We start from the raw sequence: 115,343 nt of genomic DNA on the forward strand, positions 1-115,343 counted from the left end.
CTTAAATATTCAAGAAAAACGAGGTGTTTTTCTTCTTTCGTACTGGTTGTTTTGTTCAGTTTTCAAAGAGCAATTTCTTTGTCGCTTTTAAAAACAGCGACCAAAATAATATATCATATTTCAAAAACAATGTCAACAACTTTTTAAACAAGTTATTGAGTGGGCCTGAGTGGACTCGAACCACCGACCTCACGCTTATCAGGCGTGCGCTCTAACCAGCTGAGCTACAGGCCCATTTTGATAATGGAGCGGGTGAAGGGAATCGAACCCTCATCATCAGCTTGGAAGGCTGAGGTTTTACCACTAAACTACACCCGCTTATATAAATGAAAATTTTAAATTTCTTCTGGTCGGGAAGACAGGATTCGAACCTGCGACCCCTTGGTCCCAAACCAAGTGCTCTACCAAGCTGAGCTACTTCCCGATGGCGCGCCCGAGAGGAGTCGAACCCCTAACCTCTTGATCCGTAGTCAAACGCTCTATCCAATTGAGCTACGGGCGCATTAAAAGCGAACTTTTATATGTTATCACATCTCTTAAATCAATGCAATAAATTTATATAATTAATTTCCCAATCAATCTCTCGATCGCTTGTATAATCAATCGACTTTTAATACTATAGCATGTCCTTATCATTGATGCAAGGGGAAATCCTCAAAAAAATATAATCAAACTATTCTTTCAAAAAAAGATCCACTTTCTATTATTGACAGCTATTTCAATCCGGAAATTCAAACTTTTAACCTTATATATTATAAAGTGAAAATCACCTGAACTTCCAACACTGCAACCATCGTTCACTATTGAAGCAAAATGAAGCTGCCAATTCCTATGCAATTTTTCAATCGTTATCTATAACAGCCTCTCTCTTTTAGACTTTCTCTTCTATTAAAACCTTTGCAATTACTCAGCCTTTTAAAACTGTTACTCCATCTGCACTGCCTTAATCCTCTTAGCTCTTTTCATCGTACTTCTTGAATACGTACTTCTATAGAAGTATATTAAATCATAAAATAATAACATCACTACTTGTTATTGAATAGTACTGAACAAAATGCTATAGTAAAATGAATCAACTTATTACCTAACCTATAAAGAGGGTGACTTTAGTGACTGCACAATTAAAAAAAGGGGTTCTTGAACTATGTGTATTAGTACTGCTTGATAAACAAGACTTTTATGGATATGAGTTGATTAAACGTATTACGGATAAAATCGAAATATCAGAAGGATCTGTCTATCCTGTGCTTCGCCGGATATTGAAACAGGGGTATTGTACAACTTATCTTAGAGAGTCCACAGAAGGACCGAGCAGAAAATATTATCATTTAACAGATGAAGGGCAAGATTACCTCCTGGAACTTAAAGAAGAATACGAGAAATTCACGCAAGGCGTTGATTCGTTAATGAAGGAGGAGAATAATGAATAAATTAGATTTTTTAGAAGAACTTCGCTACTACTTAAGAAACTTATCACCACAAGATCAAAAAGAGATTATCCAAGACTTTGAAGAGCATTTTGAAATGGGGCGGGCAGAAGGAAAAACAGATGAAGAGATTGTTCGTTCACTGGGGTCTCCACAACAGATTGCGAAAGACCTGCAGTCTACACAACAATATGAAAAAGTGCCGGCAAATCATTCTGAACAAAAGCAATTCCCCAGAATAGGCATAATTATTGGACTCTTTTTCTTCAATCTTATTGTTGTCCTAGGCCCTTCTATTGGAATTGCCGGGACGATTCTGGGCATATGGATTGTTGCTTTTTCTTTTGTTGCACAGCTTTTTATAGCAGGTGTTCAATGGATTATCCATCCTGAATCTTTTTATCCATTTGAACTATTTGGCTCCATTACACTGGCAGGATTGGGGTTATTAATCTTTATAGTAATAAATTATGTTACAAATGCCGCAATCCGCATATTTTTTAAATATATTGCATTCAATGTCCGTTTAGCGAAAGGAGAGGAACGAGCATGATAAAAGGAAAAAGAATTATCATTTTAGCGGTTTTCCTGCTTCTTATTGGAATTATTGGCATGGTTGCCACCTTTTCATCTTACAAGCAATCTGCTTCCTATGAAGAATCCGAATCTATCCCTATCGATGCCAATGAAATAAATGAGATTGAAGTGGATGCTGAAAATACAGAAATACGGCTCCAAGCAGCTAACAGTGAAAACCCGAGAGCAGAATATACTGCAACGGGGAAAAAGATTAAAGATCAAGAGCTCCATACATCGGTTGATGGGGGTAAATTAATGATTCAAATTGAAGAGACCTCCTTCTCTTTCTTCGATTTAGACTTTCTGTTTCATTCCAAAGCTACATTAGATATTTTTGTACCTGAGGATATAATAGATAAAATAAATGTGAAAACAACAAATACAAAAATTGCTGCTGTTAATCTGCAGGTTGATGCGTTACAGTTTCATACAAGCAATGGAAGGATTGAAGGAGAAAATATAGAAACTTCCTTACTCGATATGCAATCATCCAACGGAAGAATTAAATTGAATAATGTACAGGGAGATACAAATGTTAGAACTTCAAATGGAAGAATCTCCTTGGAAAATATCATTGGCGAAGTGGAAGCAAATACTAATAATGCAAAGCTGACTCTGAATTCTATACAAGGAAATGCAAATGTAAAAACGACAAATGGTAAAGTTGATTTGCAGAATATTTCCGGGGAAATTACAGCAAAAACGAATAATGCAGCGATAACTATTGCTACAAAAGGATTTGATTATCCAATGGAACTAGAAACAAGTAATGGAAAAATCGCTATTATTTCTGATCAAAAACCTGAAAATGCCACCTTTGATTTACGTACAAATAACGGATCCATTCGTGTATTCGATTCTAAGGATTGGGATATCACATACGGTAATGGAGAAACGTTGATTAAAGCCCATACAAGTAACGGTGGAATTAAGATTGAATAAAACTGCTTTTCACTCATATTTTCCGTATTGATATCAGCAACACCTATACAAAAAAGCTGCTTTCGACTTGAAAGCAGCTTTTTTGTATGAATACTTTTATAAGAAAAGAATCATTGATAGCACGAACATAAATATAACACCTGCTATCATTGGTACGGAAGTACGCTTAATAATATGAATTGGATTTAGTTTTAACGTTCCAGCTACAATTAAGATAACAGCAGCTACAGGAGATACGGCCCGGAATAAGTTTCCTGCCATTCCCATTGGAACACTGATAGCAACTGGACTAATACCTGCTGCTTCGGCAAGTGGTACAACCAACGGAACCATTGCAAAGAATAAGGCAATACCGCTTCCGCTCAATAAGACGATTAGTGCTGTGACAGCTACTAAAATAAGCGGCAAGATATATCCGTTTCCTTCGCCATGTGTGCTTTGCATTGCTTCCTGCAGTGTGTCAATCAACCCTATCGATTGTAAGCCTGCAACAAAAACAGAAGCGGCAACCAGTAAAGCTACTACAGGAAGCATATTACCCATACCTGTAAAGAATTTCTCTGTGCTTGCAAAGACCTCTTTCGCCTTACGATGACGAATTAATTCACAGACAATTGCCAGGATAAATGAAATTAACACAGCAATTTCAACATTAACAGCCACCGCAGTAGAGGTTGTCATTTCAATAATAAAGGATACGAGTAAAATAATAATTGGAAATACTGGCAAAATCGAATAAACCGTTTTAAAAAGTTTACTGCCTTCTACCTTTTCAATATCCTTTAATTCTACCTGTTCCTCTGACTCTGCTTCCGTCATTTTTTTATCCATTCTTTTTTGCCAGAAATAATGAACCAATGCGATAAATAAAATGGTAGGAATCGATACAAGAGCGTGATAGCTAAATACATATTGTGTTACTGTCATATCATTAAACATAGGATATTTAGCAAGTTCCTCCGCAATCGCAACATTATCACTGCCAAGCGGTGTCGGTACGATAGTTGCTGAGGTGGCAATAACAGCACCAATACTTAACGTAGACATCCCCGCCTGTTTTAAAACAGGATATAAGGTTGCAAGCAGCAGAATCGCTAAAGTCGATGCACTTGGAACAACCAAAGATAAAACGTTTCCAAGTAAAAACGTAAGCGGAACAAGAAAATATACCGATTTTACTTTATTAATAGGTTTTGTCAATACTTGAACGGTTAAATCATTCGCACCAATGGAAGACATATAAGCAGTGTATCCTCCAAGAATAAGAATAATTAACCCGGCTGAGCTTAGTGTGGCTTTGAACTGTTCGACAATTACTTGTAATGGATCGAGCAGTGCTGAGCCAGTTGACTGAAAGTCCTGAAATACAATATCTTTCCCCATTGCTAAGCTAATCAGCAACAGAACAATCCCCATTAAAAATAAGGCAATTTTAATATCCATTTTCTTGATTAACATATAAACAATGACGACAACAGCTAAAATAGCTGAACCGTACATAATAAGATTATCCAACATGATGTCTTCCCTCCGAAGAATGGTTAATACTTAATTACATTTTTGAATGCTTTCCATAAACCATTTTTTAAATTCTTTCGCATCAATATCAACACAAACGTTTACATTTGGCGTTTTATTCATTTTTCCTTTTAAATCAACAACGGTTGTTCCTTTTGTTAAAGCACCATCTAATTCAACATCGACATAGGAATACGCTACTTCAAACAGCTCGGGTTTTAGCAAATAAGCAACTGCACAGCTGTCATACATTTTCAAGCCCTGGTTGAAGCTTCCACCCCGATATTTTTTAAACAAATGATAGATCATATTTCCTGTCTTATTCATATCTTTTAAAACTTCACTGTCTTCCGGGTAAACAAGTGCTTTCAGACCAACATCCAATCCAGCCATAGCAATAGGTACACCGCTCGCAAAAACAATTTTAGCAGCTTCTGGATCAGCATAAATATTGAATTCAGCCATTACTGAAGAATTCCCTCTGCCTGTTGATCCACCCATCATGATAATTTCTTTAATATTCTGCTTTACTTCCGGATAAGTTCTAAATAGCAATGCAATATTTGTTAATGGCCCAATCGGCACAAGTGTCACTGGTTCATCGCTTGTCAGAATTTCTCTCTTCATTGCAGTTACAGCATGTTCATCTAAAAGGAGGCTTTCATCGGCTTCTTCAAAATCGTAACCATCCATGCCTGTCTCTCCATGAATGTCACTGGCATCGACAGGGTCAACGATTAATGGAGTTACCGCCCCTTTGGCGATCGGAACCTGTTTATCAAAAAATTTCATTAATCGGAGCATGTTATACGTAACTTTATCCAGGCTGACGTTTCCATTTACTGTTGTAACCAAGCGGACATCGAGTTCTTCGCTGTATAATGCAATACCTAATGCAACTGCATCATCAATTCCCGGATCTGTATCAATAATAACTGGCTTCTTATTCATGACAATTCCTCCAATATTTTTCTAAGTTGAATTTTGTTCAATGCTTTTAAAAACATATTTTTATAATTAGCAGGACATTTTCCCTTCCAGCTCAACAATTTCCTGCATCTTTCTTCTATATAAATACTGTGCTTACCAGAGAGAAAACCTTTCTGCTTTAGCGAGTCTTCATTCTTTTGATAACCTCTGCTCTTACCGGCATTCCTTCCTGAGCTCCGATTTTCTCTACAGCTAAAGAGGCTGCCGCATTCGCAAATTCAATTGCCTTCTCTATATCTTTTTCTTTTGCATATTCTGTTACAAAGGCTCCGTTAAAGGTGTCTCCTGCTCCGGTAGTATCTTTTACCTTTGCCTGAAAAGAAGAAATCGTTTTCTCTTCTCCATCCGCCAATGTGAAAGCCACACCCTGCTCTCCTCTTGTCTCTATAATCTTCTTTCTTATAGCTGAAGTATCTATAGATTGCTTCATCGCCGAATGCTCTGATTCATTCGGTGTAATAAATGTTGCTTTTTCTACAACATTCTCCAAAACCTTGTTATATGGGGCCGGATTAATAACAACAGGAATTCCATGCTTATATGCAAGCTCTACCGTGTACTCAATCGTTTCCATCGGTATCTCAAATTGCATTAATATGATATCGCAGGAAAGAATCATTTCCTGTTTATCTTTCACCATTTCCGGTGTTACATATTTATTAGCGCCTGGAGCAACAATAATTCGATTATCCCCATCAGAAAGAATAATGGTTGCTACACCCGTTGATTCGTGAGGAACAGTAATAATTGCTTCATCATTAGCTCCTTCATTACGAAATCTTTCTTTCAAGCTTTTTCCGAATGCATCATCGCCAACAGCTCCAACCATAACAACCTCTGCTCCCAGCCTGGCTGCTGCAATTGCCTGATTTGCTCCCTTACCGCCGGGATAGGTTGTAAACGATTCTCCAAGAACCGTTTCTCCCTGTTCAGGCACTTTATCCGTTGTTGTCACCATATCCATATTGATACTTCCGACAACACAGACTCTTGGATTATTTTTCATATAATTCATTCCCTTACTTTGTTGATTGTCTTTTGATTAATTGAACAGTGTATTGTTCAGAAGTAATTTCCTTCCGTTTATTTTCCATCCGGTCAATAATTATTTCAGCAGCCCGCTGTCCAATTTCATAGATTGGCTGACCCATCGTTGTCAGTGCCGGTGTTGTTATTTTTCCTAATTCAATCCCATCAAATCCAATAACAGATAAATCTTCTGGAACACGCAGATTCAAAGCTTCAGCAGCCTTTAAAACGCCCACTCCCATTAAGTCATTTGCAGCAAAAATGCCATCAATTTCAGGATGTTTTTTTATTAATTCCTTTGCTGCCTGATAGGCGCCCTCAAAGGTATATTCTCCCGAGGTAATAAAATCTTCCGAAAACCAATTCTCTTGTTCCACAGCTTCCAGGTAACCTTTTTTACGTTCTGCTGCGCTTGTTGTATCTTCCGGACCACTTATATGCGCAATCCTTTTACAGCCTGACTCTTGCAGATGCCGCACAGCGTCTATTGCTCCAGTCCGGTTATTAACCGTAACAGAAATCATATCTGCAATTCCCCTGTCTAACGCAACAATTGGAACGTTTACTTTATTTAGCGTTTCCAAAGGAATGGAGCTCGAAACCATTACCACACCGCCAATTGTTTTTTGCAAAAGGGCATGCAGGTATTTCATTTCCTTCTCCCGATCGTTATCTGTATTACAAAGAATAAAGGTGTAATCTGACTTATTTGCAGTATCCTCCACCGCCCGAGCCAATTCAGGAAAGAATGGGTTCATAATATCCGGTACAAATAATGCAATCATTTTAGATGTCCCCTTAAAAAGAGTCCTGGCTACATCATTGGGCCGATAATCTAATTCTTTAATCGCAGCTTCTACTTTTTCTTTTGTTTTTTCATTGATGTATCCATTCTTATTCATAACACGGGAGACAGTAGCAACAGATACGCCGGCAAGCTTTGCAACCTCTCGAATAGTCGCCATAACATTCCTCCTTCTATTAAAATATGTAACCCGTTACATATAATTATAAATTTAAAACGGATTTATGTAACCCGTTACACAATATTGTAAAACGATTTCATTTCATTGTCAATGATTTTTATTTTTGATATTTTATGAGGAATATTCCTTATCCATTACAGCAAATCTATTAACGCTTCGCACAGATAACAAAGCTATCCAGTGATTCCGCTTCCTCTTGCTGATGATTCATTAAATGATAATAAATATCGAGAAAAGATTGATAAGCTCCCCCATTTTTATCAAAATCAGCCCGGACATCATTTGCTTCATTGATCTCCCAGCCTCCATCCTGAAGAAATGCCGCGTCAATAATGATCTCCCCGGTTATTTGAAATCCCGTTTTCTCCAGAATTTCTTTCACTTGTCTCTTCCCAAACAGGCATTGAATATTTCCCCCATTTCCGATTTGACTGCTGTGAAGCGCCAATAAGGATGCTGCTAAAAAATGTGCCCTTTGCCCGCTTCTTGTATAATCCAGATCCCATTCTGCAAAGCAGACTTGATTCGCTGCCGCCTTTACTTTCTCTATATAATTAATAAGAATTTGTTCATTTTCAAAGTACCAGGAAGCATGCGATAAAACGACTGCATCAAAGACTGTTTCTTCCTCGAAGTTTAGAAAGTCCGTTTCAAAATGAAAGGTAATTCTATCTCCAAGGGAAGTGTGCATAATTCGATCAGCCGCCTCCTCCAAAGTTAATGGCGCTCCATATTCCTTACTCGCAATATCAATAGCCGTTATCCTTCCGCTTTCCCCGACTGCATCTGCAAGCACAATCGTTGTGTCTCCTTGCCCGCAGCCTATTTCCAGCACATGCATCCCCTCTTTTATATCAAAAGCTTCGACCAGCTGGATCCGGTGAGCCAATTGGATTTCCTGGATTGGATCATTCTTGTATATATCATATTTTTCAATGATTTTTCTTGCTTTTTTTACATTATTTTCTTTCAATGATACACTCCTCCAGTCTTTTATTATTAAAAAAGGATGAACGTAAATAATGTCCACCCTCTCATTCATTATATATTGTTTCCGGTTCCTTTGGCACAGGCTGTTTCGATCCAGCTTGCAGCCGCAGAAAATAAAATATCCCGGCAATAATCAGTACGCCGCCTATCATCTCTACAGGAGTAAGCATCTCATGTAACAGAATAACAGCCAGGATAGAAGCACCAACCGGTTCTCCCAATGTACTCATAGAAACTGTCGTTGTATTTACATAGTTTAACAGCAGGTTAAAAATAATATGTGCTCCCGTCGGGAAGATAGCCAGCATGACAAAGACCAGCCAATCATTTGCAGTATAACCTGTAAATGCTATTCCGCCAATAAGATTAAACACAGCAACTGCAACCCCTGCTACCAGAAATACTAAAAAGCTGTATACCCAGTGATTAATCGATTTTACATTTCGTTGACCAATCATTAAATAAAGCACCACAGAAACAACAGCCAGGAAGGATAAAATATTTCCCAGCAAAGCGGAACTGCCGCTTCCTAAGCTGCCTCCCCCAACAACAACGACACCTATAAAAGCAATTCCCATTGCTATTACGATACGTATATCCAGCTTTTCTTTAAAGAAAATCAGACCGCCAATTAAAGCAATGGCAGGCTGCAGCGCTAAAATTAATGTAGAGCTTGCCACCGATGTATGATTTAACGATTCGAACCATAACCCAAAATGACCCGCCAGAAAAATCCCGGCAAACACAATGGCTATCCACTCTTTCCTGTTTATCTTTAAAAATGATTTTCGATATTTAAAAACCATAGGAAAAATTAATACACATGCTAAAAACATCCGATACATCACCATGACAGTAGAATGTGCATCCGATAATTTCACAAGTATTGCCGATAAGGATATGCATATAATTGTGATAACTAATAGTAGATTAATGGTTCCCTGTTTCAATTATTATCCCTCCTCCGAGATGGAATGCTACTTTGATAGAAGAGGTTCAAGCATTTCTATACCCAAATAACCTCTTATATTAATGATGAAAATCAGATCGTTACCGAATAATAATAGCATGCTCAATCCATTTTTGATACCGGTTCAGCTCATAAAATATGTACATGTTTCTCTTTAACGAAGCTCGCTAATAAAATCAGGCAACGACTGACAAAAATATCACCCGATTTTATTTAACACTACAGCTTCTATCTGAAAACAATTACTACGTTTTATCTAATTATAAAATAGATGTTAAGAGCGCCGGCAGAACTAATTAGAAAAAGTCACCTTATGTTCTTTTAGTGTTTCTTCCAATCTATTCAGCTTCTTAATAAAATCACCTGAAAAACGCTTTCCGAATTCAACTATCAACGCTTCTACTAAAGCGATTGTTGGTACAATAGAAAATTTATCTTGACTTACTTCGATTTTTAAAATTGTCGTTGCATCATTTATAATTGGACAGGATATATGATCCGTGATTAAAATTATTGGAACTCCCAAATCGGCTGCTACCTTAGCTGCTTGAATAATCCGCTCCGTATACGGTTCAAAAGCAAAAATAATGAATACTTCATCTTTCTCAAGCTGCAAGACCTTATCAAAAACAATTTCAGAATCATGACTTAATTGCCTTAACTTAGGATAAAATTCTCCCATTAACTGTTCAAAATAAAGAGCAACGGCCTTATAAGGTCTCGTACCAAAGATATTTATGCAGGCCGCCCGGCTCATCATGTCAATGGTTTTATCAAAGTTTTCCAATAGTTCTTCATTTAACGATTTGTCCAGTAAATTTACGGACTCCTTACACATCTGCACCATTGTATGTTCATATTCTTTGTTTTCTGGAACATCGGAAAGGGAGTCCTTTAATTTCCATTTTGAGTTTGTTTTTTCAGTTAGGGACTCGTCATAAACATCCTTTCTAAAATCATTAAAATTACTGTAACCTAAAGAATGGATTGTCCGCATCACTGTCGAGACTCCTACACCTGATTCTTGAGAGAGCTCTTTTACAGTAACTAAACCCAAAGATTGATAGTTTTTTAAGATAAAGTTACACAAATATCTTTGCCTTTTAGGTAAGCTGTCCTTCAAGTTAATCATTTCCTCTAGTAAGGATTGATTGTTGTCCGCCATACCATTTTCCTCCCTAAAATCGTCCTCTTTATAGATAACATATCCATACATTTCATAGATACATTCATCTGATCCGTGCATATAGGACATTATAACTTATCAGGAGGCATACGTCATGACTAACATTTCAGGTGAGAGAGCTCCATCTGTAAATAAAGTAACAGCTTCTTATTTCGCTATTTTCAACTCTGTTTTCCCTGGAACCTTCTTTGGCTTTGACTTAATCCGAAAAGCTCCAACTATAAGGATAACCATAAAAATATATCCCAGATAGCCAACAATCGGAAACACGATAGAAATCAATTCAGAAAAACCATACATGCTTAAGCTGCTTGCTACAATTAAAGCAATGACGCTGAATACGTTAAATCCTTTCGTCTTTGGCTCAAAAAAGCGTGAACTGAAAGAGAAAAACATACTTACTGCCGTACTAAAAATCATACCAAATAAAGCTACAGAGAATACCACTCCTAATAGCGGAGAAATTTGGGTTGCCAACCCCAGCGTAGGCATCGGCAGAGATGCAACGCTATCTATATTTTGAAAAATAGCCAGGTTGCTGATAAGTACTAATACACCGCAAAGCACTCCGCCAAGAAAACCGCCGATTGCAGCCTGCTTTCCATTGGTCTCACTGCCTCCCATAATAAATAGCATCGCTGCATTCGTGAGGGTGACTACAGATAGATAGTTAAAGGCAGCAGAAAACCAATGTTTTGTAACAGAAGATTGCTGCAATGCAATTGCTTCCATCTCTGCAGTTGAATTATTGCTCGTTATCAAGCTGTAAATATTTACAAAGATGATGACGAGCAGGAATACCGGTGTCACAATTGCAAGCACTTGGATAACTTTTTTAACCCCTGTCATAATCGTTATCAGTACCAGCACAGACATAAGTATCGTCCCCACATATGTCGGGATATTCCACTGCTGACTGAAAATAGGTCCAGATCCAGCTAGCATCACTAATCCAATGCCAAACAATACGAAGATAATAACAATGTCATATCCCATACCCAAATAGCGCCCGCTGAGCTGGCGGATAACCTCCATATGAGAAATAGCTTTTAGCTTATACCCGATACTTACTAATAACATTCCGGTAATACCAAACAAAATTGATACGGCAATCGCTCCAAGGATTCCAACTTGACCAAAGCTTGTGAAATATTGCATAATCTCTTGTCCGGAAGCAAAGCCAGCGCCTAAAACTGCCCCTGTAAAAGCACTGCTGATTTTTAATATGTTTTTCATATGTTCTCCCTTCCCAACTTAAATCCCTCTTATGTAAACATACATATATATATACCTCTTCGGTAAGCGTTTACATTACGAGAATTGTGGTTTACCTTTTTAATAAAAAGAAAGATTTGTAATACACGGTTTTTGTTGTCACAAATGAATCATGTATTACAAATAAGCTATATACCGTAGATTAGCAATGTATCATGAACCGTCAGCCATATATACCTCTGATTGCACATTTGAGAATGTTATTACTTTGCTATTAGACTCCGTTCCCAGAAGGCTATTAATATTTTGTGCCGCAGTAAATCCTGACTGAACAGCTGTTTCTGTATAAGTTGAGCCTAAATAATCCCCAGCCAGAAATAAGCGGCCATCTGGTTTCATTAAAGTGGGCTGTATCTCTGCGCGTCCCGGGAAGATATAAGCAGACCCAAATGGATACTTATTTACCCGTGCCTCCACTACATGAACACTAATGCCGGGAAATATATCATCTAAATCTTTCAATATAATATCAATGATTTCTTCTTTCGGCTTATCAATTAAGCGGCTTCCGCTTTCTCCAGGAGAAAAGGTCATAATACTGCTGCCCGGCTGTCTTTTTGTTTCTCTTGCCCGAATAAGATTTGTTTGGTTAAGGACAATGTCAAAGGCCCTTTTAGGTGTCGCAAAAGAATAGACATTATCCCAAACTTGCGGTTCTGTTTCGTCCGTCAGGAATGCAGCGCTCACATGCGGACCATAGGTTACCTTATCGAGCGCACGCCCAAGCTCATCATCAATATTTTTAGCTACTTTCCTAGTTATTGGAGCAGGGGTAGCAAGCACAGCATATCGGGCTTCCACGACATACTCCACTCCATTTTGTGTGTACTTTACTTCAACCGAATCTTTTTTCTGAACCACTTCTATCACTTTTGCATTTAGTTGAACACTTTTCCCCAACTCTTTTGCAATGGTATCTGTAAGCGTTGACGGTCCTCCATCAATATTTCTTCCAAGTCCATCACTTTTATTCCATACGGTATGGAAATACCCTACACCTGATCCTGCTGTAATTGTCTCCGGACTGCCCGTTGAGCGGCTGACTGTAGGTCTAAAAATGGAATCTGCATCAGTTGGTAGTTTACCGGTAAAATCGGTAAAAGTCCGGTCGCCCATAAATTCTAAAATACGCTGCTGCTGTACTCTGTAATCTTCTCCAGGTTTTCTCTTGGCTATCTGTCCATATCTGATAACAGCTGCACGCACTTTTGCACCAGCCCGTATCAAAGCGAATCTGGATTTCCATGACATCGGAGCCCTAAACGGATACATCTCAACAGAGCCTTTTAAAAGCAGCTTCCCGTTTAAAGACATCGCTGTTAATGTTCCAGGTACAGGAGAGGATACGACACCTACTGATTTCAGCAGTTCATCAGTTGCTGAACCTGGCCCGGCATATAGATGTCCTCCCCAATTCAACCAGTAGTCCCCCCGCCGTTCCGAGTGTACGCGTCCGCCAATACGATTTTCTGATTCTAATACTAAAATATCGTGGTGTTTCAGACGCCAGGCTGCAGACAGCCCGGCAAGTCCCCCACCAATGATTACTACATCTTTCATTTTACTTCCTCCGTTTTTAGTACACCTACATCTGATAATAGGTTCTTGATTTTTTGCTGATATGCTTCTGACGCTGGTACTAAAGGTAACCTGCTTGTTCCGCCCGGCAAGCCTAATGCTTCTAACCCAGCTTTTACCGTTCCTGGAATAACTTCTTCCTCAATCGCATTGTATAAAGGCATCAATTTTTTATTTAATGCGATAGCTTCTTGAATATTGTTTTCATTTACTATCAAATCATATAGACGCACCATTTCCGCAGGAACTAAATTATGAACGACACCAATCGTTCCATGTCCGCCAATCGCTAATGTCGGAACAATAAGATGCTCAAATCCAGTTAATACAGAAAAATTGGGATTATCTTTTGTAAGCGCTAATAATTTAACAGTATGAACTTGATCATCTGTATTTTTTATTCCTACAACGCCATCAATTTCACTTATCTCATAAAGTAATTCCGGACTTAATGACACATTCGTTGCTTCCGGATAATGATAGATGACAATGCCGATATCCGAATTCTCTGCAACAGCTTTATAATAATCAACAATCCCCTGCTCGCTTGTTTGCATATAATAAGGGTTAATGACTAACGCCCATTCCGCTCCTGCTTCCGATGCAAATTTTGTAAGTGCGATTGTATCCTCTAAGCGATGACAGCCTGTACCTGCCATTACTTTCGCTCTGCCGCTTGCTTTTTCACAAACATACTTAATAACTTCTTTTCTCTCAACCAAGCTCATTAGGGAATACTCACCAGTGCTTCCTCCCACTAATATCGTTTCAATTCCATTACCAATAAGATGGTCGATTACTTCCCCAATTCCGTTATAATTAATGCTATTGTCCTCATTCATCGGTGTAGGTAATGCTGGAATCATTCCTGTTGGTTTCGTCATAACAAAACCCCTCCTCTTTTTTATTCGTTATTTTCTTCCTGTTCTATATTTACATAAACACTTTTGACTTCTGTATAGTTCTCTAAACCATATTCTCCGCCCATTTCCCGTCCGATGCCTGATTGCTTATAGCCTCCGAATGGCATAGTTTCCCACTCTTGTCCGACATCATTGATCCATACAGTTCCTGCCTGAAGCTTACCGGCAATATAGTGACCTTGTCTGATATTCTCTGTCCATACACTTGCCGCCAACCCATACACACTATCATTTGCTCTTCGAATACATTCTTCTACCGAATCAAAAACATGTACAGTCATAACGGGTCCAAAGATTTCTTCTCTGGCAACGGTCATATCATCATCCACATCAGCAAAAATAACTGGTTTAACGAAAAATCCTTTATCAGAAACCGGAGTGTTATCTCCAATCAATCTTGCACCTTCTTCTATACCTGACTGAATGTAATCAAGTACTGTCTGCTGTTGTTTTTTAGATACAAGCGGCCCCATATCTGTCGCAGGATCCATACCATGTCCCAGTTTGATTTTCTCCAATTCCTCTGAAAGCCCTTGCAAAACTTCGTTATATATGCTTCTTTGTACATATACTCTTGTGCAGGCACTGCAGTTTTGGCCATGGTTGTACATGGTGCCTGAGAATGCCCCTTCTATTGCTTTTTTAATATTGGCATCTTCGAGAATAACGCTAGGTGATTTCCCGCCTAATTCCAGCGTAACGCCCTTCAGCTGATCAGCAGCTTTCTTCATCACATCTTTCCCGACATTGGTTGATCCGGTAAATGCTACTTTATCTACCAGCGGATGGGTAATAATTGCCTCGCCGGCCTCTCTGCCTGACCCTGGAACAATATTGACAACGCCGTCCGGGAAGCCTGCTTCCTTAAATAATTTTGCGATATAAAGTAATGACAAAGGCGTCTCACTTGCTGGTTTAATCACAACGGTACAGCCAACTGCAAGTGCCGATCCCAGCTTCCAAGCAGCCATTAATAGTGGAAAATTCCATGGGATAATTTGTCCGACTACTCCCACTGGCTCATGTACGGTGTAATTAATATACTCCGGCGAAACATTCGTTGTTTTCCCCTGAATCTTTGTAGCAAAGCCAGCATAATACCTGAAATGCTCAATAGTGCCATCCACGTCATCCGTTAAAGCTACTTTGTAAGGCTTGCCATTATCCAGTGATTCTAATTGAGCCAGCTCTTCACGATTTTCCTCAAGAAGATCTGCCAATTTATAGATAATGCGCGAACGGGAAGACGCTTTCATTTTAGTCCAATCACCTTTATCAAAGGCTCTCCTTGCTGCTCTTACTGCAAGATCAACATCATCTCTATCTGCTTTGTAAACCTGAGCAATTCTCTCCTCCGTAGCAGGATCTAAAACATCAAATTTCTTTTCTGCTGCTGCCTCAATGTAATCTCCATTGATATAAAGTCCAATATTTTCTTCAAGAAATTCTTTCACCTTTGGTTTCAAATCAAAATTAAGCGTTTGCAATATGATCCTCCTTTTAAAAATGGAATTTTTAGAATTTCCTATACTTTATCACATAAATGAATTGAATAAAACCCTTTTTATTAAAAAGGAATAAATTTATTCAAAATTAAAATGGATAATGATTCTTATTCATTGACTGCATATGCTTTTACAGGTAAGTTAATCAATAGCTATAAAATCATATAATAAACTTTGTATAGCAAAATGATTTTCTGTTGCTGATAGAAAATCGTTTAAAAGAAATTTTATTTACCTGACGTTCTGGTTCTTTGTTCTTTCCAATCATGAAAGAAGATATTTTCAGATTGCCGGACAGTGGTAAATTCTAATTGAAAATAATTCAAAGTAAAGGAGTATTTATGCCAAATTTAAAAGATCAAGTCGTACTTATAACGGGAGCAAATCGTGGACAAGGGAAAGGTATTGCTAAACACTTCGCTTCACTCGGTGCAAAAGTTGCAGTAGGAGCCAGAAGTTTTGAGGATGCTGAAGCACTCTCCACAGAAATCGGAAAGAATCAAAGTCTTCCTGTTCGATTAGATGTGACAAACGAAGCCGATTGGACTGCTGCTGTCCAATCTATTATCGAAGCTTACAATAAAATTGATGTACTTATTAACAATGCCGGTATTTTCATTAAAAAAACTTTGTTAGATACATCTGTGGAAGATTTCCAACAGCTAATCAATGTGAATCAGCTCGGTGTTTTTATGGGAATAAAAGCAGTCGCGCCTTATATGGAAAAACAGCAGAAAGGGTCCATTGTTAATAATGTGTCCATCTCTGCTTTTGCGCCAATCAATAACGCAGCTGCTTATGCAGCTTCAAAAGCAGCTGTTTCCAACCTTTCTAAATCTGCAGCAATCGAACTAGGACCAAAAGGAATCAGAGTGAACTCCATCCATCCGGGTGTTATCGAGACGAACATGGTGAGCGGCAGTAATTTGAATATAAATGAAGCTGACGCAATTCCATTAAGAAGACTGGGCCAGGCTAATGATATAGCGCAGGTAGCCGCTTTTCTTGCCTCTGATGAGAGTGCTTATTGTAACGGTGCTGAAATTGTGGTAGATGGGGGGCTTACTTTAGGCACGGATGTCTAAATAGAAGTTTATATATTTTCCATTATGCAGAAAATAGAGAGGCTGATAAATGAATCACCTCTCTATTTCAAATCTCTAAATGAGATAGATAATTATTAACAGAGGATATGCTTATACTGATTTTAAAACACAAAAAAACCACTACCACTTCAGGTACTGGTTGGAGAATACAGCAGAGCTATTCAGAATCCACTGATCTAGCCAATCTTTTCTTTTAACATCCGGATAGATACTTCATGCTCTCCTAAAATCCCATAAATTGTCTTTTGCTCCGTTTTAACACTTGCAACAGTTCGATTAGGATCTATTATTGCCCGCTTAATTAGTTGATTCTCTTCTTTCAATTCTTTCACATCATTTTTTACCTCACCAACTTCAAGCTTAAGTTCCTCTACACTTTTTTGCATTTGATTTACTTCCTGTCTGAGTTCTACTACTTCTATTTTTACCTGATCTACTTCCTGCCTAAGCTCTGCTACTTCTGTTTTTACCTGATCTACTTCCTGCCTGAGCTCTGCTACTTCTGTTTTTACCTGATCTACTTCCTGCCTGAGCTCTGCTACTTCTGTTTTTACCTGACTCATATCTGTTCTAAGTTCCCCTACTTCTGTTTTTAAATCTCCAAGCAAATTCAATACCTGGTCTTCAAATGTCATATTACTTCCTCCTTCCAGTTGTAATTATCAAACCTCATTTCGATATCTACATAATACCACAAAAGCTAGAAAAGAGTTATTCAGTAAAAACGGATTTTACTATTGCCTATCCCGGTTAAATTCTGCCTTTTCACCATAAAAATTAAAAAAATGAAGCTATTTATGATACTCATTTCAGATTAATAAACAATGATTAGACAATACGTAGAAAATTTAAACAGCAGAAAGTTTATGCACTTCTTCGCTGGTCAGTCTAAGCCTTTAATAAAATTTTAGTCCGTACAATAAAAGCAGCCGGAGTATACACTGTAAAAATTAACAGCACTGCTCCGGCCCCCTTCCGTTTAATCAATTACTCTGTGATTTTCATCTACCTGCAGCTTTTCCGTCTTTTCTACAGCGGCAACAAAACCATCACCATGACAAACGGTACATGTATATTGCCACTGCTCATCATCCATTAATAACCCTGTTCCGTCACAAGCTTTACAGGCGTGTTCCTGAGATCCCATAGCTGACTTCCTTTCTATTGTTTTTCTTTCAGAGGCTGTTCAAAAAATCCAGCAAAAATGCCCCGGCGAATTTCTTCGCTGCAGCAATTCTTTTCGTGAAGGTAAGTGATCCTGCCTCCGCTGCGTTGCGGCTTTAGACGGCTGGCTGGTTCTTTTTATTATCCATTTTGAACACGTATTTTAATCCAATTTATAATCCCGCCGGCCAGCAGAATTTCAAGGTGCCGTTTGGTAAGATCATGCTGGACGGTAATTGTACGATCTGTTCCTTTCAGTTTTATATCAAATGTTCGCTGGTTTTGTATTGTTTGATGGATATGACGAAATTCAAGTATATCCTCCTGATGGAGCAGATCATAGTCTTCCTCATTCACAAACGTTAGTGGCAAAATACCGAAGTTAATCAAGTTTTGAAGATGTATTCGAGCAAAACCCTTCACAAGAACAACCTTTAATCCGAGGTAACGTGGCGCAAGTGCAGCATGTTCCCTGCTGGATCCTTGCCCGTAATTAAAGCCTGCTACAACCGCATGGCCGCCATCATCACGTTTTTTCATGGCCTTTTCGTAATAATCCTCATCAATAATCTCAAATGCAAAAGTACTGATTCTTTGAATATTACTGCGAAATGGTAATACCCGTGAGCCGCCCGCAAGAATCTCATCTGTTGATATATTATCCTGCATTTTTAATAAAACAGGCAAATCAAAGTTATCTTCAATTGGCTGAAAATCCGGTATAGAAGTGATATTTGGTCCTTTTTCCAATTTGATTTGGCTGTTGTCTTCCGGCGGTGCTTCCAGCATGCCTTTTGTGGAAAAGGTAGTTGGTTCTTTTATTTTCGGATAAGAAATATCTAATGTTCTTGGATCTGTAATAACACCTGTTAATGCAGAAGCGGCTGCTGTCTCCGGACTGCATAGGAAGACACTGTCTTCTCTTGTGCCAGATCGTCCCGGAAAGTTTCTTGGGGTTGTACGTAAACTGTTCCGTCCCGTAGCCGGGGCCTGCCCCATTCCAATACAGCCATTACAGCCTGCCTGATGCATCCGGGCTCCGGCGGTCAAAAGATTTGCAATATGTCCATTCTCTACAAGCTGCTCCAGTAACTGACGAGAGGTTGGATTAATATCAAAAGAAATCCCGTTAGCAGCCTGCTTCCCTTTAACAATTTCGCTGGCAATCGCGAAATCACGGTATCCCGGATTGGCCGAGGAACCGATATAAGACTGATAAATGGCTTCCCCTGCAACTTCTGTAACAGGCACGACATTACCTGGGCTCGAAGGTTTTGCAATTAACGGCTCCAGTGTAGATAAATCAATTTTTTCATGCTCATCATAAGTCGCTCCGTTATCAGCTTTTAATTCTATCCATTGATCTTCACGTCCCTGTATTTTCAGAAAACGCTTCACTTCCTTATCAGAAGGAAATACGGTTGCAGTCGCTCCAAGCTCAGCACCCATATTGGCAATAACATGACGATCCATGGCAGATAGCTCTTTAACGCCCGGACCATAATATTCAATGATCCTGCCGACTCCGCCCTGTACGCCGTGACGGCGCAGCATTTCTAAAATAACATCTTTAGCGCTGACCCAGTCAGGGAGTTTCCCTGTCAGTTCTACCCCCATCACACGGGGCATTTTTACATAGTAAGGTTCTCCCGTCATCGCCATCGTCACATCAATACCACCTGCCCCAATCGCCAGCATCCCCATACAGCCGTTAGCACATGTATGGCTATCTGATCCTAACAAGGTCTTCCCGGGGCGTGCCAGCTGCTGCATATGGACAGGATGACTGACACCGTTTCCTGGCCTGCTGTAATAAATCCCGAATTTCTGTGCCGCACTTCTTAGAAAAAGGTGGTCATCCGCGTTACGATAATCTTCCTGAATCAAGTTATGGTCCACATATTGCGCAGAAGCCTCTGTCTTCACCCGATCAATCCCCATTGCTTCCAGCTCCAGCATTACCATCGTTCCTGTCGCATCCTGCGTTAATGTTTGATCAATCTTTATTCCAATTTCTTCTCCGGCCTTCATCTCTCCTGACAGCAAATGATCTTGAATTAATTTTTGAGCTGCGTTAAGCTGCATGTTGCTTCCTCCTTAAAATATACTGTCTTGATTAGAATATGCTTATATAGTATTTATTACACATAACAAATGTAGTTAAACTGGATATTATTGTGTTAAGAGCAATCCATTGCTTCTAACAAGGTTTTCTATACATAGAATAAGCCTTTTATCATTCTTACCTCCACGCTCTTTGAAGTATCTCCATACTTCATTTGGATTTCATTTTCCTTTCCATTATTGGATGAATAAATACTCCGTACACAAACCCTCCTGTCCCAAAACCGATAATATTGATCCAATAAAGTTCCCCTCCAAGAATAAAGCTGACAATAAACATCATTACAGATCCTGTCAGAGCAAATAAAAGGCCGGTTTTCCAGCGCTTCTCCATTGCTTCACCGTTCCTTTCAGAGTCTTATATATATGTCTTCCCTTAAAGAAAACACAGAAAACGATGAATTAAATAGCTTTTATAAACATATGTATGCACATTATTCAATTTCATCATCACTAAAATTACAGGAATATTTTTCATCAGAAATTCTTATACGTTAAAAATTGCACTTATCGGACCAGCCCTATATAATAAATGAAAATATTAATTGAAATAAATCCCAAAGGGGAGTAGCATAATAGCAGCTGTCGTCATTACAGGAGAAATCCTCGGCACTGCTGGCAATCGATTGATTTCGTTGCTTGCGAGACCTTTGTCCAATCTGTGGGCAAAGGTCTCTTTTTTGTTAGCTTTTGCCACACTTACTTCAAGGAGGAAAAGAGATGTCTAAACTAACAAAGCTTCTAAAATCTAAAATGGGAAAAGAAGGAATCAAGCAAGCAAAAAAACATGGCTTTCCTATCATCAAAAAAGAGTTAGCCAAAAGGAAAGGCAATTTAAAAAAATAATGAAACGGTCCAGGTATGATCACTTTGCATCCACTGTTTTATTTGCTAAAAGAAATGGACGTATAAAAGTACTCAGGCATCATGATGATTTAAAGTTATATGGAACAGGAAGAAGTGCAGCTGTATTTAAAATAAAAAATGAACATAGAGTGATTAAAATTTTTTACCCGGCTTTTGAAAAAACAGCAATCGAAGAAAAACAAAACTATGAGAAATTAAATGGGAGTCATTATTATCCCAATGTATATGAAGCTGGAACCAATTACCTGGTTATGGATTTTATTGAAGGGAAGACATTCTTTGAATGCCTGGCAGAAGGAATTCCATTGAAGCCTCACTATATTGAGCATGTTGACAATGGCTTACAATTTGCAAAAGCAGCTGGATTAAATCCTTCAGATATTCATCTGCATAATCTCATCCTGACAAAGAATGAGGAAGTGCGTATTATTGATGTAGCACGTTTTTCACAGGAGAAAATGTGTACCCAGTGGGAGGATTTAAAAGATGGATATACACGGTATTATCAGCATACTTACTTCCCAAAAAAGATCCCAAGGCGGGTCATGTATTCTGTGTCAAAATTATACCGATTGTATAAGTATATATCTATAAAAAAACGGAAAAGAGTCAGATAGCTGGCTCTTTTCCTCCTAAAATCTTTATAAATTCAAGTTATTTATTTTGACATTTCATTAAATTCTGATGAAATAGTGTATAGTGAGATAGCTTGCGATCATTGTAACTTCTATCATCGATAAATTGAAACCCCATTTTTTCAATTACTCTCTTTGATTTAACATTATTTATCCTTATACGTGCAGTCAGCTTATTAATATGAAGAGAGTTGAAAGCAAAATTGATTACAGTCTCCGCTGCTTCTGAAGCATACCCCATTCCCCAAAAAGCGGGATCAAGCAGGTATATAATTTCTATATCTTCTGTATCATCAATATATCTTAAACCGCAATGCCCCAGCATTTCCCCACTGGATTTATTTACTGCCGCCCATACGCCAAAACCATATTGATCCCAATGTTTTATAATTTGATTCACATACTGCTCTGCTTCTTCCACAGTCATGCCTTTTCCTATACCAAGCCATTTTCCTACACTGTTTTTCTTCACTATTTTGTAAAACTCATTTATATCCTCAGCTGCAAATGGTCTCATTAAGATTCGTTCCGTGTTGAGATTCATATTTAGATTTTCATTTACTACATCATTCCTTCTCATTAATTAACTTAGCTCCTTCCCTTATTCAATTTCATATTTTCCTCTGATGGGTATCGGATAGGTAAAGTTATTATAATAATTTCATTTCCTGAACCTTAAGAGCATCTATCTGTCAAACCAAAATAGGATACCCATTTAGATACACTATCTTTTTAAAGGTTTCTTCCCAAAAACATTACCCGGTACAAATCATAATAATATTCCCATCCGGATCGTAAATGGTGAAAAATGAAAAATCATCAAAACGAGTAATTTCTGATTCAACATCGTATCCTAATTCTTTTATATAGGCATAGGAGTCATTAATATTTTCTGTATGAAAATTGAATATTGGATACATACCAGGCGATTGCTTTTTTGTAATACCTTCCGGGCCGGCGTCCAATGTTAAACCAGTATGATCAGCAATTTTAATATTATATACTGGCCTTTCTACAGCAGTTAAATCAAATTCCTGGCCAAGTAATTCCGCATACCATTTTACTGACTTCTCTAGATCACTGACATGTACAAAAATCGTGTTAATTTTATTTGTTACTGGACTGATCATATTTTCACCCTTTTTTAATATTTTCAGAACGAAAAAATTTTTTCTATTATATCCTTTATTCCCCTAAGACGCTTTCTCTTATATATGATTAACTGAATGAAAATAAGTTCTTACAACTTGTTCAGCACTTAATTCCAACAGTTCAGCCGCATTTCTAACCGCTGCTTCTAAAGTCATTGGTTTATTAATGATGCTGTGAATGCTTACAATACCAAAATCATGAAGCACTGCTGCATCTTCTCCGACCGATCCCGCTAAAATAACTGTCGGTACTCCCTTCATCTTCGCTGTTTGAGCCACTCCCATCGGTGTTTTACCTGAAGCAGTCTGCCCGTCTACTCTTCCCTCGCCGGTAATAACTAAATCCGTTCCTGTTAAATATTGATTCATGTTGCTATATTCCAGAACAACGTCAATTCCTCTCTCCACTTCACATGGGAAAAATGCCTGGAAAGCTCCGCCAATGCCGCCCGCAGCTCCAGCACCCGGCATATTATGCAGCTCGATTTCTGTAATCTTCGCAACATGATCTGCCCAATGTGCGAGATTTTGATCAAGCTGCTCTACTATTTCTGGAGTCGCCCCTTTTTGAGGTCCAAAAATATGAGAAGCACCGTTTGGTCCAACCAATGGATTTTCCACATCAGAGGCAATTAGAAAATGACAATCCTTAAGCCGGGAATCAAAAGAATCAGCCTCTATCGATGCAATTTTATCTAAAGAGCCGCCGCCGTATCCAATTTCGTTTCCATCTGCATCTAAAATTCTTAAGCCCAGTGCCTGCAGCATTCCGGCTCCTCCATCATTTGTAGCAGAGCCGCCCAGTCCAACTATAAAAGAAGTAAAACCATTATCCAGAGCCTGCTTAATTAACTCGCCTGTCCCGTAGGTTGTCGCTTCCAAAGGTGACAGCTCTCCATCAGAAAGCAGAGTAAGTCCTGAAGCTGCTGCCATTTCAATGACACATGTTTTCTTATCTCCTAAAACACCATACCCAGCTTCAACCTTATCACCCAAAGGACCTGTGACAACCACATTTCTTTTCTCTCCTCCTGTAGCAACAATTAGTGTTTCCAATGTTCCTTCTCCGCCATCAGCAACAGGTATTAAGGCTGTTTCTGCATCTGGAAAAGCATTTTTGATTCCTTTATTTATAGCATTGGCTGCCTCGACAGCGCTTAAGCTTCCTTTAAATGAATCTGGAGCAATGACAATCTTCACGTAAACACATCCTTAAGCGAACGTTTTCATCAATCTGTACTTTAAATTATACGAATCTTGATTTAATTTGTATATAGCTATATCATACAAAAATAAAGGGGTTATTATACTTATTTTCATCAGTTATAACCAAAGGAGAAGAAAGCATGAATATGTTAACAAAAGAAATCGCAAATGCTATTGTCAGAGAAACCTCTTTACGTTTAAAACGGAATGTCAATATTATGGATATAGATGGCGTAATTATTGCCACTCAGGATACGGAAAGGTTAAATACAGTTCATGAGGGAGCAGTAAAAGTGTTAAAGAACGGAGAAGCACTGGCCATTTATCCTGATCAAGGTGAAGTCTGGGAAGGTTCAGAGCCCGGGATTAATTTACCCATCACCTTTCATGACAATATCATTGGAGTCATCGGCATTACTGGAAATCCAGATGAAATGAAACATATCGGTGAGCTGGTAAAAATGACTACAGAGCTGATGATTGACCAGGAATTTATTACTTCCCAGCTTGAATGGAAGCAACGGACAAAAGAGATGATTATTGACCAATTAATAAAAACAAGCTCTTCCCAGAAAGCGATTCAACAGGGACTTGATATGTTAAAAATGGAATTAACACCTCCATTCATGGCATTTGTCATTCAAATAGGTAACCTCACTATCCAAAAACAAGAATTGATTCAAAAAATAGAATCTTTACTTGATAAGCAACCTGCTATAGCTGGATTTATTAATCTTAATCAGCTATTTATTGCTGCACCGGAATTTGAAGAGGCCGAAGCATTACGAAAAATAAAAACGATGCAGGAATTATTCCATAAACTGCATATTAAATTTAGAATAGCCTACAGCTTGCCTTTTCATAAACTGAACCAATTTCACCAGGCTTATTCCGAATGCGAGCTTGCCTTAAAAATCAGTGACCCGGAAACTGAAATTATTTCATTTAGTCAAATAGAAGTAAGAGCTTTGCTTTACCAGCTAGATCAAACGCTTAGAGAGAAATTTTCTAAACGAATCCTAAAAAATTTTGACGAAATGCAGGCAATCACATTAAAAGCATTTTTCGCAAATGATTTAAATATTCAAAAGACTGCTGACGTTCTGTTTCTACATCGGAATACACTGCTTTACCGGATAAATAAAATAACAAGTGAAACAGGATATAATCCAAGGATTTTTAATGATGCTCTTATTTTACAGGTTGCTTTGTGGATTAATGAACAGAATAAATAACGAAAAGTGAATTATGAAGCAAGAAAACAATCAAAAATCATCAACAGCAAAGGAATGCCATCCGACGGTGTTGATGATTTTCTAAAAACTTAAAAGCTGCCTATGCGAAGGGTCTTACATATCCACAAAACAAAGTCTTCTTCAACTTTTTCTATTGCATTATGATTTCTTTCCTTCGATTCCTTTCCGTATAAATAATACAGCAAAGAATCCTAAAACAGATAAAGCAGTTATCGCTCCAATTAGCCCCCAATTTATTTCTCCGTTACGGAGCACACTTACAAGCATAATTCCTGCAATAACACCTAGAAACAAATAAACATATGACTTTATTATATTAAGCACCTTCATCCCCCTTACTATTTTTCTCTTCATTTCTTTTATTTTTCTTAATAGCTTTTAAAGCTTCTGTTTTACTGAGCTTAGACAATGGTGTTTTATCAACAAACTCAAGTACAGACTGTGGATTTGTTTTGGAATATTCTCTCAGTGCCCATCCTATTGCCTTATTAATGAAAAACTCCTCCAATCCCAGGCATCGATTGATATATTTAAACAGAAGATCCTCATCTGTATGTGTTTTATATTTTAATTGAAATATAATTGCAGACCTTTGCAGCCATATATTTCCCGAATCTATCCATTTGCCGGTGACAGCTTTTTTATTCTGTGGATACTGCATAAAATAATGCCCTACATGCTTCGTTGCAATCCAATCTACTGTGTCCCACCAGGATTTATTAATGACTAGATACTCCAATAGTTCAATGTCTTCCTCTTCGAAATGTTTAATTTTCCGATCCAGCAATTCTAAAGCGATGCTCTGGTAATCTCTTTCAGGAAGTCCCCAAAGCTCCTGAATGATTTCTTGAAAATGTTCCTCTGGCGGAGTGCCATGGTTTTGGATTAAGGATTTTACTAATTCTTTTCTTTGCGGAGCTCTAAGACCATAAAATTCATATTGGTTACGCATATATCTTTTCATTTTTTCAGCTTCATTACTATCTGCATACTTCAATAATAAGTCATGAATTATTTGTGTGTATTCATAGTTCATTTATTTACACCTTTGTTTATTTGACATTTAAGGGGATTTCTTCTTATAAATCAGGATATATTTTAATGTTATCGCAGTACAGCTGTTATAAAACGAAGTGCACAAGTAAAAGTGGATTTTGTTCTAAACTCACCATATTTCTTATCCCATTCACCTGATTTAAGATCATGCTCAAGTCTTTTTACAAGCTTGTCTTCTACTCCTTCAGGTAAAAATCCCCAGGCTGACTGCGACAGCCGGATTTCTTTTTCTAAAAAGGCTTCCGGCCTCCCATAAAATGCCTCTTGAAATCCATCTGCACAGTCAAACGGAATTGGAATCGATTGAATAGTACATTCTCCCCCAAGTGCTTCTGTAATGAAATCCATCGTGGGATAACGTGCTTTTTCTACTTCAATCAGCTCCGGGAAATAATGTGCATTCCAAAAATTATCCAGGGCTTCCGGGTCAAAGGTCATAATTAAGACTTTCTCTCTTGAAACCCGCTGTAACTCTTGCAAACCTTTATGTATGTCCGGCCAATGATGAACTGTTACCATTGCCATAGCAGCATCGAAGGAATTATCATCAAATGGCAAGGAATCTGCGGTACCATTGATAGCTGGAACCTTTTGTGCTTTTTGACGTTGAGATCTCATTATACTCGATGGTTCTACTGCTATAACATACTTGTCTTCAGGCTCATATGATCCTGCCCCAGCACCTACATTCAATACCGTTTTTGCTGAGCCAAGGGCTTCATAAACATATTTTGCAATTCTTCGGTCTGTTTGTCTATAACCCGAATATTTTTGACCATGTTCATCATAGTTAAAAGAAGGATCTGTAATTTCCACAGCATCTCCCACTCCTTTTTTAAAGATTCTTTTGAAGCGTCATTGGGTCACTGCAACATAACTATTCTATTATTCTATACTTTGAACAACTTTTTGAATTTTATCAAAACTTTTTATAAATGAAACAACCTCATTTAAAACAATTAATCTTTATTAAAGAAGCAAACAAAATAAATTACAATTACCATGCTGTATTTAACAATCTTCCCAATAGTCTTGCCCGCATTTTTGTTATATAAAAACAATTATAATTATTTTAGAATTTGAAATACAAAATTAACTTGGCTTAAATATTTTTTTACAAAAAATGCACGCCTAGAAACTCTCCATCTGCTGTTAAAGACAAAAGGGGTCAAATAAGTGAAATATGTTAATGGTTTGTATATATCACTTGTATTGATAATGTTAGTTCATTTAATCGATAATACAATGTTTAATAATAAGTATTCCGGTATAGCAATCTTTATCTCTTTATTTATTTTCTTAGCCGGAACGATGTTTTTTATCAATGCAAAAAATCATAATAAATGAATACATAAAAATATTAAGAGCCAAGGAACCTGGATATAGCCGTTTTTTACGATTAATAAGTCTATATTTTGTGAGTTATCCTCTCATCTTTCTCTATGATTGTCCATTATTTTTTCCTGCTGCTTCGCATGGCCGGGATTATTTTTAAATCTCCATTTTTATTCTCAGAAAACTGCTTATACTCGGGTGTTCCGATACCGTAAAGAGCAATTTTTCCTTCCTCGTTAAAATGAATTCCCCAGCCCAGCTTTTTCGGCAAGGTAGAACTCCGTAAACAAGCTTGGGATTTTGCAAAGAAAGCCTCTTCTTCCGCAGCTAAATTTTCCTTTGAAATCTCCTTATGCCTTACATGTATCTCAAAGAGCAGCTCACTTTGACTATAGGTATAAGGATTAGCGGATAATAGTTCATATTCAATTTGCACTTTGGTCGGTTTCTTACCACGGGCTGCAGGAAGCTGTCCGGCTGTTGCCGTACTGTCTGGAGCTACAGTAATAAACGTCTGATAATAATTTAAATCCTTCTTCACCATGTGCTTGCCTCCCTGTTATTGATATTTTCTTTAACATACAGTTATTGATTGTAAAAGTAAATCTCCCGTCAAAACGGAGCTTTGCATAAATTCTTATAGTATCCATTCATATTCCGTAAAATCATCTGCTTCCAAGCCCGTCCACTGAACACTTCTAGTATATAAAGCTTTTTGAAGCTCTTCATTATACGAAACAGGGGATGTTCGTTCTGTCTTATTGTCTTTAAAAAATTCTCCAGTAACACCTTTTACTTCACTGGAAGCAGCTAAATAAACCGGACAAGCTGCGCCCTGCTCAGGATTTTTTGAAAATAACTTCATTAATGGTCTAAATAATTTAGGCGACATTCGTGTTGCCTGCGGTGTATAAATAAACCCCGGATGCAGTGCATTAACAGTAATATCACTGTCTGCCAATCTTTTCCCCATATAATACGTCATCATAAGAACTGCTGTTTTTGCAGTTTTATACGCCTGCATCCCTGAATAACTGGAAGAAGTCTGGTTTATTGCATCATCCGGATTAAACTTTTTATCCTGCATGACGGACGCTATATTAATGATTCTCCCTGACCCGGATGCCTTTAACTTATCGAGCAGCAGATGCGTTAATAAAAACGGCGCCAGATAATTAACTGCAAAGGTCATCTCAAAACCGTCCTCGCTGACCTGATACTGACCAAATACACCGCCGGCATTGTTTATAAGGACATCTAATTTTGAATAATGCTTTTGAACCTGCTCTGCCAGCTTTCTAATATCCTGCTGTGAGGACAAGTCAGCAACCAGCAATTCAACTTCCTTATTGCCAGTAGCATCCATTATATGCTGGCGTGCTTCTGCCCCTCTTTTCTCATTTCGGCACACTAAAATAATATGACAGCCTTGTTCAGTTAAAATGCGCGCTGTTGCAAATCCAATACCTGAATTAGCTCCCGTTATTAAGATTGTTTTTCCTTCCATCTATGATTTCGCCCTCCTTTTTAATATCTATGGATTTAAAATTTCTCTTAATTCCCGGGTCTTTTCTTTAGACATAAAATACACTCTGTCTTCATAGCCCAGATAGAAAAATGCACTTTGCTCCCCCTCTTCTCCCAAATAGAGTTTTAACAGCTGATCACCATCCTCACCATAATTAACCAGTAAATCATAATTAACATCTTCCAGCTTGGCTGTTTCTTTTTCAGCAGTTACTAAAGCATTTTTTAAAGTGTCCAGTCTATCCCGGTCACTAATCGTTTTAAAAAAATCATTATTAAATTTACCAAAACTAGTTGATTCAGAAATAGAAATTGCATTTATATCATATGTCTCAATCATCGGCATTTCCTTTTTTAATTGACAACCCATTAATGCGAAAGCTAAGGAAAATGATATCAAAACGATAAATAAAAATCGCAAGTTCACTGCGGTCTCCTCCAAATACATAATAATTGATTCAGGTCTGTTTATTTTTTACAATTTAAGGTACGCTTATCTATCAATAATAACAGAAAATTTAAATTCATACGATTATTCCCGTTTGAATCAAAAAGCTTTGTCTGCTCAAATAATCATACCTTTGACTTTTCCAAGCAAGGATATATCAACCTGATGCCCCGCCCGGTAAAAAGTATGTACAGCAGGAATCTTTTTCAGGCAAGACGGAAACTGATTACAGAGATCGGTTTTTTTGAACCGTTAAGTCAAGCAATTGCTGAAATGATATATAAGCATGCTGCGATTGAAAGAGAAAGTCTTTCGTTAATTGATATGGGATGCGGTGAGGGCTCGCATCTCTCTAACATTTGTGAAAATATGCGTTCTAAATATCAAAAAATAGTAACTGGAGTAGGGATTGATATTTCTAAAGAAGGGATACTGGAGGCTTCTAGAAGCTATGCCAATAAGATTTGGACTGTTGGTGATCTTGCGAATACGCCTTTTATGAATGAGCAATTCGATGTTATTCTGAACATCTTATCACCATCAAATTATAATGAATTTAACAGAGTCCTAAAAGCTGATGGGTTATTCATAAAAGTTGTTCCGCAAAGCAGCTACTTAAAAGAACTAAGAGAAATTATTTACAATCAGCCTGAAAAACAATCCTATTCTAACGTAGATATTGTTGAACGATTTAATGAAAATTTTCAAGTGATGGATAGCTCAAGGATATGTTATACCATTCCTCTTGGGAACACATTCATCCAATCACTGGTTCAAATGACACCTTTAGCATGGGAAGCTACAAAGGAACAGGTTAAATTATTATTAGATGAAGATTCAGCTCAAATTACAGTTGATTTAGAGATATTGATTGGTAAAAAAAGATAATATACACTTAAGAACCCTATAAAACAAACATATCCGTTGCGTTTTATAGGGTTCTTTTCAGATTGATATTCGTTATTTATATAAGTTCTTCCACATCAATCTTATGTTTTCTGAGAAAGTAATACGCAACAATTAAAATGGCTGTTATTTTGTCAATAGCTCACCTTTTGGTTCACCAACAATACCTTTTTCAAGGTCAAATACGACATTCCCGCGTAAGATTGTTTTGGTTACACGGCAGCCGATTTTTCTTCCTTCATAGGCGCTATGCTTGTTCTTATAGTATAAATTTTCTCTTGTTACAGTATAAGACCGGCCCGGATCTAAGAAAATAATGTCTGCATCCTTTGCGATTGCAATTTCACCTTTGTTTGTTAAATGGAAACGTTTAGCAGGGGTTGTTGCGATCAGCTCGACAAATCTTTCAATAGGAAGTCCGCGCTGCTTTACTGCAAGATCGAACATTAAGTCAACATTGTTCTGTGCTCCGCTGATACCTCCCCATGCTTCAAAAAGATTGTTGGCCTCTGTTTTTAAGTTCTCTGTACACGGCGAATGATCAGATGTTAACCAATCAATATTGCCATTTAATAATTCTTCCCATAACTTGTCATGGTCTGCTTTCTTTCTTATTGGCGGCTGACATTTTGCATATGCGCCAATCTCTTCTACATCCTCTGCAGACATTGCAAAGTAATGTGGACAAGATTCTACCGTTACATCTAACCCCTCAGCGCGTACTTTTAAAATTTCCTGTACTGCTTCCGAAGAACTAATATGAACGATATGAAGACGGCATCCTGTTTCTTTTGCAAATAATAATGCACGCTGTACTGCTTCAACTTCTGTAAATACTGGACGCGCCTCTGGGTAATCCATTGCAGAAACCTTTCCTTCACGGATGAACTCTGCTTCTAATTTCGAAGTTATATCCGGGTTTTCTGCATGAAGGCAAAGAATTTGATCTAATTCTGCCAGCTTTTTCATACCTTTATATAAGGTGAAATCATCAACACTTTCAAAATCCCCTGGAATATCACTGCCCACATTAGATAGAAATGCTTTAAATGCAGGAACTCCAGCCTTATCCAAATCCTCTAAATCGTCCATATTTCCTGGTACAAGCCCGCCATAGAAGGCATAATCAACATAGTTTTGCGTTTTAGCTGCCTCCAGTTTCAAATCAAGTGCTGCTTTATTTGTTGTAGCTGGCAATGCATTTAAAGGCATTTCCACATAACTTGTCGTTCCTCCAGCAGCTAATGCCTTTGATCCGGTTTCAAATCCTTCCCATTCCGTTCTCCCGGGCTCACTAATATGAACATGCGTGTCCACCATACCTGGCAGTACATATTGTCCGCCAGCATCCAGTATATCTGCAGATTCTTCTGTAATTTTTTCAGCGATTATGATAATTTTCCCATCTTTAATACCAATTTCAACCTTTTGGGGACCATCAGCTAATACTACCTCGCCATTCCGAATAATTAAATCTAACATCTCGGTTCCTCATTATCTTTCCCATGTAATTCCTCCAAATGTGCGAGATGTTCTGTTCCCCAGCTCCTCATGGATACTAACAACGGTGTTAACCCGTGTCCGTATTCAGTCATTGAGTACTCCACTTTTGGAGGCACCTGTTGATAGACTTCACGATGAACAATGTCGTTATATTCCAGCTCTCTTAATTGTGAGGTTAACATTTTTTTAGTGATTTCCGGGATAGCCCGCTGCAGCTCGCTAAAACGTAATTTTTCGTTTTCCATAAGATGAAATAAAATAATCGGTTTCCATTTACCAACAATAATATCTAATGCAACTTGAAGCTCTCCGCAGTTTTCACCAGCAGTCAAATTCGCCATTTTTAAATTTCTCCTTTATAAAGATATGCTTAAAATCCTTTTATATCAATTGGTTTCTTAAAAGTAACTAGGTTTATTTAAAGTGCCTTCTTCTCAAAAAGAAACTTTAGGTTTATTATAACTCTAGTAATCAAATTAATACAAACTTATTATTTGATTCATTTCATATAAATTTATACGGAGGGTTACAGCATGACTAGAATTGGTATTATTACAGGAAGTACACGTGATGTACGTGTTAATTTACAGGTTGCAGAATGGATTAAAGATTTTGCAGATCATAGAGATGTGGACGCAGTATTTGAAATTGTTGATATTAAAGAAAGTGGTCTTGGACGCTTCAATGAAGCAATTCCACCGCTTATGGCAAATAAAGAATATGCAACAGTAGAGCAGAGCGCCTGGTCAAGAAAAATTGATTCGTTTGATGGATTTATTTTTGTTACACCTGAATATAATAAAAATTTCCCTTCAGGTCTGAAAGATCATTTAGATTATTTAGGTTCAGAGTGGCATCATAAAGCAGCGGGAATCGTAAGCTATGGCTCTACACTTGGTATCGCAGCTTCTCTTGCGCTGCGCACCACTTTATCCAACTTAAAAATTGCAACAGTAGAACCACAAGGTGCATTCAGCTTATTTAATGATTTTGAAAACATGGCAACTTTCAAGCCAATGGAGGTTCATAAACCAAGATTTGGTGAGATGATTGATGATGTAGTTGCCTGGTCAACTGCGCTTAAATCTGTGAGAAAAGAAAAAGCGTTAGTGTAAATAAAATAGCTAAGTAATTCATCTAAAATGGATCCATTAAAATACCGAATCACTCCTAATTAAAGAAGTGATTCGGTATTTTTAATGGGTTATTTATTTACAACACCGCAACTAATTTAAGCTTCGATATGTACAATTTTTACGTTATTAAAAAGAGGCTTTAGTTCCTTTCTTTTTTCACCTTCCACCTACACCGGTCCAAAAAAATCACCATGGATATTCTAAGACCAGCAAAAAAACAAAAGCAACAATTGCAGTGTTTATTGCTGTTAAAAGGCTTGCTATAATGGATAATACTTTCTTCTCGTTTTTGTTGAACATTGCTATAAAAAACAAAATAATAGAGATAAGCGTACCGAGTAAAATGCCCACTATCAAAAATTTTGCTATCACTCCAACATAAAGCAAGAAAAGTATGGAAAGAGAGACAATGATGCTTATAGTAAAAAACGAAAAGCTTCTCCATGTATATTTCTTCATTTTGTTTCCCCCTCCATTACAATAAATACTACAACAGCATGATTTTAAGTCTATATTCTTCCTATTATTAATCTGCTAAAATTAAAACGGAAAACAGCTTTGGCGTGGATTCCAATTTCTTTTCAACAAAGAAAAAGAATAATGATCATAATACTTTCCTCTAAACAAATGCTTTTCTTTATAAATCCCTTCGTTCTTAAATCCAAGCCTTTCTAATAATTTAACAGAATCGATATTTTCTAAAGCAAAATAGGCACTAATCCGATTTAACGCTATATTTGTAAAACCGCTTTCAATCGCCTGTATCACGGACTCTTTCATGTATCCCTGTCCGCTATCTGTCCCGAATTATAAAGAACTCGAATAAATTGAGTTTCCATTACTTGCCTCCATCTATAACATACAGCCCCATAACGCTTTTTGTCTTTATTTTGGGTCACTCTTTTTCTTGTAATGCCGTCGCGCTTTTTCCCGATTTCCGCAATCTGCCATTGAACACCAACGCCGGCTTTTGTTTCTGCTTGAATCATAAAACAACCATCCGCACGGTTCTCCTTCACACTGCTTTACTCTGTCCAATTTTTCCGAAAGCAAAAGGTCTATTGCTGACTGCACAATTGGCCAAAGCATATAATCAAGTTCATTTTCTCCTTTTTGAAAGCTTAAAGTATATGTACTTTCTTCTGGAATAATTTCTGCCAAACTGTATGCCCTTGTCAAATATTTATTTAAAATAGCACGATCCAGTGAATCTGTTTCTAAACCAGCAGCAATTGATCTGAATAAGCAAAAAATAGCTTCCCTTAATTCGATGGCTTCTTCTAAAACCTTTGCGGCTTGATCTGGATGATGATTTGCTTTTTCTAGCAAGCTCATTTGTTGAGGACTGCTTAAAATATCCGCATATCGGCTCCATTCCACTAATTTTTCATAATTTATTAGCCATTCTTTTGGAGTATCGCTATTGTGCCAGCTAACAGTATTAGCAAAATCTAAACATAAACGTTCTCCAATTAAATTTTCAGCGCTTGTATTTAATTTAGACATTCTCCGCAACCCTCCTTTTTATAACCATTATAAATCTCATTGACAGTTATAATCAATTCATTTATAATATAACCACTAAAAGTCATTTAGAAGGTTATACCTAATTAGGAATATTTTTCGTTTTTTAATTCAAATTTTTTGTAAGGGTTTACAATAAATGTTGGAGGGATTAAGATGAGTGTAGCATTAAGAGATGCAATTAAAACGATGGTAAAGGAAACATTTGAAGGACCGCCCGGTGAAGGAAGTATGTTCACTGAATCGCGGCCAAACAGCGGAATCTTTGGGACTCTGAATCAGTTATCCGCAGATGAGGCTTCCATTGCTGTTAATGAAACGACAATCGCTGCACATGCTGATCATACACGTTTTTATTTATGGGGAACAAATATCATTTTAAAAGATGGTAAACAGCCGGAAATGGATTGGGAAGAAAGCTGGAAGATTCATTTTGTTGATGAAAAAAGATGGAAGCAAATTCAGGAAGGATTACGTCATGAATACGTAACATTTTGGGAAAGGATTGATACGATTGAATGGAATGAATTACTTATAAAAGAAGCTTTGGCTTCCTTGGCCCATTCAGCATATCATCTGGGTGCTATTCGACAAATGCTAAAAGCAGTCAAGATGTAGGTTCTTTTCATTATTACATTTATTCATATAACATAATCTAACTACATTATTTAATAGTTTCATTTTCACCCGGATATTTTCAAAGGGAAAGGGAGCCATTTAAGAATTCCTTTCCCTATTTATATTATAAAGATAGCGTTCTATATTAAAGCTTGATTATGTTCGCCTGTGATATTTCATTAAAGCAGCAAATAGCTGAAGGTTTAAAATGAATCAGCTTCGAATTTGGTTCCAGTCACTTTTTAACAAGGAAAAAGAGTAGTGGTCGTAATATTTTCCTCTGAATAAATGCTTCTCCCTATAAATACCTTCATTCTTAAACCCGAGTCTTTCTAATAATTTGACAGAATTAACATTTTCTAAAGCAACATATGCGTTAATTCTGTTCAATGCCATATTATTAAAACCACTTTCTATTGCACTTATTAATGCCTCTTTCATATACCCTTGTCCCCAGTATTCATGCAATCCCACCAGGCCCTCAATCGGGTAATACCGCATCATGTGTGCTAAAACCTTATAATACGTACTTTCATTCACTCTAATTACTTACTTTCAACTTGTTTCATACCAATTTTAGGCTTGAAATAGTCATTAAAAACCTAACAAAAACCGAATGTTCTAATTAAATAAAACAACATCATCCGCGTTTCCAATATACGGTATTTTATCTATTTGCTCTTTAACTGCTGCTAAATCAGATGGCCTAAGTTTTATTAAACAATCGCGCCCGTTTGATGAACAAAAACATTATTTTAAACTTCTCTGGAATATCTTAGTTTTATACGCGCTGGAAACTCTGGATAAACTTTTGGAATATTTTCAGATTGAAATTTGAAGCCTTTGGATTTGTAAAAGGGAATTCCTTTCATATTTCCTTTTTGAATAAATACCCACTGACTTTGGGCACCATATTCTTCTTTTTGTTGTTTCGTTATTGTATTTAGTAATCCTGAGCCGATACCTTCATTTCTTCTATCCGGGTCAGCGTATATTACGAATAATTCCCCAATCTCTTCATCAATCATTCCACCGCCTGCAGCACCAACCACTTTTCCGTTTTCGATAGCTACAAAATATCCACCCCAGTCACGATTTGACTCCGATACTTCTCTTAGTATTCTCGCGCGATTATAAACCCTAATAACTTTTTCAATCCACTCTTTTGAGTGAGTTTCCCCATATGTCGCCCAATAAGCTCTAATACACACGCTTGAAATTCCTTTAACGTGACTATCATTTGCCTTCATAATTTGTATCAAATAGATTCCCCTCTCTTTGGACAACGTTATTTTAGGATATTATTGTTAAGCAATTGGCCCATTTGAGGAAGATCAAGGATGATTTAACCACACGTTAAAATTTGATGTGGACAGTACTTTAAGAGACAGGAACATACATACACAAAAAAAGATTTTCGTTTCCATCCACGTGGGTAGCGGAATGAATTCGGAAATGATTGGTTTGGCCTTGCTCATCATTTATAGAAATGAAACTAACCTTCTTCTGCTTAATTTGGTGCTGTTCCCATAGATTTTGAAACAACTTGCTTTGCTGTTTTAGTTTTAAAAGGAGTTGATTAAGAATGGGGTCCTCCGGAAAGCGGTCAAAAATGCCCCGAAAGACTGCAACCGAATAAGTTGAAAACTCGTCCCAATTTTGAATACGATCCATAATACTTCCTTCCAAAAATAGGAGTTGTAGTAAATACCGTTCTTCGGAAGCACAAGAAGAAAACGGAAAAAGCATTGTTTCCGCCCCTTGATTCCAAAAAATAACCTTGGAACGCTGATCTGTAATGAAGGATGGAAATGCTAAATCGTAGATTGTAGCTTGTAATGAATCATTATATTGTTCTTCATCATTCGGCAATGATAATGCTTCATTATACGCTAAGTTGAAAAGATGTTCTTTCTCGTCAGGACTAAGCTGTAACGCCTGACCAATATTGATTAAAACATCCCGCGAAGGTTGAATGTCTTTTCCCTGTTCTAACCATGTATAATACGTCACACTAACGTGGCTAAGATAAGCAACCTCTTCCCGGCGCAACCCCGGCGTTCTGCGTCGCCCTGAAGTCATGTGAATACCGGCTTCTTCAGGCTGAACCCGTTCTCGCCTGGATTTTAAAAATTGCCCAAATACCTTGGAGTGTACACTTTTTTGCATAATATTTGATTCATTCCTTTCTCATTGCATTATCAGTATAGCTTTCATTTTGCTTTAGATAAAATGATTTGTCCAACTTAACTGGTTGATACAGGTGTTTTAATATGGGCAAATTTTACATCCTGTTACTACCATTACTAGTATAAACATGCAGTGGTTATAGCCACGTTTATTCGTTAAGATAAAACCATATCACAAATTAAAGGAGGACATTCTAATGATTTATAATCAAGACATTCCAAAACGAAAGCTCGGTAACGAAGGGCTGGAGGTTTCCGCTATCGGACATGGTACGATGACTATGCCCGACAATCAATCTTCTGTTGATACAATTAGGGGAGCTTTGGATAATGGTGTCACTTTGTTTGACACCGCAGACCTTTACGGAAATGATGGTTATCTTGAGGCAAGGTTTGGAGATAATGAAAAGCTGTTGGGCAAGGCATTAAAGGGAAGGCGTGATGAAGCTGTAATCGCAACAAAATTTGGGGTCACTCATAATCAAGGTTTTAAGGGAGACCCAGCTTATGTTAAAAAGTCCGTTGACGCTAGTCTGTATAGTCTCGGAATTGATTACATTGATTTATACTATCAGCATCGGCACGACCCAAATGTTCCTATCGAAGAAACTATTGGAGCCTTAGATGATCTAGTTAAACAGGGCAAAGTTCGTTATATCGGCCTGTCAGAAGCGCCAGCTGACATCATTCGTCGCGCACATGCGATACACCCGATCACCGCAGTTGAAACGGAATATTCCTTGTGGAGTAGAGATGTAGAAGACGAAGTTCTGCCGCTACTCAAAGAACTAGGAATTGGTCTCGTCCCATATAGTCCACTTGGCAGAGGATTCTTGACAGGTCAGGTTAAAAAATTAGATGATCTCTCAAAGGATTACCCACAGGAAATGTATTCTCGTTTTCAAGGTGAAAACTTCACAAAAAATGTAGAGTTAGCCTCTCGCATAGAAAAAATGGCTATGCAAAAAGGATGTACGACTGCACAACTTGCGTTGGCATGGCTGTTGGCACAGGGAGATCGAATCGTCCCCATCCCTGGAACCAAGCGGTTAGACAGAGTCAAAGAAAATCTCGAAGCCACTCAAATTTCTCTTACAAATGAAGAGTTGGCAGAAATTGAACGTATATCACCGAAGGGAGCAGCCTCTGGGAGCAGGTTCTAATTAAACAAATTTATTGTTTGAAATGTTAATAGGTATCTAAACAAAAAGTCTTAGGCTATTCTTCTGAAATGTAGTCTAAGCTTTTTTCATGGCTTTTTCCAAGAAAGCGCCTGCCGTCCTTATTCCGCAAAATTGCCCGTTTGTTGAATTATCTTAATCGAGTTTTTAAGGTAATTCTATCAGATTTTATTAATACTTTACACATACAAATATTCCAATACTTCATCTTCAAATTGTGACATGCTCATCTCTCCTCATTATTAATGTAACCTTTTATTCAAATGTTTTAGTTACATCCAATATATCATTACTTTCTTCTTGATAATCGGGCTCATCATTTAGTAATTTTTGATCTTCCGCTTGTAGCTTCGACTCATTACAACCCAAGTCTTTATAGCATTCAGTGTCAATCAAATCTCCATCTTCATACTTATAATATCTTTCATATTTTTCGGGGCTTGAATCTTTATTCCAAGCAACTTCCGTATTTTCACCCTTCACAAGAATGTAAATATATTTATCTTTCCATGTTTTTATTTCCGTTGCAGCTCTTATATCTTCAACGGAAACTGATTCACTTTCTGTACCCGAAAAAATATTTCCGTTTTCTTTCTTAAATGGTTCTTTGTCAAATGTGGTGTTGGAATATCATTCCTCCACCTCTTTATTTATAAGCTTGCTTTAATACAAGCTTTACCTCTTGTTGCCATTAAAGAACGCCTAGGGCATTCGTCTATTACAACGACAATTGATGTTTATGGTCACTTGTTCCCTAACAAGCAAAGAGAAACTGCTGATAGATTGGATACTTTTTTCTAAAAACCGAATGTTTCATTTTTCCCATAAATTGGATTAGGCACAAAACATAAAAAAAACACTCATTTCACATAGTAAAAGGAGCGCATAAAAAAATATCAAAGGTCTGAAACCCTTGATATAGTTCGTCTTATAATTTGATGCGGTCAAGAGGATTTGAACCTCCACGGGTTATTCACCCACCAGGCCCTCAACCTGGCGCGTCTGCCATTCCGCCATGACCGCATGATATGATGCGGATGAAGGGAGTCGAACCCCCACGTCCTTAACGGACACTGGAGCCTGATTCCAGCGCGTCTGCCAATTCCGCCACATCCGCAAAATATGAAAATGGTGAGCCATGAAGGATTCGAACCTTCGACCCTCTGATTAAAAGTCAGATGCTCTACCGACTGAGCTAATGGCTCCTGTGTTTAATGGAGTGTCGCTTTATTTATTGCACCTTATTTTGGTGGACCCCTGCATCTGCATGCCTTCGCTTTGAAGTAAATGCTTCGGGGTTACTCGAAGCTTATTCGGCAGAAGTTTTGCTCGTTGCTCTACCGACTGAGCTAATGGCTCCTAAATAAATACCACTTTTTAAACAAAAAAATACTATTAACGTGAATAGTATTAGCATGTACATCTTCTAAAAAATAAAAATGGCTGGGCCACTAGGATTCGAACCTAGGGTACACGGGATCAAAACCCGATGCCTTACCGCTTGGCTATGGCCCAACTATAATGGCGGTCCGGACGGGACTCGAACCCGCGACCTCCTGCGTGACAGGCAGGCATTCTAACCAACTGAACTACCGGACCAACTATTTATTTTAATTTTTAAGAAAGATGACCCGTACGGGATTCGAACCCGTGTTACCGCCGTGAAAGGGCGGTGTCTTAACCGCTTGACCAACGGGCCACTATGAAAATTTAAATGGCGGAGAAGGAGGGATTTGAACCCTCGCGCCGCTTACACGACCTACACCCTTAGCAGGGGCGCCTCTTCAGCCACTTGAGTACTTCTCCACATTAATGGCTCCACAGGTAGGATTCGAACCTACGACCGATCGGTTAACAGCCGATTGCTCTACCACTGAGCTACTGTGGAATGTAAAAGTATACAGTCACTTGCTATGTAATAACTTGATTACGCAACAACAAGAAATATCATACAATATATCCTGTTTTTTGTCAATAAAAACTTCAAAAGTTTTTCTATGCTTCAAAAGTTAATCATAACTCTGTGCAATTCGACAATGCCTGACGACAGGTTATTCTCTAGTTAGAAAAACTGTCATTTCGTATCAGCTTCATTAATTTATCATGTAAAATATTATTCGTCAATACTTATTGCAAAAAAATTTAAACCAGCTTCAATTTCCCTCTGCATTTGCCGCATCGGTATCTGGATACATCTACTTTTCTTACCCTTTTATAAACAGCGTTACAATTTCGACACTCATATGTATAACGGTAACGCTTCTCTTCAGAGGGCAGTTGTTTACAATGCCGGGGAGATCCTGTTTTTGCAAGCAATTCTCTAAAATCTCTATCCCGGTGCCCGTATCCCTTTCCTTCAATATGCAAATGATAATGACAAAGTTCGTGCTTAATAATACCGTGAAGTTCTTCCTTTTCAAATTCAAAGGCATATTTAGGGTTTAATTCAATGATCCGTCTGCTTGGAATATATCTTCCGCCAGTGGTCCGCAAACGGGCATTAAATTGGACTTTGTCAATAAACGGCTTATTAAAATACGTCTCCGATAACTGGTTTACCAGTTGATATAATTCCTTATCAGATATTGGATTCATCATACGTTTCATCTCCTGAAAACTAAAATCATACTTCTTTCCGCAGAGTTTTCCTCTGCCCTATCGTATATTCAAAAACTTACTTCCTATACGTTATTGATTATACGCTATTAGAAATCTTAATAACTCAACTTTCGCACTTGAGAATAAGCATCTATACCCTCCTATTCCAGGATGAACATGGTCTCTATTAACATGCTTGCTTTTAGTTAATTCATCTTTTTATTTTTTGAACAGGTTATTGTGTATAGCTTCCGCTCTGGCCAACCACTACGCTTTCCATGGGGACGGCTTCAGCTAACTTTTTCCAAGTGCTCTTCTTGGCAAAAGTTAGCTGAAGAACGTGCCCCTAGGCAGGCTAAGGTCGCAACGTCCTGGGGTTGCGATTACTCACCCCATGAAAAGCGTTGTTGCAACGCCTGCATTAATTAGTACGTCCTGTACGTCGAAAGCAAAACGGGGCGCCGTAGCGGTCGCTTTACACTTTACCTTTTTTCTGGGTAGAGTTTATGCTTTGTCAAGAAATAGATGGAAGGAACAATCAACACCTGTCTCTATGATAGGCAAGTTATTTTTTAAGGTGCGAAAGTTGAGTTAATAAAAAAAGCAGGTCCATTTATTCCTTGTCTTAACAAACAGAAATATAAATTTAAGAACGTCCATTCTATTATAATACGTTTTATTACAGAATTCAATTCTCATTTAATTTACCTAATTGAGAATTGATAGAATCTTTCTTCCAGAGACTCACTTCTAAAAAAAAGCATATAGAACTTTTCTCTTTATTACTGATTGATACGTTTTTAACCGCCAGTACAGAACTTAATTATAATATCAAAAAAGTCATATAAATAACATAGAATATTAATAGCAATCTACTAGTAATTATGTTATTATAATAATTGTATTTAATATCTATTTAGGAGGGAAACTATTTATGAGTGAGAAAAGAAAAATGACCACTGCATTTGGGGCTCCTGTTCCAAATGATGATGATTCCAAAACGGCCGGTAAACGTGGTCCATTATTAATGGAAGACTTTTGGTTCCTTGAAAAACTTGCACACTTTGATCGTGAAGTAATTCCTGAACGTCGTATGCACGCAAAAGGATCTGGTGCGTATGGAACATTAACAATTACAAACGACATTACAAAATATACAAAAGCAAAAATCTTCTCTGAGGTTGGCAAGAAAACAGATATGTTTATCCGTTTCTCCACTGTCGCTGGTGAGCGTGGGGCGGCTGATGCTGAACGTGATATCCGCGGAACTGCTATGAAGTTCTATACAGAAGAAGGTAATTGGGATTTAGTTGGTAACAACACGCCTGTATTCTTTATGAGAGACCCTAAACGTTTCCCTGACTTGAACCACGTTGTTAAACGCGATCCAAAAACAAACATGAAGAATGCTGATGCAAACTGGGATTTCTGGTCTAACTTACCGGAAGCACTTCATCAGGTTACTGTTGTTATGTCTGACCGCGGTATTCCAAAATCTTACCGTAACATGCATTTATTCGGAAGCCATGCGTACAGCTTATACAATGAAAACAACGAACGTGTATGGGTGAAATTCCACTTTAAAACACAACAAGGAATTGAAAACCTTACAAACGAAGAAGCAGCAAAAATTGTCGGTGGAGACCGTGAAAGTCACCAACGTGATTTATATACTGCTATTGAAGAAGGCAATTTCCCTAAATGGAAAATGTACATTCAAGTAATGACAGAAGAAGAAGCTAAAAATATGCCTTACAACCCATTTGATTTAACAAAAGTATGGTATAAAGATGAATTCCCGCTTATTGAAGTTGGTGAATTAGAGCTTAATCAAAACCCTGAAAATTATTTTGAAGAGGTAGAGCAGGCAGCATTTGCTCCTACGAACATCGTTCCTGGAATCGGGTTCTCTCCAGATAAAATGTTACAGGGCCGCCTCTTCTCTTATGGAGATGCACAGCGTTACCGTCTTGGTGTTAACCATTGGCAAATTCCGGTTAACTATCCGAAAAACGCGAAAAACTTCCATCCATACCACCGCGATGGTGCAATGCGCGTAATGCCTTACCAAGGTGGACAAGTCAGCTACAGCCCGAACCAATATGGCGAGTGGGAAGACAGTAAAGAGCATCAGGAGCCTGCATTACAACTGGGTGCAGATGTCGATTACTATGACTTTGATGAAGATGACAGTCTTTACTATGAACAGCCAGGTAAGCTATTCCGCCTAATGTCTGATAAGCAGAAACAACTGCTTTTCCAAAACACAGCGGATGATATTGCTCCTGCATCAAAATCAGTCAAGCTTCGTCACATCAACAACTGCTATAAAGCAGATCCGGATTACGGTAAAGGTGTTGCAGAAGCAATTGGCATCTCTCTTGATGAAGTAGAAGCAGCAAATGAAGCATCTGTAAAATAATCACTAATAAAAAATGAAGATCTCTCTCCTATCTAAGGCGAGAATCTTCATTTTTTTATTAGAAAAGGAACTTCATGCTGTTGAAGTTCCTTTTCTTTTTATTAATTATTCTATTTATTGAACCATAGAAAGCGCAATTCTTCCTTTTTGAACATTTACGTCGTCCACCCAGACAGTGACGACATCGCCGACGGATGCGACATCCATCGGATGGTTGACAAACTGCTTGGACATTTTAGAGATATGCACAAGCCCGTCCTGTTTCACACCGACATCAACAAAGACACCAAAGTCAACAACATTGCGAACCGTTCCCTGAAGCTCCATACCAGGTTTTAAATCTTCCATATTCATTACATTTTTCTTCAATAATGGCTGTGGAAAATCATCCCGCAAGTCGCGTTCCGGCTTGCTTAATGCTTCCAGAATATCCTCCAGAGTCGGCAAGCCGATCTCCAGTTCTTCTGCTGCAGCTTGTTTATCCATTTCTTTAATCTTTTGCTGTAGAGGCTCTGTCCCCAATGCCTGCTCATCTAAGCCAAATTTGTTTAGTAAAGCTTTCACATGTGGATAGCTTTCCGGGTGAATTGGCGTGCGGTCAAGCGGTGTATCTCCATCAACAATTCTCAGAAAACCAATCGCCTGTTCATATGTTTTCGCACCAAGCCGCGGAATCTTCTTCAACTGCTTCCGATTCGTGAACTTCCCTTCCTCTTCCCGCTGTTTGATTACATTATTCGCAACGGCTTTACTTAATCCGGATACATATTGTAAAAGGGAAGAAGAGGCTGTATTAACATTTACACCAACCTGGTTAACAGCTGTCTCTACGACAAATGTTAATGAATTGGACAGTTCTTTTTGGCTGACGTCATGCTGATACTGCCCGACACCGATAGATTTGGGATCAATTTTCACGAGCTCAGCTAACGGATCCTGTACCCTTCTTGCAATAGAAACAGCACTTCTTTCTTCTACCTGCAGCTCAGGGAATTCTTCTCTTGCCAAAGCAGAAGCAGAGTACACACTTGCACCGGCTTCATTTACGATAATATATGGCATATCTAACTTATTATTTGTTAAAACATCTGAGATAAATTGTTCCGTTTCTCTGGATGCTGTTCCATTGCCAATCGCAATCAGTTCGACACCAAACTGATTAATTAAGCCCATAACGACCTTTTCTGCACCCTTGACATCTTTTCTTGGAGCAGTTGGATAGATAACATTTATTTGATGAACTTTTCCTGTTTCATCCACAACTGCAAGCTTACAGCCTGTCCGGAAAGCAGGATCTACTCCCAGAATAACCTTTCCTTTTAATGGAGGCTGCAGTAATAGATTTCTCAGGTTAACCGAGAAAACCTCAATTGCCTGTGCCTCTGCTTTTTCTGTTAATGCACTGCGGATCTCTCTTTCCACAGATGGCTCAATCAGCCTTTTATAGCTGTCTTCCACTGCTGCTGTTAATAATTCCTTGATATTTTGCGGGCAGGTTTTCTTTATTACCTTTTGTTCTAAATAGGAGATTATTTTATCCACAGGAGACTCCAGCTGAACTTTTAAAATGCCTTCTTTTTCACCGCGGTTAAGTGCAAGAATACGATGGGAAACCAAGGAGCGGACTGCTTCACTGTATTCATAATACATCTCAAAAATTTGTTTTTCATCGTCTTCTTTATTTTTATCCTGTGACTTGATCATTCCTTGTTTCATCGTCGTATCACGAATAAATTCACGATAAACAGGTTCATCAGAAATCCATTCCGCGATGATATCATTAACTCCCTGAAGCACTTCTTCTACTGTATTTAACTCATGTTCTTCAGAGAAAAACTCTGCTGCCTTCTGTTTTAAATCAACAGGTTCCTTCTGTTCCCAAATGATTTGTGCCAGCGGCTCTAATCCTTTTTCTTTGGCAATAGTTGCTCTTGTCCGGCGTTTTTGCTTGTAAGGACGATATAAGTCTTCCACTTTTTGAAGCTGTGTTGCTTTCTCAATTTCATTCCTTAATTCATCTGTTAATTTACCCTGTTCTTCAATGATACGGAGAACTTCCTGTTTTCGCTCGGACAGGTGAAGCACATATGCCCATCTATCCTGTATTTCTTTGATTTTTACTTCATCCAGTCCACCTGTTGCTTCTTTTCTATACCTTGCAATAAATGGAACTGTGTTCCCCTCATCTAAGAGAGAGATTACTTTAGAAACAATTTTATCTTGTACTTTTGTATCTTTTGATACGATTGTAATTAATTTTTCATCTAAGTTCACTATTGCTTCTCCTCCTTACTCTACTTTCTATTGTATCAAATTAAGCGAAGCAATGCTTTCTGACACATAAAAAAAGGTTGATTTGTAATTCAATAACAACTGAAACGGCGTTCGTGTTATTTTCATACAAATCAACCTTTTTCTCCCTTGTATCTGATTGCCAGTAATGTTGTATCATCCTGCCTGGTATTTTCACTATAATTTGCATAGGCTTCTGTAATCCTGTCAACATTATAATCTTTGAAAAAATACTGAGATAATTCTTTATCCATTACTCCATCAGAAAACACAATAAAATTTGTGTCTTTTTTTAATTTTTCCGTCATGACCTTGACGCCGCGATAACGGGAGCCCAGGTATCCGGAGCTTGGGATATTTCTCTTTTTTTTAACTCCTTTTTCCAAAACAATGATTCCTATATTTCCAATGGAGGAAAAAGTAAAGGTTTGCTCAATGAAGTCTATTTTCAGAATACCCATAACAGCTCCACGCATACCAATCAGCCGCTTATTGCATAATTCAATGATTTCTTTCACTGTTTTGTACTTATGCTGTCTCACAATGTCTATGACAGCCTGTGAGGATTCCTTTGCAATTTCTCCGCTTCCAAGACCATCTGCGAGCACTCCTAAAAAGATCTCATCTTCTTCGACATAAAAGTAACTATCTCCACAATAATGGTTACCTTTCTTAGCCTTTTGGTAAACGGAAACATCTACATATTTGCCAGAAATCAATCGAATACCTCCGTGCTTTCTGTCTGCATAGTTTCTCGTAATTTGCGGAGTGCTCTTCTTTGAAGCCGTGAAACGTGCATTTGTGAAATCCCCAGTTTTTCTCCTGTTTCCTTCTGACTCATATTTTTGAAATACGTACATTCTAAAATTAATTGCTCCCGCTCTGATAAAACAGGAAGTATTTTTTCAAGCATCATTTTCTGTTCAAGATTTTTAAAGCTGTTATCTTCATTTCCAATTAAATCTAAGATAGCTACTGTACTGCCGTCTGAATCAGCTTCAATTTTATGGTCGACGGATAAAGCTTTGTAGCTTTTGCTCATTTCCATCGTTTCTAAAACTTCTTCTTCTGGTACACCAATATGTTCTGCGATTTCTTTAATGGTAGGAGATTTTTGATTTTTTGTCGTCAGTTCATCAGCACTTTTTCGAATTTTTGGTCCCAATTCTTTAATACGACGAGGTACATGAACGCTCCATGTTTTATCTCGTATAAATCGTTTTATTTCACCAATTATTGTCGGGATCGCGAATGATTCAAACGACTTACCAAAAGATGGATCGTACCTCTTAATTGCTCCAAGTAATCCAATCATGCCCACTTGTACAAGGTCTTCATGAATGGCACTATTTTTGGAATACTTCCGGGCAATAGATCCAACAAGATTCTGATAGGTTAAAACAATCTTTTCCTGTAATTCTTCGTTGGTCGGATCTTCCTGAAGAGTACTTATCCATTGGTAAACCTCATCTCCCCCTCTATTGAATGGTTGAGACTTGGTCGTCATCCATGTCCACCTCTTCTTCTCTATTGTATTTAGTCATAATGACCATTACACCATATTTGTTGTTAATTTTTACTTCGTCCATTAGTGCTTCAATCAAGAATAAACCAAACCCTCCTTCCCGTATTTTCTCTACAGGTTCATCAGAACGATATGGTCCAGTTTCACTTTTTACCTCTTCTAAATTAAAGCTTCCTCCACGATCGGCTACCATTATTTCAATCCGATCTTCGTATAAACCGAAACCTACAGTGATTTCACCAGACTCATTCTCTCCATAGGCATGCTCTACAGCATTGGTAACAGCTTCAGATATAGCAACCTTCAAATCTTCAATGGCATCATAGGAAAAACTCATCCGATTAGCAATGCCTGATAAGGTTAAGCGCATTACTCCAATATATTCCGCTTTGGCCGGCACCTTCATTTCGATATAATCAAATGCTTCCATCACTCATTGCCACCTCGAATCACTGCTTTTATATCTATAATTTCACTAAGACCGGTAATTTCAAAAATACGGTAAACCCGTCCTTGAACATTTTTCAATGTAAAATGACTTCCACTTTCCTTAGAAGTTTTTAAAGCACTGACAAAGACACCTAAACCAGTACTGTCCATATATTGGACATCTTCTAAATCCACCTCAACTTGATTGCCGCTTTCTCTTATTAAAGGCATTAATGATTCCTTAAGCTCAGGTGCTGTGTATGCATCAATTTCACCACTTACTTCTAATACTTTCAAATTACTATCCTCATTGATTTTCACTGATAAATTCATAATGACCCCCTCTGTCATCAAGATCCTGGATAGATGACTATACAATCTAAATTCATTTTAATCCTGTTTTTCATTTTATATACGGTAAATAAAAAGTTCTTTATCCAAACTTTTCTTTACTCTCTCTCAAGCTTTTAAATAATAATTTAATCACTTAGCAGGCTAATATACTATATTCCCGGCTTTTATATCTTTAAACCTCTTTACGGAGAACAATTAATGTAAAATCATCCCGCAGCTGAAAATCCTGCAGTTTTTCAAAGTATTGATATACATTATCCACCAGCTCCTGAGCAGGCAAATCAACATATTCCCGGATAACTTCTAAAAGCTCCTCGGTTTCAATAAAACGGTCTCCATCCCGGCACTCTGAAACACCGTCTGTCAGAAAGATAATTAAATCATCTTTATCAATATTTATTTCATACTCCCTGTATTCGGCATCAGGCATCACACCGAGAACAATACCTTTTGTACGGATTTCTTCAAATTCTCCTGTTTTCGCACGATAAATATACCCCGGCTCATGACCCGCAGAGGATAATTTTAATTTACTTTCTTGTGGCAGGTAGTGTGCATAACACATCGTGATAAACATGCTAGAATCAATATTTCTCTCTACGACTCTATTCAAGTTTTCTAAAACCTTATTTGGTGACATCGTTGCTTCCGGATAGCTGTCAATTGCATACTTAATCATTGACATACATAATGCGGCCGGTATCCCTTTACCGATAACATCTGCAATGGCAATTCCGATTGTTCCATTAGTGCCTACTGTAAAATGATGATAATCTCCATTCATCTGATGAGCAGGCACACTAATGACTCCTATATCTACACCGTTTCTTTCCGGTTTTTGAGTTCCTAATAATGTCTTTTGCATATTGGCAGCAACCGAGATCTCAGCCGTCAGCACATTTTTTTCCTGTCTTAAGTAATCTACTTCCTGCAGTGCCAGTCCATAGAAAACAGTAGCTTCTAATAAAAACTCCATGGAGATTTTATATTCATTCATTAACTGAGGATAAATGTTCTCCATTGCCTGGATATGCAAATTAATTAATTCTTCGGGTAAAATGTTCTTTTTGATAAAAGCTTTACTAATTAATTCCAGGTCGTATAAAGCTTTCTCATCTTGAGTATTTATATATTTTCTTAATAGCTCCTGATATTTAATTGTATTTTTTTCAATGGTCTCTTTCACTATAGTTACTCCCCCTATATTCCAATGAACCCTGGAATCTTCTTTTCTATTTTAAGGCTTTCCCAGAGATTGGCGGCAATTTGTACACCGCTCTTACGTATACAATGCTTTATTCAGGTTTTGTAACTCTTCCGTTACACCCGGCAGCTGCCTGTTTATCTTATAGCCTTATCTAAAATAAGCACGATAAAAAAGTATCGGGCAACTAAAATCTCCAGATTCATAGAGCAGAGATTACCTGACACTTGAAGACTGGCAGTCTGGTAATTCAGAGTGTCAGGTCCTATAAAACGCAGCCAATATAAATATGATTTCACTATTATTTATTTTAAAGCGGGTGATTTCAGAAGGTTCTCTGTGATAAAACAAGGAAAGTTACTAAAATTAAAGGATTATATCATCTGATCCATTTAATCGCTTTAATCTTAGTTCCTTCCCCAACAGCAGATTCTATATCAAAATCATCCATCAAACGTTTCACTCCAGGCAGCCCGGCACCCAGACCCCCGGAGGTAGTATAGCCATCTTGCATAACGCTGCTTATATCCTTAATTCCCGGACCAGTATCAACAGCCGTCATTAATATTCCTTTTTGACTGTTTGTATAGATATACTCAAAACAAACCTGTCCATTTTTAGCATATAAATATATATTACGAGCTAATTCAGATACTGCAGTAGCAATCCTTGCCTGATCAACGGTTCCAAACCCAATTTCTTTTGCCATTTCCCGGCCAAGCTGTCTTGCTCCTACGATATCCCACTCTTTGTGAATGTTGACACAGGATCTTGGGTTCATATATTAACCTCCCAATTCCTGGTGCAGCTTCACTAATCCTTGTTCCAAATCTAATGCAGTAGGGACATTTTGCAGGTGTATTCCTAAATCAATTAATGTCATTGCAACAGCAGGCTGAATTCCAGTTAATACGACACGGGCCCCCATTAAATCCGACATGGATACAACATCACCAAGCACTTTTGCAATGAAGGAATCAATAATATCTACAGATGTCAAATCAATCACAACACCTATGGCACCTGTTTTATGAATTTTTGCTAATAAATCTTCCTGAAATTTAATAGCCGTCTGGTCATCAATCTCAGTCTGAATAGAAATCAGCAAATAATTATGTAGTTTTAAAATAGGTATCCGCATTTTTCTACTCCCCCTTAAGTGAATGCATTATATCTTCAATCCCTTGATTTTTAGCATGTAAATCAACTACTTCTCTCTCCGTAATTTCCAGCGCTTTTGTAAAGCCCTTCTTCAGCGTGCTTCTTGTTAGAAATTTACTTAAATCGATGCCAATGTTTACAATAGTTTGGGCAATTTCCGGACGAATTCCTACAAGGATACACGTTGATCCGATCAGTCTGACCGCTTCTGCAGCCTGGATAATATGATGTGCGACCATCGTATCCACCACTGGAACCCCTGTGATATCAATTAATACAACTTCGGAGTTATGCTTAATTGTTCCCTCCAGTAAATTTTCCATAATCAATTTAGCTCTATCTGTGTCAATAGTGCCAATCAACGGCATTACGGTTATTCTTTCCATAACTGGAATTAACGGTGCTGATAGTTCCTGCAAAGCTACCCGCTGCAGAGAGAGTATATTTTCCCAGCTTCCTGAATACTCATTAACAAGCTGACGGATTAACGGTTCTATCCACTCATCCACACTTGTTAAGACAATTGAAAAATGATTAGAATCAACCTGATCTGCCTGCGCAAGTAAAAAATCAATAGTTACACGACGAAAAATCTGCAGCCCATCTGTAATGTAACTGAGAGGCCAGCCAAGGTTAATAATTTTCTCTGAGAACTCCTCTACTACCTTTGAAGATCCCTGATTTTGAATACTTGTAAAAATAACATTCACAAATTCTCGGTTGGTGTTTTCATAAAGCTCATCAGATATGCTTGCTGTATAATTACCAGCCTTTATCCTGCCAACCTCATCCATCCAATTATCAACAATAGAATCGCTATTATTGATAATTAATTCTTTCAGATTTTCATCCATAACTCGTTCCCTCCATATTTTCTTTTTCCCAGTTTTTTATACTACTGCTATTGTTGCATTTACTACAAAATATACTGATAGTTTTAGAAGGTTTTACGCTAAACATCTCCATTGTAACACACTTAGAGGATATCTAGCATTGATGTACCTGCTATAGACATTTCTATCAAAAAAGCTGGTAAATCTATATATATCAGCATTAAGAATATAAGACTTTCCTTATCGTTTTTATAGCATATTTTAAGCGTACTGCAAAGGTGTAATGCTCTGTTTTTTATACTATTTTATTAAGACTCCAAGAAAAAATCCAGCAATTCTTTGGCGCTGTAGACAATTTTATCTGGTTTTGCAGCAGCTTCCGGCATTTGTCTGTTGCGATGATTCATCCAGACAGCCTGCCAACCCGCCTGCTTTGCACCGACAATATCATTTGCAAAGGAGTCTCCAACGTAAACAGTTTTTGCTTTCGTTAAATCAAGCTTATCTTCAATAAAATGAAATGCTTCTACGGAAGGTTTGGCATGTCCAATCGACCCTGAAATGAATAAATAATTCTCAGGTATCCACCTGTTCAGCTTTAATTGTTTTATTTTCATGGCCTGGTGATCTTCTGCACCATTTGTTAAAACAGCCAGCTGCTTTTTACCTGCTGCAAGATAATCCAATAATTGGACAGCTTCTTCAAATAATTCAATTTTCCCCTGCTCCTGGACGTAGGTATTCTGAAATTCTATAGCCTGATCCGCCGATATCTCTATGCCCACATCCGCACAGGCGTCTTTTATACGGCGGATGTGCATTTCCTCCATCGTTATTTTTCCTGCTACCTGATCATCAAATAATTCATCACTATACTTACGGCTAAGTATATATAGGTGAACCAGCTCGCTATCCTTCATAGATACATTCAGCATTTTTTTACATGTAGTTCTAAATGTTGCTGACTGGTCATATAAAGTATCATCCATATCAAAAATAATCGTATCCACAATTATCGACCTCCTTCTTCATTTTACTATATTTTTCAAAGAAGGAGAAATACTTACTAATATTGGAAAAGGGAGGTGCAGTTAAGCTCGCGACTTCCCATCTTGGGCACCGAACTGACATAAGTCCTGTATGCCTCCGCAGGAAAAAAGCACTTTTTTCGAGAAGATGAGCTTGAGTGCACGGAAAGCGGAGTATATTTCCGGGCCTAAGATTACTCACCCCATGAAAACTGTTGAAGCAGACATCTTTTTAGAATTTTTATATACTTTCCTCTTCTAAAAAAAGACGGTTCTCTGCGAAAGAACCGTCTTTTTAATCTATTTATCATGAAATTATTAATTATTACTGTACACATCTCTTAAGCCAAGGCTTATTTCTAAGGATTGATTGATTTTTTCCATCATTTCTTTGTCCAGCTTTGTAATTTTATCAGTTAATCGCTGCTTATCTAATGTTCGAATCTGTTCTAACAGAATGACTGAATTCCGGTCAAACCCATAACGTTTTGCATCGATTTCAACATGCGTCGGTAATTTAGCCTTCTGAATTTGAGCTGTAATAGCAGCTACAATAACAGTCGGACTAAATCGGTTACCGATATCATTTTGGAGAATAAGAACTGGTCTTACACCACCCTGTTCCGAGCCAACCACAGGGGATAAGTCAGCAAAATAAACCTCGCCTCTTTGAACGATCACAAGTGTTACACCCCGATCACGGAGCGCTCTAGAGTTATTTCAGCCTCCTCTTCAGCTTGAAAAGCCTCTGAAGCAATCGTCAGATTAATTCTTGCCATTTCTTCATATCCACGTTGCATCGTTTCATGAAAACGCTGGAGGTGTTCTTCTTTTTTATGGTTTAAATAAATTTGAGTTGCTTCACAAATAAAATCACTTAAGTCGGAGCTATTCTCATATTTCATTAACCCATCCACCTCACTTAATAAATTTTTCGGTATTTTCACCATGATTTCTTCTTTATTTTCAGCCAAAATCAAGCACCCCCGCCAACAATTAACGTTCATTATTAAATTTAATATCATAATAGCATTGTGAGCCTACTTTTGCAAAGGGGTTATGGCGAATTTGTAAAAAAATCATGTAAATTTGTCGTTTTAAACCTTAATTTATGTGGTATTTAAAATATTTGAAGTATAAAAAAATAATATTTTACCCTTTCGCTAAAAAACATTATTTACCAGATATGTTGAATATTTATGTTCCTGTAAGCTTTACAGCAGATGCTCCAGAAAAATACTCACTAATTAAAATGTTTAATTATGGAAATTCTTGTGTTTTCGTTAAAAATAAACGCATCACTTCACAATTTAATTAATTGCAGAGCAGATATAATAATTCCATTTATTCAACGAAATAAATACCTGTCTATTAATTATATGCCAATATGTTAAAATCATACCTTTATAAGAAGATGTTCAAACGCAGCCCGGATGATAAGCCCTGAATCTCTTCGTCAACGGGCTTTCAGGCATACACTATAAAGGACATTCTAACGGAGTCGGAATATAATAAAAGCAGGCCCGCGCGTACGAAGCCTGCCAATATATAACCGTATCATTTTATTGTTTGCCCTTGAACAGATTGTGCTACTTCAATCATTTCTTCTTTTGTCAGCTCCGTACTTGCCAATTGGTAATCAACACCTTGATAAGTCCATTTTAATGTATTATCTTCCAAGGCTCCAACGGTAGTTCCAAGATTTACAATATCTCCGTTCACTTCTTCCGGAGCTGCACTCACCGGCGCGGTTTCTCTGATTTCCTGAACAAGCGTGAAGTTTTTCTCGCCTTCAAAGGTTGTAATAATGCGTTCGCCATCCTCTAAAGCAACTTCTTTCTTCTCGGCAACCTCTGCTCCAGCGGTAAATGTCGGGTACAGTGTACGTACTTCCTGAGCTGCAGTTTCTACTGCTTCGCCTTCTTCTGCACTGGAGGCTTCATCATCTGTCTCTTTTTCCATATTTTTCTCCATTGAAAAATCATCTTCTGCAAACTTAGCGTCTAAATCAAAGTCATGAAAAGTCACATTAACCAGCGGTTCTCCATCTTGATTCAGAACATTGACCATTACTGGAGTATAGCTGGATTTATCAAAGTAAATTTCTTGAGCTGGCAGATTATTGTTGCTTTGATAATTTGTCTTCGTCTTGAAAACGTAATGGTCTTCTGTTGTTTCAAATTGTGCCTCCGGATCATTTATCACATCATTCACCAGAGATTGAAATAAATACGGCTGACTGCTATTTTGCGGCCATTCTGATTGGAATTTGAAGCTTTTCTCCAATGCCGGTGTTAGTACAAAGACACCATCTGTATTTTTTAAAATTACTTGACTTTCATTCTGCTCGGCTTCATTTTCGAGCTTTACCCGATATTGCTCATCTGCCTGATACCATATATCAATTAAAAAGGTTTGTTCCTGATCATTTGTATTCATCGTCATATCCGCAGTCGCTTTGTAGCTGTCTAAATCCGCCACTGCCTTCTGCAATTTTTCCACAACATCTTCCTGCGATTTTTCTCCACATGCTGAAAGCAATAAACTAAGTGCACTTAATAGTAAAACGACACCGAAAAAACGTCTCTTTATCATTAGCATATCTCCCTTGTCTCATTTAACAGAGGGAACAATTTGTTTTTATGAAAAAAATATACACCGTGTTTAAGAAAATGTACGGATTGCTTTTGGAATACCTTGAATAACATCTCCTGCAAGCAGATCCTGTTCCGAGTGTTTTTCCTGGACTAGTAAGTCTGCAGATTTTCCGTGCAGAAAGCAAGCATTATTTATCCCTGCAAAGATGGATTTACTTTGCATAATCATGGCTAAAATCATTCCAGTCAATACATCCCCGCTGCCTCCTTTGGCAAGTCCAGGATTTCCGCTCGATTCGACTGTCTGGTTTCCTTCCGGGTCAGTAATAATCGTATGCTTTCCTTTTAAGACAAGATAGCAGTTATATCTCTTTGCAAATTCAGAGCTGCACCGAAAAGGCTCCAAAAGCAAATCAGAGACAGACATATCCATCAATGCTGCAAGTTCACCAGGATGCGGTGTTAAAATAAGCGGAGCTTGTCTTGCGCCAAAGTCTGTTAAATACGATTTCAGATGGTAAAGACCGTCAGCATCGACTAGGATTGGCCCTTTAAACCCGAGCAATGCCGGAAGAATTTCTTTTCCGGTTTCTTCCCTCCTGCCCAAACCAATTCCAACCGCAATCGCATCAAAACTGGACAAGTCTATATTATCGATTCCAGTAACATAACCATTTTTTTCTGAAGTGGGGATATACATAGCCTCGGGAATATTTCCAGCAATCATGGAAATAACGCCTTTTACAGATGCGGTCGTTAATAACCCTGCTCCAGTCCTCAGTGCTGCCTTTGTCGTCATCAGAACAGATCCTGGCATAAACTGGCTGCCGCCAATGATCAGTCCTCTCCCGTGATCTCCTTTATGTGAATTCACTTCCCGCTTTGGAAAAGACTCCTGAAAACTGGATGTAGTCCACAAGCGTCTCTTTGTATGCGCCTGAAAGAGACTTCCTGGAAATCCGATATCAGCTATAATCCACTCCCCATAATAAGAGGAGGTGTGCTGACAGACTGCAGATTGCTTTACTGCCCCGATCATAATCGTCGCATCTGCCTTGATTGCTTGAAAAACCGGGAGTCCTTCCTCTGCAGGCAGACCGCTTGGTATATCAATAGATATAACATAAGCGTCCTGTTCATTCACTTGTCTGGCTGCAGTACATATATCTCCTCTTAATTCGCCACGCACTCCGATACCTAGCATCGCATCGATAATAACATCCGCTTCCTTTAAAACGATATCTGCCCAAGCTTCATGATAATGCTCCACCCGGCCGCCAAATTGACGATAAATTTCCTTATGATAAGCTGCATCTCCTGTTATTTTTTCATCTGGTGCAACCTGGATTGCTTTGACTGGATACCCTGCTTCTGAAAGCACACGGGCAATAACAAATCCATCTCCGCCATTATTTCCGCCGCCAATCAAAATAACGACTTTGTCTTCTTTGGATATCCGTTTCTCTATTTCCCTGCTTGCTTCTCTACCTGCATTCTCCATGAGTATTTTCGCGTCAAGTCCAATCGTACCAATTGTTTCCCGGTCAATCTTGTACATTTCTTTCGCGGTAACAATATACAATTTTGTTCCCTCCTACCGCAATAAAATATATGAGACAAACTATGCGTTTATGCCTTTCCTATTTGTATTTATTTTCTTTAGGAGCTTATCTCTTCTCTAATAAAACCTGTGCAACCGCATGCTCCCTGCTGTGAGATATAGACAAGTGGATCTGTATATCATCCATGCCCTCTACCTGCATTTCAGGTGCTCCATTGAGATTATTTTTTATTTCCATTTGTTGAAAGCCTATTTTCCCTATCCCTGTTCCATTTGCTTTTGCAAAGGCTTCTTTGGCAGCAAATCTCCCTGCTGCATATTCCACCCGCCGATGAACAGGTAAATCTATCGCTTTTTCTTGTTCTGCTTTTGTTAGCACCCGCTCTAAAAAACGGTCATTTTTCTCCAGCAGCCGTTTAATCCTTTTTAATTCGATGATATCAATGCCTGTTCCAAGTATCATTTTCACTGCTCCTAAAAGTTATTCCATGTGTTAAAACACCTTTTTAATGGTCATAATCTATATTATTTCTTATTATATTATATAGGATATCTTATCAACTTTAAAAGCTTTGACTATAAGGGGGCACTCTATGTTTATCAGAACAGAACGGAGCGTAAAGGAATTTTTCCAACTATATCCCGTTGTAACAATTATTGTCGGGATTAATATATTACTTTGGTTTATTATCGACTTTCTAAATTTAAGGATTGGCAATGAATTAAGATTTTACGGAATGGGGATTAATGCTGGTATTGCAGCAGGAGAATGGTGGCGGCTGATTACACCTGTTTTTCTCCATGCCGGAGCTATGCACATGCTGTTTAATTCCTTTTCGCTTGTGCTGTTTGGGCCTGCCCTCGAGCAGATGCTTGGTAAAATCAAATTTATATTAGCTTATTTCGGTACGGCTGTTACAGCCAATATTCTTATCTACTTCATAGAATCACCTAACTATGCTCATTTAGGTGCATCTGGAGCGATTTTTGGTTTATTTGGGATTTACGTTTATATGTCTATTTTCCGAAAAGATTTGATTGACCAATCCAGCATTCAAATCGTAGGGGTGATAGTAGCCATTGGGCTGGTTATGACATTTTTAAGGAGCAATATTAGTGTGTTAGGACATTTATTTGGTTTATTCAGCGGTTTTATTTATGCCCCTCTGCTCCTCGCTGGTGTAAAAAGCTATTCTCCCTGGACACGGCCACGAAAAAGAAAATATGCAGATGATGATAACGGTCCACAATTTGATCCGGACCGCTGGAATAAAAAACGAAAGTTGCCAGAGGTTATCCGAAAAAATATGCTTTGGATCATTGTAGGTATCATCGCTGTCTTATGGTTATTAGGACAGGCAAATATATTATAAAACTTGGATAAAATAATCGGCTGGACATGATGTCTTCTCATGCTCAGCTTTTTTATTTTGTTGAAAACTTGAAATCTGTATAAAAAAACGTCCCCTTTATGCTATAATAATGGCACCTCGTAATTCCCCCCAAATAAAATAAAGGAGGTTTCTTATGGAAATCTGCACTTCATTGATCTTTTTCCTGATTGGAATTATTTTTGGTTCATTTTTTATGGTTGTGGGTATTCGTCTTCCGCAAAAAATCTCATTTACCCGCGGGCGCTCCAGATGTCCTTCCTGCAGCTGCCAGCTCGCGTGGTATGATAACATTCCCATTCTATCTTATATCTTTTTAAAAGGCCGCTGCCGGAAATGCCGCTATAAAATTCCTTTTTTATATCCACTGACAGAAGCTTTTACAGGCTCCCTCTTTGTTATCTGTTACCTATACGCAGCCTCTCCTTCTGAACTGCTTCTTTCTCTTATATTTATGTCGTTATTAATTATAATTATCATAACGGATTTATGCTATATGCTAATTCCTAATAAACTGCTTTCTTTTTTCCTTCCTGCTTTTATTTTCTTTCGTATATTAGAACCTTTGGATCCTTGGTGGAACTCTGTCGCAGGGGGGCTTGCCGGATTCCTGATTATCTTTATTATAATCTTGTGGAATCAACAAGGGATGGGAGCCGGAGATATGAAATTAATGGCTTTACTCGGCATTGTTTTAGGACCGTCTCATATGATAGCAACCTTTTTGCTGGCTTGTATATCTGGGGCATTAATCGGCAGTATTTTATTATATTTAGGTTTCATTCAGCGGAATAACCCCTTCCCGTTTGGACCTTTTATTGCTATTGGAGCTATTCTAACTTATTTCCTGGGAGAGGACATGATTCAGTGGTATTTGAATTTATTTATCACATAGAAGTGCCAATAAAACTGCTGGTCAGGCTCATAAAATATATTTTCCTCCAAGCAAAACGAATAATACAAATATAACAATTAATATTTCATTTAAATCACGATAAATCTACTATCTTTTATAACGATAAAGCCTTCACAAAATTTGTTATTACAAATTCGCAAAAATTTATGTACAAATATCATTATTTATGCCTATAATAATATTGATTAAAATATAACAGGAATAAAATCAGCGGTAAATAATTACAAAATCTTGATAAATCAACCATGTTCCTGACTTCGTTACTGCCGGCAGCTGCACGTGCTATGTGACAAACAGTCAAAAACAAAGCAGTATAACGAAGCAGTGGCATAAGCACAGAACAAACTGTACAATGAAGGTAAATAATATTATCTATTTTATATTAGAGGGGGAAAAAATAATGAATATTATCCAAGCAGAAAATTATAAGCAGATGAGTGAGCTTGCTGCAAAAAAACTGATCGAACAAATTAACAGAAAATCAGACAGCGTACTCGGTCTGGCAACTGGTTCAACACCAGAAGGCCTATACGAAGAAATCATTAAAGAGTACAAAGAGGGCAATGTTTCCTTCAAGGATGTCACAACCTTCAACTTAGATGAGTATGTCGGGCTCTCTAAAAATAATGATCAAAGCTATTACTATTATATGCACAAGCTTCTGTTTGACCATATTGATCTAAAAACCGATCAGGCTAACCTGCCCAATGGAGATGCAAAGGATTTACAAGAAGAATGCAGCCGATATGAAGCGTCTATTCAACAAGCCGGCGGTATTGACATTCAAATCTTAGGAATTGGCTTAAACGGGCACATTGGGTTTAATGAACCAGGTACACCATTCTCCATTCAAACACATATTGTTGATTTGGATGAGTCAACCCGTAATGCCAATGCCCGCTTCTTTGATTCCATTGATGAAGTACCTTTACAAGCTATTACGATGGGTATTGATTCTATTATGCAGACCAAACAAATTATTCTGTTAGTATCTGGATCCAAAAAAGCAGAAGCATTGGAGAAATTGGTAAATGGCCCAGTCACGGAAGATTTTCCGGCTTCCATTTTACAAAAACATCCAAATGTAACGATTATTGCTGACAGCGACGCATTGTCTGAGCTTTCTCAATAAGAAAATATACAAAAAAAGCAATGGCCGGTGAATCATCGGCCATTGCTTTTTTTGATTGCTTTGATTATTTACTCTTAACGGTCATCCCGTCTTTTACGCTGGAAATTCCCTTTACCTTTGCGATTTCTGCCGCCTTGGTTTCTTCCACCTTGGCTGCGGCCTCCGTAGTAGCGTTTGTTATTACTGCGGCGGTTATTATCTTTCGAGCTCTTAGCTTTTTTCACACTGATTGGTGCTGCTGAAGAAATACGTACTGGTGTATCTCTTCTTTCTTTTGTCATCATGCTGATTGCAGCAGCAATAACTGTAACGGAATCATGATCATCTAATAATTCTTTTGCAGCATCAAAGTAAGGCTTCAAATCTTTTTGATCAATGGCCTTTTTCATTTTATCAATGGTTACTTGCTGCTGCCCGCGTTGTGCATCCTGATTTGTAGGCGGAGTCAAACGCTTCATTTTACTTTTTGTTGTTTTTTCAATCAAGCTCAGGTGAGCCATTTCTCTTGGTGTAATAAAGGAAATAGCTTCTCCTGTTTTCCCTGCTCTTCCAGTTCTTCCAATACGGTGAACATAGCTTTCAGGATCCTGAGGAATATCAAAGTTATACACATGTGTTACACCGGAAATATCTAATCCGCGCGCTGCTACGTCTGTTGCAACAAGAACATCCACACGTCCCTGCTTAAATTTATTTAATACGGACATACGCTTGCCTTGTGTTAAATCACCATGAATTCCTTCTGCGCGATAGCCTCTTGCCTGAAGTCCTTCTGTGATTTCATCCACACGTTTTTTGGTTCTGGCAAAAACAATAGCTAATTCCGGAGAATTAATATCCAAATGATTATTTAAAGTATCAAACTTGAATTTCTCTGGAATTTCAATGAAATATTGATCAATATTTTCTACTGTCATTTCTTTCGCTTTTACTTTTACTTCTTTTGGCTCTTTCATAAGCGTTGTAGCAATATTACGAATTTCTTTCGGCATTGTCGCAGAAAAAAGCAATGTTTGTCTGTCTTCTGGAATACCTTTTAGAATTTCACGAATATCATCAATAAAGCCCATGTTAAGCATTTCATCCGCTTCATCAAGAACAGCTGTATGCACCTCATCGATGCGAATTGTTTTGCGGCGCATATGGTCCATTAAACGTCCTGGTGTAGCCACCACAATTTGCGGGCCGTCTTTTAATGCACGGATCTGGCGGTCCATTGGAGAACCTCCAAAGATTGCCAGTGCCCGTATACGCTTGAATTTAGCCAGACGGTTAATCTCTTCAGCTACCTGGATAGCAAGCTCACGCGTAGGTGCAACAATTAAGCCTTGCACCTTTCTCAGTTTGGGATTAACTTTATTTATTAATGGAATACCGAATGCAGCGGTTTTCCCTGTACCTGTTTGCGCTTGTCCAATAACATCATTTCCTTCAAGCGCGTATGGAATCGTCTCTGCCTGAATTGGAGTTGCTTCTTCAAACCCCATTTCTTCTAAAGCTTTCATTATCGGCGCAGAAACACCTAGTTCATTAAATTTAGTCACGTAATCGTCGACTCCTTTTTGTTTTTTATTGCAAAAGAGGCCTTATAAAGAGTTTCTCATACTTTTCATCTTATTATACAAACCAGTAAAATCCCTGAGTCACCCGGACAAAGAAGCAAATGGTTATTTACACCATTCTGCTTTTATATAAATTTATCATGGAGAATCGTCCATAAAATTTTCATCTCGAGTTAATTAGGATGTTGGTCACACAAGTGTCTTCAACGGCAGAGTAATTACAAATATTTTAACGGGACAAGTGATCTGAGCTCTGGATCGTGAAGATCTCAGCTTGTGTTCCATCCCAATTTAGACGGGAAACGGACCCTGCCTCCCTGAATCACTCAACTCATCTTCAGTGGAAGAAAAACTGAATTCCTTAACTGAATGAAACTTCGTTTTATCATATTTACTGATTTACTACCTAAAAATTGCTGATTGAATGAATATTTCACTCCACATCAGCAATTAAACGAATAACGTATTTCATGTGCGTATTCATTATCAACGTTTAAAGTACAAAAAAGGCATAACCAATTTCAATAAGGTAAGAGGCCTCTATAAAAATGCTTCCTTAATCATACCACACTTATAAGTCAGATATCCAGTGCACAGATTAAAATGATTTTTTTTTCGTAACATGATAAAATGTAATTAGATATGTATGCGCGTGCACTAGGAATTTCCAGCTTCATTTTATATAGAGGCTGCTCTTTTTTTCAATAGAGCTTTTAAAAAATACACTATGCGCCCACCCACATACAATTCTTCGCGTTGAATGAATAATTTATCAAGAAGAACAATACATAATGATGAAAATGCGAAAAGGGAGTTATCACCATGCGTCAGTCCGCTTTCAACCCCAAAGCAGCAGTTGTTATTGGGGTTTTTTCTATATCAACATCAGCAATTTTCGTCCGGCTTGCTTCAGAAGCATCAGCCTCCATCATAGCAAATTACCGTCTTTTATTTGCCGTTTTACTCTTATTGCCCTTTATTTTATTTCATTATAAACATGAGTTTAAACGTATTTCCACCAAAAATTGGTGGCTCTCCATTCTTGCCGGCGTCTTTCTTGCTCTATTTTTTATTTTGTGGTTTGAATCATTAAACTATACCTCTGTGGCCAGCAGCGTGGTACTTATTTCACTCCAGCCAATCCTGGCCTTTATCGGGACATACTTTCTCTTTGGTGAACGTTTCTCATCCGGAGCTGTTATTAGCATATTCATTGTTTTACTCGGTGGATTAATTATAGGTTCAGGAGATTTTCAATTATCTGGAGACGTACTATACGGGGACATGCTTGCTTTACTCGGCGCGATTGCTGTAACTATATATTTTTTATCTGGTCAGCATGTCCGGAAAAATGTTTCTCTGATCACCTATACATTTATAGTCTATAGTATCAGTGCTGTTACATTAACACTGTTTAATATAATACAGCAGGAAAATTTCTTTTCTTATCCGGCCAGCCATTGGTGGATTTTTATCGCTTTAGCGATTATACCAACCTTTTTAGGACATTCTCTTTTTAATTGGTCGTTGAAATGGTTAAGCACATCTACTATTTCTATGGCTGTTGTATTTGAACCTGTAGGAGCAGGTATCCTTGCTTTTCTTATTTTAAATGAAGCACCAACCTGGGCCCAGTTTCTTGGAGGAACGATTATCGTAATCGGATTATTTCTGTTTATCCTCAGTACTTCCCGGAAGAAGAAGATTACCATTTCAACAAAGAATCATAAATAAATACTCATAAAGCAGGTGAAGCAATGACAATTCAATTAATGACGGACAGCTCTGCTGATTTACCCGTACTCTTAAAAAATAAACTTCATGTAGAAATTGTTCCTTTATACCTTCATTTTAGTGACGGTCAATACACTTGCGGACAAACGATGAATATTGAATTATTTCATCAAAAAGTGAAGAAATTGGGGGAGGTACCGCGTTCAGCAGCGCCCAGCCCTTCCGATTTCTATGAAGCGTATAAAAAGATTTCACCTGAGAAGAAAATTCTGATGTTAAGTATATCAAGTGAGATAAGCAGTACTTATGCAAATGCAGTAACAGGAAAAAACATGTTATTAGAGGAAGAACCTGATCGTGTTATCGAGGTACTAAATACAAAAACTGCTTCCTGTGGTATTTGTCTGCTTATACATGAAGCCAATAAAAAAATAGAGGAAGGGTATCAATTTAATGAGCTTGTCAATCATTTAACAGAACGCATTGAACAGACAGCTACTTTATTTGTATTAAAAAGTTTAGATAATCTTGTTTTAGGCGGACGTTTAGAGAAAATTAAAGGAAAAATTGCAAAGACATTAAATATAAAAGTGCTTATGAAAGCGACAGAGAAGGGTGCTATTGATGTCGTTGAAAAAGTGCGCGGGGAAAAGAAATCATTACAGCGGTTTATTGATCAAATCGGAGAATACGCAGAGGATACAGAAAATAAAATTATAACAATGACCTATTGCCGGGATAAAGACAGAGCCCTGAATGTTTTAGAAAAAATTCGCAGCAAATATGCTTTTTATGATGATATTTTAGAGGAATCCGGCCCGCTCATTTCCACATATGGCGGTGAAGGTGCCCTTGTAATATCATTCTTTAAAAAATAAGGAAGAGCACTAGTTCTTTAAAGCATTGACGTTCTTGTCTAAAAGATATCCGCTCCAGTCTCTGTTTTATATTTTTTTATTCTTGAAGAAAGGCCGGAATTTTATCCCGGCCTTTCTTTTATGCAGGTGATTCTGTCAGAAAACCATAAATCATATTGTTTAATGTGTCTTTATCGGTACCCAGGCAAATTAAATGTTTGGACCTTTCAAAAAAGACAACTTCTTTTTTTTCAGAGTGAATTAACTTATCTAAATAGTATGCTGTTTTATAAGGCACCATCCCGTCAAGCTGCCCTTGGGCAATTAGTACCGGCGATTTTACTTTGTCCAGATATTTTCTTGTAAAACGGACAAGCTTCATGAACTCAAAATGCGCTTTTAACGGTACAACTCCCATTTTCTTTTTATAGTGATTAAATAGCTGATTTTCTTTTAAATGGCCTCGCAGTCCATCACCAATTACTGCAGCAGCATCCAGCCCAAGCTGCTTTAAACATAGATATTTTCCTGAAGTAGCCAGAAGCACAAGCCTGTCAATTTTATACTTCGCTGCTAAATAAGAGGCAATCATTCCTCCCATAGAAAATCCGATAACATAAATCGTTTCAAATTGTTCGATAAGTGTGTGGAGCTCTTCTTCTGCTGCTTGAATCCAGCTCTCATAAGAAGCATTCTCCAAATTTAACTCTGTGCCATGTCCCGGCAAGGTTGGCACCTCAATATGCCAGTCCGTGTTGTCTCTTAAATAATTTGCTAATGGCTCCACTTCATAGGGCCCTCCAGTGTACCCGTGAATAATTAAACATCCAATCATGATTTTCTACTCCTTCTCGTAAATTACACTTTAAAGTGCATGTTCAAAAAAGACCTGAATGGGCTCCAGAAGATTAAGACGGCGCAGTTTTACGCACTGCTTGCTTCTCACATGTCAGGATGACTTCTGCATTGCCCGCACGGCGCGGGCGGTATTAGTAGAAGATCCATTACCTCACCGCTCATCATTTGGACTTTTTTTAAACATTTTCTTAAAGGAATCTCCTCCCAAGGTAACTATTTCAGGAGGATAACCTTATCTTCTCTTGATTTTGTTGATATATACCTACATGAATCCTTTTACAAAGGTGCTAAATTGTTTCACAATGGGAGAAACTTGATGGTAAGTACTTGCTATTTGCCCAACTTTGCTGATTACAGTGTCAAAATTTAATGGATTGCTCTCACTTGTCCCCCCATTGTTTATACTTTGCTGTGATTGACTTTGCTGTTGAGACATTAAATATTGTGTTGGTAATTCCGGCTTTGAAAATAATTCATATGGAGTCGACTCTTGTCTCGTATTTCGCTGATTTATATTTGAAGAAGCTGGTATATAAGGATTATCTCTATTCAATCCGTTGGGGAAAGTATGCCTTTGGTTCATTGGCCGATGTTGCACATCTATCACCTTCTTCTGCCTTTTTGAGTTTAAGATTACTGCCATTTTATGCAATAGAAGGCTCGCGCGTGCAAAATCACTCTCTAGATTTAAACACATTTTCAAAAGAAAAAGTATCATCACTCGGATCACTAATTAACCCTAATTCATAAAGGATTTTATTTTCCTGATTTCCTTCTATTTTCTTACCATCAATAAAAATTGTCGGTGTTCCAAAAACCTTCATTTCCTGCAATTCTTTTAAATAATCTTTATTTTTCGTCACGTTTTTTAATTCGTAGGTAACATCATTTTTATCTAGAAATGCTTTTACCCTATCAGATGCCTCACTGCCTTCGCTGACAAATAATGTAACCTTTTTCATAAAAATCCTCCTACCGATTCCTACTTTGTATTCACTTATTTTTAGTTACCCTATTTTTTTATGTACAAAACTTACTCAGCATATTTTTTCATCTAAAAGAACAATCCATTTTATGGATATTCAGAAGGCTTTGGCACTCTTTTTTAAACTATGTAGAAAAAACACCAAAGCGGTGAACTTTGGTGTTTTTAAAGTTATTATCAATCATCTTCATAATCTATTTCTAAAGAAAGAATGTCTCCAGTTTCTCCGTGGATATCAATATCAGCTTCTTGATGTCCATTAACGAGCTCCAGTTCATAAACATATTTGCCATCATCAAAGTCTAATTCAATTTGTACGACTTCTCCATCAAATTCCTGTTTCGCAATCTCAATTGCTTTCTCCTGCGCTATCAGGTTACTTTTATTGTCCTTGCTGCTATTTTCTGCATTAGTTTCCTGCTGTCCAGCAGCTTCCAGATTTCTATCATCGTTGTCTCTGTCATCATTATTTTTATAATCATCGTCAATCTCTTCGTAGACAACTTCTCCTGATTCAGCATCCATTACTACATCATACTCTTGTTTATCGACGATAATTTCTGCTTCATAATATAACTTATTTCGTTCTTTATCCAGCTCTATTTCTTTAACTGTTCCCTGATATGCTTCTTCTAATTTTTTAGTAGCCTCTTCAATTGTTACCTTCTCTGCTGCAGTAATTTGCAGTTCTCCTTCTTTCGAACTTGATGCTTCTGTATGATAAATTCCTGTTCCGACAATTCCAGTTAATACAACAGCGCCAGCAATTAATCCAATTTTTTTATTCATTTATTTTTCCTCCTTATTTCTTATTAACTACATCTTACCCTGTAATAATGACAACACCATTTGAGTAAGATTAGAATTTCATGAGAAATGGATTGTCAGGAAATAAAAATGGAGAACAGGAGCTATTTAACGTTCTTTTAAATACAATTTTGTTGCTGCCAATTGTGAATTTCAGCTTTAAATTAACAACTGTCTAAGGCTGCTCACCAGGGATGACATGGAAGTATTTATTAATTTCCACTGTCTGCTTCTTTTTACTTTTTCACGATATTATTATTTCGATATGTATAACTATATTATCAGCTGACAGCTATTAAAAAATCTGGGTAAATTCAAAATTCTACGCTTAGAATTTAAATTCATCCAGATTTTTTAAAGTATATTTCTTAATCATCTATATCAATCTCGATCATAACTACATTTCCTGTATACGCATTAATCTCAATCGATGCTTCATCTTCTCCATTAACAATTTCGATTTCATAAATATAAACACCGTCGTCCGAGTCTAATTCCAGATCTGTTACTTTACCCGGAAATTCTTTTAAAGCAATTTCTTTTGCTTCTTCATGAGATAGCATGGCATCATTTTCTGTTTCTTGATTATCTGATTCGGATTCCGATTTTTCTTCGACAGGCTCTGAATTATCAGATTCCGAATTATCCTCTGCAGCATTTTCTTCCTTTTTTACCTCGTCTTGTTTTTCTGTATTGTCCTCTTGATTATTTGCTGTTTTTTCTACAGCTGTTAAGTCAAGCACCTGCCCCGTATCTCCATTCAGCTTTAAGGAATATACTCCTTGATCCTGTGTGACTTCCATCTGATAGACCGGCTCCCCGTCTTCAATGCTTAATTCCGGTTCTGAGTGCTGACCAGAATATTGATCATTAACCAAAGCGGTAATTTCTTCTGAATTAAGGTCCGGACTGGATGTTGCAGCCTTTGTCTGGTATACACTTAAACCAACGATACAAAGAACAACCAGTGTACCAATCACCCAGATCATTTTCTTACGCACCTCATATCACCCCTTTCCCATAGTATAAACAGCATTTTTTATGAAAGCATGACAATTAGATTAGAATTTGATGAGAATGATCAGCAATCCTTTATTTTTAATTTTGTCCCAGCTCCCAAATAAACGTTGAGCCTTTCCTGATTTTGCTTTCCACGGTAATTTTCCCGCCATGTGCTTCGATAATCTCTTTAGCAATAGCCAATCCCAGACCCGTTCCGCCTGTTTTTCGATTTCTCGCCCGGTCAACGCGATAAAAACGGTCGAAAATCTTCTCCTGTTCTTCATCGGAAATTCCTTCTCCAAAGTCCTTAAATTGGATAAAGCTCTTCCCTGCATCCGAATACATCGATACAAGAACATCATCTTCACTATATTTCAAAGCATTTTCAATTAATATATATGGGATTTGCTTTAATTGATCTATATTTCCAAAGGCTTCATAATTGCCATTCTCTGCATTAAGCTGGATACTTCGTGCAGGATAGGCATTTTGAATGGTCTGGACAACTTGTTCTACGATCTCCCGTATATTTATTTTCTGCTTCTTATTCTCGCTCTTATGCTTTGCTAATAAAAGCAGCTGCTCCACTAGCTTTTGCATCCGATCAGCCTCTGAATCGATTGCTCCTACAGATTCCTCCAGTAATTCCGGCCGTTTCTTTCCCTGACGTTCAATAAGCTGTGCATAGCTTTTTATAATCTGAATAGGTGTTTTCAATTCATGGGAAGCATTAGATACAAAGGCTTCCTGCTTCTCAAAGTTTTCTTTTAATGAATCAATCATTTCATTAAATGTAATTTCCATTTCATAAATCTCGTCCATGGATCGTTTTTCTACATCAATCTTCTCCCAGTTTTCGCCTTTATAACGTCTTTCCATATCGATCTTCTGCCAATTTTTATTATGGATATTCCGCTGCATCGTATCCTTTAACTTTTGAATAGGTGTTAATAGAAAGCGGCTGAGTACGATACTCGCTATAATCGTCGGAATTAATATCGCAGCGCTGGAGAAAAGAAGAACATAAGTTAAAGTCCCAGTTGTCTCATCGAAGTAGACCAATTTATTAGCTACATAAACAGTAACAATCTCTCCGTTTTCCCAGATGATTGGTTTTTCGATAATAGCATAATGGCTCCCTGTCTCATCCTGAACAATACGGCTCGTTTCCGATGTTGTATAGTTTGCTTCTAATTCCATATACTGCTTTGATTTTGTTTGAGAACGAACAACATCATTATCTTCCTCATCAATAATCCGGATGATTCCGTTTGCCGGCAGATATGCGGTTAACAAATCGCGCATTGTTTCTGCTGAAGTAGAATTACTGGCAGCAACTGCAGAAACAAGTGCATCTGTCTGCACACTCAGCTGATCAACCTCTCCATTTGAAGCTGACTGGTAAAACAGAAAATAAATCGCTGTATGTGAAATAACTATCACTAAAAACATAAAAACAGAAGAAAATAAAATGATTTTTTTTCGTAATGTCATTGGCTTCCTTCCTTAATGGAGTAACCTACCCCACGAATTGTTTGAATGAACGCCTTATCATATCCTGTATCTATTTTCTGGCGCAGATAACGGATATATACATCCACCACATTCGTTTCGCCAACGTAGTCAAAGCCCCAGACTTTTTCAATTAATTGATCTCGTGTAAGTACTCTGTTTTTATTTTCCAATAAACATACTAATAAATCATATTCTCTTGGCGTTAAATCAATAAGGTCTCCTGAACGGGTTACTTCATGAGCTGCCGTATCTACCAGTAAATCTCCTGCCTGCAATGTTTCCTCCTTGCCGGACCCGGCCTGGACAGTTTTTCGTAAATTAGCACGAATTCGGGCCAATAATTCTTCAATTTGAAACGGCTTAGTAATATAATCATTCGCTCCAAGATCAAGACCATTCACTTTATCATATACCTCGTCGCGGGCAGTTAATAAAATAACCGGTGTCTCATCCCCCTGCCTCCGGACTCTTCTCAACACTTCTAAACCGCTTAATTCAGGTATCATAATATCTAATAAAACAAGTCCCCAAACCTCTTTTTCTATATATTCCAGAGCTTGTCTGCCATTTGATGCAACTGTTGTTTCATAGCCTTCATAATCTAATTCCAATTGCAAGACGCGGCTGATTTTTTGCTCATCCTCTACAATCAATATTCTTTCGGACATTGGCCGCACCTCCTTTTCTTCAAGATAATAAATGATTGTACAAAAAAACTGTCTCCAACAGCTGCTTGAACAATTACCTTTGTAAATATTTCTACTTCATAATAAAGCAGAACTGCATATTCGTTCAATATCTTTTGGAGACAGTTTATTTCAATGTATGGACTAAAACTATGTCAGCAATGACTTAGCCTAATTGTTGTTTTAAAAATTCTATAACAGAATCTGGTGATTTAGTATACGCACTATGCTGATGTGCTATTTTCTCACCGTTTTGAAATAGAAGAATACTTGGAATGCCCATCACTTCGTATTTTTCAGCTAACCCAGACACTTCATCACTGTTTACTTCGTACCAATCATAGTTCTCAAATTCTTCCATTACCTCTCCAATAAACATATCCATCCGCTTGCAATCCGGACACCAATCTGCAAAGAACTTAATAATTACTGGTTTCTCACTTTGAATAATTTCTTGAAATTCTGCTTCTGTATTAATTGCCTGCATCGCTATCTCTCCAATCGTTATTTTACTTATATTCTAGTCTTCCCAATGCCAGCGCTGCAATCAATCCGCCTATAAATAAAATTACGGATACGATAATATTTCCTGCACCTGTCGGAATGCCCGGAAATACAACAGTTATCGCACCGATAACAAATCCGATAATAATTGCATAAGTCATTGTGAAATAATTTCTTAAAAAGTATGCAATAACTTTACTCATAATAATAAAGCCAAGAGCGATGCCCAGCCCTGTTACAATAATAATTGAGAATTGAAGGTGATTAATTGCTGCAATAATGGTTGGATAGACGCCTAAGAGTAACATCATCATCGATCCACTGATACCAGGGATAATCATTACACTGCTGCCAATAAAACCAGCGACAAATAATAAAATATATGTGCTTGTATCAATATCCTGAATAACCTGTCCTTCACTCGGGTTTAAAATTCCCAAAGCACTTACAATGATAATCCCGATGATTAGCAGAAGGTAATGCTTTGTTTGGAATTTGGTTTTTCCTTCCGCTTTTTGATATAGATAAGGAATTACACCAATTACTAAGCCTAAAAAGAAAAATTGTGTCTGAATCGGATAATTTTCAAAAAGCCAGCCAATTATTTTAGCAAATGAAAATATTGCTATAACCATACCTATCCCTAAAGGCGCTAAAAAGACAAGATGCTTTTTCCAATCTTTGCTAAAAAAGCCGCCTATAGCTTCGATTAACTGTTCATAAATTCCTAATAGCACAGCAATTGTTCCGCCGCTTATGCCAGGAACAACTTCAATCGATCCCATAATAAAACCACGATAAAAATTTTTCCACTCCATATATTCTTTTTCTCCTTCATCTTTCGTTACTACCAAATCATTTTATCAAAAGTAATTAGAAAAATACACTTTAGAAAAGTTTTATTATTGATTAATTTTCCAATGGTTCAATCATATTTTGAAGAAATGGTGAAACATTTAGGTATTAAAATACTTCTTTCATGACGATAGTTGACAAATCCTTTATAATATTTGTATATATTAAAACTTGAAAAGAAATAATATGAAATAATCATCATATATTATCATATGTATTACTGTGTTCGATTTTTTAGGGGGCAGAAGCATGAAACGCTATTTGACAGTAATTCTATTTGCAGTAAGTATCCTTATTATCTACATTGGGGCTAAATTACAAATCTATTGGAGCGGTATTCTTGCGTGGGGACTTGCATTGGTTTGCCTTATTTTTGCAGTACACTATTCGAAGTATATCCCAAACGAAAAAGCCTCTAAAAAGAAAAAGAAGGAAATATGAAAATCTCCCCGCTATTCATTTCGCCGGCGAGGAGATTTTTCCATGTCCTCCTGTTTATTCCATTTCCTCCAAGCTGTTAACCCATTTCTCTATCTCAAGTACATTCAATTTCGTATAAGTAAAATTTTATAAATTTTTACCATCTGAGTATGCTATCTCTCTGCTTATCTGCACATGCAGCATTTTCATCATACTGTAAGATAAATGGATTTATTTTAAGAAATGCGTAATAATAAAGTGAAGCTTTATTTCATGGAGTCATTTCAGAAAGCAGAGGCTGGTTACCTGCTTATCAGAGCGCTGGGGCCTGCGATTACTCGCCCCATGAAGATCGTTGGGGTTGCGATTACTCACCCCATGAAATGCGTTGCATCATGTTGAAATAATAAATATAATGAATTTATTGGAGAGAGTTTCCTAAAGCAGAATTGGGGGTTCAAAGTACACATGATAGAAGATATGAAAGAAAAATATACGATTCACTGTCAAAATGAATATGACCCATTACAGCAAGTAATTGTTGCTCCACCAGATTATATGAAAATAACAACAGTTATTAATGAAACACAATCCTATTATGCAAAAGAAAATATTAATATTAAAAAGGCAACGGAGCAGCATCAATTTTTTGTAGAAACATTGGAGAATCACGGGACAGAAGTGATTTCCCTTCCGACAAAGCCTGACTTAAACGAGCAAGTCTTTACAAGGGATATTGGTTTTACACTTCATGATAGATTATTCGCAGCTAATATGGAGCGGGATATTCGTAAAGAAGAAACAAAGCTTCTTAAAAATTGGCTTCATGAAGAGCATTTAGACTATACTTCTTTTATAAACACAAGTATAGAAGGCGGAGATGTAATTATTGATAACGATCATATCTGGGTCGGTTTAAGTCAACGTACAAAGCAAGAAGCCGTTGACTATCTTCGTGAACAATTTCCTCATTTACAAATTACAACTGTCTCATTACAGACAGATATTCTTCATTTGGATTGTGTTTTTAATATTCTGGAGGATAAACACGCGCTAATTTATCCGGATGGATTGAGCGAGAATGCCTATCAGATATTATCAGAACAATATACATTAGTTGAAGTAACGAAAGAGGAACAATTCAGCATGGCACCAAACATTCTGTCTATCGGTGACAAAAAAGTGATCAGCCTTCCTGAAAATAAACGGGTTAATGATAAGTTAAAGGAGCTTGGTTACCATATCATAGAAGTTCCTTTCTCTGAAATTATCAAATCTGGAGGATCCTTCAGATGCTGTACACTTCCTCTTTCCCGGAAAAAATCGTAGAAAATCACTTACATAACGCCGGATCTGATGCAAGGTAGATGAAACAGGTCCGGTGCTTTTTGAATGAACGCAATATACACGTGCAGAGACAGCCGTTTTTAACCCTTCGCCTATACTTATAACCATTCGATTCCTTCAAACATCTTTTTTCTTTTATCAAAAAGGAGTATAATGAATTAATGTGGGTAAATATTTATTTAATAACAATTAAATTATTATTTTTAGAGAATTCTATTTTGTAAGAGTATACATAGAAGAATTTTAGATTAGGAAGGTTTGTGACAATGATGAGGAAAGATACGAATCAAACAGATGTCATTTTAATCGGCGGTGGAATCATGAGTGCCACGATTGGTTCCTTATTAAAGACACTGCAGCCTGAATGGCAGATTAATGTTTTTGAAAAGCTTGGACAGACAGCACAGGAAAGTTCTGATGCCTGGAATAATGCCGGAACGGGTCACTCCGCTCTTTGTGAGATGAACTATACCCCTGAACAGGCAGACGGTTCACTCGATATTACAAAAGCAGTAAAAATAAATGAACAGTTCCAATTATCAAAGCAATACTGGTCTTATCTTGTTAAGCAGGGTGTACTGGATAATCCGAGTGATTTTATTCAAAACGTACCGCATTTAAGCTTTGTAGAAGGTAAAAAAAATGTGGAATTTCTAAAAAAACGTGTAGAAGCTCTTGTTGAAAATCCATTATTTAAAGGTATGGAAATATCAGATAACGAAGAAACTTTAAAAGAGTGGATTCCTCTTATGATGGAGGGCCGCAATAAAAGTGAACCTATCGCTGCTTCCAAAATTGACTCAGGAACAGATATTAATTTCGGAAGCCTGACACGTAAGCTGTTTAATCAATTAGAAGAACAGGGAACGCGTCTTTACTTTAAACATGAGGTAGAATCCATTGGGCGCACGAAGGATAATTTGTGGAAAGTAAAGGTTAAAAATCTTTTCAATGGAAAAGTTTCTTATCACAAAGCTAAATTTGTATTTATTGGAGCAGGCGGCGGCAGCCTTCCATTATTACAGAAAACAAATATTCCGGAATCAAAGCATATCGGCGGCTTCCCGGTGAGCGGATTATTTATGGTTTGTAATAATCCGGAGGTTGCAGAGCAGCATCACGCTAAGGTTTATGGCAAAGCGAAAGTAGGAGCTCCGCCAATGTCCGTGCCGCATTTAGATACACGGTTTATCAATGGCAAACGATCCTTATTATTTGGACCTTTTGCAGGCTTTTCTCCTAAGTTTTTAAAAACAGGTTCAAACTTCGATCTGTTTGGATCAATTAAGCCTAACAATGTAACAACGATGCTCGCAGCCGGAGCAAAAGAGATGGCACTTACAAAATATCTTATTCAGCAGGTACTCCTTTCTGATGAAAAACGTATGGAGGATTTACGAGAGTTCATCCCTAATGCAAAACAGGGAGAATGGGATATTATTGTAGCCGGCCAGCGTGTACAGGTTATTAAAGATACAGAAACAAGCGGAAAAGGAACGCTTCAATTCGGTACAGAAGTAATTACTGCAGAAGACGGTTCCATCGCTGCTTTACTAGGAGCCTCACCAGGAGCATCTGTTTCTGTTGATGTAATGCTTGATGTCCTGCAGCGCTGCTTCCCGCATCACTTTAAAAAGTGGGAGCCTAAAATTAAAGAAATGATCCCTTCCTATGGTATTTCTTTATCAGAGCATCCTGACGTATTTGCCGATTTAAATAAGAAAAATAATGAGATGCTTCAATTGGAAGCGGAGAAAGAAGTCTTATTAAGCTGATCATTTAATCACTATATATTCCAGTGATTATTAAAAAAAGGCTGGGACATCACTAGCAAAAAATAAAAAAGAAGGAAGTTCACATCACTCCAGTGTGAACTTCCTTCTTTTTAAATCATTTATAGGCAGATACATAAAAGACTGCTAAAAACAGTACATCCTCTCAATTTTACTGCCATGAGGGCAGAGCTTCGTTCATTTTCCACTTCAAGTTTTCTTCGTATAGAAAAATGAGGGTAGGTTTGAAAAAAATTACAACTAATTTGTTATTTCTTCTTTATCCAGTGTAAATGATTCTGTGTTTCTATCCCATTCAATAATAATATTAATATCATCATCTATATTGTCATCTATTTCATAATCCAAATTTAATGTATTATCAATCAGTTCCATTTTTCCATTTGTTGTGTTAGAGCCATACACGATTTCAAAAGTAATTTCTTCGGGGGGTGTGTCGTTTCCTATATAAGAAATGGTTAACTGTTTCTCATGTTCATGTACATAAGTTATTTCCCAGAAGTCTCCTTCAGACGATGTCGGAGATGGTCTTGTACAGCTTGTTAAAAATATCATCAATATCATGAAAAATACAAAAAAAGTTTGCGCAAGATGCTCCCTCCTTCTTTGTTTTCATTTTAACATAAAATTTATAATATTTAAAAAATATGAAAGGACGTAAGAAATGCATTTAGTAACATAACTCTAACCGAATTAAACAAAATGATGATTTAGCTGTTTGTAGATGAATATAAACCTCATGCAGTTAGATAACAGTTAATAGACATTTTCAAAATGATATAGGCACAAACTCTGTAGTATTTATCTAAAGTAGAAAGTATTTGGGATTTAACTTTTATCCATCGCCTGCCTTAACAAGTTAAAAAAATTACTTCAGACTCTTCTTTCAACAGAAATAGTGACTTTCTACTGGAAAGTCACTATTTCTGTTTTTATTAGATTTTGTCCCAGCCTCTTTACTTTTATCAAACTATTTTCACCGGCGCCCAGGCAACAGCATTTAATATAAAGGATGACAATTCATCTTTATATTTTTCCACTTCCTCGGAAGAATGCTGAAATAAGATTAAGCCTCTTGCCGTGGATTCGATTAGCGATATGACAAATTCACTGTAATAGCTGGAATCGATGTCTTCCCGTATTTCTCCATTTCCTTTTGCAGCCTCAAGATAGTCAGCAATAAGATCATATAAAGGACGATAAATAACCTTCCACTTGTCTACATCCCCGCTTCTTGTAATACCTGCATAAACAATAGAAGGAATCGTTTTATCCTCCTGATTCACTTCAAAGATACGGTCTATCGCCAATCGTAAATTAGTATCCAGCCCTGCCTTTACATCTCCATGCTCTGTAAGGTATTGTGTATAATTGGAAATGATTTGCTGGGCTAGATCCGGGAGGACATCCATTTTACTATTATAGTATAAATAGAAAGTACCCTGAGCAATTCCTGCATTCTTTACAATCTGAGATACACGAGTATCCTCCAGGCCTTTTTCCTTAAAAATATGATAAGCACTTTTCAAAATAAGTTCTTTTTTATTCGCCGTTTTAGCCATTTCGACGCCACCTTTTAAAAAAAATTAAAACTGACTGATTGTCATTCATTTATATTTATGATACCATACTTTTAGGAAAAGTTGAACATAAAAAATAAATAGCGGCAGTTTGGAGACACTCTAAACTGTACGCAGCTGTTTCTTAAGTAACCATTAAATAATGAGACCTGCGATTACTCGGTCTATTAAGTGCGTTGAGACCTGCGATTACTCGGTCTATTAAGTGCGTTGCTATATTTTTGTTTGAGAAAAGAGGAGAATTTTTTTGAAAAAAGCTTTTAAAATTACAAAACAGGATATGAAAAATATTATTCGTGTTCCTTCAGTTCTTATTTTGATTATCGGATTAGCGATCCTTCCTTCTTTTTATGCCTGGTTTAATATAAAAGCATCCTGGGATCCTTACTCCAATACACAAGGAATCAAAATCGGCGTCGTCAGTGACGATGCCGGCACGGAAGTAGAAGGCCGATCTATAAATATGGGAGACGAGCTGGTAGAAAACTTAAAAGAGAACGATTCCTTAGGCTGGCAATTCGGTGATTCCATTGAAGAAGCAGATGAAAAGGTTTATAAAGGGGACTACTTTGCAACGATTCATATCCCGGAAAGCTTCTCTGAGGATGTAGTCAGTATACTTAACGACGAACCAAGGAGTGCGATTGTCCAATATAAGGTAAATGAAAAAATTAATGCCATCGCTCCTAAAATGACAAGTGCCGGAGCAACACAAATTACTGAAACTATTAATGATGAATTTGTTCAGACAACAGCAAAAACATTACTGGAAGAATTTAATAATGCAGGAATTGAACTTGAACAAAATCTGCCGACGCTGCAAAAAATTAAAAACGCTGTTTATAATCTGCATGACCATATTGGAGATATAGATAAAGCAGGCGATCTTATAGTCGAGTTAGATGATGACCATGATAATATTCAGGGCTATGCCGATAAACTGGAGAGCCTCGGGGAGTATGAATCAAACATTAGAGAAGGCGGAGATCAGATTCTGACTGCGCAATCCCACCTGGATGATATAAATCGACTGGGAGGTGCTGTTGTTGAATTAAATCAGGCAATGCCTGATATTGAAAATGCGTTAACCCGGATCAGCTCGATTCAGCAATACTTCCCTGAAATTAATCAGGGACTGCAGGATGCCTATGCAGCAAGTATTACTGCCGGTGATACGCTATCGAACGTGCAAGCCCGTATTCCAGAAATTAATAATCAGATTCACGAATATCAGGATCAGGTGGATCAGGCTCAGGATACATTAGATGAAGCAGAGCAGGCAAAAGATGATGTTGCAGAGCTTATTAACAGTCAAATAAATGATGCTGAGGAGATAATCAATGGTCTTCCTTCTTTTGATTTTGATACAGAAGAATCCGTTACCCCTGATTTTGTAAATAACGTAAAGGATTCCGTTGGTGATTCTCAAAATACAATTGAGAATATTCTAGAGGAGCTTCGTGATTCTAATTCTATAGAGCCAAATGAATCTATTGAAAAATTAAGCAGCTCTGCAGATGCTGCAAGGGATCAGGGAAGCGAACTTTCTGCCGGTCTGGACGACATGCTTACAAAATTAGAAGAGGATAATTTAACAGAGGAAGATATAAATACTTTAAATGAGGCAATAACCAATTATCAGAGCTCATTCAATAATACCAAAGAAGATTTAGCAAGTGCTGAGTTTGTTCCAGACACAACAAACAGTGAAGAAGGCAATGACAATTCTGAAGAAGAGACGCAGCAGGGTGATGAAGAGACGGAAGATACTGCTGAGGATACACAGCAGCGTGATAAGGAAATTGATAATGTAATCAATGATCTTCATGAAGATACCGTTAAAGCCTTTGATGAAATTTCAACCGTATTAGATCAAAATATCGACCTGGCAATAAGTAATATCCGGGCATTGCCTACATTAATTGCCATGCAGGAAAATCCGGAAACCGAGGAATATGCAAATGAACAGATTAAAGCTGTTCAAGAAAGTATTGAAGGGCTTCAATCTTCCGTTACAAGCACACAGGACTCACTTGCATTACTTGAGGCTCCTGAAAATAAAGAGGACTTGGAAAAAATCAAAGATACACTGGAAAACAATGGCTCTAATTTAAATGAATTAGTTGATTTTCTGAATAACAACGATTTTGACCTGAGTCAATTAGAAGATGTGAAAGACAATGCGATAACTAATTTAGAATCATTGCAATCCTTTAATGAAGACACATTGAATCCTTTTATGAACAATGCGTTCACTACGTTGGAAAATAAATTAAATGATGCAGATTCAAAATTAGACGCTGCGCTGGATTATACAGCTTTAGCTTCCGATTATTTATCACAGGCTTCAACCATAATTAATGATTCACAGTACTATTTAAACCTTTTAAATGAAAATTTACCATACTATGAACAACAGTTCAGTGATGTATCTGATACCGTAAATCAATACTTCCCTGACTTTAAAAATGGTGTGGATATGGCAAGTTCATTTTTCCAAAATGATATGCCGCATTTAGAGGATGAAGTAAATAATCTGGGTGGATTTGTTACCAATGATATGGATGATTTAATTGAACAATATAAGAATTTAAATTCGCTTGTTCAGGATAATTTACCAGAGGCGCAGGAAGCAATTGCTGAAATGGCAGATTTCATCCGCAATGATTGGCCGGGGTATAAAGAAGATATCCAAAATGCCTATGACCGGATAAAGCAGATGGAAGATGATCAAATTATTGAAGAATTGATTTCGGCACTGCAAAATGACTTAAGTGATGAAACAGAGTATTTCTCACGTCCGGTACAGCTGGATGAAGAAAAACTCTTCCCTATTCCAAACTACGGTTCTGCCAATACACCGTTTTATACCGTACTGGCACTCTGGGTTGGTGCATTATTGCTTTGTAACCTGGTTACAACAGAACTAAAAGATAAAAATAGAGAAGAATTCAGCTTAAGAGATATTTATCTCGGCAGGATGGCTCTATTCTTAATAGTAGCTGTTTTACAGGCAGTGATTGTTTCACTAGGTAATATATTTATACTGGATGCTTATATGGCACATCCGGCCTACTTTACACTCTTTAGTGTCCTGATTGCGCTGGCATTTATGATTATTGTCTATACGATGGTTTCCTTATTTGGAAACGTTGGGAAGGCGATTGCGATTATCTTTATGATCCTGCAATTGTCAGGCGGCGGAGGAATGTTCCCGATTCAGGTAGCACCGGAATTTTTCCAGGCAATTCACCCATTCCTTCCTTTCACATATGCTATCGACATTCTCAGGGAAGCAACTGGAGGAATTGTATGGTCTGTTGTATTTAACAGATTCCTGATACTCGCCATCTTCCCGGCTATCTTTATTCTATTAGGATATACATTCCGGCCATGGATTGCGCCGCGGGTTCATAAAGCATATGTAAAAACTAAGAAAAGTAATATGGTTGATTAATCCTTAAAAATGAATTAGAACAGCTCGGCAATCTATTGTTTTAGAAGTGCCGGGCTGTTTTTTTATCCAGTGAAATAATTGATTTTCTCTAAAAAAAACGCCAAGTCAAACCATTTTTAGTCAATGAAAGTGGGACAAATACATTATCCAGTCAGCGGCCTGGACTCCAGAGGATAAAGGATTCTAAGAAAGCAAAATATATTTCCAAGAAGTTCTTTAACAATGCCCGGTTTTCTAATAAAATGAATAGTATCGTTTCTTTTTAAAACTATTTTGTCCGGCACGTTCTGAAAATGTAATAAATAACAACGGAGGTTTATTGTGAAGTATTTCATCATGATTCTGCAAATCAGTGTATTATTTCTTTTTAATTTTATTGGACAGTTTATTCAAGGATACTTCTCTCTCAGTATTCCCGGCAGTCTTATTGGCATGCTGCTGCTTTTTAGTCTGCTGATTTTAAAAGTCCTTCCTTTAACATGGATTCAATCTGGGGTTGATTTTCTTTTAAAAGATATTCCTTTTTTCTTTATTCCGGTTACGGTTGGCGTTGTTCAATATTTAAGCTTTTTTTATGGAAAGGGCAGCCTTACCATTCTGTTAGTTGTCATAAGTACCTTCTTTGTTATCGGCGTCAGTGGCACATTAACGAATTTCTTATTAAAAAAAGAGGTGAAATCCTATGAGTAGCTTCTTTATCGGGATAGTTACTATTGCAGGAGCGTTTATCCTTTATCAATTTTCAAAGAAGATGTACAGTGTGAAGCCCAGCCCGTTTACAATGCCGATTTTTCTGTCAACAGCTACTATTGTCATCTTTTTAATTTTAACAGGAATTCCTTATGAAACGTTTATGATTGGCGGACAGTGGATTGATATTTTTCTTGGCCCAATTGTTGTTTCTCTGGCTGTTCCTTTGTACAGGGAGATACATTTAATTAAAAAATATGCAGGTGCGATAAGTATTGGGATATTCGCTGGTTCCCTGACAGGAGTTTTTACAGGGATAGCAGGAGCAAAACTATTGGGATTTGAAGGCTGGCTGATTCAATCTGTCGCAGCCAAATCCGTAACTGCACCAATCGCCATCAGTATTACAGATACAGCAGGAGGAAATGTTTCATTGGCTGCTGTCTTCGTCATGATAGCAGGTGTCAGCGGTGCAATGTTTGGACCTGTTATTTTAAAAATATGCCGGATCCAGCATCCGATTGCCAAAGGTCTTAGCTTTGGCACAGCTTCCCATGCTATTGGAACGGCAAAAGCGTTGGAAAACAGTAAAATAGAGGGTGCTATCAGTGTTTTATCGATGACGATAAGTGCAGTGATTGTTTCTTTTCTTGTTCCTGTTTTCTTAATTGTTATGTAACACGATTAAAATATCTGCCTAAGTATTTATATAAGTATACTTATTCTCATTAAATAGCCGATTATATTTTTCATTCATATAAAAAATCGGCTATATTTTAATAATGATCTTTTTACAGTTTTTTAGAAATATGACGAAAGGGATATATACTAAAAATAAGGAAAGTATTTCCTGATGAAAAAGATTAATCTATTTTTCGTATCGCCGGCACTCTCCAATAGAGCAGGGCAGTACACGCTATAAGACAAATTGCACCTGTCAACATAATCCAATCAATACTTAATCCAAAAGAAAGTGCAAGAGACGTTATCCCATAAGAAATGGGTGTCAGTCCAATGGATGCCATCGTTTGTAAACTCATAACCCTTCCGATCTTGTCCTTTTGTGCGACATTTTGTATTGCGGATACTGCAGAGATATTTGAAATCATCATAAATATACCCAGCAAAAAACCAGAAATAAGACTTTGCCACAAAAAAATGGTTTGGCTGAGACAAAGTAGACATAAAGCCATCAAGCCTTGTGACGCAAGACTTACAGGCCCTCTCTTCACTCGAAGATTCATCATTGCAATTAGGAAGGAACCACTAACCATACCAATAGCCAGCGACCCTTCTAAATAACTGTAATCGAGTGTGTCCCCCTTTAAGATGTTTTTAACAAAGATTGGAACTCCAACTATAAAAGGGCCTGTGAAAAATAAATTTAAAAATAGAGTTTTTAAAATAAAAGCTAATAGCACTGAAGACTGGCTTACATAGTCAAATCCTTCCTTAATTGATTCGAACATCCCTTTATCTAAATCGGAATGCTCTGAATTAACGGGTTTCGCTTTTACAAAATAAATCAAAATTCCTCCAGTAAACAGCAGCCCGGCGGTCATTCCAAATACGAAGGAAAAATCCCACCAGGCAATAACGAACCCGGCAATCAGTGGTCCAACAATCGTGGTTAGCTGATACGTCATTTGTATAATGGAATTAGCTCTGGTTAGCTGGCTTTCGGAAACAATACTTGGGATCAATGAGTTTCCGGAAGGCCAAAAGAAAGCATCCAATACGCCAAAAATAAAGGCGAAACTTATAAATGGCCATAGAGAAACTTGGCCTGTCAATAAGACAGCTACTAACCCGATTAGAAGCAGTGCCCTTGAAAAATCAGACAGAAACATAATTAAAGAACGGCTCATGCGATCAGCCAATACTCCGCCCACAGCCATAAAAATCAGTCTTGCAATGGCCATTGCAATATAGACTAAACCAAGAGAAGCTTCCATGTTCAAAATCTGAACGACATACCATGCTTGGGCAAACATAATGATGGATATACTTAAACCGGAAAATAGACCTGCAATCCACAAAAATAAAAATGATCTGTTTTTAAAAAGTGATTTTTCCCGTCCTGCTTCCGCACTCTCCTGTTTTAACGGCAATTCTTCCATTTGTTTTCTCCTACTTGTTTGGATTTTTATACGTATTATCTGTAAACAATGGTTCATCAATTTCAAAACCAATTGTTGTAAGATAATACCACTCTCCAGCTTTGTCTTCTAAATCATCAAACCTCTTGATAAGGTCTCTGTATTCCGCCAGCCATGATATGAATTTTTCTCTTGTTGTTTGAACCTCCATTTGCATCGTAATTCTTGCCCATTCTTCAGGATCTGGGGACTCCATTTGAAATGCTGTTTCGGGAGCTGCCAGTATCCTGCTCCGCGCACGATCTAAAACTGCTAAAGTCGTTTGTCTGTGGTTCTCCCCAACTTCAGATAGATGAGGCAGCAGCTGTTCGCCAGGAAAAAAACTCAGGGCAACTGCCTTAAAAAATTTCTGGGTAATCCCGCTTTTCACCTCTGTCTTGACGACTTGAATCAGTCCATTTTTTTCTAATTCGCCAAGATGATAGTGGACCTTTGAGCGCGAGAGATCAAGAAATTGTGAAAGTTGTTGTCCAGTATAAGATTTTTCCACCAATAGAGTCAGTATTTGTGTACGTAAAGGATCAGAAAGGGCTTTCAATTGTTCATGTGTTGTTAAAATAAAAAATGGTTTCTGTTTCATTTTTTTAACCTGTCTCCTTTTTTTGACCTGTCAATTTATTTTGACAATAGTATATAACAGGACTGTTTTGTTGTCAAAATATATTGAGCTTACATTTTTATACAAGTATTAATAGGATTTAACGGTATAAAGATTAAAATAATTTTGAATCTGTTAAGAGAATCTTTCATGATATTAATAGTTAGGTTATTATCATTTCCACGAGCAGCCATTACATCTTTAACTCGTTCTTCTACTTGCCTCTTATGATTCAATATAAAATCATTAACAAACAAAGTAATCCTTAAATTCAGATTATATAATCTTTTATTCATTCATGTTAATATGATTACAAATGTCATATAACTGGAGAGGAGTAAGGAGCTTATGCACTTTTTAACCTTTCTTATTTTAGGGGCTGCAGGTGCTGTTTTAATGGTCATTTTATCTATAGCAGGCCTATTGCGTTATTTTAAGTCTTAATTTTTAATGGAGCTTATGCAGAAAGAGACAAATTTATACAGATTCCGGGCTTTTTAAGCGAATGGACGATGCAGGTGTGATAGTTACGAGTGCTTTAATATAAGTGTAACAAGATTAATCCTAATAAAAAAAGCCGGACAAATCTTTATCATAAGATCTGCCCGGCTTTTTTTATTATTTTTTCTTCGCTGCTTTTTCACGTTCATTTTTATTTAAGATTTTTTTGCGAAGACGGATAGATTCCGGTGTAACTTCACAATACTCATCATCACTTAAATATTGTAATGCTTCTTCCAGAGACATGTCTTTCGTTTTACGTATTGTTGCTGTCTGGTCCTTCGTTGCTGAACGAACGTTGGTTAGGTGCTTTTCTTTTGTGATATTAACGGTTAAGTCATTTTCACGATTATGCTCTCCAACAATCATTCCGGCATAAACCTCTGTACCAGGAGTGATAAAGATAACCCCGCGGTCTTCTAAGTTCATAATTCCATAAGTAGAAGCTCTTCCATTTTCAAGTGCTACAAGCACGCCCTCACGACGTCCGCCGACCTGTCCTTTAATAACAGGCTCAAATGCTTCAAACGTATGGTTAATGATCCCATAACCGCGTGTCTGTGACATAAATTCTGTTGTATATCCTAAAAGTCCGCGGGACGGCACTTTGAATTCGATACGAACTTGTCCATTACCCTGGTTGACCATATCAAGCATTTCGCCTTTACGCTCTCCCAGAGACTCCATAACAGATCCAGTATACTCTTCCGGAACATCCACTTGCACACGTTCCATTGGTTCGCATTTAACACCGTTAACCTCTTTAATAATTACTTCCGGTTTAGACAATTGAAGCTCGTAGCCTTCACGGCGCATGTTTTCAATAAGAATCGATAAATGCAATTCTCCGCGTCCTGATACCGTCCACGCATCTGGTGAGCTTGTTGGATCAACACGTAAGCTTACATCGGTTTCCAATTGTTTTAACAAACGCTCTTCAATTCTGCGGGAAGTAATATATTTCCCTTCTTTTCCTGCGAATGGGCTGTTATTCACTACAAATGTCATTTGCAGTGTCGGCTCATCAATCCGCAGCCAAGGAAGCGGATCCGGATGCTCCACTGGGCATACTGTTTCACCAACATTTAAATCTTCCATACCGGAAAGGGCAACAATATCTCCTGCTACCGCTTCTTGAATTTCAATCCGTTTTAATCCGATAAAACCAAATAGCTTGGAAACACGGAAGGATTTCTGTGATCCGTCTTCTTTTAAAACAACAACCTGCTGTCCTACTTTAATAGTTCCACGGACAACCCGGCCAACGCCGATACGTCCAACATAATCATTATAATCAAGTAAAGTTACTTGAAATTGTAATGGTTCCTCTCTTGTGTCAACTGGCGCCGGGATATGATCCATAATCGTTTTAAACACTGGATCCATCGTTTCCTGCTGATCGTCAGGCTCTAAACCGGATGTTCCATTTAATGCAGAAGCATAAACAACCGGAAATTCTAATTGGTTATCGTCTGCCCCTAATTCAATAAATAAATCTAATACTTCGTCAATCACCTCTGCCGGTCTGGCATTGGGACGGTCTACTTTATTTAATACCACAATTGGTGTTAATTTTTGTTCTAAAGCTTTTTTCAATACGAAACGTGTCTGCGGCATAGTTCCTTCATAAGCATCAACGACTAAGGCAACACCGTCAACCATTTTCATAATCCGCTCAACCTCGCCGCCAAAGTCAGCGTGACCCGGTGTATCAAGGATATTAATTGTCGAATCTCCATATTTTACAGCTGTATTTTTAGCCAGGATTGTAATCCCGCGCTCACGTTCTATATCTCCAGAGTCCATTGCACGCTCATCTACGTGCTCATTTTCCCGAAAAGTCCCAGAATATTTTAATAGCTGATCCACTAATGTTGTTTTCCCGTGGTCAACGTGTGCAATAATTGCGATATTACGAATATCATTTCTTAATTGCATAAATAGTACGCTCCTCTAACATATCGAATGTAAAACCAATTTATTATATCATATTTTGATGAATAATGTAAAACTATTTTTTTATTTTAGTATGTGCCGGTATCATATTAATTATTATGACAGCATTACCTATGTTATAATTCAAATAATAAAGGGGGCTTTCTATGTGGAAGGATATACTGATCCCCGGAGCTACTGCTGTAGTTGTCTCTTTTATTATGTTTCTTTCCAGTAAAAACTCAGAAAAAAAAGACCATGGATTTGTATTTAACTATTATCGGTTAAGCTATCGACGCAGACTGAAAAGAAATTTTTTGTCAATTCCTGTTATAGTTATTGGACTGCTCATTATCTTTTTTCTATCAAATTTCCCAACAATGTATCGCACAATGGTTATAACCTTTTTCATTGTTCTTTTTGCTATTGAGATTCTTTATAATTTTAGGAAATGGCAAAAAGAACAAGCAAACTCTTGAACTTTTCCCTATTGAATAATTTAAATAGAAAAGACTTCTTTCCGCCCGGTTAGGCATAGAAAGAAGTCTTTTCGGTTCTTTATGACTTTAATTTTTTATTCGCTTTAGGCTTATTAGGTACAGGAAGGCACATAGTAAATTTTGCTCCGCCCAATTTTTTTGACTTGCCAGCATATATTTTTCCATTTGACTGTTCAATAATTGCCCGGGCAATAGCAAGCCCCAGTCCAGTTTCTCCGCCCTTTCCTTTAATAAATCGATGGAAGATCTTATCCATATCTTCTTCGGAAACTCCTTTTCCATCATCCTCAATATCAAAAAAGATGTAATTCTTTTTCTTATACGCATGGATAGACACCTCCTCACGAGCATATCTAATAGCATTAAATACCACATTCGAAACAGCTCGCAACAGTTTTTCTTCATCTGCATAAACCGTAATGGAACCGTCCACCTTCTGTTGAAGCTTCAGCTTATTTTCATTGACGATCGGCAATGCTTTACTCGAAATCCCATCAACGAAAGCCTGCACGTCAATCTCTGTTTCCTCGTACACATCAGGCTGGGAATCTAATTTAGCAAGCAGAATCATCTCATTGATAATTTTCTTCAGCCTGCTGACCTCTGTTACCATAACGTCTAAGCCTTTTTCCGCGTCCTCCTCATCAAAAATACCGTCACGAATTCCCTCTGCATAGCCCTGAATCGTCATAAGGGGTGTTTTCAGCTCATGACTCGCATTTTGGAAGAAGGTCTGCTGCGATTTCATATATTGCTCCAGTGTCTGCGCCATATCGTAGACACTTTGCTCTACTTCTTTTATCTCACCGCTTGCCCGGATCCTTTTCATTTGATCAAATTGCCGATTTTCCACCTTTTTCAGCTCTTTTTTAAGCAGGGACAATGGCGTAACCAGTTTATTCGTCATAAAATAGCTTAAAATAACTGCAGCTAGTGCACCAATTAAAAATACCCACGCCAGCCGGAAGAAAAAGTTCTGCTGTACAGCTCTTAAATCATTGATTGGTGTTAATAAGATTAATTCCAGCCCTGATTGCTCTGGCGAAAATATAATTCTTTGCGTTACGAAACGATCATTTCCATGCTGCCACAGTGTTTCTTCATTATCTTCAAAGTTATTTTCATCGAAAAATTCATTTACTACAGAAATTGACATGGTTGAGAATAAGACCGTATCTAAATTCCGGTCATACAAGAACAACTGTAAATCCTGATCCTGTAAAAAGTCATTGATATTCCGGTACTCACTTGCATCATCGTATTCTGAAAGAAAATTAATCAATAATTCTCCCGTCTCTGCAAGCTGGCGCTGCTCATCTTGAATTAATACATCTAAAACGAGCGAATAAATAACTAACCCTGCAGCTGTCATGATTACAAGGAGCAATGCTGTAAAAGCAGCATTTAATTGTGATTGTAATTTCATTGCTATGCTTCCTCATCTTTTCTCAGACGATAGCCGAATCCCCATACTGTTTCTAGAGGAATATTCTCCATCTTTTTACGAATTCGTTTCATTAGATCATCCACAGCCCGGTCGCTGCCAAAATAATCATCCCCCCATACCTTTACCAGCAATTCCTCACGGGAAAAAGCACGGTTGGGGTTCTCTGCCAAAAGAAGCAGCATATCATATTCTTTTGCCGTTGTTTCATATTCTATCCCTTCAAAAAATACTCTGCGCTCATTCTTATAAACCAGGAGCTGATCCACCTTGACACGATCATCGGCTTCCTTATCCATAATAGACTTTGGCTGAACCCTTTTGAACAGCCTTTTCATACGGGCAATTAATTCCCTTGGGCTGAACGGCTTTGTCAGATAATCATCGCCGCCAAGCTCTAATCCCAGAATTTTATCAATTTCCTCATCTTTGGCTGAAATAATTATGATTGGAACGTCACTTTCATTCCTGATCTTTTTGCAAAATTCATAACCGTCCATTCCCGGGAGCATAATATCTAATACCCACATATCAGGAGGATTGTTTTCCCATAGTGTCCAGCCATCTTCAGCATTATCTAATACGGTTACCTGGTATCCTTCTTTTTTTAAATAAGCAACGACAATATCTTGTATGTTTTTATCATCTTCTATCAAACCGATATGATATGACATATGTTCTTCACCTCTTCAAATACAATATAAACTGGAAGTTCTTTTCCTGCAAATAAGGCTTGCATACTGGATATAATTATAGTTTGGAAAAAAGCATATATTTCATAAAATTTCATTTTACACTATCTATTTTTACATGAATATACTTCCAATGACAAATCAAGTTCAAGATTACACAGTTTTTACACAATTATACCAAAAGATTTCCCACGATACGCACTATAATAAAGATAAATCAAATAACTTGGAGGTGCTTTTCAATGAGTAATAACGATTATCAAAATGAAAAAAATGAACATGTTCCGGGTGAGATGGAAAATAAAGACACTCATCAAGATGATGAAGCATCGACAATTGAAGAAAATAGATCAGAGCAAGATTCAACAAATGAACAGCAAACAACATACACTGCTTCATCAGAAACGAAACCGGAAAGACCAAAAAAGTCTAAAGGCTGGGTCCGCGGTTTTTTTAGCGGAGCACTTGGAGGTATTGTTTCTGCCGTACTCGTTATCATGCTTCTGGGAAATCAATTGTTGTCAGCTTCCGGTGATACGGCGAACCCGGCTGGAGAACAAAGCGCAACATCCAGTGAGTCATCCGAGTCCGTCATTCCTACTTTGGCTTCTGATGATGCAGATGTGTCCGCTGATGTCTCTGAGGTATCCAAAGCCGTTGTAGGTGTCATTAATATGCAGCAGCAAAACCTGTGGGAAGACAGCCAGGAAGCTGGAACCGGATCAGGAATCATTTATAAAAAAGAAGACGGAAAAGCTTATGTCATCACAAATAACCACGTTGTAGAAGGTGCTGAGCAAGTCCAAGTTGCTCTGGATGAAGAACATCAAGTAGATGCAACTGTACTTGGAACAGATGCTTTAACAGACTTAGCAGTACTTGAAATTGATGGTGAATATGTCGACACAGTAGCTAATTTAGGATCCAGTGAAGATACGCAAGTTGGAGAAACAGTACTTGCTATTGGAAACCCTCTCGGAATGGACTTTAATAACAGTGTAACAAAAGGTATTATCAGTGGATTAAATCGTTCTGTAGAAGTAGATACAAATGGAGACGGTGCGGCTGACTGGGTAACTGAGGTTCTGCAGACAGATGCAGCAATTAACCCGGGTAACAGTGGTGGAGCATTAGTTAATTCAAACGGTGATGTTATCGGCATTAACTCTATGAAAATCTCCCAAAGTCAAGTAGAAGGAATTGGTTTTGCGATTCCAATTGACGAAGCTCTCCCAATCATCGAAAAACTGGAAACAGACGGTGAGGTTTCTCGTCCATTAATTGGTATTTCTACTGCACCATTAAGTCAAGTACCGGCAGAATATCAGCAGAAAATTCAGCTACCTGACGATGTGGAAGGCGGTATGGTCATTGCTAATGTACAGCCAGATTCTCCTGCAGATAATGCTAATCTGCAACAATTTGACGTCATTACTAAAATCAATGGAAATCCTGTCACATCTATAATCGATCTCCGAAAAGAGCTTTATGCTCAAGGTCAGGCTGGAGAGCATGTAGAAATCGAATTCATACGTGACGGTGAAGTACATTCTATTACGTTAAAAATGGATGAGCTTCAAACCAATGAATCTTAATCAAAAATAAGAAGCGCAACAGATATTTATTGAAATGTTAAAAGCGGCATGCAGGAGCAAATCAAAGCTCTGCGTGCCGCTTTTGTTATTTATCATTCTTTTTCCAGAATAATATTGACTTTTCCGCATAGGATACGTTGAATTGGCAATTGTGTAAAAAAGTCTTTTAATAAGAAAATCAATCCAATAAACCCTACCTTTCCTCCTAAAATTCCTATATAATTAACAATTAAAGCAGGATTTATCATATCTTGTCGAATTATTTTGAAAGGAAGTGATTTTTTGATTTGTCCATCATGTAATCAAGAAACGGAGGAAGGAAAGTTTTGTACGAAATGCGGGCAGCCTTTACAGCGGGAAAGTACATCTAATCAAGCTGCCGAGCCTGTAGAAGCTGTTAAACCAGCGAATGAACCTGTTTATACAGAACAGCCCAATGAATCTGTAAATGAGCAAGCCGGTAAAGAACAGACAGCGCCAACTGCAGAAACAGCTGGTCAAACTGCCCAACAGCAGCAGCCAGAAACAACGCCTTACACAATGAATGACTTGGGAAAAGCAGTTAAAAATGCCTCAGGCGGCTTTGGCCAGTTCTTCCTTAATCAGCTGAAGTCCCCTGGGAAAGCAAGAAGCCTTACAGAACAAAGCTGGGTTTCCGGAGCAATAACAATTGTATTAACAGCACTTTTATATACTATCGTATTGTACATTACACTTAATGAAATATCCTCCTCATCACCACCATTTGTGGAATCTTTTTTAGTGCCTTTTCTTAAATTCTTGCTATTCTTTGTTATATCTGTCGCAGTAATTTTCGGCACAGGAAAGCTTATGGGCAGCCAGGACAATTTCTTTAGTACAACTGCAAAAACCGGCGGCTATCTTCTTCCTTATACAGTGCTTTTTCTTGCAGTGTATTTGTTAGCAGGCATTGGGCTGGATTTCATGATTTATGTCATGTTTTTGGCTATCCTTGCACCAATTTTAATTATACCGACTTATGTATTAATGGAGTCCCTCCCAAGAGAAATTGATAAGGTATACGCGTTTATGGTTGTTTACTTAATACAACTTATCTCAGGTTACTATTTGTTCCTGAAGACGTTTTTTGTTACTATATTTGAAAGTATGATGGGTTCCTTCCCTTTTTTCTAAATTGCCTTTATTAGTGAAAGCAGCCATTTATTTTTTTATTTGTGAACAAAAACTGCTCCTCTACATATAAGTTGAGGAAGCAGTTTTTTTGTACGCCATCTAATCCAGCTGGTTTACCAGCACTTTTCGGCTTATTCTTCATCGTCAATTCTCTGTTCATATGCCTCATGATTAGGCATCACACCTGTATACTTCCCTTCTATGTCTGCCGCCAGAAAGTCCTCCGGGTCAATTTCTTTTTCTTCTTCATCTCCAAAGTCATTGAAATTCCCCGCATACTCTATAGATGAACTGGATGTTCCATACTGCCTGACGTCTTCCCAGCTATTTTCTCCACCATCATCCCTGCCTTTAAATACTTCTTTAGGTGGTGTATCTCCATGATAAGCTGGTTTCTCTGCATGCTCCACACAGCAATCAGCTGTCGGCAATGCTTCTAAGCGTTCGGGATCAATATTTCCTCCACACACCTTACAGATGCCATACGTTCCTTCTTCCATTGCATGAAGAGAATTGTTTATCTCTTCCAGTTCTGATTCCGCAAGCCTTCGTAAAGCGCTGTCCCTCTCTTTGTCAAAGAGCTCTGTACCAGTATCAGCAGGATGATTATCGTAATTAGATAATTCACCTGATACTTCCTGACTGAATTCATATATTGCCTCTGTCTCTTGATTTATTTTTTCAATTAATTCCTCCTGCCTTGCAAGAATACGTTTCTTCAGCTGGTTTATATTGATCTTCATTGTTCTCCTCCCCCTTTATACATTCATAAGCAACTGCTGTTTTATTGTGAAATCATTTTATACTTTATGTATCCTGCATGATTCAATGCAAGGCAATCGTTGCCAAGTTAAATAAGAATAATTTTATAAAAGATACTAAAATCCTATTAACTGAAAATAGTTGCGTTTCGCAAATTTTCGTGACAAACTCAAAGTAAAGCATCTATACAAAGGAGATGGATATAATGATAAATGCATCAACTGCAACAATTGGCTTTATTGGTTTAGGTGTTATGGGGAAAAGCATGGTAAAAAATTTAATGGACGCCGGCTATAGCCTGAATGTTTACACGAGGACAAAATCAAAAGCAGAAGAACTGCTGGAAATGGGTGCAAACTGGTATGATGATCCGGCCAGCTTAGCAAAAGCAAGTGATGTAATTATTACGATGGTTGGATATCCTGCTGATGTAGAAAAAGTCTATTTTGGGGATAATGGCATTTTAAAAAATGCGAAAAAAAATACTTACGTTATTGATATGACAACCTCCAAGCCCGGCCTGGCGATTGAAATTTATGAAGCAGCAAAAAAAGAAGGCCTGGCAGCTTTAGATGCTCCTGTCTCCGGTGGAGATATCGGGGCAAAAAATGGTACATTGGCAATCATGGCCGGAGGAGATAAAAAAGCTTTTGATGAAATTGCTCCAATATTTCGGGTTTTGGGTGAAAGAATTCATTTACTCGGACCTGCCGGAGCTGGACAGCATACGAAAATGGCAAATCAAATTGCAATCGCAACCAATATGATCGGGGTTTGTGAATCAATTATATATGCAAAGAAAGCAGGATTAAATGCAGAAGAAGTACTAGCAACCATTTCTACTGGGGCTGCTGCCAGCTTTTCTCTGTCCAATCTGGGTAAAAGAATGCTTGAACGGGATTATGAGCCCGGATTTTATGTGAAGCATTTTATTAAGGATATGGAAATTGCCTTAGAATCTGCCCATACTATGGGGATGCCGGCGCCCGGGCTGGAATTATCATTGAAGCTTTATAAAGAATTAGCTGACATGGGTGAAGCTGACAGCGGAACACAAGCGTTAATTAAATTGCTTGCACATGAAGCAGAGCTGACATTGTAAGCAGGTTCATTTTATATAATCGAGTAGAGGGAAAAGCTAATTAGAAAACCCCGAATGTCTATCAAGACATTCGGGGTTTTCTAACCAGGCTGCCCTAGCTTTTTATATTACTCATATTCGAATTAGATACGAACTACATTTGCAGCTTGTGGGCCACGGTTGCCTTCAACGATTTCGAATTCAACATCTTGACCTTCTTCAAGAGTTTTGAATCCTTCAGCTTGAATTGCAGAGAAATGTACAAATACGTCATCTCCATCTTCACGCTCGATGAAACCAAAACCTTTTTCTGCATTAAACCATTTTACTTTACCAGTCATTATCATGACCTCCTTATACAAGATATGCAAAGTCATTGAAACCTAAATACTTTTACACCGTCTTGAAAAAGAGATCGTAAAGTATTCTTGTAACTCCAATTACCTTTTGCAAGTATTATTTTAACCCCTTTCATAAAAAAATGCAAGTGAATATCGGTGAGTATTATTAAACAAAATTCGACGTTTTTCAACGGAAGAAGCGTTTTCATAAAACTGCAACTGCCGCTTCTATAAAATCCATAATTTTTTATAATTACCATAAATAGTAACCAGCTATTATTTACCTGTTTAAAAGGGATAAAAATACAAAAATACAAAATTATAATATAAAAGGAAACTTATTCAGTGGAAATCTTTCAGCCTGTTACACTGCACAAGATGAAACTCCCCTTATATAATATATAAAGGGAGTTCGGGTAAAAAGATATACTTTTATTATTTTGCTGCAAAAAGTTCTTACAAAATATCCAGGCTTACTACAATTGCCAGCAGCAATTGAATTAATAGCTGAATATTAATTGCAATATCAACATCTGTTGTTGTTATATTAACATTTTTCGATTTTTCAACAATAGTTTTTTGACGGTTGCTTTGTTTCGTTTTCATCACTTGTTCTAAATCCTGGAAAACAGCCTTTGCCTTATCAGAATCACCTAATGAAATACTGAGGACTAGAGCAATAGCCACTTCAATACCTACCTGTAAGCTGATAGCTGCTTGTGTATCAGTCGTTGTTACAGTAACTCCCTCGGAGTCTTTAATAATAATCCATTCCTCTGAGGACTGTATTGTTAAGTTCTTTTGTTCTCCGTCCTGCTCTACATCTGCTTGATTATTACGGTCGTCATCACAGTAGTCTAAGGCTCTCCACTCTTTTTTGTGCATCATTTTATTTTACACTCCTTTCTATACCGTATTGGGATTACAGAATATCAATCATGATTACCAGAGCAATGAGTATTTGTAAAAGCAGTTGAATATTTACCGAAATATCAGTGTCCGTTGTTGTAACCGTTGCATCTTTTGTATTATAAATAAATATTTTTTGTTTATTGACTTGACTGGAACTGATTGTTTGCATTAGTTCTTGTTCGACTGCTTCTTCATCTGCAGAATCAGCAATAGATAAACGAATAACAATGGAAATAGCTAATTGTAAAGCTGCTTGCAAAGATGCACTGATCTGAGTGTCTGTTGAGTTCACTGTGATATTGCATGACTCTTTTACCCAGATAACCTCTGCAGACTCCTGTTCCATATACGAATATTCGTCTCCATCTTGAACAACACTTGCCTCACCAAAATTCGGGCTAAAGGAATTTTCAAAATAAGCTGGTGCAGATTGGTAATTATTTGTATCGCAGTCTGTTTCTTTAGGTTGACACGCATAATCGTCTCCATACAAATCTTCATGGAAACGATTTGTTCCTTCTGTTTTACTTCTGTAGACAGACATCAATTAACACTCCTTTCTAAAAGTACTAAAATAATTTATGGTATTGATAACTATACTTCCTGTACACCCGCACAAAGAACACGGAAAATAACAAAATCACCTAGTCCAAATTTTAGGGAATATGCAATAAAAGGAACCTTATAAAGAGAAAATTTATTTTCATCTCTAATCTAATAAAAACAGGAAAATAGCATCATGGAATTTTTGCTGCCACATAAAAATGTGAAGAAATAGTTGATTTTCTCCACATTTTCAAAATCTCTATTCTTCCGTTTTAGATTCGTTTCTTTTTTGCTGAAACTCCTCCACTTGCTGTTTTAGATCTGTAACCATTTCCTTCAGCATTTCGCGCTGCTTTTCGGAAAGGTTATTTTTGACCTCTTCCGGTTTTATACCATTTTTACGAAATACACTGTCTACCATTACCTCAACCAGTTTATCCGGCATATTTACTTTTTTAGATGATTCACTCATTGTTTTGTCCTCCTTCCATCATAGATACTTCATTTTATGGAAAGCAGGGCCGGATTGATTATGCTCAAGTCCAAGGGCTTCTAAATAATGGTGGACATATTTCGTTGTTATAGACTGGAATCAAGCAGAAAAACATGCTAAAATAAAAAATTGCAAGACGAAAAATGAATAAACAAAACCAGACTCATTTGTATCTTGCAAATACAAAATGAACAGGTGGTAAACCAAATGGAAACAGAACAAGATTATCAGGTTTTACTTTATTACAATTATGTACACATTGATGATCCGGAAGCATTTGCTGCGGCACATCTAAAGTACTGTAAAGAGCTTGGGTTGAAGGGACGTATTCTGGTAGCTGAGGAAGGTATTAACGGAACAGTTTCAGGTACTATTGAGCAGACAACTGCCTATATGGAACATATGCATGCTGATCCCCGCTTTGAAGATATGGTATTCAAGGTGGACGCTCATGATAAACATGCTTTCAAAAAAATGCATGTACGCCCAAGAAGTGAATTAGTTACGCTTCGTTTAGAGGATGATATTAATCCATTAGAAACAACTGGAAATTACTTAGAGCCAAAAGAATTCTATGAAGCATTACAGGATGAAAATACTGTCGTATTGGATGCCCGTAATGATTATGAATATGATTTAGGCCATTTCCGCGGAGCAGTCCGTCCAGATATCCAGACATTTCGTGAATTGCCGGATTGGGTACAGGAAAATAAAGAAATGCTTGAAGATAAAAAAATTGTAACTTATTGCACAGGAGGCATTCGCTGTGAGAAATTCAGCGGCTGGCTCAAGGATGAAGGCTTTGAGGACGTAGGCCAATTACATGGCGGTATTGTTACCTATGGAAAAGACCCTGACGTTCAGGGCGAATTATGGGATGGTCAGCTTTATGTATTTGATGAGCGTATCAGCGTTCCTGTTAACCGCAAAGAGCATGTTATTGTCGGAAAAGATTATTTTGACGGAGAGCCATGTGAACGTTATATAAACTGTGCAAACCCCGAATGTAATAATCAAATTCTCGCTTCTGAAGAGAATGAACATAAATATTTACGAGGTTGCACACATGAATGCCGCATCAGCCCGCGTAACCTTTATGTAAAAGAGCATAATTTATCTGCAGAAGAAGTTAGAGAGCGTTTAGCGGCAATTGGCGAAACACTTCCGGAAACAACAACTGTTTAAATATATATATACGAAAACAGGCTGGAGACTTGAATCTCCAGCCTGTTTTATATTTTATTTCTGATAGATAACCGTCCATTCATTACCAGCTTTCTTCATTCCTGTACCAATATAACCGGCTCCGATAAGTTTTGTTTGGCCATCAATATCCTTCATATCAATTTCTCTTTGGTCTTTAACCCTGACATTGCTTTTTCGTAAATCATTACAATAAATATAACGCAGCTTCCCGCCATACTTTTCCTTCACTTTATAAATCCGCATTCCCAGTGCAAATTTATCCTTCATACTCGGAATATTTCCCGGAGCCACTGTAGCTAAAATATAGCGGTATGCAGCTGTATCCAACTGCTCCATAATACATTTCCCCATTCTTGTCTGCAAATGATTTCCGCGAAAATCAGGGTGCACATTGGAAATCTCCGAATAGATAATTTGTGCATAATCTTCTTCTGTCAGGCCTATATCTCTTCCCAGTCCCTCTTCATCTGCAGCCGGGTTTAGAAAAGCACGAAATGCAATCAGCTTCTCCTGATGAAAAACGCCAACCGTCAGCGGATCTCCCTCTAATATGGTAAGGAACTCATCCCTGTCCAAAGGCTCGAGTCTGTCTTTATCCTCCAGAGCTTCATAAACTGCCGTTTGCAGCTCTAAAATTTGGGGTAAATCAGTAGTAGTGAGGTAGCGTAAGTAAGTATTTTTATCTTCCTCATTTAATGAGATATATTTTATCATTTCTGTCACAGATAAACGTCCTTTCTTGCTATAATACAAATAGATTAAATAGAATTTTTCAAGTGCACCTACATTTTATCATTTTCTTGAGGAGGAGTAATATGACAAGTATATATGATTTTACAGCAAAAACAATTGAAGGTGAAGAGCAGCCGCTATCAGATTACAAGGGGAAGGTGCTGCTCATTGTAAACACAGCAAGTAAATGCGGCTTTACTCCTCAATTTGACGGCCTTCAGAAACTGTATGACCAATATAAAGACCAGGGCTTTGAAGTGCTCGGCTTTCCTTGCAACCAGTTTGGCCATCAGGACCCAGGAGCGGATGAAGAGATAAACCAGTTTTGTAAACAGAACTATGGGGTTTCCTTTCAAATGTTTTCTAAAGTGAATGTAAAAGGAAAAAATGTCCACCCCCTTTTTGCTTTTTTAACCAGCGAACAAAAGGGCATATTAGGTGAGCAAATTAAGTGGAATTTTACGAAGTTCCTGATTAACCAGGATGGAGAAGTCTTGAAACGGTTTGGTCCGCAAAAGAATCCGGATATAATAGAGAAAGACATAGAAGCACTTCTAAATGAATAGGCGATAAAAGCGCAGAGGATAGGGAAACATGATCCAGCTTAAACCATGTCCATTCTATCTTCTGCGCTTTTATATTTAGAGTACTTTTTCTAAAAAGTTTTGGGCACGTTCGGTGCTTGGATTGGTGAAGAATGTATTTGGCTCCGTTTCTTCCAGCAGTACACCATCATCTAAAAAGAGCACCTTATCCGCAACTTCCTTTGCAAAGTTCATTTCATGCGTAACAATAACCATCGTCATACCCGTCTCTGTCAAACCCTTCATAACGTCGAGTACCTCTTTGACCATTTCCGGATCCAGTGCAGAAGTCGGTTCATCAAAAAGCATAATTTCCGGTTCCATTGCAAGTGCTCTGGCAATGGCAACACGCTGCTTCTGTCCACCAGACAAGCGGTTAGGATACGCCTTTTCTTTATCGGTCATCCCTACCCTTGCCAGCAGATTTTTACCAATTTGTTCCGCCTCTTTTTTTGACAAGCCTTTTACTTTTTGCGGTGCATACATTACATTTTCCAAAGCAGTCATATGCGGAAAAAGATGAAAATGCTGAAATACCATTCCAATGTTCTTCCGTATTTCCATTTTGTTAACCCGCGGAGATGTAATTTCTTCATCATTTATATAAATTTGTCCAGAGGTTGGTTCCTCCAATAGATTAAGACAGCGAAGAAAGGTTGATTTTCCAGATCCGGAAGGCCCGATAATTGTAACAACCTCCCCTTTTCCAACTGTTGTACTGATACCCTTCAACACTTCATTTTTACCAAATACTTTTGTTATATTATCTGCTTTAATCACTCTGTCTCATCCTCCGTTCAACATACCGTCCAGCCAAGGTCAGTATGGTAACCATAACCCAATAAATTACTCCTGCAAAAAAGAGCGGTTCGAAGTTTCTATACAAATCGGCTCCGGCAATCTGTGCACGGCGCATTAAATCCAGATAGCCAATGGTAGAAACTAGTGCCGATTCTTTTGTTAAGGTAATAAATTCATTCATGAGTGCTGGAAGAATGTTTTTAAAAGCCTGCGGTAAAATAATATTTAACATCATGGAGCGATAAGGAACGCCCAACGCTTTTGCTGCTTCGGTCTGCCCTTTGTCCACTGCCATAATACCGGCACGGATAATTTCAGAAACATACGCAGCTGAGTTCAAACCGAATGCTAACACAGCGGATAAAAATGCCGATATATCATAGCCAGTTAACTGGGGGATTGCTAAGTATATAATCATTAATTGCAAAATAAGCGGTGTACCGCGAAAAATAGATGTGTACACATCTGCAATTGCCTTCAACGGCCAAAAACTGGTTATTTTAAAAATTGCCAAAATAGTACCCAATATAAATCCTGCCAAAATGGATACAATAACAAACTTTAATGTTGCACCTATTCCCTCTAGTATAAAAGGAATATAAGGCACGATTTGGGAAAAATCCAAATTCATGCCCTATCACCTCGTTTCTTTATGCTATTTTTTATTCAACAGATCCTGGTATCCATTCTTCTTTCAAGCTCTTTAAAGTGCCGTCTTCTTCTAATTTTTCTAAAACGGCATTAACATCATCCACTAAATCACTGTCTTTAGGAAAGGCGATTGCCATACCTTCAGCTGAAGAGTTGGGGTCATCAAAGCCAAAGAATCCTTGAGAATCCATATATCCCAGAGCAACTTCTTTAGACAGATAGACAGCATCGATACGATTCGCATTCAATTCCTGAGCTAAAATACCGGCATCATCTACCTTTTTCACTTCGATGTTATACTCCTCCGCTAAAGCATCTGCACCATCTTCCTGAATAGAGCCCAGCTGTACACCAATCGTTTTTCCTTCAAGCTCATCTAAAGATTCCATTGCTTTATCTTTCGTAACAAACATTTGTCCAGTATCATTATAAACATTAGAGAAGTCTACATTCTTTTTACGGTCTTCGCTGGCATTCATTCCTGATATAACCATGTCCACACGATCTGCCTGCAAGGAACCAATCAGACCTTCAAATTTCATATCTTCAATTTCTAATTCCATATCCAGTTCTTCTGCGATAAGCTTTCCTAATTCAATATCAAATCCTTCAAACTCTCCTTGAGGATTTCGCGATTCATATGGAGGGAAATCAGCTGAAGTTCCCATTTTTAATACATCTTTACCCCGACCAGATGATTCTGATTCATTATCATCTGATCCACAGGCAGTTAAAAAAGCTGTAAATAGTAATGTGCTGAAAAGTAAAATGAGCTTCTTTTTCATTAGACGTTTACCTCTTCTTTATTTTTATTAAATTCTTCCTTCATTGCCTGAACCGCTTCTTCATTTGTCAATAAATCATAGCCAGTTTTCGCTAAAGAAAGAGCTCCTTCATATAATGCCAGATGTCCATCCTCTGTAATGGTCTGATCAGCAAATTCTTTCGTATGAGCGATTAAGCCTTCTTTGTTTAAGCCAATATACGGATGAATCGCAGGAACTACCTGGCTGACATTCCCCATATCAATCGAGCCGTAGGATTCTTTTGCTCCAAAAACAGGCAGCCGGCTTGTCTCTTTTAAATTTGCAGTAAACAAATCAGATAAAACCTGATTCGTTGTCATATCGTCATAGCTTAATTCATAGTTGGATATATTTAATGTTGCTCCAGTCATTAAAGCCGCTCCTTCAGCAATATGCTTTACCTTTTCCACTACTTCATTAAGGTAAGGACGATTATTTGCCCGGACATAGAACTGTGCAACTGCTTTATCAGGAACCACGTTCGCAGCTTGTCCTCCATCAGGAATAACTCCGTGAATACGGACATCTGATTTCACATGCTGTCTCAACGCATTAATACCGCTAAACAATTGGAGGACACCATCTAAGGCATTAATTCCTTTTTCCGGAGCTGCTGCTGCATGTGCTGTTTTTCCATGATACTCAAATTGGATTGCATCCATAGCCAGCGATTCACCGCTTACCTGAGATGTATCACTTGGATGTAAGATCATTGCAGCATCAATACCGTCAAACACTCCCTGTTCACTCATCGGTACTTTAGCTCCGTTTGTTTCCTCTGCCGGAGTACCGAATACATAGACAGTGCCGCCTATTTCATCAATAACTTTACTTAATATAACCCCAGCACCGACACTCATCGTTCCGATTAAATTATGTCCGCAGCCGTGTCCTACACCTGGAAGTGCATCATATTCAGCTAAATATGCAATTTGAGGACCAGGCTTCCCGCTTGAATAGGTTGCTTTAAAAGCTGTATCACGGCCAACAATCCCTTTTTCTACTTTAAATTGATGTGTCGTTAAATAATCTGTTAAAAGCTTCATAGATTCATATTCTTGGTCTCCAAGCTCTGGGTTATCAAAAATAGTATCACTCAAATTGGTTAAATCGTTAATTACTTTATCTAGTTCATTTTTTAAATTATTCTTCATGTTTATTCCCTCATTCAATGTATAATTATTAATTAATATGTATATTTATAACATGATTATGCATGCTTATGCAATAGATAAAATAAAAATTATATTTTCAGATAATTACCTGGAATAGTTAATCTCCACTCTGTTTGAATGTTTCTATTACTGGAAAGAGGAAGACACTTCTGAACTTCATCATTTCTACTAAAGAAACCTTTAAAATGGGAGTCGCCTTTAAATACAATGATCTGTGACCCCATAAACCAGGTAAATCCACTGCGGCCACTATATTATTTTAGTACATAAAAACAGACTGAGCTGTAAAACCCAGTCTGCTTCCTTTTTAGTTATTAATACGCTCTTGCCCAGTAAACTAATTCTTTTGCCGGCTTTCCGCAGCATACACATGTATCAGATACGCTTTCCGGTTCAAATGGAATACAGCGGGAGGTTGCTGTTGTTTCTTCTTTAATCTTTTCTTCACAAGCTACATCTCCACACCACATTGCTTTGACAAATCCGCCTTTTTCAATTTCCGTTTTAAATTCATCCATATTTTTAGCTGTATGTGTCATCTCTTCACGATGCTCTAATGCGCGATTATACAGATTTGTCTGCACTTCATCCAGTAATGCAGCAAGACGCTCTTCCACATCAGTCAAAGCAACGAATTCTTTCTCGCCGGTATCACGGCGGACAAGAACGACCTGCTCTTTTTCAATATCCTTTGGCCCCATTTCAACGCGGACCGGGATACCTTTCATTTCATATTCATTAAATTTCCAGCCCGGCATTTTATCACTGCCGTCAATATCTACACGTGCTACCTTTGCTAATCTGTCACGTAAAGCATATGCTTTGTCCAATACTCCTTCTTTATGCTGAGCGATTGGAACAATCATTGCCTGTGTCGGTGCAACTTTTGGAGGAACTACTAATCCGCGGTTATCACCGTGCACCATGATTAAAGCACCCATAATCCGGGTAGATAAGCCCCATGAAGTTTGATGAACAAACTGGCTTTCTCCATTTTCATCCAGGTAGGTAATATCAAATGCTTCAGCAAAGCCGGTACCAAAATGATGCGATGTAGCAGACTGTAATGCTTTTCCATCATGCATCAATGCTTCAATCGTTAAGGTAAATTCAGCCCCTGCAAATTTTTCTTTATCTGTTTTCTTCCCTTTTAAAACAGGAATTGCTAAATACTCTTCAACCAGCTTGGCATAAATCCCAAGCATGCGATTTGTTTCTTCTGTTGCTTCTTCATTTGTTGCATGTGCTGTATGCCCTTCCTGCCAATGGAATTCAGAAGAACGCAGGAACGGACGTGTTGTTTTTTCCCAGCGGACCACATTGGACCATTGATTATAAAGCTTTGGCAAATCGCGGTAAGAGTGAATATTATTTGAGTAATAGTCGCAGAAAAGTACTTCGGAAGTTGGACGCACCGCGATACGTTCTGTTAATTCCTCATCTCCGCCGTGTGTTACCCAGGCAACCTCAGGAGCAAATCCCTCTACGTGGTCTTTTTCCTTTTGCAGCAGACTTTCAGGAATAAACAGCGGAAAAGCAACGTTCGTATGACCAGTTTCCTTAAACATACGATCTAATTCATCTTTAATATTTTCCCAGATTGCATAGCCATAAGGCTTGATAATCATTGTTCCGCGCACCTGGCCATAGTCAACAAGCTCTGCCTGCTTAACAACGTCTGTATACCACTGTGCGAAATCGTCCTCCATCGCTGTAATTTTTTCTACAAATTGTTTATTTTTCTTACCCAATTGTAAGCACCTCTTTCTTATTTAACTCTTCTATTATTTGAAATTCCATATAAACGCAAAAAATCCTCCATCCTTATGAAAGGGACCGAGGTTAAACAGGTGGTACCACCCTTGTTTATATATAAGCTGCTGTCTATTATTTCACAGACATGCCCGGCAAATATATACACTTCATTTGATAACGGCCTAAAACCGCGCCAATTTCAGAGCTGTATCCCCTTATATGGCGAACTCGGGAGGCAGGTTCCCTTGTATGTCTGCGAAAAAGTCTCAGCACTCTTTTTCTCTCTGTATTAGACAGTAACAACGTACTATTCTCCGTCAATATTTCAACTATGCTTTTAATATATAGTTCTCACTGATGAAAGTCAAGAAGCAGTCTATTTTTAAGTTAAGAAATTGTAAATAAGGCATTTACTGCCTGATTATAACCAGACAGCGATAAAGAACCAGACAATCATAATCAGCTGCAGAACTACTTTTGCAACGGAACCTCCTAAAAATCCTAAAAAAGAACCGATGGAAGCCCTGAATGCTTCTTTTACTGTTCTCCGCTGCATCATTTCGATAGCGAGCACTGTTAAAAATGGTACATAAATAATCCCAAATGGCGGTGTAATAAAGGAGCCGATAATAACAGCTACTGCAGCGCCTCTTTCTCCTGCTTTACTGCCTCCAAACTTTTTCACAAAGTAGCTGTTGGCGATGATATCCGCAACAAACAGAATAATGGTGATAACTATCATGCCTGTCCAGAACCACCAGGTCAGGGAGTCATTATTTATAAAGAAGTAATAGATTAAAAATCCTCCCCAAATAGCGATCACAGATGGGATCATCGGAAAGATAATTCCCAGAAAACTTGCAATAAATAACAGGATAATAATTATCCATAATAAAATATCCAATTCTTGCACACTCCTTAATAAAAAACTTTCTTTTTCAATGTTCCCTTTAATAGAAGTTCAAACATTCCGCCCTCTAGGCACTCTTTTTAAACATACTGGATAACCTTGTCTCTTCCTTTAATATAATCCGGCGATAATTCTCCATATGCTTGTATATACACAGAAGTGTTAAAAATATCACCACCAGCGCAGGCCCATTTCCAAAGAAATAGTAGGTGGTAATAAGAAAGGATACATACATAAACAGGACGCCGATAACGAGATAGTCCGTTGCAAAAGTAAAGAACAATAAAATAGCAATCCCGATTAAAGCAACCCGCCAGTCAATGGCAATTAATGCACCGACCAAAGATGCTGTACCTTTCCCGCCGCTGAAATTCATGGTTATAGGATAATTATGCCCAATAATAACAAATAAAGCAGTCAAATAAATATATAAAGAAACCTCTCCGGCCGGGATTCCAGCTTCTCCTAAAATAAATAAGACGAGCAGGATAGCAAGTGTAGCCTTAAAAATATCAATCAGGGCAACAACAATACCATATTTCCAGCCTAACAGAATCGTTGTATTAGATGCTCCGGCATTTTTGACACCTTCACTCTTAATATCCCTCTTCTTAATTTTCCCGACGATTTGCGATCCATGAATACAGCCAAAAATATAACCTATTAAACAGCTAATGAGGTAATACATTATTTTCCCTCCATTTCTGTCAAGCTTCTCTTATTATATGTCCAGAACGCGGAAGAAATCAATTTGTAAAACAACCATATTTATCTAGTTGTTCAACTCATCAATAGGATCTTATTCATGTTATGATTATTGCTAGAGAGATATTTTTTTAAAGGAGTCAGAAATAACGAATGAAAGCTATAAAGCATTTTACGCTTTCCTGGATTGCTATTATTCTTTTTATAGGTTTGCTGTTCTGGCTTTACCAGCAGACAAATTCTTCTTATGAAAGAGTGGATGGAGAAGAAACAATATCAGAGCTTCATCCCGCTGTCCAGGAAGCTGTCGATACGTTAATTGATCGTGCTGATGATATAGATATAGAGGTTGTTATTACAGATGGCCTGCGTACAGAGGAAGAACAGGAAACACTCTATGCAAGAGGCAGAGAAAATGAAGAAGATATTGTTACTCATGCCAGAGCCGGTGAAAGCTATCATAATTATGGGCTGGCTGTAGATTATGCGATTCGGAATAATGACGGAGAAATTATCTGGGATATTCACTATGACGGGAACAACAATGGAGAACCGGACTGGTTTGAAGTTGCAGAAATCGCAAAAGATTTAGGGTTTGAATGGGGCGGAGATTTTAACGGCTTTACAGATTATCCGCATTTGCAGATGACATTTGGTTTGAGTATTTCTGAACTGCAGCAGGGATATCGCCCTCCAGATGAAGAGAAGTAAGATGGCAGCTGTAACATATATTTTTTTAACAAGGCTCTTCTGTTAAAGTTTAATATTGCTATTAGTGAGAAAAACAGAGCTTCCATGGAATTGAAAGCCCTGTTTTTCTTTTATTTAAAAGCAAGCAACATTTTTTAATAAGTTATATTTTAAACACTTGAATGAGACACTGTTCATCATCAACTATTTCATGTCTCTCTTCATATTGAATATTTAGTTTCGTGTAAAGCTTTTTCCAAAATGAAATCGCCGGTTTGTTTTCAACAAGCTCAATGACAAAATATTTTCCGCTCTTCTCTTGAAATAATTTTTCAATGGCTTGCTTACCCATACCTTTACCTTTGTATTTATTTAATATAAAAATGTCATTTACTCCAAAATCGTTCTCCTTTTTCAAAAACGGACGCTCCAATAGCAATATAAAACCTATGATATTATCATCCAATTTTATAAAATACGGTGAAAGTCCGTCTACTTCCCAGAGTTTATCCAAGCTTTCGTATTCAAAGGAAGCCTCTGCCCCAATGTCAATCATTGAAGTGAATTTCGATAGGTCATGAAGATACAAAGAGTAAAGATTTCTTAATTTAGATTTTTCTGATTCTAAAATTTCTTTAAGTGTAACAGCCATCTTACTAATCCTCTCTCCCATCAATTTATATATTCATTGTTCAACAATTTTACCCTGTCAGTCCAGTTCTTTTACTCAGATAATAACATAATATCTAACAGTTTAATTGCAAATTTCTGAAACTAATAACAGAAAAAAGGATATTACTTGATAATTTCATTTTTTAAACTTATATCGATTACTGTGTGCTATTAAATTTCCTTTTCAACAAATAACAAAATTAGTGTTGCCAATGGACCTAATACGAGAGAAATTAAAAACCAATTTTATTTAACTTTAATGACTATTCGCAGTTTAACAACTTACATTTCGATTTGAGGTTCCAAAAAATTAAAAATAAGAAAATAAGACCATCGTTTGATGGTCTCACTTGTTCAGTTCTTGCTATCAATATAGATGAAGGAATAGAGACGCTTATGAAACAATCACGCCCGATTATAAATTTTCTTCAATCATCTAATTTATCATTAAACCGTTATGATTTTATTTCTCTTTGATAAAAGTCATATAATTGGTCAATAGAAGAGCTGGACAAAATATGACTGGCTTGTTCAATTTTCTCACGTTCCCAATTATACCAGCGCATTTCTTTTAATTTCTTGATTTCTTCATCTGTGAATCGTTTCTTTATCTCTTTCATAGGGTTTCCGCCTACTATCGTGTATGGCGCCACATCTTTTGTAACGACTGATCCTGCTGCAACAATTGCACCTTCACCTATCCTCACACCAGGCATAATCATTGCATTCATACCAATCCAGGCATCACTTTCGATGATGGTATCCCCTTTTGGCTGATAAGATTCTTCAATCTGATCCATAAACGGATACACGGTAGTCCATTCAGGATGATGATTGTGGTTTCCACCCATCAAAATAATTACACCACTTGCAATGCACACGTAATTCCCTATAATTAACTTATCTATAGCCCAGCCATAGTCTTCGATAGGGTTAAATAACTTCCTTGATTTTTCATCTCCCCATAAATACCTGACGCATCCATCTTCAAAATCATAATTATCGTAATAACCGGAATAATAGGAGTATTCCCCTACTTCAATCATTGGGTTGCTAACAATATCCTTTAAATACTTAATTTCAGACCAGTGGTTAAATTGATGTTGTTTCATTCTTTTCCCTCGCTTCTAAGTTTGATAAATCATTTTTTACTTAGAAGCTTGATGCCGTAGCAACATTCTTAAACCGCTTCAAACGACGAACCATCGTCCTCATCCTTTTCCTATTTAATGGGGAGATTATAACAACCCGATTATCTGTTTGTCAAATTTCCCTTTATAGAACAAATATACTCAGATTTTTGAACATTGTCTTTTAAAACAAATGAAGTTCCTTTATTCCTTTCCTTGTTTCATCAGTCCCCAGCTCGTACAATTTACGATAAATGGCAATCAGATACTTCTCATAGGTATCCCGTTTTGCATCAACAGGCCGTTCATCAAATGGCTTTCCCACGAATTTAACTGCGTCTTTTGCATTTTTTTCTTTTTTCGCAAACAGGACTTCGATTTCTTTTACCTCTTCTGGTGTTGCATATATCTCATACTCAATACCGTTATCAGGCAGCGAAACTTCACTGATTTCTTCCGTATCAACTGTTACAAAGTATTTATTTCGTACCATTATTGGAAACCTCCCTTTTCTTATAGGGCTTTTCCCTTTTTAACCGGGTTAAAACTTCTCTTTAAGATTATAAGAAAATGTTAGCCGGATTGTAATATTTCTAAAAAATCGTTTGGAATTCGAGCTTTAATCATTATACTTGTTCAATCTCTATCACGCCGAAGTACTCTAAAATTACGCCGAAAGAAAAAAGACCATCATTTGATGATCTTACTTTTCATATCTTAAACACAATAGGTTAACATTTCCTTCGTCCAACAGCTTTTATCTTTTATACTTCCATATTCTTTTTGTTTGCCAACGTGTCTATCAGCCAAAAAAAGACGCTCGGATAAATAGACAGGAATATAAAATTCATTATCACTTCTCTGTTATTAAAATCAGGGAAACCTCCACTTAAAGCGAAATATGCCAATAAAGCAATTACTATTCCCGCTAAGGCATGCAGGACAGCTCTCAAAGTATTCCCGGCTTGTGTATTCATCACCCCTGATGTTATTTTATCAATTCCCGCAGAGGCTGGAACCCCCGCAAGAAAGACAATCGGGGCTATATACCAGAGGGAAAACAAAAAAGAAAATAATAAAACTTCCGAAGCAACTGCAAAAAATGCTGTATTAGATTCCCCGCTTGCAGATTCAGTTATCATAATAAATACAAATCCCATATTGAAAGAAGTAATACATGCTGCTAATAGCTTACTTTTTGAAAAAACATTTTTTAACATAACAACGCCCTTTACTGAATCTCAATTATATCCATTAAAAACAGTAATTCTTTTTGAAATTTCCCTGCTCTATTCTTCTTCATCCTCATAAATATATTGTGAAGTTTCATCACTGCCGGAAGCCTCAATAAATGCAGAAAAAGAAGTATACCACTCATCCTTCCAAATCCAGATTCCCTCTAGTCCCTGTTCTTTATAATAGGTATTTTCAGTCAAAAGATTATCCTGATTTTCCTGAAAGAAATTGGCAATAAAAATACGTGATGCACTGGCAGTAAATTTGTTTTCTTTTATCTCATTATCATGCACATTATACTGAAATAGAAGCTGTCCGCCGTCTAACTCTTTTGTGTCATTTCGAAAGAGAGTATTACCCGAAATCAACGTATCACGGGTACCGCCCCTATCTTCGTCATACCCTCCAATAGATATACCGGTATAATAATTATTTGAAACCAGATTGTCTATAATTTGAATATCCTCAGCATACTTTCCTGCATGTTCTGACGTAGCTTCAATTCCAATATCGTTCTCATACAATTCATTTTTTTCGATAAGTATATTTTTCCCGCCATCCACGTAAATAGCCGCTGCACTGTACTCACCGCCATACGCCGGGTTGGAAAAAGAGGATATATGGTGAACCGTATTATTTTGCACCATACCGTTCCGGACATAATCAGCATCAGAATTATCGGCAACACCTTCGTATCCTATCAGATCAATTCCGATATTATCACTGTGCCGCACCATGTTTTCTTCTACTGTAAATCCATCAATATCTCCATTTAATACAATTGATTCACTGGTACCCAGCTTTAAATCCTCAACGATATTATGTACGATATTTATATCCTTCATGGAACTTGTTCCATATACAGCAATTCCATGACCGTTTCCTTCTTCATGCCATGTCTTTATCTCCTTAACATTATTGTCCCTTACTGTAATATGACTGCTGGAACCAGTGATAAAAATGCCCATTACTGTTTCATCCATTACATCTGTCGTTACATTTTCTATCGTTAGTCCTTCTATATTTATATAATTCTTATCCTCCAGAACAACAAGCGCCTGGTCTCCGTCTGCAGAATCCAGGTTTGCACCATCAAGGATCACTTCTTCCTCATCATATGCCTGAAAAGTGATTGGCTCCTGCTTGGTACCGCTATACTGAACAATCAGCGGCTCCTCATATGTTCCTTCACGAATATATACCGTTGTGCCTGCTTCTGCTTCCGAGCTGGCTTTAGCAATTGTTCGAAATGGCTGTTCCTGTGTACCGTCATTTTGATCGTCTCCATCCATCGCTACATAAATTTCCTGGTTTGCCGGATGAAATGAGCAGAAAGCAAATAAAACACTGGCAGCTGCGCATCCTAATACAATAAATAGCCCCATTTTTTTCATAGTTATCTCCTAATCGATCTTATTTTTTTCTTTTTTCTCGTTCTCATCATCATTGTCATTATCCTTGTTCTCCTCTTCATTAGGAAGCGGATCTATTTTATGCTTATAGCCATATCCTTTTGATAAAGTGACCATAGATAGAATAATAACCATTGCTACCACGATGACTGAAACAACAATTACCGCAATATAGGATCCCATGATATACCTCCATCATTATCTTCTTAACTTCTATCCTATTAAACTATACATTCCTTTTCAATTTATTTCTACTCTTCCACAAAAATGTTGTTCCTGAGTTATTTAGAGAATAAGCAACTATACTACTGGATATATTGGTATTTTCAAGATATTTTCCAATCATTCCATTAAACAGCAAATAAAGCATATTTTTGCTGAAATATGCAGTTTGAGAATCTTTTTCTTTCTCTGTAACATATTTGTTATCCTATGTTGATTTCATGTAATATTCTTTTTTTTAGAATAGCGGCATTGTTAATCAGCATTTTTTATTATTTATTAATCTTTTAAGGGGGAGCATTTAGTTGAAGAAAAAAATACCACTTATTGGGCTGGCTCTATTTCTATCGCTGCTGGCAGCCTGCGGCGGATCAGATAATAGTCTGGAAAGTATCCAAGATTCCGGCACGGTTGAAGTCGGTTTCGCCAATGAATCACCTTACGCTTATGAAGAAGATGGTGAATTAAAAGGTGCAGCAGTTGATATTGCTACAGCAGTTTTTGCTGAACTCGGAGTTGACAATGTCGAAGGTAAATTATCCGATTTTGGTGAACTGATTCCAGGAGTACAAGCAGGGCAGTTTGATGTTGTTACCGCTGGTATGGCTATCAACTCAGATCGTTGTGAAAACGCGCTTTTTGGTGAGCCGGAAATGGTATATGGAGAAGGACTTGTTGTTGAAGCAGGCAATCCATTATCCATTGAAAGCTATGAAGATATTGCAGATAACCCGGATGTGACAGTAGTTGTTATGGAAGGCGCAACAGAAATTGAATTTCTAAAATCAGAAGGTGTAGATGACGATCAGATTATTACTGCCTCTGATATTCCTGCAACTTTTTCAGCTATTCAAGCAGGACGCGCTGATGCAACAACTGGTACAGAAATGACTGTTCGCGAAGCATTTGAATCTGCGGACACGGAGGACTTAGAGATCATCGAAAGCTTTGAACAGCCTGATATAGACGGTGTACCAAGCTATGGAGCGGCTGCATTCAGTCTGGAAAATGAAGAGCTTCGTGATGCCTATAACGAAAAATTAGAAGAGTTAAAAGAGGATGGCACTGTTGCTGAATTACTGGAACAAAATGGATTTCATCCGGAAAGCAATTTTGTTGAAGCCGGCTCTGTAACAGCGGAGCAGGTATGTCAGGGTGAATATTAATCTTGAAAGTGGATGAAACAGATATTTTTTAGACTCCATAGGGCGGTTCCTTCACGCAAGGAGCGCCCTATCTTTCTTTTTAATGAACTCAACTTTCGCACCTAAGAATAAACATATAACCCTGCTGTTCCAGGATGTACATGGTCTCTATTACCATGCTTGCTTTTAGCAGTTCAAATCATGACAGCATGAATAATCCATATCGAGAATAGCTTTCATGCACCAAAAATAAGGATTGCTGAACATGTTTACCATGCAACACGAAAATTTGTTCTGTCAGATCTGCCTTTTATTTGTTCAGTTATTTCAGTATAAAATATCCTGCTAGCGGAGGCGGACCGTTTTGACTCCTGAGGGATTAGCACCATCTGAAGATCCACTTTTGCCAAGTGCTCTTCTTGGCAAAAGTTAGCTGAAGAGCGTGCCCCTAGGAAAGCAAAACGGTCCGCCGTAGCGGTCGCTTTACACTTTACCTTCTATCTTTGTCAACAGATATATGGAAGAAATGACCAACCCATGTTCCTATGGATAGGAAGTTACTTTTTAAAGTGCGAAAGTTGAGATGAATAATAAAATTCTAGTAAAAATATGTAAACACACAATAATTATGAAGGAGGTACTTACCATTAGTGCTATATTCGAAATCGCCCCGCAATTATGGCGTGGTGTTCAAATAACCGTATCTATTTTAATTGCTTCTGCATTGTTTGCATATGCTATGTCATTTATAGCAGGGTTATGCCGGCTTTCTAATAATTTTCTATTACGAAAACTGACCGGATTTTACGTAGAACTATTTCGCGGAACATCGTTGATTGTTCAGTTATTCTGGCTGTACTATGCTGTTCCGATGCTATTTGGAATTAATCTGGGCTCGAATTGGTGGATTGGTGTCATTGCAATTGGTTTAAATTATGGTGCATATCTTTCAGAGGTCGTCCGCAGCTCCATTTTATCTGTATCCCAAGGACAGTATGAAGCAGCAACTGCGTTAAATATGTCTTCTTTTCAAAGGATGCGTTTTATTATTTTTCCCCAGGCAGTACGTATGATGCTTCCTGAATTCGGAAACTATACCATTCAAATTTTAAAGGGGACCTCTCTCGTCTCTTTAATTGGCTTGACAGATATATTATATTACGGGGATGTGATGCGAAGTACCAGCTTATCTCTATCACCATTGATTTATCTAACCGCACTTATATTCTATTTCATTTTAGCCCTTCCGTTAATTTTCCTTACCAGAAAGGCTGAGAAAATTGCCAAAAAGGGGGCAGCTAGCTGATGAATCTGAATTATTGGAGCTGGGATACGTTTTTTGATGCGTTACCAGTGATATTACAAGGGCTTGGAATTACGATAGGGCTGACATTTGCCAGCTATCTTTTTGCCTTAATTTTTGGTTTTTTGTGGACATTCTTACGGCGCATCCCAAACCGTTTTGTTCATTTTATTGTCACTTGGACGATGGAATTTATACGCTCTACGCCTCCACTTGTTCAATTATTTTTTATCTATTATGCCTTACCAGTGATACCTTATATTGGAATTTCACTCCACCCATTCGCTTGTGCCGTATTGGGACTTGGTATACACTTTAGTACGTATATTGGTGAAATTTATCGCTCTGGAATTGAAAATGTGGATAAAGGACAGTGGGAAGCTTCTACTGCTCTGAATATTTCTACATGGGATAAATGGCGAAAGATTATTCTTCCGCAAGCAATCCCGCCAACCATTCCGATGCTTGGAAATTACTTTATTATTATGTTTAAAGAGGTTCCGCTTGCATCCACCATCGGGGTAGCCGGTATTATGCTGCTTGCCAGATCATATGGTGCTGAAAACTGGTCCTACCTTGAACCATTAACCATTGTAGGTATCATTTTCTTAGTACTAAGCTATCCTTCTGCAGTGCTAATTAAGAAGTTAGAGAATCGTTTCAACAAAAGATTCCATAAAAATCAAATTATGAAAGACAAAGGAGCAATGCAATAATGGCAGAACCAATCGTTACTTATCAAGATGTTCATAAATCCTTTGGCGATGTAGAAGTGCTGAAAGGAATTGATTTAGATATATACCCGGCTGAAAAAGTAGCGGTCATTGGCCCGAGCGGTTCCGGGAAAACAACCATTATCCGCCTGCTGATGACATTGGAGCAGCCAACAGCTGGTGATATTATTGTGGATGGCCGTAATCTGTGGAAAATGGAGAAGAACGGAAAATGGGTTCACGCAAACGAAAATCACCTGCGCTCTATTCGCGGAGATATTGGAATGGTATTTCAGCATTTTAATCTTTTTCCACATATGACTATTCTGGAAAATTGTATGACAGCGCCGATTCATGTGAAAAACGAGGAAAAAAATGATGTGAAAAAACGCTCCATAGAAATGCTTGAACGTGTAGGGCTTGGAGATAAGCTGGATAACTATCCCAGCCAGCTCTCAGGAGGACAAAAGCAGCGTGTAGCTATGGCTCGTGCGCTTGTGATGCGTCCAAAAATTATGCTGTTTGATGAAGTTACCTCTGCACTCGACCCCGAGCTTGTTGGAGAAGTATTAAATGTCATCCGTGATATTGCAGAAAACGATGATATGGCAATGGTTCTTGTCACGCATGAAATGGATTTTGCCCTGGATATAGCAGATAAAGTACTCTTTTTAGATGAAGGGGTTATTGCAGAGCAGGGAACAGCAAGTGAGGTCATTGAGCATTCAGAGAACCCTCGCGTTCAATCGTTCCTGCAGCGTTTTAGAGGTTAAATAAAGAGATCTATACTACTGAACACAGCTTATAAAAACCAGCCAGAGCATATCATCAAAATATCTGGCTGGTCTTTTATATGTGTATATAATCAATACAATAACTAATCTATCAAATCTCCTGTTTAAGAAGCCTCCAATAACTCCGCCTGATTTTTCGCCTCATGTTTTCTAGCCAGGCGCACTAGCAAATACGCAAATGGTGTGTCCATCACTGCAACAATAAACTTCCATACATATTGTGATACAATCATTCCCAGTAAAACTGATGTCGGGACAATCCCCCAAAACGCAATGGTGATAAATAATATCGTATCAATGAGCTGGCTGGTCATTGTTGATAAACTATTACGCAGCCACAACTTTTTCCTGCCGTGACGATGCTTTAAGCCATGAAAAATCGTAACACCTAAGTTCTGACTGACAAAATATGAAACCAGACTGGCTAAAATCACGCGGAAACTCCCATTAAAAATTTCTTCAAAAGCAGCCTGAGATTGAAAATCTGCTGCCGGCGGAAGCTGAATCGCAATATAAATAAATATCATAGCAATAATCTGTGTGAAAAATCCGGCTTGAATCGTTCTCCTCGCAGCCTTCTTTCCATAGACCTCACCAATAACATCCATCATTAAATACGTAATCACATAAACAATCGCCGCAGCCGGTAATACAAAGCTTCCCATTTGAAATAATTTGACCGACAAAACATTGGACAATAATAATAGTCCAACAAAGACGGCATTTAAGTAAATATACATTATCCTGTTCCCTTCTCTCCAAAGGTTCAAGGACCTAACGTTTCCCTCTAGCGATTATCTACGGTTTCCGGATACATATCATGCTGCATTAGCCGGTCTTCTGCCATCTTTTCAAATTTCGTTCCTGTTTTTCCATAATTGCAATATGGATCAATGGATATTCCTCCGCGTGGTGTAAATTTCCCTCTCACCTCAATATAACGGGGATTCATCAGTTCAATTAGATCATTCATAATGATATTGACACAGTCCTCATGGAAATCACCATGGTTCCGGAAACTGAATAGATATAATTTAAGGGATTTACTCTCCACCATTTTAA

Annotated in this window: 121 protein-coding genes, 12 tRNA genes, 2 pseudogenes and 1 other annotated feature (1 of these 136 running past the window's edge); of the genes and pseudogenes, 35 read left to right on the top strand and 100 right to left on the bottom strand. The window is 37.7% G+C overall.

The window, feature by feature from the left end:
* Positions 1–160 precede the first annotated feature (160 nt).
* From IEX29_RS19540 to IEX29_RS19555, 4 genes are all read right to left on the bottom strand, one after another.
* Positions 161–234: transfer RNA gene (locus IEX29_RS19540), tRNA-Ile, on the bottom strand.
* A gap of 10 nt (positions 235–244) precedes the next feature.
* Positions 245–318, bottom strand: a tRNA-Gly gene (locus IEX29_RS19545).
* Between the two features lie 29 nt (positions 319–347).
* Positions 348–424 (bottom strand) — tRNA-Pro (locus IEX29_RS19550).
* A gap of 1 nt (position 425) precedes the next feature.
* Positions 426–502 (bottom strand) — tRNA-Arg (locus tag IEX29_RS19555).
* A gap of 607 nt (positions 503–1,109) precedes the next feature.
* Here IEX29_RS19555 and IEX29_RS19560 point away from each other — a divergent pair.
* The 3 genes from IEX29_RS19560 to IEX29_RS19570 are packed head-to-tail and all read left to right on the top strand — an operon-like array spanning position 1,110 to position 2,948.
* Positions 1,110–1,430 carry a PadR family transcriptional regulator gene (locus IEX29_RS19560; protein ID WP_188736423.1) on the top strand — a complete coding sequence of 107 codons (321 nt, stop codon included), beginning with the start codon at positions 1,110–1,112 and terminating at the stop codon, positions 1,428–1,430.
* Positions 1,423–1,980, top strand: a complete 558-nt coding sequence (locus IEX29_RS19565) for a DUF1700 domain-containing protein (RefSeq protein ID WP_188736425.1) — start codon at positions 1,423–1,425, stop codon at positions 1,978–1,980. Before IEX29_RS19560 ends, IEX29_RS19565 begins: the two co-directional genes overlap by 8 nt.
* On the top strand, positions 1,977–2,948 hold the full coding sequence (locus IEX29_RS19570; RefSeq protein WP_188736427.1) for a DUF4097 family beta strand repeat-containing protein: 972 nt from the start codon (positions 1,977–1,979) through the stop codon (positions 2,946–2,948). Before IEX29_RS19565 ends, IEX29_RS19570 begins: the two co-directional genes overlap by 4 nt.
* 96 nt (positions 2,949–3,044) lie before the next feature.
* Here IEX29_RS19570 and dcuC read toward each other — a convergent pair whose 3' ends face one another.
* The 11 genes from dcuC to IEX29_RS19625 form a co-directional block, all read right to left on the bottom strand.
* Complete coding sequence (gene dcuC, locus IEX29_RS19575; RefSeq protein WP_229720302.1) at positions 3,045–4,466, bottom strand: C4-dicarboxylate transporter DcuC; 1,422 nt, start codon at positions 4,464–4,466, stop codon at positions 3,045–3,047.
* A gap of 30 nt (positions 4,467–4,496) precedes the next feature.
* Positions 4,497–5,417: a ribonucleoside hydrolase RihC gene (gene rihC, locus IEX29_RS19580; RefSeq protein WP_188736429.1), complete on the bottom strand. Its 921-nt coding sequence runs from the start codon at positions 5,415–5,417 to the stop codon at positions 4,497–4,499.
* A gap of 157 nt (positions 5,418–5,574) precedes the next feature.
* Entirely contained in the window at positions 5,575–6,462 is an 888-nt protein-coding gene (rbsK, locus tag IEX29_RS19585) for a ribokinase (RefSeq protein ID WP_188736430.1), read from the bottom strand.
* A 13-nt stretch (positions 6,463–6,475) separates the two neighbouring features.
* On the bottom strand, positions 6,476–7,450 hold the full coding sequence (locus IEX29_RS19590) for a LacI family DNA-binding transcriptional regulator (RefSeq protein WP_188736432.1): 975 nt from the start codon (positions 7,448–7,450) through the stop codon (positions 6,476–6,478).
* A gap of 169 nt (positions 7,451–7,619) precedes the next feature.
* Positions 7,620–8,444, bottom strand: a complete 825-nt coding sequence (locus IEX29_RS19595; RefSeq protein WP_229720303.1) for an SAM-dependent methyltransferase — start codon at positions 8,442–8,444, stop codon at positions 7,620–7,622.
* A 61-nt stretch (positions 8,445–8,505) separates the two neighbouring features.
* The gene (locus IEX29_RS19600; protein WP_188736436.1) at positions 8,506–9,411 is read right to left on the bottom strand and encodes a DMT family transporter; all 906 of its coding nucleotides are present in this window, start codon (positions 9,409–9,411) and stop codon (positions 8,506–8,508) included.
* 312 nt (positions 9,412–9,723) lie between these two features.
* Positions 9,724–10,596 carry a MurR/RpiR family transcriptional regulator gene (locus IEX29_RS19605; RefSeq protein ID WP_188736437.1) on the bottom strand — a complete coding sequence of 291 codons (873 nt, stop codon included), beginning with the start codon at positions 10,594–10,596 and terminating at the stop codon, positions 9,724–9,726.
* A 168-nt stretch (positions 10,597–10,764) separates the two neighbouring features.
* Positions 10,765–11,853 (bottom strand): YkvI family membrane protein, encoded by a 1,089-nt coding sequence (locus tag IEX29_RS19610; protein ID WP_188736439.1) that lies wholly within the window; start codon positions 11,851–11,853, stop codon positions 10,765–10,767.
* Positions 11,854–12,045: 192 nt separating this feature from the next.
* Complete coding sequence (locus tag IEX29_RS19615) at positions 12,046–13,452, bottom strand: flavin monoamine oxidase family protein (RefSeq protein WP_188736441.1); 1,407 nt, start codon at positions 13,450–13,452, stop codon at positions 12,046–12,048.
* Complete coding sequence (dapA, locus tag IEX29_RS19620) at positions 13,449–14,354, bottom strand: 4-hydroxy-tetrahydrodipicolinate synthase (RefSeq protein ID WP_188736442.1); 906 nt, start codon at positions 14,352–14,354, stop codon at positions 13,449–13,451. Before dapA ends, IEX29_RS19615 begins: the two co-directional genes overlap by 4 nt.
* 20 nt (positions 14,355–14,374) lie before the next feature.
* Positions 14,375–15,880 carry an aldehyde dehydrogenase family protein gene (locus tag IEX29_RS19625; RefSeq protein ID WP_188736444.1) on the bottom strand — a complete coding sequence of 502 codons (1,506 nt, stop codon included), beginning with the start codon at positions 15,878–15,880 and terminating at the stop codon, positions 14,375–14,377.
* Between the two features lie 359 nt (positions 15,881–16,239).
* Here IEX29_RS19625 and IEX29_RS19630 point away from each other — a divergent pair, with 359 nt between their 5' ends.
* Positions 16,240–16,983 carry an SDR family NAD(P)-dependent oxidoreductase gene (locus IEX29_RS19630; RefSeq protein ID WP_188736446.1) on the top strand — a complete coding sequence of 248 codons (744 nt, stop codon included), beginning with the start codon at positions 16,240–16,242 and terminating at the stop codon, positions 16,981–16,983.
* Positions 16,984–17,180: 197 nt separating this feature from the next.
* Here IEX29_RS19630 and IEX29_RS19635 read toward each other — a convergent pair whose 3' ends face one another.
* The 4 genes from IEX29_RS19635 to IEX29_RS19650 all read right to left on the bottom strand — a co-directional run bounded on the left by IEX29_RS19635 (position 17,181) and on the right by IEX29_RS19650 (position 20,626).
* Positions 17,181–17,639 carry a hypothetical protein gene (locus tag IEX29_RS19635; RefSeq protein WP_188736448.1) on the bottom strand — a complete coding sequence of 153 codons (459 nt, stop codon included), beginning with the start codon at positions 17,637–17,639 and terminating at the stop codon, positions 17,181–17,183.
* A 344-nt stretch (positions 17,640–17,983) separates the two neighbouring features.
* Positions 17,984–18,151 carry a hypothetical protein gene (locus IEX29_RS19640; RefSeq protein ID WP_188736450.1) on the bottom strand — a complete coding sequence of 56 codons (168 nt, stop codon included), beginning with the start codon at positions 18,149–18,151 and terminating at the stop codon, positions 17,984–17,986.
* Between the two features lie 158 nt (positions 18,152–18,309).
* A complete protein-coding gene (locus tag IEX29_RS19645) occupies positions 18,310–20,253 on the bottom strand; it encodes an aconitate hydratase (RefSeq protein WP_188736452.1) in 1,944 nt (647 codons plus the stop codon).
* A 190-nt stretch (positions 20,254–20,443) separates the two neighbouring features.
* Positions 20,444–20,626: a hypothetical protein gene (locus tag IEX29_RS19650; RefSeq protein ID WP_188736455.1), complete on the bottom strand. Its 183-nt coding sequence runs from the start codon at positions 20,624–20,626 to the stop codon at positions 20,444–20,446.
* A 386-nt stretch (positions 20,627–21,012) separates the two neighbouring features.
* Here IEX29_RS19650 and IEX29_RS27100 point away from each other — a divergent pair, with 386 nt between their 5' ends.
* Together IEX29_RS27100 and IEX29_RS19655 are read left to right on the top strand one after the other, a co-directional pair.
* Positions 21,013–21,138 carry a hypothetical protein gene (locus tag IEX29_RS27100; RefSeq protein ID WP_268239104.1) on the top strand — a complete coding sequence of 42 codons (126 nt, stop codon included), beginning with the start codon at positions 21,013–21,015 and terminating at the stop codon, positions 21,136–21,138.
* Positions 21,138–21,776, top strand: a complete 639-nt coding sequence (locus IEX29_RS19655; protein ID WP_188736457.1) for an RIO1 family regulatory kinase/ATPase domain-containing protein — start codon at positions 21,138–21,140, stop codon at positions 21,774–21,776. Before IEX29_RS27100 ends, IEX29_RS19655 begins: the two co-directional genes overlap by 1 nt.
* A 37-nt stretch (positions 21,777–21,813) precedes the next feature.
* Here IEX29_RS19655 and IEX29_RS19660 read toward each other — a convergent pair whose 3' ends face one another.
* The 3 genes from IEX29_RS19660 to IEX29_RS19670 all read right to left on the bottom strand — a co-directional run bounded on the left by IEX29_RS19660 (position 21,814) and on the right by IEX29_RS19670 (position 24,145).
* A complete protein-coding gene (locus tag IEX29_RS19660; RefSeq protein WP_188736458.1) occupies positions 21,814–22,374 on the bottom strand; it encodes a GNAT family N-acetyltransferase in 561 nt (186 codons plus the stop codon).
* Positions 22,375–22,549: 175 nt separating this feature from the next.
* The gene (locus IEX29_RS19665; protein ID WP_188736460.1) at positions 22,550–22,924 is read right to left on the bottom strand and encodes a VOC family protein; all 375 of its coding nucleotides are present in this window, start codon (positions 22,922–22,924) and stop codon (positions 22,550–22,552) included.
* Between the two features lie 78 nt (positions 22,925–23,002).
* Positions 23,003–24,145 (bottom strand): glycerate kinase, encoded by a 1,143-nt coding sequence (locus IEX29_RS19670; RefSeq protein ID WP_188736462.1) that lies wholly within the window; start codon positions 24,143–24,145, stop codon positions 23,003–23,005.
* Between the two features lie 146 nt (positions 24,146–24,291).
* Here IEX29_RS19670 and IEX29_RS19675 point away from each other — a divergent pair, with 146 nt between their 5' ends.
* Positions 24,292–25,386 carry a CdaR family transcriptional regulator gene (locus IEX29_RS19675; protein WP_188736464.1) on the top strand — a complete coding sequence of 365 codons (1,095 nt, stop codon included), beginning with the start codon at positions 24,292–24,294 and terminating at the stop codon, positions 25,384–25,386.
* Between the two features lie 159 nt (positions 25,387–25,545).
* Here the strand turns inward: IEX29_RS19675 and IEX29_RS19680 are convergent, their stop codons facing one another.
* The 6 genes from IEX29_RS19680 to IEX29_RS19705 all read right to left on the bottom strand — a co-directional run bounded on the left by IEX29_RS19680 (position 25,546) and on the right by IEX29_RS19705 (position 29,752).
* Positions 25,546–25,731 carry a hypothetical protein gene (locus tag IEX29_RS19680; protein ID WP_188736466.1) on the bottom strand — a complete coding sequence of 62 codons (186 nt, stop codon included), beginning with the start codon at positions 25,729–25,731 and terminating at the stop codon, positions 25,546–25,548.
* Positions 25,724–26,443: a DNA alkylation repair protein gene (locus IEX29_RS19685; RefSeq protein ID WP_188736468.1), complete on the bottom strand. Its 720-nt coding sequence runs from the start codon at positions 26,441–26,443 to the stop codon at positions 25,724–25,726. The genes IEX29_RS19680 and IEX29_RS19685 overlap by 8 nt, the downstream gene beginning before the upstream one ends.
* A 68-nt stretch (positions 26,444–26,511) precedes the next feature.
* Positions 26,512–27,279 (bottom strand): class I SAM-dependent methyltransferase, encoded by a 768-nt coding sequence (locus tag IEX29_RS19690; RefSeq protein ID WP_188736470.1) that lies wholly within the window; start codon positions 27,277–27,279, stop codon positions 26,512–26,514.
* Positions 27,280–27,916: 637 nt separating this feature from the next.
* Positions 27,917–28,342 carry a DUF6157 family protein gene (locus IEX29_RS19695; protein ID WP_188736472.1) on the bottom strand — a complete coding sequence of 142 codons (426 nt, stop codon included), beginning with the start codon at positions 28,340–28,342 and terminating at the stop codon, positions 27,917–27,919.
* Positions 28,343–28,435: 93 nt separating this feature from the next.
* Complete coding sequence (locus IEX29_RS19700) at positions 28,436–29,305, bottom strand: SDR family oxidoreductase (protein ID WP_188736474.1); 870 nt, start codon at positions 29,303–29,305, stop codon at positions 28,436–28,438.
* Between the two features lie 27 nt (positions 29,306–29,332).
* Positions 29,333–29,752 (bottom strand): YhfM domain-containing protein, encoded by a 420-nt coding sequence (locus IEX29_RS19705; protein WP_188736476.1) that lies wholly within the window; start codon positions 29,750–29,752, stop codon positions 29,333–29,335.
* 99 nt (positions 29,753–29,851) lie between these two features.
* Between IEX29_RS19705 and IEX29_RS19710 the strand changes: the two genes are divergently transcribed.
* The gene (locus IEX29_RS19710) at positions 29,852–30,661 is read left to right on the top strand and encodes a putative RNA methyltransferase (RefSeq protein WP_373290703.1); all 810 of its coding nucleotides are present in this window, start codon (positions 29,852–29,854) and stop codon (positions 30,659–30,661) included.
* 144 nt (positions 30,662–30,805) lie between these two features.
* On the opposite strand, the gene allB is transcribed toward IEX29_RS19710, so the two are convergent.
* Positions 30,806–32,161 carry an allantoinase AllB gene (allB, locus tag IEX29_RS19715; protein WP_188736480.1) on the bottom strand — a complete coding sequence of 452 codons (1,356 nt, stop codon included), beginning with the start codon at positions 32,159–32,161 and terminating at the stop codon, positions 30,806–30,808.
* Positions 32,155–32,523, bottom strand: coding sequence for a winged helix-turn-helix transcriptional regulator (locus IEX29_RS19720; protein ID WP_188736483.1), 369 nt, complete (start codon positions 32,521–32,523; stop codon positions 32,155–32,157). The genes allB and IEX29_RS19720 overlap by 7 nt, the downstream gene beginning before the upstream one ends.
* Positions 32,524–32,715: 192 nt before the next feature.
* Between IEX29_RS19720 and IEX29_RS19725 the strand changes: the two genes are divergently transcribed.
* Positions 32,716–33,297, top strand: a complete 582-nt coding sequence (locus IEX29_RS19725) for an NADPH-dependent FMN reductase (protein WP_188736485.1) — start codon at positions 32,716–32,718, stop codon at positions 33,295–33,297.
* 207 nt (positions 33,298–33,504) lie between these two features.
* Here the strand turns inward: IEX29_RS19725 and IEX29_RS19730 are convergent, their stop codons facing one another.
* The 3 genes and pseudogenes from IEX29_RS19730 to IEX29_RS19740 all read right to left on the bottom strand — a co-directional run bounded on the left by IEX29_RS19730 (position 33,505) and on the right by IEX29_RS19740 (position 34,824).
* Positions 33,505–33,777 (bottom strand): hypothetical protein, encoded by a 273-nt coding sequence (locus tag IEX29_RS19730; RefSeq protein WP_188736487.1) that lies wholly within the window; start codon positions 33,775–33,777, stop codon positions 33,505–33,507.
* An 81-nt stretch (positions 33,778–33,858) separates the two neighbouring features.
* Positions 33,859–34,107, bottom strand: a pseudogene (locus IEX29_RS19735) (GNAT family N-acetyltransferase); the annotation flags it as partial.
* A gap of 96 nt (positions 34,108–34,203) precedes the next feature.
* Positions 34,204–34,824 carry a CGNR zinc finger domain-containing protein gene (locus IEX29_RS19740; protein WP_188736490.1) on the bottom strand — a complete coding sequence of 207 codons (621 nt, stop codon included), beginning with the start codon at positions 34,822–34,824 and terminating at the stop codon, positions 34,204–34,206.
* A 174-nt stretch (positions 34,825–34,998) separates the two neighbouring features.
* Between IEX29_RS19740 and IEX29_RS19745 the strand changes: the two genes are divergently transcribed.
* On the top strand, positions 34,999–35,460 hold the full coding sequence (locus IEX29_RS19745; protein ID WP_188736492.1) for a hypothetical protein: 462 nt from the start codon (positions 34,999–35,001) through the stop codon (positions 35,458–35,460).
* 213 nt (positions 35,461–35,673) lie between these two features.
* Here IEX29_RS19745 and IEX29_RS19750 read toward each other — a convergent pair whose 3' ends face one another.
* From IEX29_RS19750 to IEX29_RS19760, 3 genes are all read right to left on the bottom strand, one after another.
* A complete protein-coding gene (locus IEX29_RS19750; protein WP_229720304.1) occupies positions 35,674–35,964 on the bottom strand; it encodes a GNAT family N-acetyltransferase in 291 nt (96 codons plus the stop codon).
* Positions 35,965–36,215: 251 nt separating this feature from the next.
* Positions 36,216–36,710 carry a GNAT family N-acetyltransferase gene (locus IEX29_RS19755; protein ID WP_229720305.1) on the bottom strand — a complete coding sequence of 165 codons (495 nt, stop codon included), beginning with the start codon at positions 36,708–36,710 and terminating at the stop codon, positions 36,216–36,218.
* A 130-nt stretch (positions 36,711–36,840) separates the two neighbouring features.
* Positions 36,841–37,629, bottom strand: a complete 789-nt coding sequence (locus tag IEX29_RS19760) for an MmyB family transcriptional regulator (RefSeq protein WP_188736496.1) — start codon at positions 37,627–37,629, stop codon at positions 36,841–36,843.
* Between the two features lie 235 nt (positions 37,630–37,864).
* Here IEX29_RS19760 and IEX29_RS19765 point away from each other — a divergent pair, with 235 nt between their 5' ends.
* On the top strand, positions 37,865–38,812 hold the full coding sequence (locus IEX29_RS19765; protein ID WP_188736775.1) for an aldo/keto reductase: 948 nt from the start codon (positions 37,865–37,867) through the stop codon (positions 38,810–38,812).
* A gap of 273 nt (positions 38,813–39,085) precedes the next feature.
* On the opposite strand, the gene IEX29_RS26840 is transcribed toward IEX29_RS19765, so the two are convergent.
* Positions 39,086–39,313, bottom strand: a complete 228-nt coding sequence (locus tag IEX29_RS26840; RefSeq protein WP_229720307.1) for a hypothetical protein — start codon at positions 39,311–39,313, stop codon at positions 39,086–39,088.
* A 204-nt stretch (positions 39,314–39,517) separates the two neighbouring features.
* Here IEX29_RS26840 and IEX29_RS26845 point away from each other — a divergent pair.
* Positions 39,518–39,631 (top strand): annotated as a pseudogene (locus IEX29_RS26845) (hypothetical protein); the annotation flags it as partial.
* A gap of 138 nt (positions 39,632–39,769) precedes the next feature.
* On the opposite strand, the gene IEX29_RS19770 reads toward IEX29_RS26845, so the two are convergent.
* The 9 genes from IEX29_RS19770 to IEX29_RS19810 form a co-directional block, all read right to left on the bottom strand.
* Positions 39,770–39,853: transfer RNA gene (locus IEX29_RS19770), tRNA-Leu, on the bottom strand.
* Positions 39,854–39,862: 9 nt separating this feature from the next.
* Positions 39,863–39,947 (bottom strand) — tRNA-Leu (locus IEX29_RS19775).
* 12 nt (positions 39,948–39,959) lie between these two features.
* Positions 39,960–40,035, bottom strand: a tRNA-Lys gene (locus IEX29_RS19780).
* Positions 40,036–40,270: 235 nt separating this feature from the next.
* Positions 40,271–40,345 (bottom strand) — tRNA-Gln (locus IEX29_RS19785).
* 7 nt (positions 40,346–40,352) lie between these two features.
* Positions 40,353–40,429, bottom strand: a tRNA-Asp gene (locus IEX29_RS19790).
* A 28-nt stretch (positions 40,430–40,457) separates the two neighbouring features.
* A tRNA-Glu gene (locus tag IEX29_RS19795) sits at positions 40,458–40,529 on the bottom strand.
* Between the two features lie 16 nt (positions 40,530–40,545).
* Positions 40,546–40,636, bottom strand: a tRNA-Ser gene (locus IEX29_RS19800).
* Positions 40,637–40,643: 7 nt separating this feature from the next.
* A tRNA-Asn gene (locus IEX29_RS19805) sits at positions 40,644–40,718 on the bottom strand.
* A gap of 254 nt (positions 40,719–40,972) precedes the next feature.
* On the bottom strand, positions 40,973–41,425 hold the full coding sequence (locus tag IEX29_RS19810; RefSeq protein ID WP_188736777.1) for a SprT family protein: 453 nt from the start codon (positions 41,423–41,425) through the stop codon (positions 40,973–40,975).
* A gap of 937 nt (positions 41,426–42,362) precedes the next feature.
* Between IEX29_RS19810 and IEX29_RS19815 the strand changes: the two genes are divergently transcribed.
* Positions 42,363–43,850 (top strand): catalase, encoded by a 1,488-nt coding sequence (locus tag IEX29_RS19815; protein ID WP_188736498.1) that lies wholly within the window; start codon positions 42,363–42,365, stop codon positions 43,848–43,850.
* 114 nt (positions 43,851–43,964) lie between these two features.
* Here the strand turns inward: IEX29_RS19815 and IEX29_RS19820 are convergent, their stop codons facing one another.
* From IEX29_RS19820 to acpS, 15 genes are all read right to left on the bottom strand, one after another.
* Positions 43,965–46,127 carry a Tex family protein gene (locus tag IEX29_RS19820; protein WP_188736779.1) on the bottom strand — a complete coding sequence of 721 codons (2,163 nt, stop codon included), beginning with the start codon at positions 46,125–46,127 and terminating at the stop codon, positions 43,965–43,967.
* A gap of 128 nt (positions 46,128–46,255) precedes the next feature.
* The gene (locus IEX29_RS19825; protein WP_188736500.1) at positions 46,256–46,861 is read right to left on the bottom strand and encodes a SpoIIE family protein phosphatase; all 606 of its coding nucleotides are present in this window, start codon (positions 46,859–46,861) and stop codon (positions 46,256–46,258) included.
* Positions 46,858–47,649 carry an RNA polymerase sigma factor SigB gene (sigB, locus tag IEX29_RS19830; RefSeq protein WP_188736502.1) on the bottom strand — a complete coding sequence of 264 codons (792 nt, stop codon included), beginning with the start codon at positions 47,647–47,649 and terminating at the stop codon, positions 46,858–46,860. The genes IEX29_RS19825 and sigB overlap by 4 nt, the downstream gene beginning before the upstream one ends.
* Positions 47,621–48,097, bottom strand: coding sequence for an anti-sigma B factor RsbW (gene rsbW / locus IEX29_RS19835; protein ID WP_147211137.1), 477 nt, complete (start codon positions 48,095–48,097; stop codon positions 47,621–47,623). Before rsbW ends, sigB begins: the two co-directional genes overlap by 29 nt.
* The gene (locus tag IEX29_RS19840; protein ID WP_188736504.1) at positions 48,097–48,429 is read right to left on the bottom strand and encodes an STAS domain-containing protein; all 333 of its coding nucleotides are present in this window, start codon (positions 48,427–48,429) and stop codon (positions 48,097–48,099) included. The genes rsbW and IEX29_RS19840 overlap by 1 nt, the downstream gene beginning before the upstream one ends.
* Positions 48,430–48,622: 193 nt before the next feature.
* Positions 48,623–49,636 carry a PP2C family protein-serine/threonine phosphatase gene (locus IEX29_RS19845; protein WP_188736506.1) on the bottom strand — a complete coding sequence of 338 codons (1,014 nt, stop codon included), beginning with the start codon at positions 49,634–49,636 and terminating at the stop codon, positions 48,623–48,625.
* Between the two features lie 397 nt (positions 49,637–50,033).
* The gene (locus IEX29_RS19850) at positions 50,034–50,435 is read right to left on the bottom strand and encodes an anti-sigma regulatory factor (RefSeq protein ID WP_188736508.1); all 402 of its coding nucleotides are present in this window, start codon (positions 50,433–50,435) and stop codon (positions 50,034–50,036) included.
* Between the two features lie 3 nt (positions 50,436–50,438).
* Positions 50,439–50,795 (bottom strand): STAS domain-containing protein, encoded by a 357-nt coding sequence (locus IEX29_RS19855; protein ID WP_188736509.1) that lies wholly within the window; start codon positions 50,793–50,795, stop codon positions 50,439–50,441.
* A gap of 4 nt (positions 50,796–50,799) precedes the next feature.
* A complete protein-coding gene (rsbRA, locus tag IEX29_RS19860; protein ID WP_188736511.1) occupies positions 50,800–51,669 on the bottom strand; it encodes an RsbT co-antagonist protein RsbRA in 870 nt (289 codons plus the stop codon).
* Between the two features lie 287 nt (positions 51,670–51,956).
* Positions 51,957–52,658, bottom strand: coding sequence for an HAD family hydrolase (locus IEX29_RS19865; protein ID WP_188736513.1), 702 nt, complete (start codon positions 52,656–52,658; stop codon positions 51,957–51,959).
* A 336-nt stretch (positions 52,659–52,994) separates the two neighbouring features.
* A complete protein-coding gene (locus IEX29_RS19870) occupies positions 52,995–53,357 on the bottom strand; it encodes a type II toxin-antitoxin system PemK/MazF family toxin (protein ID WP_042532419.1) in 363 nt (120 codons plus the stop codon).
* 5 nt (positions 53,358–53,362) lie between these two features.
* Positions 53,363–53,626 (bottom strand): CopG family ribbon-helix-helix protein, encoded by a 264-nt coding sequence (locus IEX29_RS19875; RefSeq protein WP_371863303.1) that lies wholly within the window; start codon positions 53,624–53,626, stop codon positions 53,363–53,365.
* Positions 53,627–54,233: 607 nt separating this feature from the next.
* Complete coding sequence (locus tag IEX29_RS19880; protein WP_188736516.1) at positions 54,234–55,271, bottom strand: LolA family protein; 1,038 nt, start codon at positions 55,269–55,271, stop codon at positions 54,234–54,236.
* A 69-nt stretch (positions 55,272–55,340) separates the two neighbouring features.
* Complete coding sequence (locus IEX29_RS19885; protein WP_188736518.1) at positions 55,341–56,855, bottom strand: NAD(P)H-hydrate dehydratase; 1,515 nt, start codon at positions 56,853–56,855, stop codon at positions 55,341–55,343.
* 85 nt (positions 56,856–56,940) lie between these two features.
* A complete protein-coding gene (gene acpS, locus IEX29_RS19890; RefSeq protein WP_188736520.1) occupies positions 56,941–57,297 on the bottom strand; it encodes a holo-ACP synthase in 357 nt (118 codons plus the stop codon).
* Positions 57,298–57,427: 130 nt separating this feature from the next.
* Between acpS and IEX29_RS19895 the strand changes: the two genes are divergently transcribed.
* The 3 genes from IEX29_RS19895 (at position 57,428) to nagB (ending at position 60,273) form a co-directional block, all read left to right on the top strand.
* A complete protein-coding gene (locus tag IEX29_RS19895; RefSeq protein ID WP_188736522.1) occupies positions 57,428–58,207 on the top strand; it encodes a rhomboid family intramembrane serine protease in 780 nt (259 codons plus the stop codon).
* Positions 58,208–58,361: 154 nt separating this feature from the next.
* On the top strand, positions 58,362–59,120 hold the full coding sequence (locus IEX29_RS19900; protein WP_188736523.1) for a prepilin peptidase: 759 nt from the start codon (positions 58,362–58,364) through the stop codon (positions 59,118–59,120).
* Between the two features lie 421 nt (positions 59,121–59,541).
* A complete protein-coding gene (nagB, locus tag IEX29_RS19905) occupies positions 59,542–60,273 on the top strand; it encodes a glucosamine-6-phosphate deaminase (protein ID WP_188736525.1) in 732 nt (243 codons plus the stop codon).
* Between the two features lie 74 nt (positions 60,274–60,347).
* On the opposite strand, the gene cshA is transcribed toward nagB, so the two are convergent.
* Entirely contained in the window at positions 60,348–61,817 is a 1,470-nt protein-coding gene (gene cshA / locus IEX29_RS19910) for a degradosome RNA helicase CshA (RefSeq protein ID WP_188736528.1), read from the bottom strand.
* 840 nt (positions 61,818–62,657) lie between these two features.
* Between cshA and IEX29_RS19915 the strand changes: the two genes are divergently transcribed.
* Together IEX29_RS19915 and IEX29_RS19920 are read left to right on the top strand one after the other, a co-directional pair.
* A complete protein-coding gene (locus tag IEX29_RS19915; RefSeq protein WP_188736530.1) occupies positions 62,658–63,569 on the top strand; it encodes a DMT family transporter in 912 nt (303 codons plus the stop codon).
* Positions 63,570–63,592: 23 nt separating this feature from the next.
* Entirely contained in the window at positions 63,593–64,447 is an 855-nt protein-coding gene (locus tag IEX29_RS19920; protein ID WP_188736531.1) for a DegV family protein, read from the top strand.
* Between the two features lie 118 nt (positions 64,448–64,565).
* Here the strand turns inward: IEX29_RS19920 and IEX29_RS19925 are convergent, their stop codons facing one another.
* The 9 genes from IEX29_RS19925 to IEX29_RS19965 all read right to left on the bottom strand — a co-directional run bounded on the left by IEX29_RS19925 (position 64,566) and on the right by IEX29_RS19965 (position 71,601).
* Complete coding sequence (locus tag IEX29_RS19925; RefSeq protein ID WP_188736533.1) at positions 64,566–65,261, bottom strand: alpha/beta hydrolase; 696 nt, start codon at positions 65,259–65,261, stop codon at positions 64,566–64,568.
* Positions 65,262–65,546: 285 nt separating this feature from the next.
* On the bottom strand, positions 65,547–65,927 hold the full coding sequence (locus tag IEX29_RS19930) for a YppG family protein (protein ID WP_229720308.1): 381 nt from the start codon (positions 65,925–65,927) through the stop codon (positions 65,547–65,549).
* Positions 65,928–65,958: 31 nt separating this feature from the next.
* Positions 65,959–66,246 carry a glutaredoxin family protein gene (locus IEX29_RS19935; protein ID WP_188736535.1) on the bottom strand — a complete coding sequence of 96 codons (288 nt, stop codon included), beginning with the start codon at positions 66,244–66,246 and terminating at the stop codon, positions 65,959–65,961.
* Between the two features lie 200 nt (positions 66,247–66,446).
* Positions 66,447–67,058, bottom strand: coding sequence for a PepSY domain-containing protein (locus tag IEX29_RS19940; protein WP_188736537.1), 612 nt, complete (start codon positions 67,056–67,058; stop codon positions 66,447–66,449).
* A 386-nt stretch (positions 67,059–67,444) separates the two neighbouring features.
* Positions 67,445–68,077, bottom strand: a complete 633-nt coding sequence (locus IEX29_RS19945) for a PepSY domain-containing protein (RefSeq protein ID WP_188736539.1) — start codon at positions 68,075–68,077, stop codon at positions 67,445–67,447.
* Between the two features lie 97 nt (positions 68,078–68,174).
* Positions 68,175–69,572, bottom strand: a complete 1,398-nt coding sequence (locus tag IEX29_RS19950) for a sensor histidine kinase (RefSeq protein ID WP_188736541.1) — start codon at positions 69,570–69,572, stop codon at positions 68,175–68,177.
* A complete protein-coding gene (locus tag IEX29_RS19955) occupies positions 69,569–70,261 on the bottom strand; it encodes a response regulator transcription factor (RefSeq protein WP_188736543.1) in 693 nt (230 codons plus the stop codon). Before IEX29_RS19955 ends, IEX29_RS19950 begins: the two co-directional genes overlap by 4 nt.
* A gap of 184 nt (positions 70,262–70,445) precedes the next feature.
* Positions 70,446–70,766, bottom strand: coding sequence for a thioredoxin family protein (locus tag IEX29_RS19960; protein ID WP_188736545.1), 321 nt, complete (start codon positions 70,764–70,766; stop codon positions 70,446–70,448).
* A 22-nt stretch (positions 70,767–70,788) separates the two neighbouring features.
* Positions 70,789–71,601, bottom strand: a complete 813-nt coding sequence (locus tag IEX29_RS19965; RefSeq protein ID WP_188736547.1) for a DUF368 domain-containing protein — start codon at positions 71,599–71,601, stop codon at positions 70,789–70,791.
* Positions 71,602–71,887: 286 nt separating this feature from the next.
* On the opposite strand from IEX29_RS19965, the gene IEX29_RS19970 reads away from it, so the two are divergent.
* From IEX29_RS19970 to mqo, 3 genes are all read left to right on the top strand, one after another.
* The gene (locus tag IEX29_RS19970; protein WP_147211162.1) at positions 71,888–72,079 is read left to right on the top strand and encodes a hypothetical protein; all 192 of its coding nucleotides are present in this window, start codon (positions 71,888–71,890) and stop codon (positions 72,077–72,079) included.
* Positions 72,080–72,526: 447 nt separating this feature from the next.
* A complete protein-coding gene (locus IEX29_RS19975; protein ID WP_229720309.1) occupies positions 72,527–73,387 on the top strand; it encodes a dimethylarginine dimethylaminohydrolase family protein in 861 nt (286 codons plus the stop codon).
* A 287-nt stretch (positions 73,388–73,674) separates the two neighbouring features.
* Positions 73,675–75,180: a malate dehydrogenase (quinone) gene (gene mqo / locus IEX29_RS19980; protein WP_188736785.1), complete on the top strand. Its 1,506-nt coding sequence runs from the start codon at positions 73,675–73,677 to the stop codon at positions 75,178–75,180.
* A gap of 258 nt (positions 75,181–75,438) precedes the next feature.
* On the opposite strand, the gene IEX29_RS19985 is transcribed toward mqo, so the two are convergent.
* Together IEX29_RS19985 and IEX29_RS19990 are read right to left on the bottom strand one after the other, a co-directional pair.
* On the bottom strand, positions 75,439–75,762 hold the full coding sequence (locus tag IEX29_RS19985) for a hypothetical protein (RefSeq protein ID WP_229720310.1): 324 nt from the start codon (positions 75,760–75,762) through the stop codon (positions 75,439–75,441).
* A 401-nt stretch (positions 75,763–76,163) separates the two neighbouring features.
* A complete protein-coding gene (locus IEX29_RS19990) occupies positions 76,164–76,760 on the bottom strand; it encodes a TetR/AcrR family transcriptional regulator (protein WP_188736550.1) in 597 nt (198 codons plus the stop codon).
* Positions 76,761–77,025: 265 nt separating this feature from the next.
* Here IEX29_RS19990 and IEX29_RS19995 point away from each other — a divergent pair, with 265 nt between their 5' ends.
* The 3 genes from IEX29_RS19995 (at position 77,026) to IEX29_RS20005 (ending at position 81,604) form a co-directional block, all read left to right on the top strand.
* The gene (locus IEX29_RS19995; RefSeq protein ID WP_188736551.1) at positions 77,026–80,235 is read left to right on the top strand and encodes a YhgE/Pip domain-containing protein; all 3,210 of its coding nucleotides are present in this window, start codon (positions 77,026–77,028) and stop codon (positions 80,233–80,235) included.
* A gap of 321 nt (positions 80,236–80,556) precedes the next feature.
* Positions 80,557–80,925 (top strand): CidA/LrgA family holin-like protein, encoded by a 369-nt coding sequence (locus IEX29_RS20000; protein WP_188736555.1) that lies wholly within the window; start codon positions 80,557–80,559, stop codon positions 80,923–80,925.
* Positions 80,918–81,604 (top strand): LrgB family protein, encoded by a 687-nt coding sequence (locus IEX29_RS20005; protein WP_188736556.1) that lies wholly within the window; start codon positions 80,918–80,920, stop codon positions 81,602–81,604. Before IEX29_RS20000 ends, IEX29_RS20005 begins: the two co-directional genes overlap by 8 nt.
* A gap of 184 nt (positions 81,605–81,788) precedes the next feature.
* Here IEX29_RS20005 and IEX29_RS20010 read toward each other — a convergent pair whose 3' ends face one another.
* From IEX29_RS20010 to typA, 3 genes are all read right to left on the bottom strand, one after another.
* Complete coding sequence (locus tag IEX29_RS20010; protein WP_229720311.1) at positions 81,789–83,045, bottom strand: MFS transporter; 1,257 nt, start codon at positions 83,043–83,045, stop codon at positions 81,789–81,791.
* Positions 83,046–83,055: 10 nt separating this feature from the next.
* Complete coding sequence (locus tag IEX29_RS20015; protein ID WP_188736561.1) at positions 83,056–83,664, bottom strand: transcriptional regulator; 609 nt, start codon at positions 83,662–83,664, stop codon at positions 83,056–83,058.
* 636 nt (positions 83,665–84,300) lie between these two features.
* Positions 84,301–86,121: a translational GTPase TypA gene (gene typA / locus IEX29_RS20020; protein ID WP_188736562.1), complete on the bottom strand. Its 1,821-nt coding sequence runs from the start codon at positions 86,119–86,121 to the stop codon at positions 84,301–84,303.
* A 164-nt stretch (positions 86,122–86,285) separates the two neighbouring features.
* Between typA and IEX29_RS20025 the strand changes: the two genes are divergently transcribed.
* Positions 86,286–86,597 carry a hypothetical protein gene (locus IEX29_RS20025; RefSeq protein ID WP_188736564.1) on the top strand — a complete coding sequence of 104 codons (312 nt, stop codon included), beginning with the start codon at positions 86,286–86,288 and terminating at the stop codon, positions 86,595–86,597.
* 79 nt (positions 86,598–86,676) lie between these two features.
* Here the strand turns inward: IEX29_RS20025 and IEX29_RS20030 are convergent, their stop codons facing one another.
* Together IEX29_RS20030 and IEX29_RS20035 are read right to left on the bottom strand one after the other, a co-directional pair.
* Positions 86,677–88,044, bottom strand: a complete 1,368-nt coding sequence (locus IEX29_RS20030) for a sensor histidine kinase (RefSeq protein WP_188736566.1) — start codon at positions 88,042–88,044, stop codon at positions 86,677–86,679.
* Positions 88,045–88,046: 2 nt separating this feature from the next.
* Complete coding sequence (locus tag IEX29_RS20035) at positions 88,047–88,736, bottom strand: response regulator transcription factor (RefSeq protein WP_077604409.1); 690 nt, start codon at positions 88,734–88,736, stop codon at positions 88,047–88,049.
* Positions 88,737–88,996: 260 nt separating this feature from the next.
* Here IEX29_RS20035 and IEX29_RS20040 point away from each other — a divergent pair, with 260 nt between their 5' ends.
* Positions 88,997–90,349: a S1C family serine protease gene (locus tag IEX29_RS20040; protein WP_188736568.1), complete on the top strand. Its 1,353-nt coding sequence runs from the start codon at positions 88,997–88,999 to the stop codon at positions 90,347–90,349.
* 282 nt (positions 90,350–90,631) lie between these two features.
* Positions 90,632–91,504: a DUF6574 domain-containing protein gene (locus tag IEX29_RS20045; RefSeq protein ID WP_188736570.1), complete on the top strand. Its 873-nt coding sequence runs from the start codon at positions 90,632–90,634 to the stop codon at positions 91,502–91,504.
* A gap of 131 nt (positions 91,505–91,635) precedes the next feature.
* Here IEX29_RS20045 and IEX29_RS20050 read toward each other — a convergent pair whose 3' ends face one another.
* Entirely contained in the window at positions 91,636–92,247 is a 612-nt protein-coding gene (locus IEX29_RS20050; protein WP_188736571.1) for a TraR/DksA C4-type zinc finger protein, read from the bottom strand.
* Positions 92,248–92,471: 224 nt separating this feature from the next.
* Here IEX29_RS20050 and IEX29_RS20055 point away from each other — a divergent pair, with 224 nt between their 5' ends.
* Positions 92,472–93,368: an NAD(P)-dependent oxidoreductase gene (locus tag IEX29_RS20055; RefSeq protein WP_188736574.1), complete on the top strand. Its 897-nt coding sequence runs from the start codon at positions 92,472–92,474 to the stop codon at positions 93,366–93,368.
* Positions 93,369–93,490: 122 nt separating this feature from the next.
* On the opposite strand, the gene IEX29_RS20060 is transcribed toward IEX29_RS20055, so the two are convergent.
* The 4 genes from IEX29_RS20060 to IEX29_RS20075 form a co-directional block, all read right to left on the bottom strand.
* Complete coding sequence (locus tag IEX29_RS20060; protein WP_204799054.1) at positions 93,491–93,691, bottom strand: cold shock domain-containing protein; 201 nt, start codon at positions 93,689–93,691, stop codon at positions 93,491–93,493.
* Positions 93,692–94,144: 453 nt separating this feature from the next.
* Positions 94,145–94,576: a spore coat protein gene (locus IEX29_RS20065; RefSeq protein WP_188736576.1), complete on the bottom strand. Its 432-nt coding sequence runs from the start codon at positions 94,574–94,576 to the stop codon at positions 94,145–94,147.
* Positions 94,577–94,610: 34 nt separating this feature from the next.
* Positions 94,611–95,144, bottom strand: a complete 534-nt coding sequence (locus tag IEX29_RS20070; RefSeq protein WP_077604416.1) for a spore coat protein — start codon at positions 95,142–95,144, stop codon at positions 94,611–94,613.
* A 261-nt stretch (positions 95,145–95,405) separates the two neighbouring features.
* The gene (locus IEX29_RS20075; protein WP_188736578.1) at positions 95,406–95,618 is read right to left on the bottom strand and encodes a spore coat protein; all 213 of its coding nucleotides are present in this window, start codon (positions 95,616–95,618) and stop codon (positions 95,406–95,408) included.
* Between the two features lie 228 nt (positions 95,619–95,846).
* Here IEX29_RS20075 and trhO point away from each other — a divergent pair, with 228 nt between their 5' ends.
* A complete protein-coding gene (gene trhO / locus IEX29_RS20080; protein WP_188736580.1) occupies positions 95,847–96,824 on the top strand; it encodes an oxygen-dependent tRNA uridine(34) hydroxylase TrhO in 978 nt (325 codons plus the stop codon).
* A 54-nt stretch (positions 96,825–96,878) separates the two neighbouring features.
* Here trhO and IEX29_RS20085 read toward each other — a convergent pair whose 3' ends face one another.
* A complete protein-coding gene (locus tag IEX29_RS20085) occupies positions 96,879–97,559 on the bottom strand; it encodes a GNAT family N-acetyltransferase (RefSeq protein WP_188736787.1) in 681 nt (226 codons plus the stop codon).
* Between the two features lie 101 nt (positions 97,560–97,660).
* Between IEX29_RS20085 and IEX29_RS20090 the strand changes: the two genes are divergently transcribed.
* Entirely contained in the window at positions 97,661–98,143 is a 483-nt protein-coding gene (locus IEX29_RS20090) for a glutathione peroxidase (protein ID WP_188736581.1), read from the top strand.
* A 75-nt stretch (positions 98,144–98,218) separates the two neighbouring features.
* Here the strand turns inward: IEX29_RS20090 and IEX29_RS20095 are convergent, their stop codons facing one another.
* From IEX29_RS20095 to IEX29_RS20130, 8 genes are all read right to left on the bottom strand, one after another.
* On the bottom strand, positions 98,219–98,941 hold the full coding sequence (locus IEX29_RS20095; RefSeq protein WP_188736584.1) for an amino acid ABC transporter ATP-binding protein: 723 nt from the start codon (positions 98,939–98,941) through the stop codon (positions 98,219–98,221).
* Complete coding sequence (locus IEX29_RS20100) at positions 98,934–99,593, bottom strand: amino acid ABC transporter permease (RefSeq protein ID WP_188736586.1); 660 nt, start codon at positions 99,591–99,593, stop codon at positions 98,934–98,936. The genes IEX29_RS20095 and IEX29_RS20100 overlap by 8 nt, the downstream gene beginning before the upstream one ends.
* Positions 99,594–99,624: 31 nt before the next feature.
* Positions 99,625–100,398, bottom strand: coding sequence for a transporter substrate-binding domain-containing protein (locus IEX29_RS20105; RefSeq protein WP_188736589.1), 774 nt, complete (start codon positions 100,396–100,398; stop codon positions 99,625–99,627).
* The gene (locus IEX29_RS20110) at positions 100,398–101,573 is read right to left on the bottom strand and encodes a M20 family metallopeptidase (protein ID WP_188736590.1); all 1,176 of its coding nucleotides are present in this window, start codon (positions 101,571–101,573) and stop codon (positions 100,398–100,400) included. Before IEX29_RS20110 ends, IEX29_RS20105 begins: the two co-directional genes overlap by 1 nt.
* Positions 101,574–101,662: 89 nt before the next feature.
* Positions 101,663–101,818: a DUF3916 domain-containing protein gene (locus IEX29_RS20115; protein ID WP_229720312.1), complete on the bottom strand. Its 156-nt coding sequence runs from the start codon at positions 101,816–101,818 to the stop codon at positions 101,663–101,665.
* A gap of 90 nt (positions 101,819–101,908) precedes the next feature.
* Positions 101,909–103,345: a proline--tRNA ligase gene (gene proS, locus IEX29_RS20120; RefSeq protein WP_188736592.1), complete on the bottom strand. Its 1,437-nt coding sequence runs from the start codon at positions 103,343–103,345 to the stop codon at positions 101,909–101,911.
* A 77-nt stretch (positions 103,346–103,422) separates the two neighbouring features.
* Positions 103,423–103,679: a binding site (T-box leader), on the bottom strand.
* 91 nt (positions 103,680–103,770) lie between these two features.
* On the bottom strand, positions 103,771–104,253 hold the full coding sequence (locus IEX29_RS20125) for a DUF456 domain-containing protein (RefSeq protein ID WP_229720313.1): 483 nt from the start codon (positions 104,251–104,253) through the stop codon (positions 103,771–103,773).
* A gap of 73 nt (positions 104,254–104,326) precedes the next feature.
* Positions 104,327–104,947: a glycerol-3-phosphate acyltransferase gene (locus IEX29_RS20130; protein WP_188736594.1), complete on the bottom strand. Its 621-nt coding sequence runs from the start codon at positions 104,945–104,947 to the stop codon at positions 104,327–104,329.
* 170 nt (positions 104,948–105,117) lie between these two features.
* Between IEX29_RS20130 and IEX29_RS20135 the strand changes: the two genes are divergently transcribed.
* Positions 105,118–105,675, top strand: coding sequence for a M15 family metallopeptidase (locus tag IEX29_RS20135; RefSeq protein ID WP_188736596.1), 558 nt, complete (start codon positions 105,118–105,120; stop codon positions 105,673–105,675).
* Between the two features lie 142 nt (positions 105,676–105,817).
* On the opposite strand, the gene IEX29_RS20140 is transcribed toward IEX29_RS20135, so the two are convergent.
* The 6 genes from IEX29_RS20140 to ytzI all read right to left on the bottom strand — a co-directional run bounded on the left by IEX29_RS20140 (position 105,818) and on the right by ytzI (position 110,287).
* Positions 105,818–106,306, bottom strand: coding sequence for a GNAT family N-acetyltransferase (locus IEX29_RS20140; protein WP_188736598.1), 489 nt, complete (start codon positions 106,304–106,306; stop codon positions 105,818–105,820).
* 475 nt (positions 106,307–106,781) lie between these two features.
* Positions 106,782–107,438: a CatB-related O-acetyltransferase gene (locus IEX29_RS20145; protein ID WP_188736600.1), complete on the bottom strand. Its 657-nt coding sequence runs from the start codon at positions 107,436–107,438 to the stop codon at positions 106,782–106,784.
* 202 nt (positions 107,439–107,640) lie between these two features.
* The gene (locus IEX29_RS20150; protein ID WP_188736603.1) at positions 107,641–107,949 is read right to left on the bottom strand and encodes a hypothetical protein; all 309 of its coding nucleotides are present in this window, start codon (positions 107,947–107,949) and stop codon (positions 107,641–107,643) included.
* A gap of 271 nt (positions 107,950–108,220) precedes the next feature.
* Entirely contained in the window at positions 108,221–108,676 is a 456-nt protein-coding gene (locus tag IEX29_RS20155) for a hypothetical protein (protein ID WP_188736605.1), read from the bottom strand.
* A gap of 69 nt (positions 108,677–108,745) precedes the next feature.
* Entirely contained in the window at positions 108,746–110,086 is a 1,341-nt protein-coding gene (locus tag IEX29_RS20160; protein ID WP_188736607.1) for a right-handed parallel beta-helix repeat-containing protein, read from the bottom strand.
* A 9-nt stretch (positions 110,087–110,095) separates the two neighbouring features.
* The gene (gene ytzI, locus IEX29_RS20165) at positions 110,096–110,287 is read right to left on the bottom strand and encodes a YtzI protein (RefSeq protein ID WP_188736609.1); all 192 of its coding nucleotides are present in this window, start codon (positions 110,285–110,287) and stop codon (positions 110,096–110,098) included.
* Between the two features lie 344 nt (positions 110,288–110,631).
* Here ytzI and ehuB point away from each other — a divergent pair, with 344 nt between their 5' ends.
* The 4 genes from ehuB to ehuA all read left to right on the top strand — a co-directional run bounded on the left by ehuB (position 110,632) and on the right by ehuA (position 114,260).
* Positions 110,632–111,492 carry an ectoine/hydroxyectoine ABC transporter substrate-binding protein EhuB gene (gene ehuB / locus IEX29_RS20170; protein WP_188736611.1) on the top strand — a complete coding sequence of 287 codons (861 nt, stop codon included), beginning with the start codon at positions 110,632–110,634 and terminating at the stop codon, positions 111,490–111,492.
* A 607-nt stretch (positions 111,493–112,099) separates the two neighbouring features.
* The gene (locus tag IEX29_RS20175; RefSeq protein ID WP_188736791.1) at positions 112,100–112,777 is read left to right on the top strand and encodes an amino acid ABC transporter permease; all 678 of its coding nucleotides are present in this window, start codon (positions 112,100–112,102) and stop codon (positions 112,775–112,777) included.
* Positions 112,777–113,490, top strand: a complete 714-nt coding sequence (gene ehuD, locus IEX29_RS20180; RefSeq protein ID WP_188736612.1) for an ectoine/hydroxyectoine ABC transporter permease subunit EhuD — start codon at positions 112,777–112,779, stop codon at positions 113,488–113,490. The genes IEX29_RS20175 and ehuD overlap by 1 nt, the downstream gene beginning before the upstream one ends.
* Positions 113,490–114,260 carry an ectoine/hydroxyectoine ABC transporter ATP-binding protein EhuA gene (ehuA, locus tag IEX29_RS20185; RefSeq protein WP_188736614.1) on the top strand — a complete coding sequence of 257 codons (771 nt, stop codon included), beginning with the start codon at positions 113,490–113,492 and terminating at the stop codon, positions 114,258–114,260. Before ehuD ends, ehuA begins: the two co-directional genes overlap by 1 nt.
* 125 nt (positions 114,261–114,385) lie before the next feature.
* On the opposite strand, the gene IEX29_RS20190 is transcribed toward ehuA, so the two are convergent.
* Complete coding sequence (locus IEX29_RS20190; RefSeq protein ID WP_188736616.1) at positions 114,386–115,021, bottom strand: queuosine precursor transporter; 636 nt, start codon at positions 115,019–115,021, stop codon at positions 114,386–114,388.
* Between the two features lie 47 nt (positions 115,022–115,068).
* Positions 115,069–115,343 carry the 3' portion of a preQ(1) synthase gene (gene queF / locus IEX29_RS20195; protein ID WP_188736618.1) on the bottom strand. 223 nt of this gene lie beyond the right edge of the window, so the window shows 275 of its 498 coding nt (coding positions 224–498); its start codon lies beyond the right edge, outside the window; the stop codon is at positions 115,069–115,071.

Origin of the sequence: Oceanobacillus neutriphilus, from assembly GCF_014645515.1 — a bacterium.
Classification (GTDB): domain Bacteria; phylum Bacillota; class Bacilli; order Bacillales; family Amphibacillaceae; genus Oceanobacillus; species Oceanobacillus neutriphilus.

Bases quoted from the DNA above. Each gene is read 5' to 3' on its own strand.
- IEX29_RS19565 (WP_188736425.1), top strand. From the start codon at position 1,423: ATGAATAAATTAGATTTTTTAGAAGAACTTCGCTACTACTTAAGAAAC.
- IEX29_RS19570 (WP_188736427.1), top strand. From the start codon at position 1,977: ATGATAAAAGGAAAAAGAATTATCATTTTAGCGGTTTTCCTGCTTCTT.
- dcuC (WP_229720302.1), bottom strand. From the start codon at position 4,466: ATGTTGGATAATCTTATTATGTACGGTTCAGCTATTTTAGCTGTTGTC.
- rihC (WP_188736429.1), bottom strand. From the start codon at position 5,417: ATGAATAAGAAGCCAGTTATTATTGATACAGATCCGGGAATTGATGAT.
- rbsK (WP_188736430.1), bottom strand. From the start codon at position 6,462: ATGAAAAATAATCCAAGAGTCTGTGTTGTCGGAAGTATCAATATGGAT.
- IEX29_RS19590 (WP_188736432.1), bottom strand. From the start codon at position 7,450: ATGGCGACTATTCGAGAGGTTGCAAAGCTTGCCGGCGTATCTGTTGCT.
- IEX29_RS19605 (WP_188736437.1), bottom strand. From the start codon at position 10,596: ATGGCGGACAACAATCAATCCTTACTAGAGGAAATGATTAACTTGAAG.
- IEX29_RS19610 (WP_188736439.1), bottom strand. From the start codon at position 11,853: ATGAAAAACATATTAAAAATCAGCAGTGCTTTTACAGGGGCAGTTTTA.
- IEX29_RS19615 (WP_188736441.1), bottom strand. From the start codon at position 13,452: ATGAAAGATGTAGTAATCATTGGTGGGGGACTTGCCGGGCTGTCTGCA.
- dapA (WP_188736442.1), bottom strand. From the start codon at position 14,354: ATGACGAAACCAACAGGAATGATTCCAGCATTACCTACACCGATGAAT.
- IEX29_RS19630 (WP_188736446.1), top strand. From the start codon at position 16,240: ATGCCAAATTTAAAAGATCAAGTCGTACTTATAACGGGAGCAAATCGT.
- IEX29_RS19635 (WP_188736448.1), bottom strand. From the start codon at position 17,639: ATGACATTTGAAGACCAGGTATTGAATTTGCTTGGAGATTTAAAAACA.
- IEX29_RS19640 (WP_188736450.1), bottom strand. From the start codon at position 18,151: ATGGGATCTCAGGAACACGCCTGTAAAGCTTGTGACGGAACAGGGTTA.
- IEX29_RS19645 (WP_188736452.1), bottom strand. From the start codon at position 20,253: ATGCAGCTTAACGCAGCTCAAAAATTAATTCAAGATCATTTGCTGTCA.
- IEX29_RS19650 (WP_188736455.1), bottom strand. From the start codon at position 20,626: ATGGAGAAGCGCTGGAAAACCGGCCTTTTATTTGCTCTGACAGGATCT.
- IEX29_RS27100 (WP_268239104.1), top strand. From the start codon at position 21,013: ATGTCTAAACTAACAAAGCTTCTAAAATCTAAAATGGGAAAAGAAGGA.
- IEX29_RS19655 (WP_188736457.1), top strand. From the start codon at position 21,138: ATGAAACGGTCCAGGTATGATCACTTTGCATCCACTGTTTTATTTGCT.
- IEX29_RS19660 (WP_188736458.1), bottom strand. From the start codon at position 22,374: ATGAGAAGGAATGATGTAGTAAATGAAAATCTAAATATGAATCTCAAC.
- IEX29_RS19665 (WP_188736460.1), bottom strand. From the start codon at position 22,924: ATGATCAGTCCAGTAACAAATAAAATTAACACGATTTTTGTACATGTC.
- IEX29_RS19675 (WP_188736464.1), top strand. From the start codon at position 24,292: ATGAATATGTTAACAAAAGAAATCGCAAATGCTATTGTCAGAGAAACC.
- IEX29_RS19685 (WP_188736468.1), bottom strand. From the start codon at position 26,443: ATGAACTATGAATACACACAAATAATTCATGACTTATTATTGAAGTAT.
- IEX29_RS19695 (WP_188736472.1), bottom strand. From the start codon at position 28,342: ATGGTGAAGAAGGATTTAAATTATTATCAGACGTTTATTACTGTAGCT.
- IEX29_RS19700 (WP_188736474.1), bottom strand. From the start codon at position 29,305: ATGGAAGGAAAAACAATCTTAATAACGGGAGCTAATTCAGGTATTGGA.
- allB (WP_188736480.1), bottom strand. From the start codon at position 32,161: ATGTTAGATTTAATTATTCGGAATGGCGAGGTAGTATTAGCTGATGGT.
- IEX29_RS19720 (WP_188736483.1), bottom strand. From the start codon at position 32,523: ATGGCGAATTTGACTGCTGGTGAAAACTGCGGAGAGCTTCAAGTTGCA.
- IEX29_RS19725 (WP_188736485.1), top strand. From the start codon at position 32,716: ATGACTAGAATTGGTATTATTACAGGAAGTACACGTGATGTACGTGTT.
- IEX29_RS19730 (WP_188736487.1), bottom strand. From the start codon at position 33,777: ATGAAGAAATATACATGGAGAAGCTTTTCGTTTTTTACTATAAGCATC.
- IEX29_RS19740 (WP_188736490.1), bottom strand. From the start codon at position 34,824: ATGTCTAAATTAAATACAAGCGCTGAAAATTTAATTGGAGAACGTTTA.
- IEX29_RS19745 (WP_188736492.1), top strand. From the start codon at position 34,999: ATGAGTGTAGCATTAAGAGATGCAATTAAAACGATGGTAAAGGAAACA.
- IEX29_RS19750 (WP_229720304.1), bottom strand. From the start codon at position 35,964: ATGATGCGGTATTACCCGATTGAGGGCCTGGTGGGATTGCATGAATAC.
- IEX29_RS19755 (WP_229720305.1), bottom strand. From the start codon at position 36,710: ATGAAGGCAAATGATAGTCACGTTAAAGGAATTTCAAGCGTGTGTATT.
- IEX29_RS19760 (WP_188736496.1), bottom strand. From the start codon at position 37,629: ATGCAAAAAAGTGTACACTCCAAGGTATTTGGGCAATTTTTAAAATCC.
- IEX29_RS19810 (WP_188736777.1), bottom strand. From the start codon at position 41,425: ATGAATCCAATATCTGATAAGGAATTATATCAACTGGTAAACCAGTTA.
- IEX29_RS19815 (WP_188736498.1), top strand. From the start codon at position 42,363: ATGAGTGAGAAAAGAAAAATGACCACTGCATTTGGGGCTCCTGTTCCA.
- sigB (WP_188736502.1), bottom strand. From the start codon at position 47,649: ATGACGACCAAGTCTCAACCATTCAATAGAGGGGGAGATGAGGTTTAC.
- rsbW (WP_147211137.1), bottom strand. From the start codon at position 48,097: ATGGAAGCATTTGATTATATCGAAATGAAGGTGCCGGCCAAAGCGGAA.
- IEX29_RS19840 (WP_188736504.1), bottom strand. From the start codon at position 48,429: ATGAATTTATCAGTGAAAATCAATGAGGATAGTAATTTGAAAGTATTA.
- IEX29_RS19850 (WP_188736508.1), bottom strand. From the start codon at position 50,435: ATGAACCCAAGATCCTGTGTCAACATTCACAAAGAGTGGGATATCGTA.
- IEX29_RS19855 (WP_188736509.1), bottom strand. From the start codon at position 50,795: ATGCGGATACCTATTTTAAAACTACATAATTATTTGCTGATTTCTATT.
- rsbRA (WP_188736511.1), bottom strand. From the start codon at position 51,669: ATGGATGAAAATCTGAAAGAATTAATTATCAATAATAGCGATTCTATT.
- IEX29_RS19875 (WP_371863303.1), bottom strand. From the start codon at position 53,626: ATGGTGAAAATACCGAAAAATTTATTAAGTGAGGTGGATGGGTTAATG.
- IEX29_RS19880 (WP_188736516.1), bottom strand. From the start codon at position 55,271: ATGATAAAGAGACGTTTTTTCGGTGTCGTTTTACTATTAAGTGCACTT.
- acpS (WP_188736520.1), bottom strand. From the start codon at position 57,297: ATGATACTTGGAACAGGCATTGATATCATCGAATTAAAAAGGATTAAA.
- IEX29_RS19895 (WP_188736522.1), top strand. From the start codon at position 57,428: ATGTTTATCAGAACAGAACGGAGCGTAAAGGAATTTTTCCAACTATAT.
- IEX29_RS19900 (WP_188736523.1), top strand. From the start codon at position 58,362: ATGGAAATCTGCACTTCATTGATCTTTTTCCTGATTGGAATTATTTTT.
- nagB (WP_188736525.1), top strand. From the start codon at position 59,542: ATGAATATTATCCAAGCAGAAAATTATAAGCAGATGAGTGAGCTTGCT.
- IEX29_RS19915 (WP_188736530.1), top strand. From the start codon at position 62,658: ATGCGTCAGTCCGCTTTCAACCCCAAAGCAGCAGTTGTTATTGGGGTT.
- IEX29_RS19920 (WP_188736531.1), top strand. From the start codon at position 63,593: ATGACAATTCAATTAATGACGGACAGCTCTGCTGATTTACCCGTACTC.
- IEX29_RS19925 (WP_188736533.1), bottom strand. From the start codon at position 65,261: ATGATTGGATGTTTAATTATTCACGGGTACACTGGAGGGCCCTATGAA.
- IEX29_RS19930 (WP_229720308.1), bottom strand. From the start codon at position 65,927: ATGGCAGTAATCTTAAACTCAAAAAGGCAGAAGAAGGTGATAGATGTG.
- IEX29_RS19935 (WP_188736535.1), bottom strand. From the start codon at position 66,246: ATGAAAAAGGTTACATTATTTGTCAGCGAAGGCAGTGAGGCATCTGAT.
- IEX29_RS19940 (WP_188736537.1), bottom strand. From the start codon at position 67,058: ATGAATAAAAAAATTGGATTAATTGCTGGCGCTGTTGTATTAACTGGA.
- IEX29_RS19950 (WP_188736541.1), bottom strand. From the start codon at position 69,572: ATGACATTACGAAAAAAAATCATTTTATTTTCTTCTGTTTTTATGTTT.
- IEX29_RS19955 (WP_188736543.1), bottom strand. From the start codon at position 70,261: ATGTCCGAAAGAATATTGATTGTAGAGGATGAGCAAAAAATCAGCCGC.
- IEX29_RS19960 (WP_188736545.1), bottom strand. From the start codon at position 70,766: ATGCAGGCAATTAATACAGAAGCAGAATTTCAAGAAATTATTCAAAGT.
- IEX29_RS19965 (WP_188736547.1), bottom strand. From the start codon at position 71,601: ATGGAGTGGAAAAATTTTTATCGTGGTTTTATTATGGGATCGATTGAA.
- IEX29_RS19970 (WP_147211162.1), top strand. From the start codon at position 71,888: ATGAAACGCTATTTGACAGTAATTCTATTTGCAGTAAGTATCCTTATT.
- IEX29_RS19975 (WP_229720309.1), top strand. From the start codon at position 72,527: ATGATAGAAGATATGAAAGAAAAATATACGATTCACTGTCAAAATGAA.
- mqo (WP_188736785.1), top strand. From the start codon at position 73,675: ATGAGGAAAGATACGAATCAAACAGATGTCATTTTAATCGGCGGTGGA.
- IEX29_RS19985 (WP_229720310.1), bottom strand. From the start codon at position 75,762: ATGATATTGATGATATTTTTAACAAGCTGTACAAGACCATCTCCGACA.
- IEX29_RS19990 (WP_188736550.1), bottom strand. From the start codon at position 76,760: ATGGCTAAAACGGCGAATAAAAAAGAACTTATTTTGAAAAGTGCTTAT.
- IEX29_RS20005 (WP_188736556.1), top strand. From the start codon at position 80,918: ATGAGTAGCTTCTTTATCGGGATAGTTACTATTGCAGGAGCGTTTATC.
- IEX29_RS20010 (WP_229720311.1), bottom strand. From the start codon at position 83,045: ATGGAAGAATTGCCGTTAAAACAGGAGAGTGCGGAAGCAGGACGGGAA.
- IEX29_RS20015 (WP_188736561.1), bottom strand. From the start codon at position 83,664: ATGAAACAGAAACCATTTTTTATTTTAACAACACATGAACAATTGAAA.
- typA (WP_188736562.1), bottom strand. From the start codon at position 86,121: ATGCAATTAAGAAATGATATTCGTAATATCGCAATTATTGCACACGTT.
- IEX29_RS20025 (WP_188736564.1), top strand. From the start codon at position 86,286: ATGTGGAAGGATATACTGATCCCCGGAGCTACTGCTGTAGTTGTCTCT.
- IEX29_RS20030 (WP_188736566.1), bottom strand. From the start codon at position 88,044: ATGAAATTACAATCACAATTAAATGCTGCTTTTACAGCATTGCTCCTT.
- IEX29_RS20035 (WP_077604409.1), bottom strand. From the start codon at position 88,736: ATGTCATATCATATCGGTTTGATAGAAGATGATAAAAACATACAAGAT.
- IEX29_RS20040 (WP_188736568.1), top strand. From the start codon at position 88,997: ATGAGTAATAACGATTATCAAAATGAAAAAAATGAACATGTTCCGGGT.
- IEX29_RS20050 (WP_188736571.1), bottom strand. From the start codon at position 92,247: ATGAAGATCAATATAAACCAGCTGAAGAAACGTATTCTTGCAAGGCAG.
- IEX29_RS20055 (WP_188736574.1), top strand. From the start codon at position 92,472: ATGATAAATGCATCAACTGCAACAATTGGCTTTATTGGTTTAGGTGTT.
- IEX29_RS20065 (WP_188736576.1), bottom strand. From the start codon at position 94,576: ATGATGCACAAAAAAGAGTGGAGAGCCTTAGACTACTGTGATGACGAC.
- IEX29_RS20070 (WP_077604416.1), bottom strand. From the start codon at position 95,144: ATGTCTGTCTACAGAAGTAAAACAGAAGGAACAAATCGTTTCCATGAA.
- IEX29_RS20075 (WP_188736578.1), bottom strand. From the start codon at position 95,618: ATGAGTGAATCATCTAAAAAAGTAAATATGCCGGATAAACTGGTTGAG.
- trhO (WP_188736580.1), top strand. From the start codon at position 95,847: ATGGAAACAGAACAAGATTATCAGGTTTTACTTTATTACAATTATGTA.
- IEX29_RS20085 (WP_188736787.1), bottom strand. From the start codon at position 97,559: ATGATAAAATATATCTCATTAAATGAGGAAGATAAAAATACTTACTTA.
- IEX29_RS20090 (WP_188736581.1), top strand. From the start codon at position 97,661: ATGACAAGTATATATGATTTTACAGCAAAAACAATTGAAGGTGAAGAG.
- IEX29_RS20100 (WP_188736586.1), bottom strand. From the start codon at position 99,593: ATGAATTTGGATTTTTCCCAAATCGTGCCTTATATTCCTTTTATACTA.
- IEX29_RS20105 (WP_188736589.1), bottom strand. From the start codon at position 100,398: ATGAAAAAGAAGCTCATTTTACTTTTCAGCACATTACTATTTACAGCT.
- IEX29_RS20110 (WP_188736590.1), bottom strand. From the start codon at position 101,573: ATGAAGAATAATTTAAAAAATGAACTAGATAAAGTAATTAACGATTTA.
- IEX29_RS20115 (WP_229720312.1), bottom strand. From the start codon at position 101,818: ATGGGGTCACAGATCATTGTATTTAAAGGCGACTCCCATTTTAAAGGT.
- IEX29_RS20130 (WP_188736594.1), bottom strand. From the start codon at position 104,947: ATGTATTACCTCATTAGCTGTTTAATAGGTTATATTTTTGGCTGTATT.
- IEX29_RS20135 (WP_188736596.1), top strand. From the start codon at position 105,118: ATGAAAGCTATAAAGCATTTTACGCTTTCCTGGATTGCTATTATTCTT.
- IEX29_RS20140 (WP_188736598.1), bottom strand. From the start codon at position 106,306: ATGGCTGTTACACTTAAAGAAATTTTAGAATCAGAAAAATCTAAATTA.
- IEX29_RS20145 (WP_188736600.1), bottom strand. From the start codon at position 107,438: ATGAAACAACATCAATTTAACCACTGGTCTGAAATTAAGTATTTAAAG.
- IEX29_RS20150 (WP_188736603.1), bottom strand. From the start codon at position 107,949: ATGGTACGAAATAAATACTTTGTAACAGTTGATACGGAAGAAATCAGT.
- IEX29_RS20155 (WP_188736605.1), bottom strand. From the start codon at position 108,676: ATGTTAAAAAATGTTTTTTCAAAAAGTAAGCTATTAGCAGCATGTATT.
- IEX29_RS20160 (WP_188736607.1), bottom strand. From the start codon at position 110,086: ATGAAAAAAATGGGGCTATTTATTGTATTAGGATGCGCAGCTGCCAGT.
- ytzI (WP_188736609.1), bottom strand. From the start codon at position 110,287: ATGGGATCCTATATTGCGGTAATTGTTGTTTCAGTCATCGTGGTAGCA.
- IEX29_RS20175 (WP_188736791.1), top strand. From the start codon at position 112,100: ATGAAGGAGGTACTTACCATTAGTGCTATATTCGAAATCGCCCCGCAA.
- ehuD (WP_188736612.1), top strand. From the start codon at position 112,777: ATGAATCTGAATTATTGGAGCTGGGATACGTTTTTTGATGCGTTACCA.
- ehuA (WP_188736614.1), top strand. From the start codon at position 113,490: ATGGCAGAACCAATCGTTACTTATCAAGATGTTCATAAATCCTTTGGC.
- IEX29_RS20190 (WP_188736616.1), bottom strand. From the start codon at position 115,021: ATGTATATTTACTTAAATGCCGTCTTTGTTGGACTATTATTATTGTCC.